The organism is Asticcacaulis taihuensis (assembly GCF_900100255.1).
GTDB lineage: Bacteria > Pseudomonadota > Alphaproteobacteria > Caulobacterales > Caulobacteraceae > Asticcacaulis > Asticcacaulis taihuensis.
Genome location: NZ_FMTS01000001.1, coordinates 797,242 through 910,235 on the forward strand (window position 1 = coordinate 797,242; position 112,994 = coordinate 910,235).

109 protein-coding genes, 1 tRNA gene and 1 riboswitch (1 of these 111 running past the window's edge) are annotated in these 112,994 nt (G+C 59.7%); of the genes, 52 read left to right on the forward strand and 58 right to left on the reverse strand.

The genetic code is table 11. From position 1 onward, the window contains the following. Positions 1-23 precede the first annotated feature (23 nt). Entirely contained in the window at positions 24-185 is a 162-nt protein-coding gene (locus BLO49_RS18350; RefSeq protein WP_170828193.1) for a hypothetical protein, read from the forward strand. Here BLO49_RS18350 and BLO49_RS03825 read toward each other — a convergent pair. From BLO49_RS03825 to BLO49_RS03840, 4 genes are all read right to left on the reverse strand, one after another. After that, positions 182-616 carry a hypothetical protein gene (locus BLO49_RS03825; protein ID WP_090644376.1) on the reverse strand — a complete coding sequence of 145 codons (435 nt, stop codon included), beginning with the start codon at positions 614-616 and terminating at the stop codon, positions 182-184. The genes BLO49_RS18350 and BLO49_RS03825 overlap by 4 nt on opposite strands. Beyond that, a complete protein-coding gene (locus tag BLO49_RS03830) occupies positions 609-1,340 on the reverse strand; it encodes an NYN domain-containing protein (protein WP_090644378.1) in 732 nt (243 codons plus the stop codon). The genes BLO49_RS03825 and BLO49_RS03830 overlap by 8 nt, the downstream gene beginning before the upstream one ends. Before the next feature lie 124 nt (positions 1,341-1,464). After that, on the reverse strand, positions 1,465-3,300 hold the full coding sequence (gene argS, locus BLO49_RS03835; protein ID WP_090644381.1) for an arginine--tRNA ligase: 1,836 nt from the start codon (positions 3,298-3,300) through the stop codon (positions 1,465-1,467). A gap of 61 nt (positions 3,301-3,361) precedes the next feature. Beyond that, entirely contained in the window at positions 3,362-4,033 is a 672-nt protein-coding gene (locus BLO49_RS03840) for a Tat pathway signal sequence domain protein (protein ID WP_245678846.1), read from the reverse strand. 223 nt (positions 4,034-4,256) lie between these two features. Between BLO49_RS03840 and ispH the strand changes: the two genes are divergently transcribed. The 3 genes from ispH (at position 4,257) to BLO49_RS03855 (ending at position 6,567) form a co-directional block, all read left to right on the forward strand. Further along, complete coding sequence (gene ispH, locus BLO49_RS03845; RefSeq protein WP_090646089.1) at positions 4,257-5,204, forward strand: 4-hydroxy-3-methylbut-2-enyl diphosphate reductase; 948 nt, start codon at positions 4,257-4,259, stop codon at positions 5,202-5,204. Positions 5,205-5,206: 2 nt separating this feature from the next. Beyond that, entirely contained in the window at positions 5,207-5,659 is a 453-nt protein-coding gene (rnhA, locus tag BLO49_RS03850; protein WP_090644384.1) for a ribonuclease HI, read from the forward strand. Between the two features lie 83 nt (positions 5,660-5,742). Further along, positions 5,743-6,567 (forward strand): flagellin, encoded by an 825-nt coding sequence (locus tag BLO49_RS03855; protein ID WP_090644386.1) that lies wholly within the window; start codon positions 5,743-5,745, stop codon positions 6,565-6,567. A 7-nt stretch (positions 6,568-6,574) separates the two neighbouring features. On the opposite strand, the gene BLO49_RS03860 is transcribed toward BLO49_RS03855, so the two are convergent. Further along, on the reverse strand, positions 6,575-6,862 hold the full coding sequence (locus BLO49_RS03860) for a TFIIB-type zinc ribbon-containing protein (protein WP_090644389.1): 288 nt from the start codon (positions 6,860-6,862) through the stop codon (positions 6,575-6,577). A 54-nt stretch (positions 6,863-6,916) separates the two neighbouring features. After that, entirely contained in the window at positions 6,917-7,447 is a 531-nt protein-coding gene (locus BLO49_RS03865) for a gamma carbonic anhydrase family protein (protein WP_090644392.1), read from the reverse strand. A 364-nt stretch (positions 7,448-7,811) separates the two neighbouring features. On the opposite strand from BLO49_RS03865, the gene BLO49_RS03870 reads away from it, so the two are divergent. Next, positions 7,812-8,582 carry a PhoH family protein gene (locus tag BLO49_RS03870; RefSeq protein ID WP_090644394.1) on the forward strand — a complete coding sequence of 257 codons (771 nt, stop codon included), beginning with the start codon at positions 7,812-7,814 and terminating at the stop codon, positions 8,580-8,582. Positions 8,583-8,705: 123 nt separating this feature from the next. Here the strand turns inward: BLO49_RS03870 and BLO49_RS03875 are convergent, their stop codons facing one another. From BLO49_RS03875 to BLO49_RS03890, 4 genes are all read right to left on the reverse strand, one after another. Beyond that, positions 8,706-11,726 carry a TonB-dependent receptor plug domain-containing protein gene (locus tag BLO49_RS03875; protein ID WP_090644397.1) on the reverse strand — a complete coding sequence of 1,007 codons (3,021 nt, stop codon included), beginning with the start codon at positions 11,724-11,726 and terminating at the stop codon, positions 8,706-8,708. 203 nt (positions 11,727-11,929) lie between these two features. Further along, complete coding sequence (locus BLO49_RS03880) at positions 11,930-13,963, reverse strand: S9 family peptidase (protein ID WP_090644400.1); 2,034 nt, start codon at positions 13,961-13,963, stop codon at positions 11,930-11,932. 121 nt (positions 13,964-14,084) lie between these two features. Beyond that, the gene (locus BLO49_RS03885) at positions 14,085-15,713 is read right to left on the reverse strand and encodes an alpha-amylase family glycosyl hydrolase (RefSeq protein WP_090644403.1); all 1,629 of its coding nucleotides are present in this window, start codon (positions 15,711-15,713) and stop codon (positions 14,085-14,087) included. Positions 15,714-15,793: 80 nt separating this feature from the next. Then, complete coding sequence (locus BLO49_RS03890; protein ID WP_090644406.1) at positions 15,794-16,096, reverse strand: hypothetical protein; 303 nt, start codon at positions 16,094-16,096, stop codon at positions 15,794-15,796. Positions 16,097-16,366: 270 nt separating this feature from the next. Here BLO49_RS03890 and BLO49_RS03895 point away from each other — a divergent pair, with 270 nt between their 5' ends. Beyond that, positions 16,367-16,840: a hemerythrin domain-containing protein gene (locus tag BLO49_RS03895; protein ID WP_170828194.1), complete on the forward strand. Its 474-nt coding sequence runs from the start codon at positions 16,367-16,369 to the stop codon at positions 16,838-16,840. On the opposite strand, the gene BLO49_RS03900 is transcribed toward BLO49_RS03895, so the two are convergent. Further along, the gene (locus BLO49_RS03900; protein WP_090644411.1) at positions 16,831-18,003 is read right to left on the reverse strand and encodes a TCR/Tet family MFS transporter; all 1,173 of its coding nucleotides are present in this window, start codon (positions 18,001-18,003) and stop codon (positions 16,831-16,833) included. The genes BLO49_RS03895 and BLO49_RS03900 overlap by 10 nt on opposite strands. A 65-nt stretch (positions 18,004-18,068) precedes the next feature. On the opposite strand from BLO49_RS03900, the gene BLO49_RS03905 reads away from it, so the two are divergent. Further along, complete coding sequence (locus BLO49_RS03905; protein ID WP_090644414.1) at positions 18,069-18,683, forward strand: TetR/AcrR family transcriptional regulator C-terminal domain-containing protein; 615 nt, start codon at positions 18,069-18,071, stop codon at positions 18,681-18,683. On the opposite strand, the gene cytX is transcribed toward BLO49_RS03905, so the two are convergent. Together cytX and BLO49_RS03915 are read right to left on the reverse strand one after the other, a co-directional pair. Continuing rightward, positions 18,684-19,991 carry a putative hydroxymethylpyrimidine transporter CytX gene (gene cytX, locus BLO49_RS03910; RefSeq protein WP_090644417.1) on the reverse strand — a complete coding sequence of 436 codons (1,308 nt, stop codon included), beginning with the start codon at positions 19,989-19,991 and terminating at the stop codon, positions 18,684-18,686. A gap of 137 nt (positions 19,992-20,128) precedes the next feature. Next, positions 20,129-20,962 carry a TIGR00266 family protein gene (locus BLO49_RS03915; protein WP_090644419.1) on the reverse strand — a complete coding sequence of 278 codons (834 nt, stop codon included), beginning with the start codon at positions 20,960-20,962 and terminating at the stop codon, positions 20,129-20,131. A 374-nt stretch (positions 20,963-21,336) separates the two neighbouring features. On the opposite strand from BLO49_RS03915, the gene BLO49_RS03920 reads away from it, so the two are divergent. From BLO49_RS03920 to BLO49_RS18355, 3 genes are all read left to right on the forward strand, one after another. Then, positions 21,337-22,896 (forward strand): hypothetical protein, encoded by a 1,560-nt coding sequence (locus BLO49_RS03920; protein WP_139159612.1) that lies wholly within the window; start codon positions 21,337-21,339, stop codon positions 22,894-22,896. Positions 22,897-22,937: 41 nt separating this feature from the next. Beyond that, a riboswitch (TPP riboswitch) is annotated at positions 22,938-23,052 on the forward strand. A 67-nt stretch (positions 23,053-23,119) separates the two neighbouring features. Next, the gene (thiC, locus tag BLO49_RS03925; protein ID WP_090644425.1) at positions 23,120-24,955 is read left to right on the forward strand and encodes a phosphomethylpyrimidine synthase ThiC; all 1,836 of its coding nucleotides are present in this window, start codon (positions 23,120-23,122) and stop codon (positions 24,953-24,955) included. Between the two features lie 319 nt (positions 24,956-25,274). Further along, a complete protein-coding gene (locus tag BLO49_RS18355; RefSeq protein ID WP_170828195.1) occupies positions 25,275-25,415 on the forward strand; it encodes a hypothetical protein in 141 nt (46 codons plus the stop codon). Positions 25,416-25,685: 270 nt separating this feature from the next. On the opposite strand, the gene BLO49_RS03935 is transcribed toward BLO49_RS18355, so the two are convergent. Continuing rightward, on the reverse strand, positions 25,686-26,699 hold the full coding sequence (locus BLO49_RS03935; protein WP_090644430.1) for a cupin-like domain-containing protein: 1,014 nt from the start codon (positions 26,697-26,699) through the stop codon (positions 25,686-25,688). A gap of 171 nt (positions 26,700-26,870) precedes the next feature. On the opposite strand from BLO49_RS03935, the gene BLO49_RS03940 reads away from it, so the two are divergent. The 3 genes from BLO49_RS03940 (at position 26,871) to BLO49_RS03950 (ending at position 29,664) form a co-directional block, all read left to right on the forward strand. Next, on the forward strand, positions 26,871-27,353 hold the full coding sequence (locus BLO49_RS03940) for a polyhydroxyalkanoate granule-associated phasin (RefSeq protein ID WP_090644432.1): 483 nt from the start codon (positions 26,871-26,873) through the stop codon (positions 27,351-27,353). Positions 27,354-27,449: 96 nt separating this feature from the next. Then, positions 27,450-28,709, forward strand: coding sequence for a DUF3422 domain-containing protein (locus tag BLO49_RS03945; RefSeq protein ID WP_090644435.1), 1,260 nt, complete (start codon positions 27,450-27,452; stop codon positions 28,707-28,709). 76 nt (positions 28,710-28,785) lie between these two features. Next, positions 28,786-29,664, forward strand: coding sequence for a TIGR01459 family HAD-type hydrolase (locus tag BLO49_RS03950; RefSeq protein WP_090644438.1), 879 nt, complete (start codon positions 28,786-28,788; stop codon positions 29,662-29,664). Here BLO49_RS03950 and BLO49_RS03955 read toward each other — a convergent pair. From BLO49_RS03955 to BLO49_RS03965, 3 genes are all read right to left on the reverse strand, one after another. Beyond that, complete coding sequence (locus BLO49_RS03955; RefSeq protein WP_090644440.1) at positions 29,661-30,119, reverse strand: GNAT family N-acetyltransferase; 459 nt, start codon at positions 30,117-30,119, stop codon at positions 29,661-29,663. The genes BLO49_RS03950 and BLO49_RS03955 overlap by 4 nt on opposite strands. Positions 30,120-30,250: 131 nt before the next feature. Further along, positions 30,251-31,201 carry a protein phosphatase CheZ gene (locus BLO49_RS03960; RefSeq protein ID WP_090644443.1) on the reverse strand — a complete coding sequence of 317 codons (951 nt, stop codon included), beginning with the start codon at positions 31,199-31,201 and terminating at the stop codon, positions 30,251-30,253. 60 nt (positions 31,202-31,261) lie between these two features. Then, entirely contained in the window at positions 31,262-31,648 is a 387-nt protein-coding gene (locus tag BLO49_RS03965; RefSeq protein ID WP_090644445.1) for a response regulator, read from the reverse strand. A 344-nt stretch (positions 31,649-31,992) separates the two neighbouring features. Here BLO49_RS03965 and BLO49_RS03970 point away from each other — a divergent pair, with 344 nt between their 5' ends. Both BLO49_RS03970 and ribF read left to right on the forward strand, forming a co-directional pair. Beyond that, positions 31,993-32,430: a MaoC family dehydratase gene (locus BLO49_RS03970; protein WP_090644448.1), complete on the forward strand. Its 438-nt coding sequence runs from the start codon at positions 31,993-31,995 to the stop codon at positions 32,428-32,430. Positions 32,431-32,452: 22 nt separating this feature from the next. Further along, positions 32,453-33,430 (forward strand): riboflavin biosynthesis protein RibF, encoded by a 978-nt coding sequence (gene ribF / locus BLO49_RS03975; RefSeq protein WP_090644450.1) that lies wholly within the window; start codon positions 32,453-32,455, stop codon positions 33,428-33,430. A gap of 127 nt (positions 33,431-33,557) precedes the next feature. On the opposite strand, the gene BLO49_RS03980 is transcribed toward ribF, so the two are convergent. Further along, positions 33,558-34,175, reverse strand: coding sequence for a GyrI-like domain-containing protein (locus tag BLO49_RS03980; protein WP_090644453.1), 618 nt, complete (start codon positions 34,173-34,175; stop codon positions 33,558-33,560). A 133-nt stretch (positions 34,176-34,308) separates the two neighbouring features. Between BLO49_RS03980 and BLO49_RS03985 the strand changes: the two genes are divergently transcribed. The 6 genes from BLO49_RS03985 (at position 34,309) to mutL (ending at position 42,293) form a co-directional block, all read left to right on the forward strand. Beyond that, entirely contained in the window at positions 34,309-35,157 is an 849-nt protein-coding gene (locus BLO49_RS03985) for a hypothetical protein (RefSeq protein WP_090644456.1), read from the forward strand. Between the two features lie 150 nt (positions 35,158-35,307). Further along, the gene (gene ileS / locus BLO49_RS03990) at positions 35,308-38,262 is read left to right on the forward strand and encodes an isoleucine--tRNA ligase (protein WP_090644458.1); all 2,955 of its coding nucleotides are present in this window, start codon (positions 35,308-35,310) and stop codon (positions 38,260-38,262) included. 7 nt (positions 38,263-38,269) lie between these two features. Beyond that, positions 38,270-38,797: a signal peptidase II gene (gene lspA / locus BLO49_RS03995; protein WP_245678847.1), complete on the forward strand. Its 528-nt coding sequence runs from the start codon at positions 38,270-38,272 to the stop codon at positions 38,795-38,797. Between the two features lie 85 nt (positions 38,798-38,882). Further along, a complete protein-coding gene (locus BLO49_RS04000) occupies positions 38,883-39,455 on the forward strand; it encodes a DUF3035 domain-containing protein (protein WP_090646091.1) in 573 nt (190 codons plus the stop codon). A 105-nt stretch (positions 39,456-39,560) separates the two neighbouring features. Continuing rightward, positions 39,561-40,352, forward strand: coding sequence for a methyltransferase (locus tag BLO49_RS04005; RefSeq protein WP_245678848.1), 792 nt, complete (start codon positions 39,561-39,563; stop codon positions 40,350-40,352). A gap of 57 nt (positions 40,353-40,409) precedes the next feature. After that, positions 40,410-42,293 carry a DNA mismatch repair endonuclease MutL gene (gene mutL, locus BLO49_RS04010; RefSeq protein WP_090644464.1) on the forward strand — a complete coding sequence of 628 codons (1,884 nt, stop codon included), beginning with the start codon at positions 40,410-40,412 and terminating at the stop codon, positions 42,291-42,293. A 132-nt stretch (positions 42,294-42,425) separates the two neighbouring features. Here the strand turns inward: mutL and BLO49_RS18360 are convergent, their stop codons facing one another. The 3 genes from BLO49_RS18360 to BLO49_RS18565 all read right to left on the reverse strand — a co-directional run bounded on the left by BLO49_RS18360 (position 42,426) and on the right by BLO49_RS18565 (position 45,368). Then, the gene (locus BLO49_RS18360; protein WP_170828196.1) at positions 42,426-42,575 is read right to left on the reverse strand and encodes a hypothetical protein; all 150 of its coding nucleotides are present in this window, start codon (positions 42,573-42,575) and stop codon (positions 42,426-42,428) included. 205 nt (positions 42,576-42,780) lie between these two features. Beyond that, entirely contained in the window at positions 42,781-43,356 is a 576-nt protein-coding gene (gene rsmD / locus BLO49_RS04015; protein WP_090644467.1) for a 16S rRNA (guanine(966)-N(2))-methyltransferase RsmD, read from the reverse strand. A gap of 11 nt (positions 43,357-43,367) precedes the next feature. Beyond that, positions 43,368-45,368, reverse strand: coding sequence for a pseudouridine synthase (locus tag BLO49_RS18565; RefSeq protein WP_245678849.1), 2,001 nt, complete (start codon positions 45,366-45,368; stop codon positions 43,368-43,370). A gap of 72 nt (positions 45,369-45,440) precedes the next feature. Here BLO49_RS18565 and BLO49_RS04025 point away from each other — a divergent pair, with 72 nt between their 5' ends. Next, positions 45,441-45,917, forward strand: coding sequence for a nucleoside deaminase (locus BLO49_RS04025; protein ID WP_090644469.1), 477 nt, complete (start codon positions 45,441-45,443; stop codon positions 45,915-45,917). Beyond that, positions 45,907-46,779: a mechanosensitive ion channel family protein gene (locus BLO49_RS04030; RefSeq protein ID WP_090644472.1), complete on the forward strand. Its 873-nt coding sequence runs from the start codon at positions 45,907-45,909 to the stop codon at positions 46,777-46,779. The genes BLO49_RS04025 and BLO49_RS04030 overlap by 11 nt, the downstream gene beginning before the upstream one ends. On the opposite strand, the gene BLO49_RS04035 is transcribed toward BLO49_RS04030, so the two are convergent. The 3 genes from BLO49_RS04035 to BLO49_RS04045 all read right to left on the reverse strand — a co-directional run bounded on the left by BLO49_RS04035 (position 46,776) and on the right by BLO49_RS04045 (position 49,612). Continuing rightward, the gene (locus BLO49_RS04035) at positions 46,776-47,435 is read right to left on the reverse strand and encodes a hypothetical protein (protein WP_090644475.1); all 660 of its coding nucleotides are present in this window, start codon (positions 47,433-47,435) and stop codon (positions 46,776-46,778) included. The two genes, BLO49_RS04030 and BLO49_RS04035, sit on opposite strands and share 4 nt — an antisense overlap. Positions 47,436-47,556: 121 nt before the next feature. Next, positions 47,557-48,516 (reverse strand): acetyl-CoA carboxylase carboxyltransferase subunit alpha, encoded by a 960-nt coding sequence (locus tag BLO49_RS04040; protein ID WP_090644478.1) that lies wholly within the window; start codon positions 48,514-48,516, stop codon positions 47,557-47,559. A 175-nt stretch (positions 48,517-48,691) separates the two neighbouring features. Beyond that, positions 48,692-49,612 (reverse strand): site-specific tyrosine recombinase XerD, encoded by a 921-nt coding sequence (locus tag BLO49_RS04045; protein ID WP_090644480.1) that lies wholly within the window; start codon positions 49,610-49,612, stop codon positions 48,692-48,694. A gap of 47 nt (positions 49,613-49,659) precedes the next feature. On the opposite strand from BLO49_RS04045, the gene BLO49_RS04050 reads away from it, so the two are divergent. From BLO49_RS04050 to BLO49_RS04060, 3 genes are read left to right on the forward strand one after another with little or no spacing between them, the layout of a single operon-like run. Further along, positions 49,660-50,256 (forward strand): shikimate kinase, encoded by a 597-nt coding sequence (locus BLO49_RS04050; protein WP_090644483.1) that lies wholly within the window; start codon positions 49,660-49,662, stop codon positions 50,254-50,256. Continuing rightward, a complete protein-coding gene (gene aroB, locus BLO49_RS04055) occupies positions 50,253-51,392 on the forward strand; it encodes a 3-dehydroquinate synthase (protein ID WP_090644485.1) in 1,140 nt (379 codons plus the stop codon). Before BLO49_RS04050 ends, aroB begins: the two co-directional genes overlap by 4 nt. A gap of 12 nt (positions 51,393-51,404) precedes the next feature. Continuing rightward, positions 51,405-52,673 carry an HlyC/CorC family transporter gene (locus BLO49_RS04060; protein WP_090644489.1) on the forward strand — a complete coding sequence of 423 codons (1,269 nt, stop codon included), beginning with the start codon at positions 51,405-51,407 and terminating at the stop codon, positions 52,671-52,673. Positions 52,674-52,973: 300 nt separating this feature from the next. Here BLO49_RS04060 and BLO49_RS18570 read toward each other — a convergent pair whose 3' ends face one another. Together BLO49_RS18570 and BLO49_RS04070 are read right to left on the reverse strand one after the other, a co-directional pair. Beyond that, positions 52,974-56,459: an efflux RND transporter permease subunit gene (locus tag BLO49_RS18570; protein ID WP_245678850.1), complete on the reverse strand. Its 3,486-nt coding sequence runs from the start codon at positions 56,457-56,459 to the stop codon at positions 52,974-52,976. 2 nt (positions 56,460-56,461) lie between these two features. Further along, the gene (locus tag BLO49_RS04070; protein ID WP_245678851.1) at positions 56,462-57,550 is read right to left on the reverse strand and encodes an efflux RND transporter periplasmic adaptor subunit; all 1,089 of its coding nucleotides are present in this window, start codon (positions 57,548-57,550) and stop codon (positions 56,462-56,464) included. A gap of 316 nt (positions 57,551-57,866) precedes the next feature. Here BLO49_RS04070 and ypfJ point away from each other — a divergent pair, with 316 nt between their 5' ends. Then, entirely contained in the window at positions 57,867-58,709 is an 843-nt protein-coding gene (gene ypfJ / locus BLO49_RS04075; RefSeq protein WP_090644495.1) for a KPN_02809 family neutral zinc metallopeptidase, read from the forward strand. Here ypfJ and BLO49_RS04080 read toward each other — a convergent pair. The 7 genes from BLO49_RS04080 to BLO49_RS04105 form a co-directional block, all read right to left on the reverse strand. Beyond that, complete coding sequence (locus BLO49_RS04080) at positions 58,706-59,614, reverse strand: 3-keto-disaccharide hydrolase (RefSeq protein ID WP_090644497.1); 909 nt, start codon at positions 59,612-59,614, stop codon at positions 58,706-58,708. The two genes, ypfJ and BLO49_RS04080, sit on opposite strands and share 4 nt — an antisense overlap. An 80-nt stretch (positions 59,615-59,694) precedes the next feature. Next, positions 59,695-60,279 carry a DUF3617 domain-containing protein gene (locus tag BLO49_RS04085; RefSeq protein WP_090644500.1) on the reverse strand — a complete coding sequence of 195 codons (585 nt, stop codon included), beginning with the start codon at positions 60,277-60,279 and terminating at the stop codon, positions 59,695-59,697. A 61-nt stretch (positions 60,280-60,340) separates the two neighbouring features. Beyond that, entirely contained in the window at positions 60,341-60,982 is a 642-nt protein-coding gene (locus tag BLO49_RS04090; RefSeq protein ID WP_090644504.1) for a DUF3617 domain-containing protein, read from the reverse strand. Further along, positions 60,979-61,191, reverse strand: coding sequence for a DUF3012 domain-containing protein (locus BLO49_RS18125; protein WP_139159613.1), 213 nt, complete (start codon positions 61,189-61,191; stop codon positions 60,979-60,981). The genes BLO49_RS04090 and BLO49_RS18125 overlap by 4 nt, the downstream gene beginning before the upstream one ends. A gap of 73 nt (positions 61,192-61,264) precedes the next feature. Then, positions 61,265-61,966 (reverse strand): uracil-DNA glycosylase, encoded by a 702-nt coding sequence (gene ung, locus BLO49_RS04095; protein WP_090644506.1) that lies wholly within the window; start codon positions 61,964-61,966, stop codon positions 61,265-61,267. Between the two features lie 39 nt (positions 61,967-62,005). Further along, positions 62,006-62,500 carry a DUF3617 domain-containing protein gene (locus BLO49_RS04100; RefSeq protein WP_090644509.1) on the reverse strand — a complete coding sequence of 165 codons (495 nt, stop codon included), beginning with the start codon at positions 62,498-62,500 and terminating at the stop codon, positions 62,006-62,008. Positions 62,501-62,680: 180 nt separating this feature from the next. Continuing rightward, entirely contained in the window at positions 62,681-63,088 is a 408-nt protein-coding gene (locus BLO49_RS04105) for a DUF3617 family protein (RefSeq protein WP_090644513.1), read from the reverse strand. Between the two features lie 381 nt (positions 63,089-63,469). Between BLO49_RS04105 and BLO49_RS04110 the strand changes: the two genes are divergently transcribed. Together BLO49_RS04110 and BLO49_RS04115 are read left to right on the forward strand one after the other, a co-directional pair. Continuing rightward, the gene (locus tag BLO49_RS04110) at positions 63,470-65,005 is read left to right on the forward strand and encodes a S10 family peptidase (RefSeq protein ID WP_090644515.1); all 1,536 of its coding nucleotides are present in this window, start codon (positions 63,470-63,472) and stop codon (positions 65,003-65,005) included. A gap of 3 nt (positions 65,006-65,008) precedes the next feature. Next, on the forward strand, positions 65,009-66,949 hold the full coding sequence (locus tag BLO49_RS04115) for a CocE/NonD family hydrolase (protein WP_090644518.1): 1,941 nt from the start codon (positions 65,009-65,011) through the stop codon (positions 66,947-66,949). A 150-nt stretch (positions 66,950-67,099) separates the two neighbouring features. On the opposite strand, the gene BLO49_RS04120 is transcribed toward BLO49_RS04115, so the two are convergent. Beyond that, positions 67,100-67,846: a helix-turn-helix transcriptional regulator gene (locus BLO49_RS04120; RefSeq protein WP_090644521.1), complete on the reverse strand. Its 747-nt coding sequence runs from the start codon at positions 67,844-67,846 to the stop codon at positions 67,100-67,102. Between the two features lie 151 nt (positions 67,847-67,997). Between BLO49_RS04120 and BLO49_RS04125 the strand changes: the two genes are divergently transcribed. From BLO49_RS04125 to BLO49_RS04140, 4 genes are all read left to right on the forward strand, one after another. Next, positions 67,998-68,621 (forward strand): TetR/AcrR family transcriptional regulator, encoded by a 624-nt coding sequence (locus BLO49_RS04125; RefSeq protein WP_090644523.1) that lies wholly within the window; start codon positions 67,998-68,000, stop codon positions 68,619-68,621. 95 nt (positions 68,622-68,716) lie between these two features. After that, complete coding sequence (prpB, locus tag BLO49_RS04130) at positions 68,717-69,607, forward strand: methylisocitrate lyase (RefSeq protein WP_090644526.1); 891 nt, start codon at positions 68,717-68,719, stop codon at positions 69,605-69,607. A 21-nt stretch (positions 69,608-69,628) separates the two neighbouring features. Further along, positions 69,629-70,783 (forward strand): bifunctional 2-methylcitrate synthase/citrate synthase, encoded by a 1,155-nt coding sequence (gene prpC / locus BLO49_RS04135; RefSeq protein WP_090644529.1) that lies wholly within the window; start codon positions 69,629-69,631, stop codon positions 70,781-70,783. Positions 70,784-70,943: 160 nt separating this feature from the next. Continuing rightward, positions 70,944-72,395, forward strand: a complete 1,452-nt coding sequence (locus BLO49_RS04140; protein ID WP_090644532.1) for a bifunctional 2-methylcitrate dehydratase/aconitate hydratase — start codon at positions 70,944-70,946, stop codon at positions 72,393-72,395. A 3-nt stretch (positions 72,396-72,398) separates the two neighbouring features. Here BLO49_RS04140 and BLO49_RS04145 read toward each other — a convergent pair whose 3' ends face one another. Next, positions 72,399-72,896 (reverse strand): CAP domain-containing protein, encoded by a 498-nt coding sequence (locus BLO49_RS04145; protein ID WP_170828197.1) that lies wholly within the window; start codon positions 72,894-72,896, stop codon positions 72,399-72,401. 123 nt (positions 72,897-73,019) lie between these two features. On the opposite strand from BLO49_RS04145, the gene BLO49_RS04150 reads away from it, so the two are divergent. Both BLO49_RS04150 and BLO49_RS04155 read left to right on the forward strand, forming a co-directional pair. Continuing rightward, a complete protein-coding gene (locus BLO49_RS04150) occupies positions 73,020-73,502 on the forward strand; it encodes a GNAT family N-acetyltransferase (RefSeq protein WP_090644537.1) in 483 nt (160 codons plus the stop codon). A 113-nt stretch (positions 73,503-73,615) separates the two neighbouring features. Further along, on the forward strand, positions 73,616-73,921 hold the full coding sequence (locus BLO49_RS04155; protein WP_139159614.1) for a hypothetical protein: 306 nt from the start codon (positions 73,616-73,618) through the stop codon (positions 73,919-73,921). On the opposite strand, the gene mmsB is transcribed toward BLO49_RS04155, so the two are convergent. From mmsB to BLO49_RS04185, 6 genes are read right to left on the reverse strand one after another with little or no spacing between them, the layout of a single operon-like run. Next, positions 73,918-74,796 (reverse strand): 3-hydroxyisobutyrate dehydrogenase, encoded by an 879-nt coding sequence (gene mmsB, locus BLO49_RS04160; RefSeq protein ID WP_090644542.1) that lies wholly within the window; start codon positions 74,794-74,796, stop codon positions 73,918-73,920. The two genes, BLO49_RS04155 and mmsB, sit on opposite strands and share 4 nt — an antisense overlap. Continuing rightward, on the reverse strand, positions 74,793-75,821 hold the full coding sequence (locus BLO49_RS04165; protein WP_090644545.1) for an enoyl-CoA hydratase/isomerase family protein: 1,029 nt from the start codon (positions 75,819-75,821) through the stop codon (positions 74,793-74,795). Before BLO49_RS04165 ends, mmsB begins: the two co-directional genes overlap by 4 nt. Continuing rightward, positions 75,821-76,951, reverse strand: coding sequence for an acyl-CoA dehydrogenase family protein (locus tag BLO49_RS04170; protein WP_245678905.1), 1,131 nt, complete (start codon positions 76,949-76,951; stop codon positions 75,821-75,823). Before BLO49_RS04170 ends, BLO49_RS04165 begins: the two co-directional genes overlap by 1 nt. Before the next feature lie 47 nt (positions 76,952-76,998). Further along, positions 76,999-77,454 carry a DUF7832 domain-containing protein gene (locus BLO49_RS04175; RefSeq protein ID WP_181444852.1) on the reverse strand — a complete coding sequence of 152 codons (456 nt, stop codon included), beginning with the start codon at positions 77,452-77,454 and terminating at the stop codon, positions 76,999-77,001. Between the two features lie 3 nt (positions 77,455-77,457). Then, entirely contained in the window at positions 77,458-78,954 is a 1,497-nt protein-coding gene (locus BLO49_RS04180; RefSeq protein ID WP_090644549.1) for a CoA-acylating methylmalonate-semialdehyde dehydrogenase, read from the reverse strand. A 22-nt stretch (positions 78,955-78,976) separates the two neighbouring features. Further along, positions 78,977-80,047 (reverse strand): Leu/Phe/Val dehydrogenase, encoded by a 1,071-nt coding sequence (locus tag BLO49_RS04185; protein ID WP_090644551.1) that lies wholly within the window; start codon positions 80,045-80,047, stop codon positions 78,977-78,979. 375 nt (positions 80,048-80,422) lie between these two features. Here BLO49_RS04185 and BLO49_RS04190 point away from each other — a divergent pair, with 375 nt between their 5' ends. Then, the gene (locus tag BLO49_RS04190; protein WP_090644553.1) at positions 80,423-80,902 is read left to right on the forward strand and encodes an Lrp/AsnC family transcriptional regulator; all 480 of its coding nucleotides are present in this window, start codon (positions 80,423-80,425) and stop codon (positions 80,900-80,902) included. A gap of 100 nt (positions 80,903-81,002) precedes the next feature. Then, positions 81,003-81,500: an META domain-containing protein gene (locus BLO49_RS04195; protein WP_090644556.1), complete on the forward strand. Its 498-nt coding sequence runs from the start codon at positions 81,003-81,005 to the stop codon at positions 81,498-81,500. Here the strand turns inward: BLO49_RS04195 and BLO49_RS04200 are convergent, their stop codons facing one another. Continuing rightward, on the reverse strand, positions 81,501-81,734 hold the full coding sequence (locus tag BLO49_RS04200; RefSeq protein WP_090644557.1) for a BolA/IbaG family iron-sulfur metabolism protein: 234 nt from the start codon (positions 81,732-81,734) through the stop codon (positions 81,501-81,503). It lies immediately after the preceding gene. A gap of 377 nt (positions 81,735-82,111) precedes the next feature. Here BLO49_RS04200 and BLO49_RS04205 point away from each other — a divergent pair, with 377 nt between their 5' ends. The 4 genes from BLO49_RS04205 (at position 82,112) to BLO49_RS04220 (ending at position 85,873) form a co-directional block, all read left to right on the forward strand. Then, positions 82,112-83,641: an OprO/OprP family phosphate-selective porin gene (locus BLO49_RS04205; protein ID WP_090644560.1), complete on the forward strand. Its 1,530-nt coding sequence runs from the start codon at positions 82,112-82,114 to the stop codon at positions 83,639-83,641. Between the two features lie 75 nt (positions 83,642-83,716). Further along, on the forward strand, positions 83,717-84,475 hold the full coding sequence (gene modA / locus BLO49_RS04210) for a molybdate ABC transporter substrate-binding protein (protein WP_090644562.1): 759 nt from the start codon (positions 83,717-83,719) through the stop codon (positions 84,473-84,475). An 8-nt stretch (positions 84,476-84,483) separates the two neighbouring features. Then, complete coding sequence (modB, locus tag BLO49_RS04215; protein WP_090644565.1) at positions 84,484-85,158, forward strand: molybdate ABC transporter permease subunit; 675 nt, start codon at positions 84,484-84,486, stop codon at positions 85,156-85,158. After that, positions 85,151-85,873: a molybdenum ABC transporter ATP-binding protein gene (locus tag BLO49_RS04220; RefSeq protein ID WP_090644568.1), complete on the forward strand. Its 723-nt coding sequence runs from the start codon at positions 85,151-85,153 to the stop codon at positions 85,871-85,873. The genes modB and BLO49_RS04220 overlap by 8 nt, the downstream gene beginning before the upstream one ends. Here the strand turns inward: BLO49_RS04220 and BLO49_RS04225 are convergent. Together BLO49_RS04225 and BLO49_RS04230 are read right to left on the reverse strand one after the other, a co-directional pair. Next, entirely contained in the window at positions 85,870-86,628 is a 759-nt protein-coding gene (locus tag BLO49_RS04225) for an NAD kinase (RefSeq protein ID WP_090644570.1), read from the reverse strand. The genes BLO49_RS04220 and BLO49_RS04225 overlap by 4 nt on opposite strands. Before the next feature lie 65 nt (positions 86,629-86,693). Then, positions 86,694-87,497, reverse strand: coding sequence for a DUF2336 domain-containing protein (locus BLO49_RS04230; RefSeq protein WP_170828198.1), 804 nt, complete (start codon positions 87,495-87,497; stop codon positions 86,694-86,696). Positions 87,498-87,794: 297 nt separating this feature from the next. On the opposite strand from BLO49_RS04230, the gene BLO49_RS04235 reads away from it, so the two are divergent. Further along, positions 87,795-89,147 (forward strand): hypothetical protein, encoded by a 1,353-nt coding sequence (locus tag BLO49_RS04235; RefSeq protein WP_245678852.1) that lies wholly within the window; start codon positions 87,795-87,797, stop codon positions 89,145-89,147. A gap of 38 nt (positions 89,148-89,185) precedes the next feature. Here the strand turns inward: BLO49_RS04235 and spbR are convergent, their stop codons facing one another. Then, entirely contained in the window at positions 89,186-90,373 is a 1,188-nt protein-coding gene (spbR, locus tag BLO49_RS04240; protein ID WP_090644575.1) for a SpbR family protein, read from the reverse strand. Between the two features lie 246 nt (positions 90,374-90,619). Between spbR and BLO49_RS04245 the strand changes: the two genes are divergently transcribed. Further along, positions 90,620-92,428 (forward strand): ATP-binding response regulator, encoded by a 1,809-nt coding sequence (locus tag BLO49_RS04245; protein ID WP_090644578.1) that lies wholly within the window; start codon positions 90,620-90,622, stop codon positions 92,426-92,428. A gap of 20 nt (positions 92,429-92,448) precedes the next feature. Here BLO49_RS04245 and BLO49_RS04250 read toward each other — a convergent pair whose 3' ends face one another. The 9 genes from BLO49_RS04250 to BLO49_RS04290 form a co-directional block, all read right to left on the reverse strand. After that, positions 92,449-94,491: a M13 family metallopeptidase gene (locus BLO49_RS04250; protein WP_090646104.1), complete on the reverse strand. Its 2,043-nt coding sequence runs from the start codon at positions 94,489-94,491 to the stop codon at positions 92,449-92,451. A 102-nt stretch (positions 94,492-94,593) separates the two neighbouring features. Then, positions 94,594-95,529, reverse strand: a complete 936-nt coding sequence (locus BLO49_RS04255) for a transglycosylase SLT domain-containing protein (protein WP_139159616.1) — start codon at positions 95,527-95,529, stop codon at positions 94,594-94,596. A gap of 64 nt (positions 95,530-95,593) precedes the next feature. Continuing rightward, on the reverse strand, positions 95,594-96,685 hold the full coding sequence (locus BLO49_RS04260; RefSeq protein ID WP_090644583.1) for an NAD(P)/FAD-dependent oxidoreductase: 1,092 nt from the start codon (positions 96,683-96,685) through the stop codon (positions 95,594-95,596). A 100-nt stretch (positions 96,686-96,785) separates the two neighbouring features. Further along, positions 96,786-96,861, reverse strand: a tRNA-His gene (locus BLO49_RS04265). Positions 96,862-96,957: 96 nt separating this feature from the next. After that, positions 96,958-97,716, reverse strand: coding sequence for a M48 family metallopeptidase (locus tag BLO49_RS04270; protein ID WP_090644586.1), 759 nt, complete (start codon positions 97,714-97,716; stop codon positions 96,958-96,960). Positions 97,717-97,851: 135 nt separating this feature from the next. Next, a complete protein-coding gene (locus tag BLO49_RS04275; RefSeq protein WP_090644588.1) occupies positions 97,852-98,550 on the reverse strand; it encodes an energy transducer TonB in 699 nt (232 codons plus the stop codon). Between the two features lie 255 nt (positions 98,551-98,805). Then, entirely contained in the window at positions 98,806-99,258 is a 453-nt protein-coding gene (locus BLO49_RS18575; protein WP_281187194.1) for a TonB family protein, read from the reverse strand. A gap of 272 nt (positions 99,259-99,530) precedes the next feature. Next, positions 99,531-99,965, reverse strand: coding sequence for a biopolymer transporter ExbD (locus tag BLO49_RS04285; RefSeq protein WP_090644594.1), 435 nt, complete (start codon positions 99,963-99,965; stop codon positions 99,531-99,533). 5 nt (positions 99,966-99,970) lie between these two features. Beyond that, on the reverse strand, positions 99,971-100,861 hold the full coding sequence (locus BLO49_RS04290) for a MotA/TolQ/ExbB proton channel family protein (RefSeq protein ID WP_090644598.1): 891 nt from the start codon (positions 100,859-100,861) through the stop codon (positions 99,971-99,973). 856 nt (positions 100,862-101,717) lie between these two features. Here BLO49_RS04290 and alr point away from each other — a divergent pair. Both alr and BLO49_RS04300 read left to right on the forward strand, forming a co-directional pair. After that, the gene (gene alr / locus BLO49_RS04295; protein ID WP_090644600.1) at positions 101,718-102,845 is read left to right on the forward strand and encodes an alanine racemase; all 1,128 of its coding nucleotides are present in this window, start codon (positions 101,718-101,720) and stop codon (positions 102,843-102,845) included. Continuing rightward, on the forward strand, positions 102,842-104,089 hold the full coding sequence (locus tag BLO49_RS04300) for a D-amino acid dehydrogenase (RefSeq protein WP_090644603.1): 1,248 nt from the start codon (positions 102,842-102,844) through the stop codon (positions 104,087-104,089). Before alr ends, BLO49_RS04300 begins: the two co-directional genes overlap by 4 nt. A gap of 248 nt (positions 104,090-104,337) precedes the next feature. Here BLO49_RS04300 and BLO49_RS04305 read toward each other — a convergent pair whose 3' ends face one another. Next, complete coding sequence (locus tag BLO49_RS04305; protein ID WP_090644605.1) at positions 104,338-104,919, reverse strand: helix-turn-helix domain-containing protein; 582 nt, start codon at positions 104,917-104,919, stop codon at positions 104,338-104,340. Positions 104,920-105,018: 99 nt separating this feature from the next. On the opposite strand from BLO49_RS04305, the gene kbl reads away from it, so the two are divergent. Both kbl and BLO49_RS04315 read left to right on the forward strand, forming a co-directional pair. Next, positions 105,019-106,236, forward strand: coding sequence for a glycine C-acetyltransferase (gene kbl, locus BLO49_RS04310; protein ID WP_090644608.1), 1,218 nt, complete (start codon positions 105,019-105,021; stop codon positions 106,234-106,236). Next, entirely contained in the window at positions 106,233-107,198 is a 966-nt protein-coding gene (locus BLO49_RS04315; protein WP_090644611.1) for an NAD-dependent epimerase/dehydratase family protein, read from the forward strand. Before kbl ends, BLO49_RS04315 begins: the two co-directional genes overlap by 4 nt. Positions 107,199-107,240: 42 nt before the next feature. On the opposite strand, the gene BLO49_RS04320 is transcribed toward BLO49_RS04315, so the two are convergent. Continuing rightward, on the reverse strand, positions 107,241-107,519 hold the full coding sequence (locus tag BLO49_RS04320) for a hypothetical protein (protein ID WP_090644613.1): 279 nt from the start codon (positions 107,517-107,519) through the stop codon (positions 107,241-107,243). Between the two features lie 151 nt (positions 107,520-107,670). On the opposite strand from BLO49_RS04320, the gene BLO49_RS04325 reads away from it, so the two are divergent. Beyond that, positions 107,671-107,988, forward strand: a complete 318-nt coding sequence (locus BLO49_RS04325; protein WP_090644616.1) for a hypothetical protein — start codon at positions 107,671-107,673, stop codon at positions 107,986-107,988. On the opposite strand, the gene BLO49_RS04330 is transcribed toward BLO49_RS04325, so the two are convergent. Next, on the reverse strand, positions 107,985-109,331 hold the full coding sequence (locus BLO49_RS04330) for a glycoside hydrolase family 27 protein (protein ID WP_090644618.1): 1,347 nt from the start codon (positions 109,329-109,331) through the stop codon (positions 107,985-107,987). The two genes, BLO49_RS04325 and BLO49_RS04330, sit on opposite strands and share 4 nt — an antisense overlap. A gap of 217 nt (positions 109,332-109,548) precedes the next feature. On the opposite strand from BLO49_RS04330, the gene BLO49_RS04335 reads away from it, so the two are divergent. Next, entirely contained in the window at positions 109,549-110,541 is a 993-nt protein-coding gene (locus BLO49_RS04335) for a hypothetical protein (protein WP_139159617.1), read from the forward strand. 38 nt (positions 110,542-110,579) lie between these two features. Beyond that, a complete protein-coding gene (locus tag BLO49_RS04340; RefSeq protein WP_090644624.1) occupies positions 110,580-110,990 on the forward strand; it encodes a CBS domain-containing protein in 411 nt (136 codons plus the stop codon). On the opposite strand, the gene BLO49_RS18365 is transcribed toward BLO49_RS04340, so the two are convergent. Next, on the reverse strand, positions 110,987-111,151 hold the full coding sequence (locus BLO49_RS18365; RefSeq protein ID WP_170828199.1) for a hypothetical protein: 165 nt from the start codon (positions 111,149-111,151) through the stop codon (positions 110,987-110,989). The genes BLO49_RS04340 and BLO49_RS18365 overlap by 4 nt on opposite strands. Positions 111,152-111,323: 172 nt before the next feature. On the opposite strand from BLO49_RS18365, the gene BLO49_RS04345 reads away from it, so the two are divergent. After that, positions 111,324-112,448, forward strand: coding sequence for a heavy metal-binding domain-containing protein (locus BLO49_RS04345; protein ID WP_090644626.1), 1,125 nt, complete (start codon positions 111,324-111,326; stop codon positions 112,446-112,448). After that, positions 112,445-112,994, forward strand: the 5' portion of a protein-coding gene (locus tag BLO49_RS04350) for a uracil-DNA glycosylase family protein (protein WP_090644629.1). 29 nt of this gene lie beyond the right edge of the window; 550 of the gene's 579 nt are visible here — the first part of the coding sequence; its start codon is at positions 112,445-112,447; the stop codon falls past the right edge of the window. Before BLO49_RS04345 ends, BLO49_RS04350 begins: the two co-directional genes overlap by 4 nt.

The window sequence follows — 112,994 nt, forward strand, 5'->3', positions numbered from 1 at the left end:
TAACCACTTCAACAGGTTTCAGTATGTCTAATTTTAATAATTTTAAAAAGCGCACTTCGAAAAAACACAATGAAAGTATTGGCATTAAATTAGGACATATATTGCAAGGAACCGCTGAAGGAAAATATGGAATTACCGCATTGGTGGTTATTGTCGCCATGATACTTTGGAAAGCTTTTTCTTAGCTCAGCCAGTGCACTGCCCAGAAGACCAACAGGGCCGCAATTCCGATCACCAGACCGGCCAGGACCAGCATCACCGTCAGACTGGTCAGCTTCTGCGACAATGGCACCGGCTCGTAAGAATAGGCGTCCGCTGGCCAGACCTTGCTTTTCGCCAACGCCTTCAGTTCACCGACCGTGAAATCACGATAGACTAGGCACTTATCCGGCCACAGCCACCAGAACGGACTGACCTTCTGCTCCGCCGGCGGCTTGACGCCATGAATGGCCAGCAGGGTCAGCATGTCGTCGATATAGAAGTCGGTCGTGGCATTGTCATCGAGATCGCCGAGCACCCAGGCGTCATCGCCGCGCGCCTTGAAGGCCGCCAGGCATTCGGGCGACAGGCGCGTTTCCAGCAGGTCGTACAGACCGCGTTCAAGCGACTTAACCATTATTGACGATAAGCTTCAGATGACTTTTGACGCGCACCTGCGGCGGGTCATAGAGTTCCGGCCGCGGCACAACTTCCTTGCGGCCCAGGAAGCGCTGTTTGTATTTCGCCATTTCCGGCAAGAGCGACGCCTCCAGGTGGTGGGGTTGGATTTCGACGCATTGATCGGCAATGCGTTCGATATGGCGATTATGATAGCGTCCCGGCGGTGTGACAAGCACCAGTTTTTTCTTGGGAAACCGCTCTTTCAGATAGCGCGCCGTGGCGGCGTGGTCGCCATCGGCCGTCACCAGATAGCAGATATCGAACAGGTCATCCTCGGCATCGGCGGCGATGGAGAGCGCCAGATTGACATCGCCCTGCTTCTCGACCGATATCTGCCACTTGTGCCCGCAACTGTTGCAGCCATCCATGGCGTGGATGAAGTGCCCCATGCGGCAGATCACGCCCTGCCCTTGCAGCGCCTTCATGTAATCCTCATGACGTTGCAGTTTCAAGCGGTGGGTCGGCGAAAAGGCCGAGCACCAGACCACGCGTTTCACCGCTTCGGACTTCGGCGCGATGGCACGGCCGAGGGCCTTTAAGTTCAGCCATTTGAGATAGGGGCGCTTGTAGGCATCGACGGCGTGGTAGAGGTTGAAGCCATCGTAGTAGAAGGCGGCGCGCTTGCGGAAGAAGGGCAATGACCAGCCGCCTCCCGAACCTGTCTCCCGCCCCTTGGCCATGATCGCGAACCCACCCGTTAACGCCTTGGTAACAATAAACCTCAGTTACGGGCGTTTGTCAGCAGGTTTGTTTACACTGCCGAATTACGGGTGCAGGGCTCGGCGTCCCCGGGCCGTGCCCCTGCTACATCTGATCCGGTGCGCTGAGGCCCATCAGGTCGAGACCCAGTTCGAGTTGGCGCAGGGTCAGGCTGACCAGCCCCAGACGCGAGGCCTTGAGCGCGGCATCTTCGCCCACCAGCACCGGACAGGCGGCATAGAACTTCGAGAAGCCCTGTGCCAGACGATAAACGTGATCGGCCAGGATATTGGGCGCACGCTTGAGATAGGTTTCCTTCAGGGCGTTATCAAAGCCATCGAGCAGCAGCACCAACTCACGTTCGGCCGGTTCAGCCACGGCGATCAGACCGGCCGCCAGCCCTTGCTCGCCCGCCTTGCGCAGGATCGATTTCATCCGCACCGCCTGATAGAGCAGGTACGGCCCGGTCTTGCCCTCAAAGCTCATGAAGCGGTCGAGATCGAAGATATAGTTAGTGAGACGGTGGTTGCTGAGTTCGGCGAATTTCAGTGCCGCCACGGCGACCTTGTGCGCCGTATCGGCAAAGGCGTCTTCCGAGAGCCCCTCGCCCAGACCAGCCTCGTGCAGGCGGGCATTGGCCTTTTCGACCGCCTGGCTGATCAGGTCGCCCAGCTTGAGCGTACCGCCGTCACGCGTCTTGAAAGGCGTGCCGTCCGGGCCATTGACCGTGCCATTGGCGGCATGCTCCAGCTGACCTTCCTGCGCGTAGCCGGCGAGATAAGCCGTACGGAAGACCTGCTCGAAGTGCTCGGCCTGACGCTGATCGACAATATAAAGACTGAGATCGGGGCCGAATTCCTTCTGGCGCTGGACGATGGTGGCAACGTCAGTAGTACCATACATGGCCGAGCCTTCGGAAGAGACAGCCAGCAAGGGCGGCGGGCTCGGCACTTCGACCACCGAACCATCATCCAGCTTCTTCTTGCGGGTCTCGCCGGGGCGCGCAACGTGCACCACCTGGGCGCCATTGTCTTCAACCAGCAGCCCCTTGGCCTTCAGGTCGGCGATCATCGGCTCAACATAGGGATCAGCGTCGGATTCGCCGTACCACAGGTCGAACTCGACGCCGAGGGCGGCATAGTCACGCTTCAGGGCCTCGCGGCTGACCACCACGAAATGCTGCCACAGGGCGCGATAGCCCGGCCGTCCGTCCTGCAGTTCCTTGGTGGCCTTGCGGGCGGCGGCCAGAAAGTCGGCGTCCTTCGCCTTGATGCGAGCACTCGATTTCGGATAGATGCGGCCAAGATCGGCCAGGGTCACAGGCGATTCCGCCGGATATGGCCCCGTGAATCCGGCATCGAAATACGGCAGGTCCGGCTGTTCTTCGGAGAGCCCAACGATCAGTTGGCCCATTTGCAGCCCCCAGTCGCCGAAATGGGCATCGCCGATGACCTCGTCGCCAAGGAAACGCAGGGTGCGCTTGAGGCTTTCACCGATCACCGCCGTGCGCAAATGGCCGATGTGCATTTCCTTGGCAACGTTGGGGCCGCCGAAATCGATCATCACCTTGCGGCGTTGCGCCACCTTTGGCGCGCCGATACGCGGGTCCGACGCTAAGGCATTGGCGCGATCCGACAGGGCACCATGCGACAGGGTGAAGTTGAGGAAGCCTGGCCCGGCAATTTCCAGCTTGTCCAGGCGGGTATCGCCATCAAAATGGCTGGCGATCTTGGCAGCCACTTCGCGCGGATTGGCCTTGGCAGCCTTGGCCACGGCGAGCGCGCCGTTGCACTGGAAATCGGCCAGGTCGGGGCGGTCCGAAGCATTCACGCGGCCGACCGAGGCATCGAAGCCTTCCGCCACAAAGGCAGAGGCCGCGCTGGCGCTCAGTTCGGTCTTGAAGTCACGGGACTCAATAAAGGCTTCGGTAAAGGCAGGCATGGCGGTATCCGGGGGAAAACTTCCGCCGTAATAGGGGCTCGCCGCGCCTAAAACAAGACGCTTATTGCGCCGGCTTTTGCTCGGTCGGCGTCACATAGCGGAAGTGCTTGCCCTCGCGGTTGAACTCGGCCATCTGCGGCGTCACGTCGAAACCGATCAGCACCTCGAAATTCGAGCCGGAAATGGTGATATCCTTGCGCGGGATATAAATGCCTTCCAGGCGCGTATTCACATCGACCCGCTGCTGGCCTTCGGCGAAGGTGACCGGCAGTTCAAATTCCTGCTTGGCCAGAACGGTCTTGTCGCGCTCGGTGACAGCGATCCAGTAATGATAGACATTGGTCTGGCCTTCCGCCTGCGGTCCGCGGCCGAGGGAGAAGCTGATATCCATCCCGACCTGGATCGGATCGGTGCCCTGATAGGCGCATTCCGACTGGATGCCGTTGATTTCGCCGGTCCACATGGCGGCGGCGGTCGTCTGCACATCATTCTTGAACTGGTGGTAGCGCGCCGCGTCATAAAGCACCTTGACGTAGGGACACGGCCCTTCGGCTTTCTGCTTCTTAAGGCTCAGTGAGCGGTTGCCCCACTCCTCATCCTTTTTTTGCCGATCGGCCGCAGCCTGCTGATCGTCGTCCGCACCGCCACCACGTCCACCCATCTGGGCCATGGCGGCGCCGGCGGAACCGCTGAGGAGCACACCCAGGCAGACCCCGGCCCAAATACGGCGCATAACAACTGACATAGGCGTGAAGATCCCCAACAGCAATAAGATGAACGAAGCGGCTTGCAAGCGAAGCGCATCCTTAACGGATGTGTAGCGTCTTGAAATCACTTTTCAAAGGGTTTTATGGAGGACTTGCGGCCAAAGTGCGGCGGACGGGCTTCGGATGTGTTATGTGGAAGGGGCCGGATTACATGTGGCAGAATCCGCCGAAAAGACCTATGTGAGCCATATGAACTCCGAAGTCCGTCCTTTGAAAGTCTATCTCGCCACGCCGCGCGGCTTCTGCGCCGGTGTCGACCGCGCCATTCAGATTGTGGAGCGCGCTATCGAACGCTATGGCGCGCCGGTCTATGTACGCCACGAGATCGTGCATAACAAGCATGTGGTCGATCGCCTGAAGGGCCTGGGCGCCGTGTTCGTCAAGGAACTGGATCAGTGCCCGCCCGATCGCCCCGTGGTCTTTTCAGCCCACGGCGTGCCGAAATCAGTGCCAGCAGACGCCCAAAGCCGACAGATGTTCTATCTCGACGCCACCTGCCCGCTGGTCTCCAAGGTCCATGTCGAGGCCGAACGCCATCATAATGAAGGCCGCGAGATCATCCTGATCGGCCATGCCGGCCATCCGGAAGTTATCGGCACAATGGGACAATTGCCCGAAGGCACGGTCAAGCTGATCGAAACGGTCGAGCAGGCACGCGAATTCGTGCCCGCCGATCCTGAGAACCTGGCCTTCGTCACCCAGACCACCCTGTCAGTCGATGATACGGCGGAGATCGTCGGCGCCCTGCAAGCGCGCTTCCCCAATATCGCCGTGCCGCACAAGGAAGATATCTGCTACGCTACCACCAATCGCCAGGACGCGGTCAAGCAGGTCTCGGCCGATTGCGACCTGGTGCTGGTGATCGGCTCGGCCAAATCGTCCAATTCCCAGCGCCTGGTCGAGGTGGCCCTGCGCGGCGGGGCGAAGGCCGCCTATCTGGTTGACGACGCCTCCCATGTCGAATGGTCGTGGTTTAATGGTGTCGATACGCTCGGCATTTCCGCCGGGGCCTCGGCGCCGGAAAACCTGATTGAGGAACTGGTCGCTGCCGTTTCCGCCCGTTTCGACGCCGAGGTGATCGAGAACAACGGCGTGCGCGAGACCGTCACCTTCAAACTGCCCAAAGCCGTCGCCTGAGTATGACTGAACGCGCGCATGTCACCCTCTATACGGATGGCGCCTGCAAGGGCAATCCCGGCCCCGGCGGTTGGGGCTGCATCCTGATGTCCGGCTTGCACGAGAAGGAACTCTACGGTTACAACCCCAGCACCACCAACAACCGCATGGAGCTGATGGCGGCCATCGCCGGGCTGGAAGCGCTGAAAAAACCGTGTGACGTCAAGCTATATATTGACAGCCAGTATGTGCTGAAAGGCATGACCGAGTGGATCAAAGGCTGGAAGGCGCGCGGCTGGAAAACCGCCGACAAGAAGCCGGTGAAGAACGACGACCTGTGGATCAGGCTCGATGCCGCCGCAAAACCGCACAAGATCAAATGGATCTGGGTCAAGGGCCACGCCGGCAACGAACTGAACGAACGCGCCGACCAACTGGCCAACAAGGGCATTGAGGAAGCACGGGCACGGGCATAATTATTTCCGTATCTTTAACCTCCGTTAGCCCTGTCATGACATGATGCGCCCTGACAGAAGGTCATCGCAGCGCAGGTTCAGAAATGAACTCCATCAACACCAATATCGGGGCCATGATCGCCCTGCAGAATCTGAACGCCATCAACCGCGATCTTCAGACGACGCAGAACCGCATCTCGACCGGCCTGAAGGTGGCCAGCGCCAAGGATGACGGCGCCACATGGGCCATCGCCCAGAGCCAGCGCTCGACTGTCTCATCGCTCGATGCCGTGAAAGAGTCCCTGTCGCGCAATTCGTCCGTGGTCGATGTGGCCATGACCGCCGGGGAATCAGTGTCCGATCTCCTGACTCAATTGAAGGAAAAGGCCCTCGCAGCTTCGGATACGTCGCTCGATTCCACCGCCCGAAGTGCGCTGAAGAACGATTTTGTCGCCATCCGCAACCAGATCACCAAGACGCTGGCCACCGCCGGCTTCAACGGCATCAACCTGCTGAACGGCTCCAAGACCTCCATCGCCGCCCTGGCCAATGCCGAAGGCACCAGCCGGCTGACCGTGGCCGCGCAGAACATGTCGCTGGGCGGTTCCATCGTGACGCTCGGCGCCAATGCCGATTTTTCGACCGCCACCTCGGCTGCGGCCCTGCTGAGCACGCTCGATTCCTCGATCAATAATGTCTCGGCGGCCCTGGCCCGGCTCGGCACCTCGTCAAAGGCGCTGGATAATCACCTGACCTTTATCGGCAAGCTTCAGGATACGATCACCGCCGGCATCGGCAACCTGGTTGATGCCGACCTGGCGAAGGAAAGCGCCAGGCTGCAATCCTTGCAGGTGAGACAGCAACTGGCCATTCAGATGCTGTCATTCTCCGCACAGTCCCAGTCGTGGGTGCTTAGTCTGTTCCGATAGTAAGCGGTCAGTCGAAATCGAAGATATCGCCGAAGTCGAAGCGCTTCTTTTTCTTCCGGTGCGAGAAATCCCGCCCCTCATAACGACTGTCATAGTCGTCATCCCGCCGGGCACGCGGCTGGGCCGGCGGCGGCAGCGGAATATCGCGGTCGTCTTTTGACAGGGCAATCAGCTTTTCCAGTTCGCCGCGGTCCAGCCACACACCCTGACATTGGGTGCAGATATCGATCAGTATGCCTTCGCGGATGACTTCACGAAACGATCCCTGGCAGACAGGGCAGATCAGGGCCGGCATGGCAACTCCTTCAGGTAAGCCTATTCCTCTGACATGGAACTATAAAATCCAAAGTCAAGGGCGCACCTTCAGGTCCCGTTTAAAGCGACGCCAGTTACGGACATAATGCGCCGCCGAATGGGTCAGCCTGCCGATCTGCTCCGGCGTCAGTTCGCGCGCCACCCGCGCCGGCTGGCCGATCAGCAGCACGCCATCGGGGTATTCTTTTCCCTCCGGCACCAACGCGCCGGCGCCGACAATGCTGTTCCGGCCGATCTTCGCCCGCGCCAGGATCACGGCGCCGATGCCGATCAGGCTGTTGTCGCCAATCTCGCAGCTATGGATCATCGCCTTGTGGCCCACAGTCACGTCATCGCCGATGGTCAGCGGCAAACCGTCATCCGAATGGAGCACGGCACCGTCCTGGATATTGCTGCGGGCACCGATGGTGATTGGATCATTATCTCCGCGCACCACAGCGCAGAACCAGATGCTGGCATCTTCCCGAAGCGTCACGTCCCCCATCACATCGGCCGAGGGCGCGATCCAGAAGCGATCATCCGCAGGCAGGTTTGGCGTCTTGTCACCCAATGCGTAGATAGCCATGAACGCCTCCTTTTCCGATTGGTTCTTTATGACGCATTTGCGAAATTATGAAAGTGATCGGCGCAATTAAGATATCGCTAACCAAGCTCGGCGAATCTGATAGCGTCATCACAGGCAGGGGAATCAGTACGCCCCTTCCGCGATCGGCATCAGACTTAAAGGTTCCAGCCTTAGAGGTTTAACAGTGGCAGTCCGGGTTGCGTTTTCATCCCTTGCTTCTCCTCCACCGCCCCACGGCGATGATGGCCCTTCTTATGGCCCTTCCGGCGGCTGCCGAATCTCCTCCCCCAACCGCGTATCCCGTAGACAAAGGCGAGCCACTTCCGGCGTCGCCTTTTTTCATGTTCTTTTTTAGGAGCCCACCATGACCAAGCGAGCCGCCAAACGTTTCATGCGCGAAGGCAATCTGGATGCGGAGCAATTCGCGCCGGATACGAAAGTGCGCCGTATGAATGTGCATGGTGCGGGCATCAATAATGGCTGGTCGCCGGCCAATGAAGAACGTGATCAGTCCTATGTGAAGACCATCAAACCCAAATCCGAGGGCCAGGCGGCGCTTATGGCAGCCATCGACGAGAAGAACCTCGTGCTGGCCCTCGGCCCCGCCGGCACTGGCAAGACCTACCTCGCCATTGCGAAAGCCGTGGAAGCGCTCGAAGCCGGCAAGGTCGGCCGCATCGTGCTTTCCCGCCCCGCCGTCGAGGCCGGAGAATCGATCGGTTTCCTGCCTGGCGACATGGAGGACAAGCTGGCCCCTTACCTACGTCCGCTTTATGACGCCCTCACCGATCGCCTCAGCATGAAGCGCGTCAAGGCCCTGATGGCCGAGGGCCTGATCGAGATCGCCCCGGTCGGCTATATGCGCGGCCGCACGCTCAACAATGCCTTTGTGGTCATCGACGAAGCGCAGAACTGCACCTATGTCCAACTCAAGATGCTGCTGACCCGCCTGGGCTGGAACTCGACCATGGTGGTCACCGGCGATCCTCACCAGTCCGACCTGCTGCCCGGCATTTCCGGCCTGGCCGACGTAGCGGACAAGTTCGAGGCGGTTGAGACCATCCAGGTGGTCCGGCTGAAGGACAAGGACATCGTGCGTCACCCGCTGGTGGCGCAGATGTTGGGCGTGCTGTAGGCGCAGCAAAGCGCTCAAACGGAAACGGCGGGTCGTTCGACCCGCCGTTTTTTTGTGCTCCGGCAAAAAGAAAAAAGCGGCGAGGTCATCCTCGCCGCTTTCATTTAGTCACTTCATCAAGACTTAGAAGTCCTTCGATACGTTCAGATAGAACTGACGCCCGATCAGACCGCTGTAGTACTGGCTGGAGAACGGATAGTTGCCCAGACGTGAGGCCGAGCCCGAATAGAGGCCATCACCGATGACCGGGGCGTACTCATCAAGGACGTTGTTGATGCCGGCAATGACGTCAAACGACTTGCCGCGGTAACGGACTTCGAGGTCATGCGTAACGAACGGCGGCACCGAAGCTTTGTAGGTGTAGGTATTGGCCGCGTTGTGGCCAACTTCGCCGTACCAGCCGAGATTGCTGGCCGCACCGGTATAGTTGAAGGTCCAGGCTACCTGCCAGTCCTTATGGGTGAACTTGGTCTGAACATCGCCCACCCAGTTCGGATTGCCGATAGTGCCGACATAGTCATCGATCACAGCACCTTCATATTGCTGGCTCTTGTAGTACTTGTACCAGCTAAACTGGGCGTCGGAGGTCAGCTTGCCGAAGTTGAATTCGTGCTCATAGCTGACCGTGAAGTCGATACCGGCCGTTTCTTCGGTCGGGATATTACGATAGCTGGCATCGATCGTCAGGATCTGGTTGAAGGTCGTCGATGTCGGATCGAGATCGCGGACGAACTTGTCGCAGAAGCCCGGCTGCGAACGGAACTGAACGCTGCCGTAGCAAGCGCCGACAACGGCCGCACCATTGGAGGTGATCTGATCGCTGATCTTGGTCTTCCATACATCCATGGCGAACTTGAAGCCCGTATCAGGCGGCGTCAGAACAAAACCAAGGGTCGTGGCATATGAAGTTTCAGGTTTCAGGTAAAGGCCGCCCCCGGTGGTCAGCACGGCCGAGCTGCCGGCGCCGGTATAGTCGCCGGCGACACCATCAGCAGCGCAGTTCGCACGGATCGTGGCGTTGACCGCATATTCGCCGTCCGCACCGATCTTGTCGTAATTGATACAGGGATCAACCTGGCTTTGCGACAGATAGCTGGTCTGATCGTTGAGATAGAGTTCGTATAGGGCCGGCGCACGGAAGGACGTACCGGCAGTGCCGCGGACCCGGAAGATGTTGTCAAGCGCCCAGTTGAAACCAACCTTGTAGGTATTGGCGCTGCCGACGCTGTCATAATCGCTGTAACGGCCGGACAGGTTCAGGGTCAGGTCTTCAAACAGGAACTTGCCACGGACGATCGGAACTTCCAATTCTCCGTAGACTTCCTTCAGTTGATCATCACCCTTGGTAATCCCCGCCGAAGTACGGTTGTAGGAGTTACCGTTACGAGCCAGTTCACCCGGCACGTCGTTGATCTCATCCTTGCGGAAGCTGATACCGAAGGCCGCGCCCAGGGCACCAGCCGGCAGTTGCATGATATCACCGGTCGCCGTGGCTTCCGCCGTAAACTGCGAGTAATCGGTCTTGCCGTGATCGACCGTGAAGTAATAGTCGTACTCCGCCTGGGTCAGCTTGCCGGTCGATTGCGCATCCGGGCTGAACAGGTTCAGAGGCACGCAGCCTGCCGGCGCGCCGGCGCCGCATTCATCGATTTCGACAAAATTGACCTGGTCGAAACCGGTGCCCCAGTTCACACGGTCAGCATAGATCGCCGTATTATCATACTTGCCAACGCTCTTGGAATAGGAGGCGTAAGCATCCCAGTTCCACGACGACAGAGTGCCGCGCACGCCGCCAAGGAAACGGCCAAGATCGACCTTTTGCGATGCATCAGATTCAAAAATGGTTATAGGTTGAGCATAGGGTTGGGCAGGACCAAATCCATAATAGTCGTACGCAGCTTCAGGGAAATCCGCATTCGGCGTATGTGGGAGCGGATTCACACTGGAATGGGATGAATAATACGGAAAGAGTTGCGCCCAAGTACGTTGCGAAGATTTACGCTCACCAAACATCAGTTCAGTATAGAGTTCAGCGCCATTTAGCCAGTCCGGACGCCATTGCCCCTGAGCAAAAAGCGAAACCCGCTTGACCGGCGAAATGGCGGTGGTGTCCAACGCTGGGTCCGGATTGTCGTTTTCCCACACGACAGTGGATGCCGTGCCATCATAGAGGACATAGTTGTTAAGTGGCCCATTGGTATGATTCGGCGCGTAGAAATAGAAATCTGCGCTTGGAGAACTACCGATCAGCGGGCTGAAGTTGTCGATAATTGCGCTTCCCCAAACACCTGAAGCGTTGTAGCACTTGAACTCGCCAGTGCGCGGATCGATACGATCGGCCCGTGAACCGTCCGCCGTGGAGTAACGCAGCAATTGCGGGCAGGCGAGGCCCGGCCGATCACGATAGGTCAGTTCCTGCTGCTCGAAATATTCACCCGAGATCAGGATGCCGCCCTTGTCGAAAGTCTTGCCGTACATAGCCGAGGCGGTATAGCTGTCGGCACCATCCTTCTCGGACTTCAGGCCGGAGGCTTCGATATGGAAGCCGTCGAAATTCTTGGTGGTGATGATGTTGACAACACCGGCCACGGCGTCGGAACCGTAGATCGACGAGGCGCCATCCTTCAGGATTTCATAGCGTGAAACCATCGATTGCGGAATGAAGTTCAGGTCGACCGGACCAACCGTGCCGCCAACACCGGCGGGGGGCATGCGGCGGCCGTTGATCAGTACCAGAGTCCGCTGGGCGCCGAGGCCACGCAGAGACAGGGTATTGATACCGGCACCGCCATCAACGACATAACCGGTGAAGGTATTGTTGATCTGGCCGGAACCGGAAGCAATCGAGGAGCTTTGCAGGATCTGCGCGGCGTCGATCATGCCGGACATGCTCGACTTTTCAGCCGTAATGACCTGAACCGGCGCTGCCGAGTTGAATTCCGACTTGCGAATGCGCGAACCGGTCACAACAATTTCGGTGGTGTTATCGTCAGCCGGAGCGGCTTCCGGGGCAGCGGGCGCCGCAGTCGTATCTTCAGCGGGCGGCGTGGTTTCCTGGGCAATGGCAGGCAGCCCCACAGCGAGGGTGGTCAATATGGTGCCAGCCAGCAACCATTTGCGCGTCAAATTCGTCGATTTCGACATAAATAGCTCCATTATGTACGGTCCCCGGACCTGAGCGAACACTATCCCGTCACAATTTCGACGCAATAACAAAATGGTTGCAGGACGAACTTAAAAATGAACATGTGACGACTTTGTCGCACTTGCACAAACATAAGGCCCCGCAACGGGTTGCGGGGCCTTATTACATTACAAATTGTTCATGTTTTGCGGTCGCAAAATACCTAATTGATCAGGCCGCATTTCGGGCTTTTCAGGAAATCTTCCATCAATCCCAGGCTCTGCTCCTGCCACTCCACATGCCATGGCAAGGTATGCCACATGCCTTTGATTTCGGTGTACTGCACATCCTTACCAGCGGCCTTCATGGCCGCGTAGAACATGCGGGAGTGCTCCGTATCGGCCTGGCGATCATGATCGCCATGATAGAGCAGGATGGGGATATTAGCCTTGTCGACATTTTTCAGCGGGTCCATACCATCAACGGTCTTGCCCTGAATGTCGCGCTGGATGTGGCTGTCGCCCCACAGGTTGCCGATACGTTGCAGGCTGGAAACCCCCGCCCCGGCGATGGCGCATTTATAGGGGCTATTGGGGCGGACGCTCGCCGCGATGGCCGCGAAACCACCATAGGAATAGCCCATGATGGCCATTCGCTTCGGGTCGGCAACGCCTTTCGAGACCAGATAGGCGGCCGCGTCGTCGTTGTCATCCGACATCTTCTGCCCCCACTCCTTGTCACCGGCTTTCCACAGCTTGTCACCCCAACCTTCCGAGCCGCGATACTGCGGCTGGATAACGGCAATGCCGCGTGTGGCGAAGAACTGCGGCCAGCCGGCCGGATCCCAGCCAAAATGATCACGCGCCCACGGGCCGCCGTGCGGCATAACGATCAGCGGCACCGGTCCCTGATCGGCTGTCCAGCCCGGGGGATAGGTAATAAACGCCGGAATGTCCAGGCCGTCGCGCGCCTTGTAGGTCACGAACTCCGCCTTGCCGAGTGTCTTCGGATCAATCCACGGCTTGGCACCGCCCAGCGGTTGCAGCTTGCCATCCTTGTAAAGGTAGTATTGCGGGGGTAAGTCCGGCGCTTCGACCTCGACCACCGCCATCTGGTAGGTGTCACGGTTAATGGTCAGGTTTACATTCTTGCCAGGGAAACTGGCTTCAATCGATTTTTGCACCGCCGCCCACTTCGGATCAAGATAGCTGATCGTGGTCGCCGGTCCTTCCACAGCGACGGCGAAGATTTCAGTCTTCCTATTGGCGCGGTCAATAGCAAAACCGACCCCGTCAATGTCGTACTTGTCACTGGCAAACAAAGGTTCAGCCGAGAATTTCTGTGCCGCAATATCGTAATCATAAATGGCCAGTTTATCACCATTTATATTGGTCGAAACAACAAGCTGATTGGGGTCCGTGTCAAAACCCTGAATGTCGATCTTCTTGCGTTCGGCGACCTTATAGCTAAGCGGCGCGTGATAAACCCACTCCCCGGTCGCCCTGTCCTTTATATAGACCTTATACCAATACTCACCGCCTACATTATCAATCTGCTCCTTGATCAATGGCTCGCCGGTATTGAGGTCCACGCCTGCCGCCACAAAATTGAACTCAGTAGACCCCAAAGCCACCGTGCGGGTCTTGCCGGTTTTGGTGTCGAGTTCAAAGATCTTCTGAGCGAAGTCATCCGGATTAACCGTTTCCATGAGTACCTTGGTGTCATCATACAGATTACGGTTGAATATTCTGGCAGATGCCGTACGTGCCATAGAATCGCGCACATCCTTATTGAGTGTGCCGGTCATCTTGAACGGCTCTTCGATCTTTCGCCCTTCCAGATCGGAATAATAAACCTTGGTGGTAAAGGTTGGCTTGCCGTCATAGCCGGTTATCGGCTGTTCCGTCTGGAAATAAATCTTGTCATTACTGAAGAAGCCGACGCCCTCGATCCGCTGTGTCTCCGAAGGAATCCAGATCGGCTTCTTGCTGAGGTCATCCGTATCCCATATCGAGATGACAGGCCACTTCTGCCCTTTCACGGCAATCAGACCGGCAATATGCTTGCCATCAGGCGATATGGTGACGCCTGTCAGTTCGTCGTAACGCGCCAGGTCGTCGATCGACACAGGCTTGGCTGGCGGGGTATAGGCGGCGTGGGCGATGCCTATACCACCCGCCAGCAAGCCAACCGACAGAGCGGCAATAGCGGTGGATTTCAGCAGGGCTTTGAGGGGATTGGATGATCCGCGGGTCATGGGTCAGCACTCCGGTAAATTTTGCAACAAACTGGGCACGTCAGAAAGCTGCAGTCAACCCGTTTGTGGCGGATTGACGGCGCTTTCATGTCACCTTACCAATTTGTAATGCGACCTGCGCTCATTGGCTTTTCGTGAAAACCCAGGTCGTTTTGGCCGGCACCACGACTGTGAGCTTGCCGCCTTCGCTGGCCACTGACTGGTCCGACGCCTCTCCCACCACATGCAGCGACTGGACAAACCGCCCCTCTCCCACTGTGGCACTCAAGGCTTGCGGCGCATCGGAGAGGTTGACCAGCACTGCCACCTTATCATCAAGCCCTGTGCGCGTGAAAACAAAAGTCGGATCGCCGGCCTTCGACTGGAGGTCCAACCGGCCCGTTCCGAAGACCGGATGATCGCGGCGAAGCATATAAAGCGCGCGGTAGTATTCGAGCAGCGAATTTGGGTCGCCCGCCTCGATCGCCACATTCTGGCTGGCGACATTGATCGCCACATCGCGGTAAGGCGTGCCCTTGGTAAAGCCTGCCGTGCGCGGATAGCCTGTCCAGCTCATCGGCGAACGGATGCCGGGATCGTTGAACGCGCCACCATTGCTCATGCCGATTTCCTCGCCGTAATAAGCAAACGGCGTGGCCGAGGCCAGGATCGAGATGGCGGCGGAAAGTTTGTAATCCGCCGGATCATTGACGCCGAACTGGTTCATCAGCCGGTCGCCGACATAGGCGTCATGGCTTTGCAGGGCCAGCGGCATCAGGTCGGCATGAGGGTTTTGCAACTGGGAGATCAGGGCTGGCTGCACCGCCCCCGTCTTCGCGCCTTCGATGATCGATTGCTGAACACCATAGGCAAAGGCACTGCACGCCTTGACGTACATGTCCGCGCCTTCCGAAGCCTCGCAGATCATATAGCGATTGTCGTATTCATCGAGCGTTTCCCGCAGCTTGGCCACGATACCAGGATTGGCGGGGTTGTTGAAATAGGCTTTGGGCCCGTCCTCGATCAGCATGGTGACGGCATCCAGCCGGAAGCCATCGACGCCCCTGTTCATCCAGAAGCGCATGGTGTCCTGAAGATAGCCGATCACCTTCGGGTTCTTCAGGTTCATATCCGGCATGGAGTCCGAAAAGACGCCATAATAGAGCCCGACCCCACCGGGCACGATCTTCGTCACTGGTTTCCACGGATCGTTATAATAGGCGCCGCTGACCCCGCGCATCTTTTCATTATACCAGCCAGGATTTTTGTCAGCGAAAACATACCAGTCGCGGTACGGACTGGCCTTCGATTTCGCTGCTTCCTGGAAGATGGCGTTGCCGCTGCCGGAGTGATTGACGACGAAATCGAGAATGACGCCAATGCCGCGCTTATGGGCTTCCTGCACGAAGCGCTCGAAGTCGGCCATGGTGCCGTAATCGGGATTGACGGCGCGATAATCATTGACCGCATAACCGTGGTCGCCATCCTGGCTGGGCATCATCGGCATCAGCCAGATTCCAGTCACGCCGAGATCATGCAGATAATCGAGTTGCGAGGTCAGGCCGTTGAAATCGCCGATGCCGTCGCCGTCGCTGTCCTTGTAGGAGCGCACGAAGATTTCCATGAAAACGGCGGTTTTGTTCCAGTCCTTCGGCAACGCGCTGGCTTTGGCTTCCACAGCCACGGGCGAGACGTCAATCCCCGCATGGGCGACGCCCGCCAGGGCCAGTATGGATACGGCGGCGCACTGCGCGATACGCTTAAAACACATGATTGACCTCCCTTTATTTATTCTGTGCCGGCAAGGTGGCACCTCGCCCGCGGCTTGGGAAGCTGAATACGTATGCGCGGCTAACGCTCCATGACCCGCACATCATGCCAGTTGGGCTGGAACGACCAGACCTTGGCGCCGTGAGCTGTAATGACAATACGATGTTCGCCTCGCCATTTGACGGTCAGGTCCACCGGCTTTTCAGAATTGGACGCATCGAAGATCGCCACGGCGGTTCGCCCGTTCATCAGACCTTCGGCTCGACGCAGAAAAACCTCCTGCACCGGCGAAGCACCAACACACTCCTTGTTGACGACCTCCGCCTGATAATGACCAGTCGGAGAGGCAATGGTGTCGATATGCTCTTCCGAGCATAGGCCCAAGTGGTTGCACCCTGACAGGCTCAGGCTCCAAAGAGCGATTATTATAAGCCTTGATGTCGCCTTGCGCATGTCTGCGTCGTTCTTTCGTGCGACCACAGTTGCCGCCAAGGTCAACTTAGGCGACAAGTGTTAATATTTCCCACACCTGTGGAAATGCGGCGACCGGTATCCTCGTACTTTTTTATCAATTCCTTGCAAGTCAAGGCAAAACCCGCATTTGCAAACCCGTCTTCCTGGTCGCATCCTCCTGTGGATAAAGGAGCGCACGCCATGGATATTTACGCCTATATCGTCCGCGATCATCGCAAACTGTCCGGCCTGATGGACGACCTGATGTCGATCCGGCTGCCTGCGGTCAGGCAGACCCTGTTCGATCAGATCAGGACCGAATTGTCAGCGCACGGCGACTCCGAAGAACGCACCTTCTATGCAGCTCTCGAACACGCCATCCCGACGCAGGAAATGAACGACAAGCTCGAACATTCCGAGCATGAGCATCATGAAATCAAGGCTTTGCTCCATGTGCTGGACCGGTTGTCAATCAGCAGCGAGGAATGGATGGAGAAGTTCGGCGAGCTGAAATTCGCCATCGAACACCATATCGCCAAGGAAGAGGGCGAAATATTCCCGCGCGCCAAGGAAGCCATTTCTCCGCTCGATGCCCATCGCCTGGCCTTGCAGATGGATGCGCTGAAACAGCAGATCCTGGCCGGTCAGAACGCCTCGGCTGTTATCTATTTATAGATTGATCGGCGCAGAACGATCGGCAAAACTAACAGATAGAGCGCTGCACCGATAATCCATACCAGTCCGGGAAAGACCTCCCGCGACAGGAAGTAAATGTTCAGCATCAAAACTGGTCCGATGATGGCAGCCAGGCTTTGCAGGCTGGCGATAACGCCCTGAAGTTGTCCCTGGCGATCCTCGCTCACCTGCTTGGAAATGACCGCCATCAGTATGCTCGGGCCTATACCGCCCACGCTCAGAAGCGGGATCAATACCCAGATAAATGCGCCTTTGGTCACCACCCCCAATGCCACATAACAGGCCATGTCAGCGAAAACTCCAACCAGCAAGGCGCCGCGCTCACCCAGTCGTCTGGTTATAGGCCCGACCAGGAATGCCTGCGCCAGGGCATGAAAAAAGCCGAACAGGGTCAGGGACACCCCGACAGTCAGCCCCTGCCAGTTGTAGCGGTTTTCGACATACAGCACCCATACGCTGCCACCGATTTCGCCAATGATGGCAAACAGGCCGCCCGCCAGCAGGAGGGCAACAATCCCCCTGAAGGCCGTGATACTGGTGAGCGGCGCCAGCGGGTTGAGCTTCTCGGCGGTTGGCTCAGTCACACGCGACTCCGGAAGAACGAACAGGCATAGCAATAGATTGATCACGGTCAGGGCCGCAGCCAACGCGAACGGCCACATCAGGCTGGCTTCGCGCAGCAACCCGCCTGCCGCCGGACCGAGAATAAAGCCAACTCCCATACAGGCGTTCATCTGCCCGAAACGCTTGGCGCGCTCTTCCGGCGTGGAAATATCGGCAAGATAGGCTTGCGCCACCGACATATTGGCACCGGTAATGCCCGCGATGGCCCGCGCCACGAACAGAACCCATAGGGGCGGCAGGCAGGCCATGACGGCATAGTTCAGCGCCGCGCCGATCAGCGAAATCGTCAGCACCGGCTTACGACCCACACGATCGCTCCAGCCACCCAGCAACGGTGCGCACAAAAACTGCATCAACGCGTACAGCGATAAGAACAAGCCATAGGCCATGCCGACTGTGGCTCCGGATTTGGCAGCGCCGAACAGATCAGGCAGAACTGGCAGCACCAGGCCGATGCCCGCCATATCGAGCGTGACGGTCAGGAAAATGGCGAAAAGGGCGAGACAGGACGTTTTCATAAAATTTATCACTGATAAGTTATTTATCGCTGATAAGGTTGCGAGACACTCAAGTCAAGGTGAAAATGAAACTCGACAAATCGACCATTATTGAAGCCGCGCTCTCCCTGCTCAATGAAGTGGGGATTGACGCTCTTTCCACACGTGCCCTGGCGCAGAAACTGGGCGTCCAGCAACCCGCGCTTTACTGGCATTTCAGGAACAAGCGCGCCTTGCTTGATGCGCTGAATGCTGACATACAGGCGCGTTTCGATACTTGCGAGCCGTCTCCTAATGAGACCTGGCAGGCCTTTTTCCGTCGCAACTCCCTGATGTTCCGTCAGGCGCTTTTAAGTGTCCGCGATGGCGCGCGCCTTCACGCTGGCACGGAGGCCGAACCCGATCATGTGGCGCAAATTGACGCTATGCTGGCTTTCATGGAGAGGCAGGGCTTTACTGCCGCCGACGCCATGTCATTAAGCATCGCCACCAGTCGTTATGTCGTCGGCTGTGTTTTAGAAGAACAGAGCGAACCGCCTTCACCCGAACAGATCGAAGCGCTGGATGCGCGAGCGCAGGCATTTCCTCATGTGGCAGCAGCCTTGGCCAGCTATCGTAACAACAGGCCTGAAACCCATTTCCTTATAGGCCTCGACCTGCTGATCGCCGGCTTCGAGGCAAAACATGTTCCGTCTTCGTGATCAGCCAACTACTGGCCTCGCAAACACCTTCGCCAGGCCCCAGTAGCTGACGGCCGCGATGAAGAAGGCTGGCAGGGTGGCGCCGATCGTCGGCAGCAGGTTCAGGACATAATAATAGGTGGCGATACCGGCCGCCCAGGCAGCAAAGGCGCTGATATGCACGCCATAACTGAAACCATAGGCGCCCCCGATTCGGCTGATGTCGGGAACCGCCACCTGACGCTTGTGGATCAGGAAGTGATCGACCAACAGCACGCCATAAAGCGGCGTGAAGACCGAACCGATCATATAAAGGAAGCTCATGAATTCGGCCATCGGCACGAACAGCGCAATAAGCGTACACAGAACACCAAAGCCGATCACCAGATGGCGGATACGGAAATGCAGCAGGCTGCCGAGAGATGTAGCCGCCGAGAAGATATCAGCGAAAACATTGTCGGTCTCGTCGATCAGGATCAGCAGCAGGGCCAGCCCACCGCCGGTGGTCGCCAGGGCCGATAACAGCAACTGATCCGGATTGCCCGCAGCCACCAAGGCATAGGCGGCGCCAAGCGCGAAAAACCAGATATTGGCCAGCAGATAGCCGAGGGTCGAGCCCTTGAAGACCGCGCCAGGAGATTTGCCGAAACGCGCATAATCGGCGATCAGGGGCAGCCACGACAAAGGCATGGCGATCACCAGATCGATGCCGCCGCCCAGAGACAATGAACCGTCTCCCTTGCGCGCAAAAGCAGCGGCGAGATTATGGTCAGCCAGCAAGGCATAGGTCATCCACGCCGCCCCTGCCAACAGCAGCCAGAGGCCCCAGTGGCGCAGGAAGCGGCGGACAAAGCTCAGCGGCCCCATCACCGCCAGACCGGTGGCGGCAACGCCGAAAACGAGTGTCCACAAAACCGGCAAGGTGAAATGGAGGGTGTTGGTGGACAGCGTATTGGCAGCGTCGCGCATGGCGATGATCTCGAATGCCCCCCAGCCGACCAGTTGGATGACATTGAGGATCGCTGCCACTGATGCGCCGCGCACGCCCAGCGTCGGGCGAAGCGCGCCCATGGTGGAGAGACCAGTATCGGCCCCGACAACGCCCGCCAGTCCCAGCAGCACCGCCCCGGCCACGCTGCCGATGACGATAGCCAGCAACCCTTCGCCCAGCGACAGCCCCGGTACGAGATAGGCGCCGGCCTGTAAAACCAGCAGACCGATCCCCAGCGAGAACCACAGCGAGAAGGCATCACGCAAGGTCAGGGTGCGCTTATTCTCAGGCACCGGCACGAGCGGATCATAGGCGTCCTGGTCGGAGATTTCGGTCATGGGTAAGGGTCTGGAATCAGAGAAACCTCACCCATAACAGACTTGAGGAAGTAAGAAACCCCACCACCGCTCGCTGCGCTCACGGTCCCCCTCCCCGGCATAGCCGGGGAGGTAAAGATGCCTCGTCTTGTAAAACTCTAGTTATTCCCGCCGATCAGGTCACCCAGGCCGCCAAGCACCGAGCCCTCGCCGCGCGACGGACCGCCACCGCCGATCGCGGCGCCGATGCGTCCGGCCAGGCGCGCAAACGGCAGCGACTGCACCCACACCTTGCCGGGGCCGGTCAGCCGGGCGAAAAACACGCCCTCCCCGCCGAACAGCATGGATTTCACGCCGCCCGCCTGAATCAGGTCGAAATCGACCGTATCGGTGAAGGCCGCCACGCAGCCCGTATCGACATGCAGTTCCTCGCCGGCCTTCAGTTCGCGCTCGATGACCATGCCGCCGAACTGGACGAACACCCAGCCATCGCCTTCGAGCTTCTGCATGATGAAGCCCTCACCGCCGAACAGGCCGGTCATGACCCGTTTCTGGAAGGCGATACCAAGCGACACGCCCTTGGCGGCGCACAAGAAGGCGTCCTTCTGGCAGATCAGGCGCCCGCCGACATCCGAAAGCTTGATCGGCACTATGGCGCCCGGTACCGGCGCCGAGAAAGCGACCCGCGCCTTATCGCGGCCGTTATGGGTGAATACCGTGGTGAACAGGCTCTCGCCGGTGATCAGGCGTTTGCCGGCGCCCAGCAGCGCGCCCATGAAGCCCCCGCCCTGCGCGCCAGATCCATCGCCAAACACGGTGGTCATACCGACACTGGCATCTTTCCAGACCATGGCGCCGGCTTCGGCAATCGCGCTCTCCCCCGGATCGAGTTCGATCTCTACGAATTGCAGTTCCTGGCCCTTGATCTCGAAATCGATATCATCGGCGATACCGGACTGGCGGTGATGGGTAACGGGAACGGACGGCAGCATGAAGACCTCTCAGGTGACAGTTCCCGAAGATGTAGCGATGTCGGCGCCAATGTGAAGGGACTTTGCAAAAGGAAGTGAACAGGCAACGATACTTCGTTGTAAACCTTGCCGAAACGCCGCCCTTGCAGTAGGTTTCCCGAAGCGTTCAGAAACACACGCCTTTCGAGACATCTACGTCATTGTCGGACCGGTGAAACCGGGTGGCCGGGGAAGCTATGCCCATGATTTCGAGTTCCAGATTACCTCTGGTCCTGCTTATATTGTCGTTGGTATGTGCCTCCCTTTCGGCCTGCGGAAACACCCGCAGCCCGCCGGCGGACGTGGCCAAAAATCCTGCCTCCGCAATGGCCTTCGCCCGGGGCGCTCTCGGAAAAATGCCGGATGCGGCCCGCCAGGCGTTCAAGGACAAGCTCAAGGCGGAAAACGAACGGCTGAACGCCGAACTGAAGACCATCCTGACATCCGGCGAATCTGGACAGCTTGGCCGACTGGCGGTTTTCGCCCAGGCCCGCAAGGCCAATCTCCAGGAACTGAAGCGCCGGATATCCATAGAGAACGGCCTGCTCGCGCAGATCGACCCGGAACACGTCAATTACAGCGGGACCGACCCAAACAGCGCCCTTATCCACGCCCAGGAAATAACCACCCACCGCACCGTAATCGCCCAAGCGGTATTGATGGCGGGCGTAGAGCAACGCTTCCTGCGCCGCGTCCTGTCGGTCAGTCCGGTGCTTCAGGAGGCCAGCCAGCGCCAGGACGACGCGCAAGGATCGATGGCCGCCCCTTCGGCAAATGTCGGCACCATCCCCTACTATATCGATGAGATGAAGAAGGAGCCCTGCCTCTTCATCTCGCCCGATGCCACTTCGCCCGCGCCCGTATCTGTACGCGGTATCGAGTTGGGCATGAACCGTCGCAAGGTGATTGATACCCTGTGCGCCTCCGAAAATGGCGAGGTCCGCATCCAGGCCCAGGCGGTCGGCCAGACCTACAGCCCCGGCAGCGTGGAAATCGGCGCCCGCCTGCTGGCCTGGGAAGCTTATCGGAAAGGCGCTGCTTACAGCCCGGACTATCAAGGCGTCAATGCCTGGCTGGCCAATCCGGAAAACAGCGCCGAAATCCGCTCACTGGTGCATCCCTACCTGAAAACCACCCGCTTCTGCCTGCATTGCACCGGCATCGGCCGTGAGGACGCAAATTTTCTCAGCGTCGAATATGCACCCGAAGGTACGGTCGTGGCAGTCATCCGTTCGCAGCGCTACACCGACTCCACCTCTCAGGATGCCAGCGGCCGCCCCTTGCTTGTGGATCATCCCCATCCGCAACCGATGAATGCTGTTCTCGATCCTCTCCGCAATCAGTTCGGCACACCGTCCTTCGTTTTCCGTAATATGGTGGCGTGGGTCTACCCTGACGGACAAACGCCGCTGCAACCGGAAGCCTGGTCTATTCAAGCCTCACCGGATGGCCTCTCGACCGGGATCAGATTTAATGACGCCAATTTCACCGTACCTTCTCCCCTGAATGCCGGCACTCCGGCCTTCATGACGCTTTACCGGGCCCTGTCGGCACAATCGACGCCAGCCACCTACTGCGTGTCCAAATACGCCTATGACGGACTGGACGGCAACTGGCCGCTGAAGGCGATCTACGCCGATCGCTACGGTGCGCGCGCCTATGACCCTTCCGTCGCTGCGCCCGGCGAAACCGACCGGTGCGGCGTGATTGTCTATGCCGTGATGGATTTGACGGCCGACGACGATCACGACGTCTATATAACTGACTCCACACCGGTTTACGGGCTGACAGTTTCGATCATCAATACCGTCCGCCTGGCCGACGTACACAAACGCGAGGCCCAGACGGTCATCGACCGGATGAAGGCTCTGGCCGCCACATCGCAATCCGCGAAGCCCGTCGACCTGCGTCACTGAACTTCCGGCTTGACCCCTGCGCCATTCCGCCTATGCTCACCCGCAGTTCACCGGGGTGTCCGCGCGTAAAGGCGGGCTGAGACGAAGGTCAAGTCCTTCAAACCCGCCGAACCTGATCCGGGTCATGCCGGCGAAGGGAGTTGGATACGCTTAATCGCCCGCCAGGGGCAACCGAGCGCCCGCAATCTGCGCGCATGATCCCTCTTAATTTGCGAGGGATATAATGAACAAACCAGTCATCCAGAAGCCTATCAAGGTCGAGAATTCCCCCATCCCCGGCTCGCGCAAGGTCTATGAAACGGGCGTCCGTTTTGCGGATATCCGCGTGCCTTTCCGCGAGGTAGCGCTGCACGAAAGCGCCAACGAACCGCCGGTGACCATCTATGATTCGTCCGGGCCCTATACGGATGAAAACTTCACGCCGGATATCAGCAAAGGCCTGCCGCGCCTGCGCGAACAATGGATCGTAGCCCGCGGCGATGTCGAATATATCGAGGCCCGCGAAGTGAAGCCCGAAGATAACGGCAATGTCTCCGAAGGCGCCCTGGCCCCGCAGTTTCCGAACCTGCCCAAGGTGCTGCGCGCCAAAGACGGCAAGAGCGTCACGCAACTGGAATATGCGCGGCGCGGCGTCATCACGCCGGAAATGGAATATATCGCGATCCGCGAGAACCTGCGCCGCGCGCAAGACGCTGAAGTCTTACGCGACGGGGAGGATTTCGGAGCCGAAATCCCCGATTACATCACGCCGGAATTCGTCCGTGACGAAGTCGCCAGAGGCCGCGCCATCATCCCGGCCAATATCAACCACCCCGAGGTCGAGCCGATGATCATCGGCCGCAACTTCCTGGTCAAGATCAACGCCAATATCGGCAATTCGGCTGTGACCTCCAGCATGGAAGAAGAGGTCGAGAAGATGGTCTGGGCGATCCGCTGGGGCGCGGACAATGTCATGGACCTCTCGACCGGGCGCAACATCCACAATATCCGCGAATGGATTATCCGCAACTCGCCCGCGCCCATCGGCACCGTGCCGATCTATCAGGCTTTGGAAAAGGTGGGCGGCGTCGCCGAAGACCTGACCTGGGAGGTCTATCGCGACACCCTGATCGAGCAGGCGCAGCAGGGCGTCGATTACTTCACCATCCATGCGGGGGTGCGCCTGTCTTACGTCCACCTGACGGCCAAGCGCGTCACCGGCATCGTGTCGCGCGGCGGCTCGATCATGGCCAAGTGGTGCCTGGCGCACCACAAGGAGAACTTCCTCTACACGCACTTTGAAGAGATTTGCGACATCATGCGCGCCTATGATGTGTCGTTCAGCTTGGGCGACGGCCTGCGCCCTGGCTCGATCGCCGACGCCAATGATGCCGCACAGTTCGCCGAACTGGAGACGCTCGGCGAACTGACGCAAATCGCCTGGAAGAAGGGCTGTCAGGTGATGATCGAAGGCCCCGGCCATGTACCGATGCACAAGATCAAGGCCAATATGGACAAGCAGCTAAAGACCTGCGGCGAGGCGCCCTTCTATACGCTTGGGCCACTCACCACCGATATCGCGCCGGGATATGATCATATCACCTCAGGCATCGGCGCGGCCATGATCGGCTGGTTCGGCACCTCCATGCTGTGTTATGTCACGCCGAAGGAACATCTGGGCCTGCCCAACCGCGACGACGTGAAAACGGGCGTGATCACCTACAAGATCTCGGCCCATGCCGCCGACCTGGCCAAGGGCCATCCGGGCGCGCAAGCCTGGGACGATGCCATGAGCCGTGCCCGCTTCGAGTTCCGCTGGCAGGACCAGTTCAACTTGGCGCTCGATCCGGAAACCGCCCGCGCCTTCCATGACGAGACCCTGCCGAAGGAAGCCCACAAGACCGCGCACTTCTGCTCGATGTGCGGCCCGAAGTTCTGCTCTATGAAGATCAGCCAGGAGGTGCGGGATTACTCTGCCACCCTGACCGACAATGAACGCGCGGATATTGAAAATGGCATGGCCGATATGTCGCAAAAATTCCGCGCCCTTGGCTCGGCAATTGACGTACCTGCTGAATAACAGGCGCACAACTATAACTGGCTTAAGTGATGGGGTGTGGGGTCCGTGACCCCACATCTTTTCTTCCCGGAAATTGCATAGTTGCGATCGCAACTTGTAATTTCGCCTGACAGCGTCTATATAGCCTCCATCAACGCCGATATCTCCGGCGGCGCTTAAGGCTTTACGCCCTCGCGCCCGAATGCGTTTTTCTCGCATTATCCCCGTCAATCACCGCGCATTTATAAGCGGTGCATCCGGCTATTGAATTTCCAATTGCCCTAACAAGAACTGACCGCCGGAAACGTCCTATGGATAAAACCGCCGGCGAAGGATTATTATGTATACCCAAACCAAAACCCAGACTACGCATATGCGCCCCGACCTGCGTCTCGTGGCCCGCAAGGCAAACCCTGTCGCCCTGCCCGTCGGTTTCAGCCGCCGCGAATTGCAGCGCCTTGTCGCCGACATGATAGACTAGGAACCGTCACGCGCGGCGACGACCGTGACTGCGCGGATGCAGGATCATCACTATGCGCGGCGCGTCTGGATTATGCGCCAGCGGGCTGCCGCACTCCGCATAAAGCCACTCACCCACGGCAAAAATAAGCGGTTTCAGTCGCTTGCGGATTACCAGGTGCGGGCGCAGATCGCCCTCAAGCTCCACCCAGCAGCAATCAACCAATCTATCAAGCCTCATAAGTTCGAGGTTTGTTCTGATCCGCGCTATGCCGTCAATTCACAAATATGTTTAAGACGCCACCGCGCGTTTGAACGCAACCTGATAGGCGCGCATTTGATCGGCGGACATATTGTGACTGAACACGCCATGCGCCGACCTCGGCAAATGCGCCATGGGATCGCCATGCGTTTCAAACACATAGTGGTTCACCAGGGCCTGCCACGCGCGTTTTTCTGGTGGCGGCAGATGGTTATAGCTTAGCGCCGCCATAAACAGGGCTGTAAAAGGTGGCGCGACATCGACCCGCCCCTCATTCCACCAGTAATTAACAAGCATATTCAGTGGCCCGGTGGTCTGAACATGATGCCACCACATGGCCGGAATATACAGGGCGTCTCCCGGTTCCAGTTTCGCCTGAACAGCGGCTTCCAGAGCCAGACGAAACCGGGGAAAACGTTCAAAATCCGGATCATCCAGTTCCACCATACTGATGGGTACGCCGGCAGGCGTTGCCTCTATCGGCCCCGGATACAGGTTGCCTATCTGATCAGGCGCAAAAAGGGTGAAGGTTTTTTCGCCAGATACATGACAGGCAATGTTGCTGAATGTATCGAAATGTGTCTGTGTGCGCAGAGTATTGGCCAACCATACTTTTGGACGCACCTTATGATCCAGCAGAGGCATGTCCAGATTCTTGGCCATATCCGGAAATACCGAATCCACATTGTGCGCCTGAATATAAACGGAATCACGAACGTCGCCGGCCTTGCCTGCAAGACACCAATCCACCATCCGGCTAAGGTTCTGCCTGTGCTGAGTAAAATTAAAACCTGACAGGTCTTCATTATAGAAATAGCGGCCTGAAAATTCCTTCTGCAGCAAAGCGATATTTACCGGTTCACCAGCGTCATTCTGTTTGAGATAGCGGCCTAGTACTTCCGGGGATTCTTTTGCCAGACGCACGCATTCCCAATCAGCCACCAGCCCTTTCAGGACCACGGGCGCATCCAATGGCTTTATTTCATTTTCAAAAATAGCGCGATCAACATTGTGAGCCACAATCGCGGGTTTAAAATTGTGCATGGATGAACCGGGTATCTCTCAACATATTTCTTTGTTGAACCCGTTAAAATTGCAAATCCGTCGCATGTTTGCGGTATTTTATTATATTTAATAATAACTGCGTTACTTATAAAACCGGCATTGCTGGCTTAACATATGGCTTTCTTATGCCGTAACAGGCTTCCTGATGGCATGACACGCAAATCCTCCTACCTGAACCCATTTGCCTTGTGGACCGACCTGGCCATGCAGACCACCGGCATGATGCTGGCCTCGGCCGAGGTCATCAGCCACCGCACCACACGCATGGCGAATGCCTCCCTTCCGCCCAGCGCCAGGGATGCCGCCGAATTTACCCTGATGGGTCAGGAGAAGGTGGAGGCCGCTACCGAATCCATGCAGGCGGCGGCGATGTCGATGATGGCCTTTAGCCCGTTCGCAGCTATGAAGATGTTCAACGAGATGGCCGCGATCCAGACCAGCCTCTTCCACCTCGCCACCAGTTCCAGCCTGCCCGCAGCGATATCGCGCCACCAGACACTTGGCCGCTCGATGCGCAAAGCGGCCAATAGCGCCCTGAGCCTGTCGGACCAGACCGCCAATGCCGCGCTCGATACGCTCAGGCCCATCCATTCGCGCGCCACGGCCAACGCCAAACGACTGGGTAAGCGCTAATAAGCCGCGTGTTGCGATTGGAAGCCGGAAGTGATGACGCAAGGTCAGAGAACCTTGCTATGCTGGCCACAATCACAACAAATGCCACGGCCCGATATGAAATCCCTGCACGACCACGCCCTGAGGCAGCCCCTCAGCGACCTTATGCACGAACGCAGCCTGCCGATCTATAAGACACCCGTCGCGGTGCGCAGTTGGGTCTATCTGGTCAGCGACGATCAGCGCCAGACGGAAACGGACTGGGTCAACAGCCTGCAAGCCGGCGCGCCCGACCTCTCGCGGCTTGCGGAGACTGACGAGACCACCGGCCGCATCTGGGAACGGCACGGCGAGTTTTCGACCTGGTTGAAATACGACACCGACATCTCGCTTTCCGCCGCCACCAAGGCCGATCTGGGCTTTTGTCGAATCCGTACTGCTGATTTCGACTGGCTGACCGGCGCGCCGGGCGAGGTCTTTCGCAGCGTCGAAATCTCGGTCCTGCCCTATGAGCCGAAGACCGCCCAACTGCAAAAGGTGATCGACCTGACCCAGGCGGTATGCTGCGATGTGTTTGACGGCGCGGCGCGCATATGGTCGGATTTCCGGATGCATGAGGGCGGCGCCGGCCGCATCTACGTGCAGGACAAGGGGCTGGAGAATGACGAAGCGTCGCGCCTGCTGCAAACCCTGATCGAGATCGGCCATTACCGCAAGCTGGCCCTGCTGGGCTTCCCGGTGGCGCGCACCCTGATGGGCTGGCTGAAGGGCGCCGAGGCCCGTCTGGCCGGACTGACCTCCGACATGGCCAGTCAGAGCGCCTCGCAGGAGCAGCTTCTGGAACGCCTGATGGCGCTGTCGGCCGAGGTCGAAGACCGTGTCAACGCCGTCCGCTTCCGCCAGGGCGCCACCGAAGCCTATGCCCGCCTGGCTGAAGACCGGCTGGTATCTTTGCGCGAGACCCGCGTCGCCGGCTTTTCGACCATGCAGGAATTCATCGAGCGTCGCCTGCATCCCGCCATGCGGACCTGCGAGGCGGCGGCGCGGCGACTGGATGACCTGTCGGTGCGTATTGCCCGCGTCAGCGACCTGCTGCGCGCGCGGATATCAATCTCGCTCGAAGTGCAGAACCAGAGCCTGCTGAAAAGCATGAACGTGCGAGCCAAGTTGCAAATGAAACTGTCCGAACTGGTCGAGGGCCTATCGGTCTTCGCCGTCGGCTATTATATTTTCAGTCTGGTAAAATACATGATCGATCCCCTCCTCGATCCGCACCTGGCGCATCTGCTCTATGGCCCGATCATCGCGACGATCCTTGTCCTGGCCTGGCTGTTCATCCATCACCGCAAGAAAAGCATCGGCCATTCGGAAACCTAGACCTTTTGCCCTTCCCCTTCCGTCATGCAGCCGATAAGGAAAACCAAACCTCCTCCGCCTTGAGAAATATGAGTCGATGTCCCATCCTGAACTTCTAAATGGTCTGGTCGATATTGCCGGCCAATATGATGCTGTTTTCTGCGATATCTGGGGCGTCATCCATAATGGCCGGCAGCATTTCCCGACCGCCTACGAGGCGCTGCGTGAATTTAAGGCGAAGCACGGCCCGGTCATCCTGATCTCCAATTCGCCGCGGCCGCATGACAGCCTGGTCGAACAACTGGCCAGCCTGGGCATCATGGCGGATGGTTTCTCCGATGTCATTTCCTCCGGCGACGCCACGCGCGAATATCTGCGGAAGTTCGCGGCTCAGGGCGCCGCCTGGAAGCTTGGGCCGGAACGCGACAATGTCATCTATGAAGGGATCGACATCGACCTTACGGGTACGCCGGAAAATGCCGCCTTTATCTCCTGCACCGGCCCGTTTGACGACGAAAACGACACGCTCGAACAATATCAGCACGCCTTTACCCTGGCTGCCGGCCGCAAGGTCGTCATGATCTGCGCCAATCCGGACAAGGTAGTCCAGCGCGGCGACAAGATCATCATGTGCGCCGGTTCGCTGGCCGATCTCTACGCCTCGCTCGGCGGCCCGGTCATCATGGCTGGCAAGCCCTACGCACCGATCTACGACCTGTGCTATTCAGCGCTGGAAAAGATCACCGGCAAGCCGCATGACAAAACCCGCATCGTCGCCATCGGTGACGGCCTGCCGACCGACGTGCTGGGCGCCAACGGTCAAGGGCTCGACCTTCTGTTCATCGCCGCCGGAATCCATGCCGCCGAGGCCACCAATGCCGAAGGCGTCCTCGATCCGCTGCTGCTCAAGGCGGTGCTCGATACGCAGATGGCCAATGCGAAATACGTCGCCGATGCCTTGCGCTGGAAAGCCTAAAGCACTTTCCGGTAAACGATGAAGCCTGAACGCTGAGCTATCTTGTCGTACAGCTTTTGCGCTGTGCGGTTGGTCTCATGCGTATGCCAATAGACCCGCGATATGCCGGCCTGCCGTGCCGCCTCATACACAGTTTCGATCAGCCCGCGCGCTATCCCCTGCCCCCGTTGCGCCTCCAGGGTATACAGATCCTGCATATAGCAGGTCATTTCGATCGCCGAAGTCGAGCGATGAAAGAGATAGTGCGCCAGTCCGGCGATCATCCCGTCCTTTATCGCCACGAGAGCCGACATCGGCTCCACCGGATCAAGGAAGCGCGCCCAGGCTGTTTCAGTCACGAGATCCGGCAGGGCGGTGGCGCCGGACCGGCCATAAAAGGCATTATAGGCCAGCCAGAGCGGCAGCCACTGCGCATAGTCTTCCGGCACGACCGGGCGAATGAGAAAATCGGACATGGCCCGTCATAACACTCCCCACCGAAAAGCAAAACGCCCGGCAGCCATGCAGCTACCGGGCGTTTTCACCATCACAAATGTCTCGTCATCAGCGTCTTGCCGCGCTTCGTGACCGCTTTGCTTATTCAGGTTTAGTCGAACAGGGCGTCGATATCGTCCTGCGAATTGGTCTTGCCCATATCTTCGGCGGGAATATCGAACAGAGCGTCGATATCGTCCTGGGAATTGCTTTCAGCGGCTTCCGGTGCGGCGGCCTGGGGCGCAGGTGCCGGAACTGGGGCCGGAGCGGGTGCCGGTTTTGGCGCCGGCGCGGGTTGCGGCTTCGGTTCGGGTGCCTTGGCGACAGGGGCAGGCGTTGGCGCCGGAGCGGGCTTGGGTGCCGGTGCCTTGGCAGCCAGGGCGTCGGCCTTAACAGGCGCTTCATCAAAGCCCGAATCAAACATGGCGTCGATAGCGTCCTGCTTTGTTTCCGGACCACCGATAGCCGGACCGTTAAGCAGCAGGTCGTGGCGGCGCTTTTCTTCCGCGGTCATTTCCTGCGGCGTCGAATCCTCGACCCCCAGGGTATTGGCCAGCTTGCCGACGCGCTCCTCGATCTGCTTCAAGACGTTCACCACCTTCGACACGCGCTGGCCGGTGATATCCTGGAACGAGCAGGCTTCAAAAATCTTCATGACCTCGTCATCGACCGCAGCCTTGTAGGCATTGGCGTCTCCGCCGAACTGGTCGATCGAGAAGCCCATCATGGCCTCAGCCGAATTCATGATGTTGTGGGTGGCGTTTTCGGTATCGCGGGTAATGGCTTCGAGTTCCGCGCCGGCGGTGGGGATACGTTCCTGCGAAATGTCGTGAGGACGCATTTCGCGGATTTCTTCCTTCGCCTTGGCAATATAGCCGGCGATGACGCTGAATTCTTCCGAGCGGCGCTTGTCCAGTTGCTGGAAGAAGCCGCGCATCAGGGCCACAAGCGCCTCGGATTGCTGCATCAGGTTGATGAGCTTGGGCTCAAGCTCGCCGACCATGGCGGGATCAAACCCTTCCGGTGCGTAACCTTCGTCTGATTTTGATGCTGGCAGGGCCATTGTAATCCTACTTTTTAGACGAGACGTGTCTTTGAGAGACGGTTTAGCACGCGCCAGGGCTTAGAAATCGCCGAGAACGGCGGTGATCTTTTGCTTGAGAGTCGCCGCGTTGAAAGGTTTAACAATGTAATTGTTAACGCCGGCTTTCTTGGCAGCAATAACGTTTTCCGTCTTGCTCTCGGCCGTGACCATGATGAATGGCGTACGCTTCAGGCCGTCATCGGCACGAACCTTGAGCAACAGTTCGTAGCCCGTCATCGGTTCCATGTTCCAGTCGGAGATGACCAGGCCATAAGAACTCTTCTTCATCTTGTCGAGCGCTTCGGTGCCATCCGAGGCCTCTTCAACATTCTCGAAACCAAGCTGCTTCAGCAGATTGGAAATAATACGCAGCATGGTCTTGTAATCATCAACTACCAAGACCGGCATGGACATATCGATGGCCATGTAACGCCCCACTTTTTCTAAGCGAGCCCTGCAATGTGCAGGCCCTTCCTTTGTACCTGACCAGAATAGTGATGAGACGATAAAATCCGGTTAAGAGCGTTTGCGAATTTTATTATTATATTTCAACGATATATCCTATATTAACCACGATTTATGGTGAAAATTACAGCGCGGATTTCATTTTTTGTCCCGCTTCGGCACGTTTTTTCTGGCTCAAACGCCGCCGGGCTCGCCGCGTAAGCGGCGACGGGCCTTGCCCTTGCCGGATATCTCCACAGCGATATCCGGAATTTTTCGGGGAAAAATGCCTTGGCAGCCGTATCGGCGTGAACTAGAGCAGGAACATGACCCAGGATACTTTCAGCGCCTACTATCTCGACGAACTGTCCATCGACCAGACCGCCTCGCGCGTCTTTACGGTTGATGACGCCGCCATCCGTGCTTTCGCCGATGTCTCGACCGACCATAACCCGGTCCATGTTGATGAGGATTTCGCCGCGAAATCGCCTTTCAAAGGCCGGATCGCCCACGGCATGTTGCTGGGCGCCTATATTTCCGCGACCCTGGCCACCGACCTGCCCGGCCGCGGATCGATCTACGTGTCGCAGACGCTCGACTTCAAGCGCGCCGTCCGTCCGGGCGACGAGGTAACGATCGAGGTGACGATCAAGGCGATAGACCTGAAATCCGGCCATGTGACACTGTCCACCCTTGCCAAGGTGCGCAACAAGACCATGTTAAGCGGAACCGCCGTGGTTATCGCCCCCAAAAGACCTGCCTGAATCAAGAGACCAGCATAGTCAAGTGACCGCCCTCCTGCCCCGCTCCATCAAGGTCATCACGCTTGGCGTGGATGCCGGCCACAGACTGCAGGCCGATGCGCCTCTGCCTGTCGGCGCCAGTGCGGCCATCGGCAGTTTCGACGGCGTGCATATCGGGCACCAGCATGTGATCGAATCGGCCATCGCGGCGGCAAAGGTCCAGGGTGTCCCATCGGCAGTCATCTGCTTCGATCCGCACCCGCAGAGCTTCTTCCATAAAGCCGGCAAGCCTTTCCGGCTGATGCATCTGTCACAGCAATTGCGCGCCTTTGAAGCTCTGGGCGTCGGCTATGCCTTTGTCCTCAGCTTCGACGCCAACCTGTCCTCCCTGACCGCAGAGGACTTCGCCCGCCTGATCCTGCGCGACTATCTCAAGCTTAGCCACGTCTCGGCCGGCTTCGATTTCCAGTTCGGCAAGCGCGGCGGCGGCCATGCCAAGGATCTGGTGGCATTTGGAGAACAGTTCGGCTTCACCACTGATATCCTGCCCTGCCAGACCGATACAGCCGGCCACAAACTGTCCTCCTCGGCGGTGCGCGAGGCCCTGCTGGCCGGTGATGCCAGACTAGCGGCGGAAATCCTCGGCCGCCCACAAGCCTATCTCGGCGAGGTCATTCATGGCGCCAAACAGGGCCGCACCATCGATTTCCCGACGCTTAACCTGACTTTGGGCGATTACCAGCGCCCGCGCTATGGCATCTATGTGACGCAAACCACCCTGCCCGATGGCCGCGTGATCAATGGCGTCAGCAATATCGGCGTCCGCCCCACGGTCGGCGGCAATATAGAACTGCTAGAAACTTATCTCTTCGATTTCAGCGAGGAGATTTACGGCCAGGTGGTCGAGACCGCCCTGCTCGACTTTATCCGCCCGGAAGCGAAGTTCGCCTCCTTCGATGAAATGAAGCTCGAAATCCAGAACGACGCCGCCAAGGCGCGGGTCTACTTCCAGAAAAAGTAAAGTGGTCCACAGATAAGCCAGATAAGCACAGATGGTCCATGATCATCATCGTCTTCGTGGGTGATGTGACGAACGTGAGGCGCGAAGCGCCATCTGTGCTTATCTGGCTTATCTGTGGATTCCTTTCTTAAATCCGCCTGATCGGCTGGCGCAGGATGGTCCGCAATTTCGCCGGTTCGGCCTTTCGCGGATCGCTGAGATAGATCTCATGATGCTTGCCGGTCTCCTTCAGCCCATTGGCCGGCAGCCACTCTTCATGCAGGCGTTTGAGCACCGGCCCTTCGTCATCATAGGGCCCGACATGCAGGATCTGGGCGCAAAGCCCTTCTTCCAGCCGTTCCAGCCGCACCTTTTCCAGTCCCGGCAGCCCCTTCTTCATCACCACCTCGCTGAGCGCGGCGCACAGGTGCCCCTTCTCGATCCAGTCCGGCTGAAGGATCATCATCGTCCATGACCATTTCGACTTCTCGCGCGTGACAAAGCTGTTCATGTCCCTGGCCCACCACAGACCTTCCAGCGGCCCGACCACATAGTCCCGGTCAAACGCCCGTTTGCTCATGAATTTCAAGGTATAGGAAAGCGAATAGAGCGCCTCGATCGCCTGGGCATATTCCGGCGCGGTATTCGGGTCGCCCTTGCCGTCGAACATGAGATATTGCAGAGGCGGCACCTCGACCAGGGTAAACTCTTTCGCTGACGCGCTATAAAGCGGCTTATATTCCACTTTCAGATCGATCTTGCTCAATTCGCAGCCTCCTGTTTCGCGCAATCTATCGCCTAGCCCTGCCAGAAACTGCCAGCAGGCTTTCACTGCATATTTTGACTCTGGCCGCATTTGCGTTAACCTCTATTAACGAACATCTGGTGGGGGTGTCAGAATGCGTGTCATCAAGCATGTCTTTTGCGGCCTGGCAGCCTTGTGTCTGTCCGCCATCGCTTCGGCCGCCAATGCCATGGGCGGCTATAATGACTGCGATTTCGCCGACCTTCACCGCTTTGAAACGCCCGGCCTGAATTTCACGGCCGGCAGGATCACGAAAGCCACGCCCTTCAAACCGGCCGCCCTGTTCGAGGCGGGCGCGCCGTGCGTCGGGCTTGAGGCCACGCTGTGCGCCGGACCGACCAATGACACCATCGCCCGCAACCAGCCGGTCATTATCGCCTTCACCCGCGCCGGCTCAGCCTGCATTGTCTTTCAACAGGGCGCCGATATCCGTTCCGGCTGGGTTGATTTGGCGCGTATCAATACAAAAAAAGCCAGGCCAACCACTTTCGCCAACTGGCAGGGCCTCTGGCACGCCGACGCGAACCACACGAAAACCGACATCACCGTCATGAGCGTGGCGGACTTTTCCGGCAAATATCAGGGCCAGCAGACCCATCCTGATCCGGAATCGATTTACGCGCTCCTCACCTACGATCCGGCTAAGCGCGACAGCCTGACGCCCCAGAGTGTCGGCCTGACTGGTTATGCGGCCTATACCTTCGATACAATCGGCGGCACGGACACGCACCTTGGTATGTTCACCGCCACCACCGACTTCAACGGCCCGGTCCTGCTCTATGATGAAGCCGCCGAGGATCGCCATGAGGACCGCGACACGGACTGCCTCGTCGTCATGCTCTATTTCGGCGATATGCTCGCCGTCACCGACCAGGGCCGTTGCGGCGGGGAGAGCGTGCGCTTCAACGGCACATTCCGACGCACCAAGGCGCAATTGCGCTAGGAAAATCCGGGGCGCTCTGATAAAGCCAGAACCATGATGATGTCGGGGCTTCGCACCATACGAATTTGACGCCCGGTACGCGGTTTATGAACCCGTGCCGGGAGGTTTTTGCGCCCTATTACAGACACCTTTTTATAAGACCTGAGAGTCATGTCCGATTCCACTACTACTGTGACCGCCCGCGATTACCGCGAGACCGTCTTCCTGCCTGAAACCGATTTCCCCATGCGCGCCGGCCTGCCGAAGGCCGAGCCGGAACTGCTGAAAAAGTGGGAAGAGGCCGACCTCTATCACGCTGTACGCAATGCCCGCCAAGCCGCCGGCGCCCCGCTGTTTGTGCTGCATGATGGCCCGCCATATGCCAACGGCAATATCCATATCGGTCACGCACTCAACAAGATCCTGAAGGATTTTGTTGTCCGCTCGAAGTTCCTGACTGGCCATGACGTCGATTACGTGCCGGGCTGGGATTGCCATGGCCTGCCGATCGAATGGAAGATCGAGGAAGAGTTCCGCGCCAAGGGCCGCAAGAAGGATGAGGTGCCCGCCGCCGAGTTCCGCAAGGCCTGCCGCGAATATGCCGCCAAGTGGATCGAGAGCCAGCGCGAGGAATTCAAGCGCCTGGGCGTACTTGGTGAGTGGGAGCATCGTTACGCCACCATGGATTTCAGCACAGAAGCCAAGGTGACCGCCGAATTCCACAAGTTCCTGATGTCCGGTCAGCTCTATCGCGGCTCCAAGCCGGTGATGTGGTCGCCGGTTGAGCGCACGGCCCTGGCCGATGCCGAGATCGAATACCACCCGCATGTCAGCCCGACCATCTGGGTCAAGTTCCCCATCCAGCCGGGTGACTGGGGCGACGCCTCGGAAGCCTATGAGCACCTGCATGGCGCCTCGGTCGTCATCTGGACCACCACACCGTGGACCATCCCGGCCAATCGCGCGGTCAGCTTCAACCCGAAGGTCGCTTACTTCGTTTATGAAGTGACGGATGTAAAATCCGAAGAAGACTTGGGTTTTGCCCCTTGGGTTAAGGTCGGCGACAAGCTCGTTCTGGCTGAAAAGCTGGCTGAGAGCGTACTGTTGGCGGCGAACGCAAAGTCATGGAAACAAGTCGTTGATGTGCCGGCCGAAGTGCTTTCCGGCCTTAGGCTGTCCCATCCCCTCGCCGCCCTCGATGCCGGCTATGGCTTCGATGTGCCGATGCTGGCCGGTGATCACGTCACCGACGATGCCGGTACGGGCTTTGTCCATACCGCGCCGGGCCACGGCGCCGACGACTATCTCGTCTGGCTGAAATCAGGCCGTTCGCTCGATTCGATCCCCGATACGGTCGATCCGGACGGCGCCTACTATCCGCATGTGCCGCTCTTCGCCGGCCTGAAAGTGCTGGAAACCGAAGGCAAGAAGGCCGGCAAGTTTGGCGACGCCAATCCGACGGTGATGAACAGGCTCATCGAGGCCGGCAACCTGCTGGCGCGCGGCCGGGTCGAGCACTCCTATCCACATTCCTGGCGCTCCAAGGCGCCGGTCATCTTCCGCAACACCCCCCAGTGGTTCATCCGAATGGATGGTGATGACAGCTTGCGGGATAAGGCCAGGGCCGCCATCGCCGACACCGCCTTTTATCCCGACCAAGGGCGCAACCGTATCGGCGGCATGGTCGAGACGCGCCCGGACTGGCTGATCAGCCGCCAGCGCAACTGGGGCACACCGCTGGCCATGTTCGTCGATAAGAAGACCGGTGAGCCGCTGAAGGATGAAGGCGTCAACGAACGCATCATCAAGTACATCACCGATGGCGGCGCCGACGCCTGGTTCACCCGCCCCGACGCCGACTTCCTTGGTAATGGCTACAATCCGGATGACTATGAGAAGGTCACCGACATCCTTGATGTCTGGTTCGATTCCGGCTGCACCCACGCCTTCACCCTGGAGGACCGCGCCGATACGCCCAATTCTCCCTCAAGATGGCCGGCCGATCTCTATCTCGAAGGCTCCGACCAGCACCGCGGCTGGTTCCAGTCCTCCCTGCTGGAAAGCTGTGGCACGCGCGGCCGAGCGCCATATAATGCCGTCCTGACCCACGGTTTCGTGCTCGACGAGAACGGCGAGAAGATGTCGAAGTCCAAGGGCAATACCACCGCCCCGCAGGACGTCGCTAAGGAATCCGGCGTCGAAATCCTGCGCCTGTGGGTGGCCTTCGCCGACTATTCCGAAGACCTGCGCATCGGCAAGCAGATCATCCAGACCACGGTCGACTGCTATCGCAAGCTGCGCAACACAATCCGCTACCTGCTGGGCGCCATCCATGGCTTCACAGAGGCCGAAGCGGTAGACTATGCCGACATGCCGTCGCTGGAACGCTACATCCTCAACGAGGTCTATACGCTCGATGCCAAGGTACGCGCCGCCTATGAGGTCTATGACTTCGCCGAAGTGGTCCGCCCCGTTACGGAATTTTGCATCCAGACGCTTTCGGCGCTTTATTTCGATATCCGCAAGGACAGCCTCTATTGCGACGCCCCCTCGTCGCTCAAGCGCCGCGCCTGCCGCACGGTGATGAACATCCTGTTCGAGCGTCTGACCCTGTGGCTGGCGCCGATTCTCACCTTCACCTGCGAAGAAGCCTGGACATCTCGCGGCAACGCACAGGCCAACCTGTTCCGCGTCCTCGAAGACGTTCCGGCCGAGTGGCACAACCTGGCCGAACACGACCGCTGGCAGAAGATCGAGACCGTGCTCTCGGTCGTCACCGCCGCCCTGGAAGAAAAGCGCCGCGACAAGGTGATCGGCTCGGCCCTCGAAGCCGCGCCGGTGGTCCATATCGCTGATGGCGCCACCTGGGAAGCCATGCAGGGAATCGACGCCGCCGAGGTCTTCCGTACCTCGCAGGCCACATTAAGCCTCGATCCGGCGCCGGCCGATTCTTTCAAGCTGGAAGGATTGGCCATGATCGCCGTCGTCTTTGCCCGCGCGGAAGGCCGCAAATGTGCCCGTTCCTGGCGCATCCTGCCGGAGGTCGGCAGCGATCCGCGCTACCCTGACCTTAGCTTGCGCGATGCCGAAGCCGTCGCAGCCTACGATCAAACCCATGCTGGATAAGCCCTTTATGGACAAGCTGCGCGCGCACTTCACCCCGCTCTATACCTCGCTTGGCCTCAAGGGCCTGGGGCTGGCGGTCATCGTCCTGATCCTTGACCAGCTCACCAAGCTGGGCGTGCTCTATGGATTAAATCTTCAGGCCATCGGCGATCAGGTCAATATTTTGCCCTTCTTTTCGCTCACCATGGTCCATAATCAAGGCATCAGCTTCGGCCTCCTGACCTCGGGCGGCCTTGGCCGATGGCTGTTGGTGCTGTTCCAGTTCGGCATGGGCCTGGCCCTTATGGACTATGTGCGGACGCAGACGAACGCGTGGCTGACCGTCAGCCTCGGCCTGATCATCGGCGGCGCCATCGGCAACGGCATAGACCGGTTCCGGCTGGGCTATGTCGTCGATTTTCTCGACTTTTCGGGCACGCATGTGTTCCCGTGGGTCTTCAATGTCGCCGACAGCGGCATCTGTATCGGGGTGGCCCTGCTGGTCTGGTACTTTATCCGCGCCGACCTGACGGCCAAACACAAGGATGCGGCTTAACGCTTGGCAGCGTCCGATAAAACAAGTATCACTTCCCCACGGTTCGGCGTGGTTAAAACACCGGATGGGGACATTGGAGCAAATGATGAAGTCGGTTAAGATTGCGGCAGGTCTGTTGATCGTGGCGGGTGTCGCCCTTTCGGGGTGCCAGTCCACCAAGAACGCCCTGGGCCTGAACAAGGTCGTGCCCGATGAATTCCGCGTGGTCACCAAGGCGCCGCTCGTCGTGCCGCCCGATTACGCCCTGCGTCCGCCCGCCCCCGGCGAGCCGCGCCCGCAGGAACTGCAACCGGAAAGCGCCGCTCGCCAGGCCCTGCTCGGCCAGCGTGACGCCGTCAACCGCAGCGCTGGCGAACAGGCTCTGGTGGCCCGCATGGGCGGCAACAAGGCCGACCCGCTGGCCCGCTATGTGGTTGACGATGAGTTCGGCGACCTGACCTACAAGGAACCCTCCTTCGCTGACAAGGTGATGTTCTGGAAGAAGCCCGCCGAGGCCTCTGAAGCCGCGACCGCCGCCAATGCCAATGCCGCTGCCGGCAATACGCCCGTACCGGTCGATGCCGCCGCGGAACAGGCGCGCCTCAAGGCTCTGGTGGGGGATAATCCTATCATCATCACCCAGAAGCCGAACCCCAAGTTCAAGCTGCCGGGTCTCTAGGCTTCGAGCTTTCAAGGTTACCGATAATTTACTTGAGCAATCAGATGAAAAGGCGTTCCTTCGGAGCGCCTTTTTTCTTTGGCCAAACATAATCTGGAGGTTCCCATGGTATCGCAGCGTATTCTCTGTCTGGCTATGGCGCTTTCGCTGAGCGGACTGGCCCAGACAACCTACGCGGCAGACACAGCCGCTGCCCCCGCCGAATGCGCCGCTAATGCATCGCTCGATACCCGCGTCGAGGCCGTTCTGGCCAAGGCTGATCGTCCCGAAGGCCAGCGCGCCAATGACGCCAATCGCCTGGGCGAAACGCGGTTCGTGCTGGATCACATAAAGCCCGGCGATCACGTCCTCGATATGGGCGCCGGTGGCGGCTACGCCTCTTATCTGCTGTCGGCGGCGGTCTGCACCGGCAGCGTCGATTCGCAAAACCCGCCGAAATGGGTGGATGCCTTCAAAATGGAACCGGCGCGACAGGCGCTGGTTACCGCACGGCCGAACGTGCATCTGGTGACCTCGGACTTCGGCAAGGTCCCCCTGCCCGCTGCGCCCTATGATGCCATCTTCATCGGCACCATCTATCACGATACCTATAATGAAGACGGCCATGACGCCGTGGCCATGGACAAGGCCCTGCTGGCGGCACTGAAACCCGGCGGTCTGGTTATCCTGACCGACCATCGGACGGCGGATGGCGTGGCGGCAACGGCGACCAATACCCTGCACCGGATCGACAAGGCGCAGGTGCTGGCAGACTTCAAGGCGGCGGGTTTCGAGCTGGTCGAGGATAGTTCGGTATTAGCCAATCCGGCGGACGATCATTCGAAGAACGTGTTCGATCCATCCATCCGTGGCCATACCGACCGCATGGCCCTGGTCTTCCGTCGGCCGTTACAATAGGCAGGCAAAACCTTAACACCAGAAGACACCCGCGCCGACTCCGGCTATAAAGGCTGGATGTCGAATATTCAGCGCTTGCCACAGGATACCATTAACAGAATCGCCGCCGGTGAGGTGGTCGAACGTCCCGCCTCGGCGGTCAAGGAACTGGTGGAAAACGCCATCGACGCCGGTGCGACCCAGATCGATATCCGCGCCGATCTCGGCGGGCTGTCGCGCATCCTGATCGAGGACAATGGCTCCGGCATGGGGGCGGATGACCTGCAACTGGCCATTGAACGCCATGCCACCTCCAAGTTGAAGCCCCAGGCCGACGGCACCTGGGATCTGCTGCATATCAAGACCCTCGGTTTCCGCGGCGAGGCCCTGCCCTCAATGGGCTCCGTGGCAAGGCTCGACATCACGTCCCGCCTCAAGGATGGCGCGCCGCTCAATATCCGCATCGATGGCGGCGTCATCGCCCCCGTAAGGCCAGCGGCCTTTGGCGGCGAGCATGGCACCCGCATCGAACTGACCGACCTGTTCTACGCAACGCCCGCCCGGCTGAAATTCATGAAGTCCGAACGCGCGGAAAACATGGCCATCGCCGAAGAGGTCAAGCGCCAGGCCATGGCGCATGAAAACGTCGCTTTTTCGCTTGAACTGGACGGCAAGAAGCAACTGAAGCTTTATGCCGAACCGGCCGGCTTCGAGGGCCGTCTGAAGCGCCTCGCCGCCCTGCTGGGCAATGATTTTTCCGATAACGCCCTGCTGATCGACCAGGGCCGCGAAGGCGTGCATCTCACAGGCTATGCGGGCCTGCCCACCTTCTCGCGCGGCAATGCGGCGCACCAGTATCTTTTCGTCAATAACCGCCCGGTGCGAGATAAGCTGCTGGCCGGCGCTTTGCGCGCGGCTTACGCCGACTTCCTTGCGCGAGACCGCCATCCCCTGGCCGCGCTGTTTGTCGAGATCGATCCGCAGGAACTCGACGTCAACGTCCATCCGGCCAAGACCGAAGTCCGTTTCCGCGACCCGAACCTGGTGCGCGGCCTGATTATCGGTGCCCTCAAACACGCCCTGGCCTCCGCCGGTCATCGCGCTGCCACCACCGTGGCGCACCAGACAATCAGCGCCTTCCAGCCTCAGGTGGTGCAACCGCTGCTCGGCCTGAACCGGCCTTATAATCCGGTCTCGCCGGCGCAGATTGCCGCCGTCCGCCCCTACATGTCGCCCTATCTGCCGGAGGCCACGCCCTTTTCACCGACAGCGCGCGTGGAGGCTGAAGGCTTTTATCATGATACGCCCGGTGTGGCCGAAGCCTATGCGCCAGACATCGTGGAATTGCCAACCGAGGTCCAGGCCCCCACTCAAACCGAAGCCTTTCCGCTTGGTGCGGCGCGGGCACAACTGCATGAAACCTATATCATCGCCCAGACCGCCGATGGACTGGTCATTGTCGACCAGCACGCCGCCCACGAACGCCTGGTCTATGAACAGATGAAGGTGGCAATGGCGACCGGCCATGTGCAGAGCCAGAGCCTTCTGATCCCGGAAATCGTCGATCTCGAACGCGAGGAAGTTAGCCGGTTGATGGCGCGCCAGGCCGACCTGCAATCGATGGGCCTAAGTATCGAAGCGTTTGGGCCCACCAGTGTCCTGGTGCGCGATATCCCCACACTTTTGGGCGATTGCGATATTGCCGGGCTGGTGCGCGATCTGGTCGATGACCTGACCGAACACGGCGAGTTGCTGGCGCTGAAAGAGCGCATGGCGGAGATTTGCGGCGATCACGCCTGCCGGCACAGCATCCGCTCCGGCCGCCGCCTGACGGGTGAGGAAATGAACGCCCTGCTGCGCCAGATGGAAGCCACGCCTCATTCCGGCCAGTGCAATCATGGCCGTCCCACCTATGTCGAACTAAAGCTCAAGGATATCGAAAAGTTGTTCGGGCGGCGATAAAATGAAGTCCTAAAACGACCACCGGGGCGCCGCGATCCTGTCGCGCGCCCCGCAATGCCCCCGCCCTTTGACTCTGTGGGCGAATATCCAATAAAAAAGCCTGCAATCAGCAGATTGCAGACCCCAATAAACTCAGTGCGTCAGGTTCAGAATGATAAGACCAAGGCCCATGACCACGCCCCACACCTGAACGCTCAGACCAGCCACCAGAAACAGTTTCAGCCCATCGGAGCGGCGCTTCGTGGCGCGCGGACTTACGGCTTGTGCAGTTTGAATATCCATCACCTTGACCCCTAATTTAGTAATAGTCTGCTCAGGCTGTCAGCAATTTTTGTGCCTCGTTTTTTGGGCCAGTTTGCTGTTCATGCCTTGTTAAGGACATATTGGGGATAAGAGTTAAGAACCGTCAATAGATAATTTTTAACCCTGCGTTAAATATACCACTTACCCGCTCTTTATGGATTTTTTATTTAATTAAATCCGCACCTTACGAATTAAAAATTTTTTGTTTCAGGAATAAAACCTGCGCCGCGCCATAGGTTTTGAAGTTGATTTTTTGCCACACATCTGTGACAAAATCATCCTCATCCGCTGCCCGCTCAAAGACGATTATGGCATTTTCAGACAACCAGTTACCGCTGACAAGGGCATCCAAAGCCTTTTCACCCAAGCCTTTGCGATAGGGCGGATCGAGAAAAACGAGATTGAAAGCTTCCGCCTGGGAGCCGGGACGCGCCCCCAGCTGGGTCGCATCCCGCCTGTGGACGCGGGTTGTGCCAAAAAGACCGAAGGTTTCGACATTGTCCCGAATTGCGCCACGCGCCGCCTCGTCCGTTTCGACGAACAGGCAGAACCCCGCGCCGCGCGACATCGCCTCGAAGCCCAGCGCGCCGGAGCCAGCGAACACGTCCATGACGCGGGCGCCTTCCAGGTTCGGCGCCCAGTCGGCATGGGCCAGGATGTTGAAAATGGCCTCACGGGCGCGGTCAGAGGTCGGACGGGTGTTCTGCCCGTTCGGCGTCACCAGCGCACGGCCCTTGAATTTACCTCCGACGATCCGCACCGCCCCAGCCCTTAGCCGTCACGGCGCGGCTTGAAGCCAGGTTTTCCACCGGAAGGACGGCCGCCAGGCTTGCCGCCGGGTCTACCATCACGGGGCGCGCCTTTGAAGCCGCCGGCAGATGGACGATCGCCATAAGACTTGCGTTCACCACCTTCACGCGGGGCATAGTCGCGCTTGGGGCCACGGCCTTCGCCATCACGCGCGGCGTAGGGTTTCTTGAAGGCCGGGCGCTCTCCCCTTTCGGCGCCTTCCGCACGGGCCGGACGGTCACCGTAGTCGCGCTTCGGACGGTCATTATAGCTGCGTTCGCCACCGGTATTGTCACGCGCGGCATAGGGCTTCTTGAAAGCCGGACGGCCTTCTCGTTCAGGGCGTTCGCTGCGTTCCGGACGTGGGGTCCACTTCTTTTCACCACGCTCTTCACGGTTCTGGCCACCGAACTCACGCTTGGCGCGTTCGTAGGCACCGGCTTCACCGGCGGGAATGCCATCGCCATCGCGTTTGGCGTAGGGCTTCTTGAACGGGCGATCGCCTTGCGGACCTACGTTCCGAGGACGATCACCGAAATCACGCTTCGGACGGTCGCTATAGCTCCGCTCACCGCCGGCATTGTCTCGCGCCGCATAGGACTTCTTGAACGCTGGACGATCGCCTTGGGGCCGATCGCCGAAGTCGCGTTTCGGGCGGTCTCCGTAAGGTTTGCGTTCAGCCCCTTCAGCGCGCGGGGTCCAGGTCTTTTCACCGTAAGGCTTACGATCGCCATAGTCACGACGCGGGGCTGGTTCGGGGCGGCGATCGCGGGCCTCGCCATCGCCTTCAAAGCGCGGGCGTTCATCGAAATCGCGATCTTTGTAATCGCGTTTTTCAAACTCAGTGCGCGGCTTCCAGTCTTTCGGCTTGTCACCGAATTTCTTGTCTCCGAACTTTTTCGCCCCAAATGCCGGCTTGTCCGTCTTGAAGCGATCGCCGCCACCACGGCGGCCGACGGGCGCGCCCGTGCTTTCACGGGGGGACGATATACTGCGTGTCTGCGAGGCCCCTTCCAGCGGAAGGTTCTTCAACTGAACAACGTCCGCCAGCATCTCGCGGATCACGCGCGGGCCGATTTCTTCCACCTCGCCCGGCTCCAGATTGCCGAGCAAGAAAGGCCCGTAGGCCAGGCGGATCAGGCGGTTGACCTTCAGGCCGATCGATTCCAGCACCTTACGGACTTCGCGGTTCTTGCCTTCGGTGATCGAGACCGTGACCCAGCAGTTGGCACGGCCATCGGCCTTTTCCGCCACCTTGTCGAGCGTGGCCTCCATCGGGCCGTAGATCACACCGTCAACCGTGGTGCCGTCTTTAAGGGCATCGAGACGCGCCTGGGTGGTATGACCAAGCGCGCGGGCGCGATAGCGGCGCACCCAGCCCGCGGACGGCAGCTCCAGCGCGCGCGCCAGTTCGCCGTCATTGGTCAGCAGCAGCAGCCCTTCGGAATTGAGATCAAGACGGCCCACCTTCAGCACCCGCGGCAGGTCTGCCGGTAGCTTGTCGAAAACTGTCGGCCGGCCGGAGGGGTCACGTTCGGTGGTCACCAGGCCGACGGGCTTGTGATAGCGCCACAGGCGGGTGGGTTCGGCCTTGCCGACCACCTGGCCGTCAACGGTGATGACGTCGGTCGCCTTGACCAGGACCGCCGGGGTTTCAAGGATGCGGCCATTGACGGCGATCTTGCCCAGGCCGATAAGACGCTCGATTTCGCGGCGCGAGGCCAGGCCGGCGCGGGCCAGCACCTTGGCGATACGCTCGCCAGCGGCGATCTTGTCGTCTTTTTTTGGGGCCTTCTTCGGACGCTCAGGCTTCTTGCCGGCGGCTTCGCGGGCGTCACGCATTTCCTGCGGCATATAGCGGTGACCGTCGGCGATCTCCTGCAATTCCTTCGCGGCCTGGATCTCCTGCGGTGTCAGTTCGCGCGGGGTTTCAGGTCCGAATTGTTCATCGTTACGCTCTCCAGCGTTACTGTCTTGGGTCACGGTATATCTCTCTAAATGTAATTGACGCCATTTCGCTTGACGTCTCAGTGCAGGCCCGTCTTTAAATCCTCTATGGAAGACGATATCGACTTGATGCGTATAGCGCTGGAAAAAGCGCGTGAAGCGGCCTTGTCCGGCGAGGTGCCGATAGGCGCTCTAATCTTCGATCCGTCAAGTAAAACTGTTGTAACAAGTGCTGGAAATGCGCCGATTTCGTTACATGACGCCACAGCGCACGCCGAAATCCGCGCCCTGAGGGCCGCAGGCGAGGCCCTCGGCAATTACCGCCTGACCGATCTCTGGCTTTATGTGACGCTGGAACCCTGCGCCATGTGCGCCGGCGCCATCAGCCATGCCCGCATCGGCCGGGTCATCTATGGCGCCCCCGATCCCAAGGGTGGCGCCGTTGAGCATGGACCGAAATTCTTCGCGCAGCCGACCTGCCACTGGAAACCCGATGTTACCACGGGCATATTGGCCGATGACAGTTCGGAAATGCTGAAATCCTTCTTCAAGACCAGACGCAAGGGAACACAAAATGGCGGGTAATGGTTTCAATCTCGGCCCTCTCCAGCCTTTTTGGGATGAAGTGGTCCGCGACGCCGGTATTGTCTGGGCGAAACTGGGCGAACATCCGGATATGATGGCCAATATCGGCTGGGCCGCGGCCATCTTTGCCATCACCCTGATGCTGTCAGGCATGGCGTCGGATGCCGTCAAGCGCGCCTCGCGCCGGTTGGTTCACAAGGATGGCGACCGGACCCTGCTGGAATTCTTTTCGCAGGTTGTGCGCTGGATCGTCCTGGCGGTCGGCCTGGTGGCGGTGCTCAATCGCCTCGGTGTCCAGACGGCTTCCTTGCTCACCGTCCTGGGCGCGGCCTCCCTGGCCATCGGTCTGGCCCTGCAGGGCACGCTCGGCAACGTGGCCGCCGGCCTGATGATCCTGTTCAACAAGCCCTACCGCATCGGCGACACGGTCCATATCGGCGAGGTCAAGGGCACGGTCCATCGCCTGGGCCTGTTCGCCACGGAAATTAATAATGCCGATAATATCCGCGTCTTCGTTCCCAATACCAAGGTCTTCAGCAACGAAATCTACAATGTCACCACCAATTCGGCGCTGAAAATCGAAGTATTGGTCGATGTCGCCTACCATACCGACCTGAATCAGGCGCTGGATATCCTGCGCGATGTCGCCCTGAAGCAGCCGGAACGTCTCAGTACACATGATCCGGTTATCGGCTTCACACAGTTCGCGGCCAGCGGGATTACCGCCCGCGTCTTCCTGTGGGTCATGCCGGCACACGGCATCAGCGCCCGCACAAGCCTGATGATTGATATAAAGAAAGCTTTCGATGCGGCGGGAATCGAAATCCCCTTCCCGCACCAAGTTGAGATCAGCAAGGCTTAAAACTTGTAACGCAAACCCAGTTCAACGACAGGGTAGGTCTTGAAGTCCCTGATGTCGTCTTCCAGACTCTGGCGTTCGGTCTCCAGCGCCGTCTGCACTTCCGGCATGTCGGCATAAATGCTATCAGATGTCAGGGTCACGCGCGGACGCCCCTGGAAATAGGCGCCGGCTTCGAGATTGATTTCGACTGCGCCTACAGGCCAGCGTGCGCCGATACCGAGATATGGCACGGCATCGTCAAATTTGGCACGTCCATTCAAGGTGCCGACCTGAGCCTCGGTCAGGGGTACACCGCCGACCGTCACCGTGCCGTTGGCGCGGCCGGTTGCCACGACCTTGTTGTCATTCTTGTATACGCCGGCGGTTACATAAAGCGGCCCTGTCTCGCTGAAACGGTAGTCGAGTTGCGCGCCGTAGGAGGCCAGTTTCAGATCCCCGTCATAGCGGATATCGTCGCTGGTGTCGTCGTAACCGAAGCTGGCGCCATTGGCGATGGCGCGGAGAGTGAAATGCGGGCTCAGTTTCACGCCAAACTCGGCGCCATATCCCAGTGTACCGGCACGAAGCCCGACAAAATCAGGCTCGACCGCCTGCGCGCTGACGGGGGCAAGGGCAATGGCACCCAGAAGAGCGGTGGCGATAAACAGGTGACGCATGATGTGGCTTCCCAAATTCGTAGATTCACGGACAGCATAGAAATACCGCTGCCGGTTCACAAAGTGATTTGAGAGGCTGAAATATTAGATAGCGGTAAAAGAAGCCTGAATGGCTGGCCGTCTAGCTCAATCCCTTACGGCCAATATCGTAGAAGCGCTGGGCGCGCTGCTCGACCAATTGATCCGGCGACAGGAAACTCATCGCCTGCAATTCCTTTTCCAGCACATTACCGAGAGTCTCGATCATGACTTCCGGATCGGAATGGGCACCGCCGGCCGGTTCCTCGACGATACGGTCGACAATGCCCATCTTGAGCAGGTCCGGCGCGGTGATCTTCATCTGATCGGCGGCATCCTTGGCACGCGAACCGTCATGCCACAGGATCGAGGCTGCACCTTCAGGCGAGATCACAGAATAGATGGAATGTTCGAGAATCAGCACGCGGTTGGCAGCAGCGAGTGCAATGGCCCCGCCGGAACCGCCCTCGCCTGTTACCGTGGCGATAACCGGCACGCGCAGGGTCAGGCCCTTTTCGGTCGAGCGGGCGATAGCCTCGGCCTGGCCGCGTTCTTCGGCGCCGATGCCCGGATAAGCCCCGGCGGTATCCACAAATGTGAGAACCGGCAGACCGAACTGCTCGGCCATTTCCATCAGGCGCACCGCCTTGCGGTAGCCTTCCGGACGGGCCATACCGAAATTGTGCTTCAGGCGCGTGGCGGTGTCATGGCCCTTTTCATGGCCCATGACCACCACAGACTGACCGCGGAACCGGCCGAGGCCACCGACGATGGCCTGATCATCGCCGAACTTGCGGTCACCGCGCAGCTCGACGAAATCTTCAATCAGGCCACTGATATAATCGACCAGATGCGGGCGTTCCGGATGGCGGGCGACCAGGGTCTTTTGCCAGGGATCGAGACGGGAATAGGTCTCGCGGCGCAGGACTTCAGTACGCTGGCGCAGGGCATCCAGTTCGACATCAAGATTGGCGCCTCCGCTTTGCGACAGGGCGGAAAGCTCCTCGATCTTGGCTTCCAGGTCCGCGATCGGACGTTCGAATTCGAGATAATGTCGCATCAGGTCGCTCTTGATTGCCCCAAATGTACGCGCGTAGCGTTAAAAACCAATACGAATAAGGGCACTACCCTTAGAGGAGAGGCCGTTTAACAGCAAGTCGTCATCCGTTAAAGGGGATTTTTCAAGGGGCACGGCCCCTTGCCCCATTCGTCGCAAAGCTTTTTAACACCACAAAACCTTATCCAGTCCGCTTTTTAGCCAGCGGATGATGGCTTTCGACCACCTCCCGCAGGCGTTCGCCCGCGACATGGGTATAGATCTGCGTGGTGGAGATATCGGCATGGCCCAGCAGGGTCTGCACAGTGCGCAGATCCGCCCCGCCCTCCAGCAGGTGAGTCGCAAAGGCGTGACGCAGAACGTGCGGCGACACGCGCGCCGGATCGATGCCGGCATTGAACGCCGCTTCATCCAGCAATTGCCCGACACGCCGGCGCGTGAGGTGACCATCAACGCCGCGAGACGCAAACAGATAGGGATTGTTCTTGTCACCCGCTGGCAAAAAGGCCGGGCGAATCTCCAGATATTCCCGGATGGCGGCGCGGGCGGAAGGATTGAGCGGCACCAGCCGTTCGACGCCGCCCTTGCCCTTGATGATCAGATAGGCGGGATCGCGTTGGACGGCATCGAGCTTGAGGCCGACCAGTTCGGAAATGCGCATACCGGACGCATAGGCCATCTCGATCAGGCACTCCAGCCGCACGGCCTGATGTGGGTTCTTCTCCGCGCAGGCCGCAATCAGCGAGTCGACCTCGGCGCGCGAAAGGATTTTGGGCAGGGTCAGGCCCTTTTTCGCGGCAGCGATCTTGCGACTGGGATCGGCGCCGGTCAGATTTTCCGCCACACAGAAGCGGTAGAACTGGCGGATCGCCGACCGCTTGCGCTGGGTGGTGGCCGCCGACAGGCCGCGTTCGCTTAAAGTGGTGAAATAACGCGCCAGGTCGGATTCCGCCAAACTAAGCAGACCGGAAGCGGTAACCTGCAATGTGTCAACCAGATCCGCCAGGTCGCGCCCGTAAGCCTCAAGCGTCAGCTTCGCGGCATTGCGTTCCACGGCCATCATTTGCAGAAACTGTTTTACGGGATCGAATCTGGAACTCATAAGGTTAAGTCTGGCAAAGTCCCCCTAATATCGTGTAAAGCAGGCAAATGACCGCCGAGCCTGAGCCTTCCGCTGCTGAACCCCCAATACCTGGGTCTCCAGTGCGCCCCGTCTTCACCCTGCCGAAAACCGTTGCGCTTGTCGGCCTGATGGGCGTTGGCAAGACCACCATCGGCCGTCGCCTGGCCGATCATTTCGGCCTGCCCTTTGTCGATGCCGACGAGGAGATCGAAAAGGCGGCCGGGATGACGATCGCCGATATCTTCGCCAACTACGGCGAAAAAGGCTTCCGTGATGGCGAACAGCGTGTCATCGCTCGCCTGCTGGAAGGGGGGCCGCGTATCCTGGCCACCGGCGGCGGCGCCCTGACGCACCCCCTCACCCGTGAAAACCTCAAGGCCAAGGCGATTACCCTCTGGCTGAAAACCGATATCAAGGTACTGGCCAAGCGCGTGGCCAACCGTCCTCACCGCCCCCTGCTCAAAGACCGGAACCCGATCGAAGTGCTCAAAGAACACGTCAAGACCCGCTATCCCCTGTATGAAATCGCCGACATCACCGTCGACACCGGCGACCAGTCGCACGTCAAGGCGCTCGATCAGGTGGTGGCGGCCCTGCACGCCCATATCATGGGTGCAAAATGAGCAATATCAGGCGCATTCCGGTATCCGGCGAAGGCTTCAAAGCCTACGAGGTCATTGTTGGACAGGGTCTTCTGAACGAGGCTGAAAAATGGGTTGGTCCTTTCCTGACCAATTCACGCGTGGTCATGGTGACGGATTCCAATGTCGGCCCGCTGCACGCCGACCTCATCCTGGCCCAGTTCGAGGTCGCCGGCCGCAGGACGCACAAGATCGTGGTGCCCGCCGGCGAGGAAAGCAAATCCTATGACGGCCTGAAATTCGTCCTCGACGCCCTGCTCGATTGCGGCCTGGACCGCAAGGACGTGGTGATCGCCCTTGGCGGCGGCGTCATCGGCGACCTGACCGGCTTTGCCTGCGCCGTCTACATGCGCGGCATCGACTTCATCCAGATCCCGACCACCGTCCTGGCTCAGGTCGATTCCTCGGTCGGCGGCAAGACGGCTATCGATCACGAAAAAGGCAAGAACCTGATCGGCGCCTTCTGGCAGCCGCGCCTGGTGCTGTGCGATCTTGATATCCTGAAGACCCTGCCGGCGCGTGAAATCCGCTGCGGTTATGCCGAAATCATCAAGTACGGCCTGCTGGGCGACAAGACCTTCTTCGAATGGCTGGAGGCCAATGACGACAAGGTGCTGGCACTGGAGCCCGCAGCCATCCTGTACGCCGTTGCCCGCTCTGTCGAAATGAAGGCCGAAATCGTCGCCGCCGATGAACGCGAAGGCGGTCAGCGGGCCCTGCTCAATCTCGGCCACACCTTCGGCCATGCGCTGGAGGCCGAGGTCGGATTTGGTGATATGCTGCTGCATGGTGAGGCCGTCGCTATCGGCATGGCCCAGGCTTTCCGCTACAGCGCCCTCAATGGCGAATGCACGGAAGAAGAGTCGGATCGCGCCGTGGCAGCTATCGCCCACGCCGGCCTGCCGACACGCATGTCGGATATCAGGAATGCCCCCTTTGATGCCGACCGCCTGATCACCCACATGGGCCACGACAAGAAGGCGGAAGGCGGCACCCTCACCTTCGTGCTGGTCAATGGTATCGGACGGGCCTTTGTCGCCAAAAAGGTATCCGCCGAATTGATCGCCGAATTCCTCATATTGGATGGCGCCGTTTCATCCACCACAGCGCCGGCCTAAAGGTCAAAACTCATGCTGATCGCCTCGCTTATCGCCCTGGTTCCTGTGCTGCTGCTGATACTGGGGGTATCGGCGATCTTCAGCGCGGGCGAGACCTCGATGACGGCCGCCTCGCGCGGCCGGATGCACCAGCTTGAGCGCGATGGCGACAAGGCGGCCAAGCGGGTCAACAAACTCCTGACCAACCAGGAAAAGATGATTGGCGCCATCCTGCTCCTGCAGAATGTGCTCAATATCGGTGCCTCCGCCATTGCCACCATCTCCATCGACCGCGCCATTCCCGGTCCGTGGGGCGCGGCAATCTCCACTGCCTTCATGACCGTGATGGTGCTGGTCTTCGCCGAAGTCCTGCCCAAGACCCTGGCCATAATGAAGCCGGATGATGTGGCCCGCTTCCTGTCACGCCCCGTAAGCTGGACCGTCTTCATCTTCGGACCGATCATCAATGCCGTGCAGTGGTTCGTGCGCGCCGTCCTGCGCCTGTTCGGCGTGCGCATGTCGATGGAGGTCGATGTGCTGGCGGCGCACGAGGAAATCCGCGGCGCCGTCGAATACCATCATGACGAAGGCGCCGTTCAGAGCGAAGACCGCAACATGTTCCGCGGCGTGCTTGACCTCGCCGAACTCGATGTCAGCCAGATCATGGTTCACCGCAAATCGATCGACATGATCGATGCCGACCTGCCGACCGAGCGCATCATCGATATTGCCCTGGGTTTCAGCCACACCCGCGTGCCGCTTTACAAGGACAACACCGAGAATATTATCGGCATCCTGCACGCCCGCGACCTGATGGCAGCGGTGATCCGTGCCAAGGGCGATATCAAAAGCGTCGATGTCATGGCCATCGTGCGCGAGCCGTGGTTCATCCCGGACACCACCAATCTTAAGGACCAACTGGCCGAATTCCGTCGCAAGAAGGCGCATTTCGCCTTAGTGGTTGATGAATATGGCGCCCTGCAGGGGCTGGTGACGCTGGAAGACATCCTGGAAGAGATCGTCGGTGAGATCGATGATGAACACGACGCCGTACTGACCGCCCTGCGCCGCCAGTCCGACGGATCAATCCATGTCGATGGCGACCTGGCCATACGCGACCTCAACCGCGCCATGGACTGGGAATTGCCCGACGAGGATGCCGTCACCATTGCCGGCCTGGTGATCCACGAGGCCCGCACCATCCCCGAACCGGGCCAGACCTTCATCTTCTATGGCCGCAAATTTCAGATCTTGCGCCGCCAGCGCAACCAGATCACGGCAATCAAGATTTCACCGGTCTAACGGAAGATCTGTAAATTTCAGACGCCTGAACCTTACCCGGAACTGCCTCATCGTTCCGGCCTTAAGAAAGACAGCTTATCCACAGATTACACAGATTACGCAGATTTTTCAGAGTTTAATGAGCAACCTCCAGAAACTTTGGCTGGAGCCAATGGCGCTTTCGCACCGATGGTCTCGCACTATACGTAAGGTTCTAAAATCTGTGTAATCTATGGATGAACTCTATCTTTTGCGTATTCCTTGAAACAAAAGGCCCGCCGGATCACTCCGACGGGCTTTGAATTTTCAGCGACACCCCGACTACTCGGCGGTCGTTTCTTCCGGCTCATCCTTGCCCTGGGCATGGAAAAGTGGCGAGATCATCTTGCCAAAGAAGTGCGATATCTCATCGATGATCGTGTAGGTCGCCGGCACGAACACCAGTGATAAGAGCGTCGAGGTGATCAGACCGCCGATCACCGTTACCGCCATCGGCTGGCGGAAGGCGTCATTGCCGACGGCTACCGGGATCATGCCGGCGCCCATGGCCACGGTGGTCATGACGATCGGACGCGCCCGTTTCTTGGCGGCCTCAAACAGAGCCTCGGTGCGCCCCATGCCCCCCTTGATCGCTACCATGGCGTATTCGACCAGCAGGATCGAGTTCTTGGCGGCGATACCAACCAACATGATCAGGCCGATATAGGTCGGCATCGACATGCTCATCTGCGCCAGGATCAGGCCGATGAAAGCCCCGCCAAAGCAAAGAGGCAGCGCCAGCAGGATGGTGAACGGGTGGCTGAACGAACCGAACAGCAGCACCAGTACCACATACATCAGGGCAATCCCGGTCAGGATGGCAGCGATGAAGTTCGGCACCATTTCGAGGAAGTCCTCTGTGTTCGGATTGGGCACAACCCGCACGCCTGGGATTTCACCCTTCTTGAGCTTGACCATGGTCGGTGTCGCCATGACAGCTTTATCGGCCGTACCATTGGGCACGCCGTTCAGGTCTGCATTAACCGTGGCCGAGCGGGTACGATCGATCCGGTTGATCTTGATCGGGCCGGCGCCGAACGTGATATCCGCCACAGCCGACAGAGGCACGGAAGTGCCGTACTTGGTCGGCACCATCAAGGTATTGAGGTTGTTGATATCGTAGCGGGCATCGGCCTTCAGCAGGACGCGGATCGGGATCTGTCGGTCGCCATCATTATATTTGGCCAGAATCTGGTCAATATCACCCATCGTGGCGACGCGCGCAGCAGAACTGATCGTGCTGGTCGAAACCCCCATCAGCGCCGCCTGGTCGGGCTTGGGCGTGATGACGACTTCCGGCTGCACAAGATTGTCCTCGGAATGGACATTGGTCAGTTCCTTGAGTGCTGCCATTTCCCGCAGCAACTGCTGCGAGGTGGAGGCCAGCAACTGTTCGTTATCCGACGCCAGGATATAGGCCACGCCGGTGCCGCCGCCGCCATCCTGGCCGAAGCTGCTGTGGATGCCGGGATACTTGCCCAGGGTCTTCGAGAATGCCTGTTCGAACTGGGTCTGCGAGAGCTTGCGCTCCTTTTTCGGCACGAGGTTGACTGTGATCGTGGCATTTTCCATGTTCATCACGGCATAGGTGCTGCGCACCTCCTTGTGGGTGGCCAGGTCGGCGACAATGCGCTTGACCACATTATCGGTTTCCTGCAGCGGCGTTCCAGGCGTCAGGGTCAGGCTCATGACCGACATCGACTGGTCGTCGGCCGGGATATTGTCGCTCGGAATCGTACTCAACAGGGCAATTGAGCCCGCAAAGAACATGATGCCGCCCAGGAACGGCGCCCAGCGCGCCCGCAGCAGTGAGGTCTTGAGGCGGACCGTCAGAATGATGGTGCCGATGACGCAGGCAAGGCCGACAAGTGCGATAACCCCGCCGATAATCTGCGACGGCAGTTCCGGCTTTATTATGTCACCGTCCGGGCCTGGGTGCGGGAATATGAAGCCCGACCCCATCGCCATGATGCCCAGCGAAAACAGCAGACCAAATTCGAGCGCCGCCCAGCGTGCCTTCATATAGGGTTTATAGAGGACGAAGAACAAAAGCAGGGTCACGCCGAAGACGCCGGCAGCCGCCATACCCATCGGCACCGCGCCCTTGGTCAGGTACTGGATCAGCAACATTACCGAAATCAGCGCGCCATGCATGAAGATGTACCAGCGCCACTTCAGGTGGCCCTCCAGACACCATTTCAGCATGGCCTGATAACCATCCATCCAGAACGGCTTGTCATGGTCGTGCTTCGGATTGGCGCGCAGCAGATAGGCGCCCATCAGCGGCGTGAGCGTTCGCGCCACCACAAGCGAGAAGAAGACGGATACACAGGACGCGATAGCAAAGCTCTTGAAGAATTGCCCAACGATGCCCGGCATGAACCCGGTGGGCGCGAACACGGCGATCAGGGTCGCGGTGGTCGCCACGACGGCCAGGCCGATTTCGTCGGCAGCTTCGATGGCCGCCTGATACGGCTTCTTGCCTTCGCGCATGTGCCGCACGATGTTTTCGATCTCGACGATGGCGTCGTCGACGAGAATACCGACGGTCAATGACAGGGCCAGCAGGGTCACCACGTTGAACGACTGGTTCAGCAGATGCATGACATAGAAGGTTGGCAACAGCGACATCGGCATGGCGACGGCGGAAACCAGGGTGGCCCGCCAGTCGCGCAGGAACAGCCAGACCACGAATACGGCTAGGAGTGCGCCGATCAGCAGGGCCTCCATCGAAGTGTCGTAGCTGCGCTGCACCTCTTTCACGGAGGAGGAAACCTCTTCGATCTGCACATTCGGATTGGAGGCTTTCAGCGCCTCCACGGCAGCGCGAACGCCTTCGGCGACCTTGACTTCTGACGTGGCACGGGTCCGCTGGATATTAAAGCCGACGACCTCATTGCCGTTATAGCGGGCGCGCGTCCGCGGCTCGGACCAGGTGTCACTGACCGTGGCGATATCGCCCAAGCGCACGCTGCCGCCATTGGACAGGGTGATGCGCGTATCCGAAAGCTGCTGGACGCTGCTGGCGCCACCGACCGTGCGGATGGTCTGCTCCGACGTGCCGGCATTGAAACGGCCGCCCGGCATGTTGACGTTGAAATTACGAAGTTGCTGGCTGATATCGCCTGCCGTCACACCCTGCGCCGCCAGCTTGGCGGGATCGAGTTCGATGCGGATTTCACGTTCAACCCCGCCGTCACGCGTCAGTTGCGACACGCCTTTAACGCCCAGGACCTTCTTGGCGACATCGTTATCGACATACCAGCTCAGGTCTTCCGGCGTCATGTTGGCGGCACGGATCGTATAGCTGAGCAGCGGCTGCCCCTGCGCATTCTCGACGCGCGACACAATCGGATCGAGCACATCGGACGGCAGGTTGGCCCGCACGCCAGCCACGGCGTTGCGCACATCGTTTGTCGCCTTTTCCAGGTCGGTTTCGAGCTGGAAGGTGATGACAGTGGTCGAGGCGCCTTCGTTGACAATCGACTGGATATGACGCACGCCGCCCAGGCCCGATACGGAATCCTCGACGATGCGCGTTACCTGGTTCTGCAGTTCGGTCGGCGCGGCGCCGGAGCGGACGACGGTGACGACCACGATCGGGAAGTCGATATCCGGCCAGTTGTTGATGCGCATCTGACCGAAGCCGAGGAAGCCGGCGATCGTCATGACGACAAAGAAAACAAGGGTCGGGATGGGATTGCGGATCGACCAGGATGAAATCTGGAAGCCACCGCCGCCGCTTTGCGCTGAAGATGCGGTTGACATGATCAGTGCTCTCCGCCCGCTGCCGTTGTGGCGGTGGCCTTGACCAGGTCGCCGTCATTCAGGAAGCCGGCGCCGGTCGTGACCACGCGGTCCCCTGCGACAAGCCCTTCCTTGACAATGACATCCTTCCCGCCGGTGGTTGTCCCCGCCACGATCTTGCGAAGATGTGCCTTGTTATCGCTTCCGATCACAAAGACCTGCGGCACATTCTCGTGATAGACAATGGCGTTCTGCGGGATCAGCAGCACATTTTGCGAACCGGCCGCGATCGTGCCGGAAGCAAACATACCCGGACGCAGGCCTGACTCCCACGGCACGCTGACGCGCGCATAGCCCAGGCGCGTGGCCGGATCGACCATCGGCGTAACGATGCGCACCGAGCCACTGACCGGGCCGGTGGATTCACTGGTCACCGTCACCGGCATACCAGCGGAAATATTGTGCAGGTCGCTTTCCACAACCTGCATGTTGAGTTCGATACGGCCATCGCGGACGATGCGGAACAGTTCGGCGCCCTGGCTGATATTCTGGCCCAGCACCGCCGTGCGGTGGGTAACGATGCCGGAAACCGGCGCACGGACCGTTGCCATATTGAGCTGAGTCTGGGCCGTCTGCATGGCGGCTTCCGTCGTCAGCTTGGCGGCCTCGGCATTATCGAGCGCGGCAGCCGACAGATAGCCTTGCTGGAACAGGGTCTGGGCGCGCAGGTAAGCCTTGTTCGACTGGTTGTAATTGGCTTGGGCCTGCTTGAGCTGGGCCTGGAGCAGAACGTCGTTCATTTTCAGCAGGGGCTGGCCCTGCTTGACGGTTTGCCCTTCATCAGCCAGCAGCGCCACGGCGGTCAGGCCACCGGTTTCGGCGCCGACGGCGACCTCCTGCCAGGCGCTGATCGTGCCGGTGCCCACCACCTGGACAGGCGCCGTATCCTGGCGCACCACGGCGAAATTGACGACCGCCGCATGGGATTCGGCCTTGCCGTCATCCTTTTTCTTGCTGCAGCCGCTGATGCCGGCGCCAATGACCAGCGCCATGGCGACGAACGCCACCACTGATCGTGACCGCGAACCGGCTTTCAGAGTTCCCCAAATCATGCCCATTGATCCTACTTTTATTTTCGTGCCGCGCTCCGACGGACACCATTGTTTCTTTACCGCACTCTGATGTGCGCCCCGTTGCCTGTCAACGAAAGGCGACATTACAAATCTTTCACGAACGCGCACCTCGGCAGGCGTCATTGCACCCGCATGACGCCGTTCTCGTTTGCTATATCATGAATTGGCAGAAAACTGTCAGCAGCTAAAACGCTGTAATGCCTGAAAAGAGGGTTAACCGAAGCGATAATCCTCGGGCTATTGCATATTTATGCCACCTGGGTCAGCTTACGCCTTCAGATCAAGGGAGAACGTCATGAGATGGCAAGGCGGACGCAGGGGCGGCGTTGAGGATCGTCGGGGCGGCGGTGGCGGCATGGGCCCGGTGGCCGGCGGCGGTGGACTGGTGCTCGTGGTCGTGGCGCTGATCGGCTATTTCGTATTCGGCATTGACCCGCAAACCATCATGAGCGCCGGCAGCCAGAGCGCGCCGACATCAGACGTGCAAGCTTCTACCGGCACACCCGGCGACGAGGAAGGCCAGTTCGCCGATGTCATCCACACCTCGGCCAATGATACCTGGCAGGCGCTTTTCCAGTCTGAGGGCAAGGACTTCCGCCCCTCCACCATCGTGCTTTATACGCAGGGCACGCCCACCGGCTGCGGCATGGGCGAAGCGGCCATGGGGCCCTTCTACTGCCCGGCCGACGAAAAGGTCTATATCGATCTCGATTTCTTCCGCACGCTCGATAATCAGCTCGGCGCGCCGGGTGATTTCGCCAAGGCCTATGTCATTGCCCATGAGGTCGGCCACCATATCCAGAAGCTGGAAGGCGCGAGCGATGCAGTCAGCCGCCAGGAGCAGCATCTGAGCAAGGCCGGTGCCAATGCCCTCTCCGTCAAGCTGGAACTCCAGGCCGACTGCTATGCCGGCGTCTGGGCCAAGCGCGCCAACGACAAGGAACACTGGATCGAGGCCGGCGACATCGACGAAGCCCTGGGCGCGGCCACGGCGGTGGGCGACGACACGCTACAGGAAAAGGCTCAAGGTCGTGTCGTGCCGGACAGCTTCACCCACGGCTCGGCCGCCCAGCGCACCCAATGGTTCAAGGCCGGCTTCCGCGCCGGTGATCCGGCGGATTGCCGTACCTTCGGCTAACGCGCCTCGATTGCCGGCAGGCTATTGATCGGCTCAATGGTGATGTTGCGGAAGAAGGTTTCCGCCCCTTCGGACTGCAACTGTATCGCGCCGTGCATAAGCGGCTCGCAGGGGGCTGTATCGCTGGCCTTGTCGCAGATGCCCCAGACCTCCATGACCGGGACGCCATTGACCACATGGACGGCGTGGTTGGCGAAGACGTAGAGATCGAGCGTATTCCACTGGCCGACCGGCTTGTCGGCATTGAAATTGTTTTCGATATTCCACAGGGCGGTATTGCCAATGGCTGAGCCTTTCGGCGCGCCGGCCATGAAGCGCTGCTTCGGATCAATGATTGACGGATCAATAGCCACGCTGGAATCAACCTGCAGACCGTTACCCACCGGCACCACCATGCCGACGCTGCCGGTCATGATCTCGAATTCGACCGCGCGCGACCAGGTGCCCCAGACCACACCAGGGGCGCCGTGGGTGTGATACAGCAGGCCATTGTTTTCCGGGTCGTTGAGGCGTGGCGCATATCGTTTGCCGCTCCATTTGTATTCCAGCCGCAGGTGATAGTTCTTGAAATCGCCCTTGTGGACCAGGCTGCCCCAGGTTTCGCCGCTGACACGCAGGGCGGGCGCACCATCCTCGGTTACCACCGTGAAGATATCCCCCTTGCCACCCGGACCGATCGGCTTTGCACCACCGGCATTATAGGTCACGGCCGGCTCCCTGTAGCCCAGCCAGGCCGTCCAGTCGTTCAAATCCTTGCCGTTGAACAGCGCTTCGGCCGGTCCGGTGGCCGGCGGAATATTTTTCAGCACCAGGGTTTGCGGATGGAAGACTGGCGCTTCGGCTCGCGCCACGCCCAGCCCGAACGCCAAGGCCAGCCCTGCAGTAGCGGCAACACGCTTCAACATATCTCTTCCCAACTTTTATATGACTGTACGCGATGGTAATCGATTACATATACATGCGTCAAGGAAAGGAAAAGCGTCTCTCAATGCGTGGTGGACTTGTTCAGCGCATCGTACATATTGATTTTCATGCCCCCCGGAACGGTCATGTCGCCGCCCTTCATATCGACCGGACAATCACCCAGCCGTTTGCCGATTACCGTGGTGGTCGATTTGCCGTCCCCGCTCAATGGCGGCTCCATGGTGGCGGCAATCGTTTGGTGATACTCGCTGTCGCTGATCATTTCCATGCGGATATGGCTGGTGACCTTGCGGCCTGACATTTGGCAAACCGAATCGACATCGACGGTTGTTCCGGTCTTTACGATATTACTTTGGGTGCATTGGGCATCGCCAGTGCCCTTCATGCCGACTTCAACCATCCGTTCGCTCAGGCCCTGATCTACGCAAAGCTTGCTGACCAGGCCCGCCGGCATTCCCGGCACCGAGGTCGTCATTTCCCACAGGCCAGGCTTCTGCGCCATCGGGCTGGCCTCCGCCAACGGGGCCGGTTTCGCCGCTTCAATGCCGGCTGACTGACTTTCAGGCGCCTTCGGCTTGCTGCAACCAACCATGCTGCCCAAGGCGGCGATCAGTATCAGAGCCGTAGTCAAACGCATAATTGTCATGAGGCGCCTCCTTCAAGTTGCGCCCTACCATACAACCGAAGAACGACGTTACAAACCCTTATTAACGAAACTTGGCCAGCACGAGCCCGGCCTTCAGTTTCACGCCGTCTCCCGTCACATAGTCACCCGGCTTCATACCGGCCGGACAATTCCCCAGACGTTTGCCGTCGGTGATCGTGACCTGGTTGCCGTGACCGGCAAACGCCGGTGAATACCGCGTCTCGACCGTCTGGTGGAAGGCGTCATTGCCGATGATATCGACATGAATATGCGAGGTCAGGGTGGTGTCATTGACCATGCAGACTGTATCGATATCGGCGCCGTTATCGCTCTTGGTGACCGAGCGCGCCGAACATTCGAGATGGGCCATTTCCGGTTTGCCCGGCAGATCATGGCCGATCAGGGCCAGCTTTTCCCCTTGTGCGTCATTGACGCAGATTTTCGACACCGAGCGCCCGCCCAGTTGCGGCAGGGTCTGGGTCAGTTGCCAAAGTCCCGCGCGTTGTCCCAGCCGGCTGACCTTGTAGGCCGGTGCGCTTTCGGACTCCGCCTCACTGGCCGCAGCACTTTCCGCCGCGGCCGATGCCGCTGCTGCCGATAGTCCGGCCCCGTCTTCGACAAAGGGCGTGCGCGGCGTTTCCGGCTTGTCGCAGCCCGTCACAAGGAAAGCTGTCACCCCCAGCATGACAAATTTCAACTTCATTGCGAGTCCGCCTCCGATGCCTGGCTGTCGCCATCCATCGACATGACCGGGGAGTAGCTGGCATAGGCCGCCGCCTCTTCGGCCGTCAGGCTGGCGGCGGGGCTTTCGCCGGCATCCGCCACGTCACCGGATGCCCCAGGGCGCGGACTGCAACCGCTGAGGATGCAAATGACCAGGCCGGACGCAATTAAACAGACAAACGGTTTCATACTTGACCTTTAAAGACACCCTATTTCCGAACATATTCACGAGATTGTAAAGACGAAATTCGGAAATGACGCTTCAAGTCGGCGAGATTGCAGGATCATCCGGCAGTTTCCAGTCAATCGGCGCATAGCCTTTCGAGACCAGAAAATCATTGGCGCGCGAAAAGGGTTTGGTGCCGAAGAAGCCATTATGGGCCGAAAGCGGTGACGGGTGCACCGACTTGATCACCAGATGTTTTGAGGTATCGACAAACGCCGCCTTTTTCTGCGCGTAGGAACCCCACAGAATGAACACCGCCGGCTGCGGCAGGTCATTGACCGCGCGGATCACCGCATCGGTGAACTTTTCCCAGCCCTTGCCCTGGTGGGCCGCCGCCATGCCCATTTCCACGGTCAGCACGCTGTTCAGCAGCAACACACCTTGTTTTGCCCAATGCTCCAGGAAGCCATGGCGCGCCGGCGGGATACCGAGATCACCTTGCAATTCCTTGTAGATATTGACCAGTGAGGGCGGGATGCGCACACCGGGCTTTACCGAGAATGACAGGCCGTGCGCCTGCCCTTCGCCGTGATAAGGATCCTGACCGAGGATGACCACGCGTACCTTTTCCGGCGGCGTCAGGTCGAGGGCGCGGAAATAGTCGCTCCCCTTCGGGAATATCCGCTTGCCCGCTGTGCGCTGTGCCTGAAGAAAAGCGCGCAGGTCGGCCATATAGGACTTGGAAAATTCCGGCGCCAGCAGAGCCTTCCAGCCGTCATCGAGTTTGATATCGCTCATGCGGACATCCGGCCCCGACTCCTGCCCTCTGTCAAGCGCTCAGGATTTCGTACAGGTGCCCGTCACCTTGCCCATGATATGCAGCGTTGAATCCTGTCCCGCGGTAGAGGCGGTCACATCGCCGCTGAAAGACTGCCCGTCATCGGCAAGGTTCAGCGAACCGGTGCCTTTGACGGCCGCGCAGTCCGTGGTCCAAGAGACCGTCTTGCCCACTTCACTGAATTGCTGACCCTCGCATTGCGGCCCCGTCACGACCACTGGTGGCGCCTTCAGGTCTTCCGGATTGGCGCAGAGGCTGGCGGTTTCGGTAGTCGGCGCCTGACCGGCAACCGTCGTGGTGGCGGTAATTTCCCACAGTGAATCCGGCCCCGGCAGAACTGGCGCATCGGTGACTTCCGTCGGCGTATCGGCCACGGCGGAGGCGGCCGTTGTCGGTTTTGGATCAGGTACAACCTGATCCATCACAGCGGGGGAAACGACGCCAAAGATAAACCCGGCAGCAGCCGTAAAGGCCAGGGCAAGGGTGGGACTCATGAACAAGGCTCCTGTCAAAACAAAAACCCCGCAATGCCGCCCACCGCCATATTAGGCCTGCAATCGGATCACGCCAAATCAAAAACACATCAAGCATTTGACATTTATTGATTTTTTATACGGCGCACCTTGCCTCGAAAGCCCTGGCCGATACACGCCTTACCATAAATTTGCAGGCTTTTAAGTGCTGCACCGGTCAACGACCTTGCCGTCCAGGCCGGTTGTCACCTCACCTTCCGGCGTCCGGACCGTGCTTTGACCTTCTACAGCCTTGCCGCCATGCGAGAATGTCCATTGGCCGGCGCCCTGCGCCACATCGCACTGGGATTTCCACGACACGACATCGCCATCACGCGTAAATTCCGGATCGCTGCACTTACCGCCGGTCAGATCCTTTGGCGGATTAAGCCAGCTATCCTCGGACATGCACATCCAGGTCGTGTTCTTGCTTGGCGCGCCATCGCCGGCTTGCGTCTCGACTTCGAGTTCCCATAAGCGGCCCTTTTCATAAGCCGAAGCTTCGGTCGCGCCCATGACTGCAAACAGCGCCGCAGCGGCGCTCAAAAGATACATATTGCGCAGCGTCATCTTTTCCTCCTGAAAAATCTCTGCCCCCTCAAATTGAGCTTACCCCACACAAAAAGGTCAATTCAAGCCAGCTCGCAGAGATTTGACACAGAACAAAATAAATTTACTATAGTTCACACTCACCCATAACCATCTTTATTTAAAAAATATACACTCACTAATCCATGTAATCAAAATTCATATACACAATAAATTATTTTAAATTTACAGACGTAATTCATGTATTCAAAATTGACACAATACCGACATAACATAATTGTGAAGGCGCGAAACGCGCCTCCGCGCTCGATGCAAATGAAACCGCCGTATATTGTATCAGATCGGTAAGTGTGTATTGTCACCACTTTGCAGTCATAACTTCATAAAAAACCGAGGCCGCTCGTGACTCTCCGCCCCTCCTCCACCCTTCGCGCCCTGCTGACCGGCACGGCCTGCCTGTTCCTGGCCAGTTCGGCACTGCCTGGCTATGCCGCCGATGATACGAAGGCCAAGCCGGATGCCGCCGCCGATAAAAAGGCCGACAAGGATGACGCCTTGCCGCCCCTGCCGGATGACAAGACCATCCACCAGTCGATCCAGCTTGACGGCAAGACGCTGAACTATGACGCCACGGTCGGCAGCATTCCGGTCCGCGATGCCAAGGGCAAGAAGATCGCCGATGTCGTCTTCACCGCCTATATCGTGCCTGGCAAAGCCCCTAGTCGCCCGGTGACCTTCGCCTTCAACGGCGGTCCCGGCGCTTCCTCGGTCTATCTCAACATGGGCGCTGTCGGCCCCAAGCGCGTCCAGTTCGGCGATGAAGGTGACTCGCCCTCCGATTCCAGCGTCACCACCGACAACCCCAATAGCTGGCTCGATATGACCGACCTCGTCTTCATCGATCCGGTCGGCACGGGCTATTCGCGCTCGCTGGAAGACGACGACACCACCAAAAAGGACTTCTGGTCCACTGAAGCCGATATCCAGTACCTGTCGCGCGTGGTCTATGACTGGCTGGTCAAGAACGGCCGGCTGCGTTCGCCGAAATACGTCATGGGCGAAAGCTACGGCGGTTACCGGGCGCCACGCATCGCCAATGCCCTGCAAACCCGCATGGGCGTCGGCGTTTCCGGCCTGATCATGGTGTCGCCTTATCTCGATCCGGCCGCCGTCGGTTCGGAAACCGCCCTGTCTCCCCTGCCGTGGATGATCAACCTGCCTTCCATGGCCGCCGCCAACCTCGAAAAGCAGGGCAAGCTGACTCCCGCCGCCATCGCCGAGGTCGAGCAATATGACCGCACCCAGTTCGTCACCGATTTCCTGGCCGGCCGTTCCGATCCGCAGGCCGTCAGCCGCCTGGTGGCCAAGGTATCGGAATATACCGGTCTCGATCCCGCCCTGGTGGCCCGCATGGATGGCCGCGTCGACAGCATGACCTTCGTGCGCGAAAGCCACCGCAATGAACGTAAGATTGGTAGCTGGTACGATTCCAATGTCACCGCCTATGATCCTTTCCCGGAATCGCCGAGCCAGAAATCCGGTGACCCGATCCTGAACGCCCTGCTGGCCCCAACCACCAGCGCCATGGTCGATTTCGTCACCCGCGAGGTCGGCTGGAAGACCGACGCCCACTATGAGGCCCTGTCCCCCGTTGTCGGTGAAAACTGGCAGCAATACCCCAACGAGGACAAGCCGGTCAGCGACCTGCGGCAGGCCATCGCCAACGATCCGAAAATGAAGGTGCTGATCGCCCATGGCTATAACGACCTCTCCTGTCCGTTCTTCACCTCGCGCCTGGTCATTGATCAATTGCCGACCTTCGGCGGCACGAAACAGGTCAAACTCTCCGTCTATCCCGGCGGCCATATGTTCTACAGCCGCGCCGGCAGTGGCGCAGCCTTCAAGGCCGACGCAAAGGCCCTTTACAGCAAGGATTAAGTCATGATCTTCCGCACCCTCACCTGCGCCGCCGCGCTTCTGGCACTGGCCGCCACGCCCGTCATAGCCAGGCCGAAGCCCGCCGCACCGGCTGCCAATGCACCCGTCACACCCATGACGCCGGATATTGCCCCGGCCTATGACAAGGTCCGGCCCGACGCTGATTTCGTCCGGCGCGTCGTCATGGTGCCGATGCGCGACGGCACCAAGCTCTATACCGTGATCGTCTTCAAGAAGGGCACCAAGGACGGCCCGATCCTTTTGTCGCGTACGCCCTATGACGCCAAGAGCACCATGGCGCGCACGGCGAGCCAGACGATCAAGGAAGTGCTGCCGGCGATGTACAATGAATTCGTCGATGACGGCTATGTCATCGTGACGCAGGATATCCGCGGCATTCATAATTCCGAGGGCACCTTCATCATGAATCGCCCGCTGGCCGGGCCGCTCAATGATACCAAGATCGATGAATCGACCGATGCCTATGACACCATCGACTGGCTGTCGAAGAATATCCCGGAATCGAACGGCAAGGTCGGTATCGTCGGCTCGTCCTACCTGGGCTTCACCTCGCTGATGGCCGAAATCAATCCGCATCCGGCACTCAAGGCCGCCGTGCCGCAAAGCCCGATGGTCGATGGCTGGATGGGTGACGACTGGTTCCATAACGGCGCCTTCCGCGTCAGCAGCTTCGACTATGCCCTGGAGCAAAGCACCGGCAAGGCCGAGGCCGGCGCCGCCATTCCCGGCGGCGCCGGCGACGATTACAACCGCTATCTTGACGCCGGTTCGGTCGGTGACTACGCCCGCAAGTGGGGCATTGACCAGGTGCCGTTTGTCCGCAAGCTGATGGAAAACCCGGCCTATACGACCTTCTGGTCAGGCCAGGCTGTCGATAAATGGATGGCTGAACAGCCGCTGAAGGTGCCAACCATGCTAGTTGTCGGCCAGTGGGACCAGGAAGATTCCTACGGCGCCCCGGCGGTCTACAAGGCGATCGAGCCCAAGGACACCAACAACGACATGGTGTCGCTGGTCATCGGACCCTGGCGCCATTCCGGCGTCAACCACTATGGCTATGACCTGGGCGCCCTGACCTTCACCGGTGACACCGCGCAAGAATTCCGCGTCAAATACATGAAGCCCTTCTTCGACCATTACCTGAAAGGCGCGCCCGACCCGAAGACCCCGCCGGTCCTGACCTATGCCACCGGCGTCAACCACTGGGACGAATCGCCCAAGTGGCCGATGGGCACTCTGACCCCGCTCTATATCGGTGATAACGCCACGGCGAATTTCGACAAACCGGCGGCGGCGGCGCATGACGATTACATCTCCGATCCGTCCAAGCCCGTGCCCTTCATCCCGCGCCCGATCAATATGGCCGATCCGACCCAGTGGAAGCCATGGCTGGTGCATGACCAGCGTTTCGTTTCCGATCGTCCGGATGTGCTAAGCTATACCAGCGCCCCGCTGGAAAAGGCCGTACATGTCATGGGCGCGCCGGAAGTCGATCTCTTCGCCGCCACCTCCGGCACGGACAGCGACTGGGTGGTCAAGATCATCGATGTATATCCCAATGAATCACCGGAAGACGCGACGCAAGGTTCCAAGCCCTCCATGGCCGGTTTTGAACTGCCCATGGGTATCGAAATCTTCCGCGGCCGTTATGTTCATGGCTTCGATAAACCGCAGGCCCTGACACCCGGTAAGGTCGAGGAATACAAATTCGCCCTGCCGAACATCGACCACGTCTTCCTGCCCGGACACCGCATGATGATCCAGGTGCAGTCATCGCTGTTCCCGCTCTACGACCGTAACCCGCAGACCTTTGTCGAAAATATCTTCAACGCCAAGGCTTCGGACTACAAGGCGGCGACGGAAAGTGTTTATCGCGGGGCGGATACCGCCTCGGCGGTCTGGCTGCCGATTGTGAAAGAGTAACGATCTAATAATCTCCCCCTCTTGGAGGGGGAGCTGGATTTTTGGTGAAACCAAAAAGACAGAGGGGGTAAACAGACGCTGGCTTACCCCCTGTCGTCTTCAGCTAATCGCCGAAGCCAACCTCCCCTCCAAGAGGGGGAGAGCTAAACATTACTGCACCGTCGCCGAAACAGGCGCAGCCGCCTTGGCTGCGACCGCTGCTTCATACTGCGCGTGTTCCTCGTCGCGCTCCGTCTTCCATGCCTTGAGCAGGACGGCGCGGCGTTTCGGATAGCGATTTTCCAGCGGTGACCAGGAAATGATCCGGTCCGCCCGCAAATGGCGGAAGGCCTGGCGCATCTCGCACCACACCACCACCATGCGGATATGCTCGAAGAAGCCCAGCGCGATCGGCCAGACCACCCGGTCGGTCGTCACCTCCTTGAGGTCGGTATAGCGCACCTCGACCCGGCACTCGCTGCGGATCGAAGCGCGGATATCGCCGAGATCGATCCGGCTCGGCGGCGTCGACCAGCTCGGCACGACCAGCAGGCCGGAGGTATCGATTTCGTCGGCCAGATCCTTCGGCAGGACGGCGACAATCTTGGTCAGGGCGTTCTGCGCCGCCGCCCCCAGCCGGGCATCACCGCGATCGGCCACCCAGCGCACGCCAAGCACCAGCGCTTCCAGTTCTTCCTGACTGAGCATGAGTGGCGGCAACATGTAGCCCGGCCGCAGCACATAGCCGACGCCTGGCTCGCCTTCGATATGCGCCCCCTGAGCCTGCAATGCGCCGATGTCGCGGTAAAGCGTGCGCAGGGAAATATCGAGCTCGCGCGCCAGTTCTGCCCCTGAAACGGGATAGCGATGGCGGCGCAGCAGTTGCAGCAGGTCCAGCAGGCGGGTGGCGCGTGACATGACGGCATCCTTTGGTCAGGTGGGCTCAGGTACGCGATACTGACACCTTCCTACTATCCACCTGATGACACTTTCTGTCAGCATAATTCCGGCGAGGCCGCAAATATTGTGAACGCTTGACTCTGACCCGATATCATACATACTGGTTGGTATGGAAGCACATTCATCCCCCCGCCGCAATGCCAGCCACACCCGCGAACGCCTGCTCAATGCCGCCTTTGAGGAGGTATATCATTCCGGCTTTCGCGGCAGCGACCTGAATACCATCCTGGCGAAGGCCGGCGTCACCAAGGGGGCGCTCTATCATCACTTCGATGGCAAGGACGCGCTCGGTCATGCGATCGTGGAAAATGTCATCGCCAAAATCACGCAAGATAAATGGCTGGCGCCGCTTGATGATGTCGATGACCCGATTGACGCCCTGATCGGCATACTGGATAGCACCGGCACCTCCGAGGCCGAAGTCAATGGCGGCTGCCCGCTCAACAACCTGGCACAGGAAATGTCGCCGCTTGATGAAGGCTTTCGCCTGCGCCTGTCGGAAATCTTCACCAACTGGATCGACGGCGTGACCGATGCCCTGCGGCTGGGCCAGGTCAATGGCAAGGTCCGGCGCGATATCGATCCACGCGAGACCGCGACCTTCTTCGTCGCCAGTTATGAGGGCTATATCTCCCTGGCCAAGACAGCGCAGGACGCCCGCGTTCTGCGCTCCGGCATCAGGCAGTTGCGCGTTTACCTGGAAGGGTTGCGCCCCCCGATCAAGACAGCGTGAGTTGACGCCAATCTTTACGCAGACGTAAATAACCTGTGGCTTGACCACAATGGTTTCAATTGATACGGTCAAGCAAAACAGACAGGGATATTTCTATGACGATTGCATCCGCGGGCGCGAAATTCCGCGCGGCCCTGGCCGCTGAAAAGCCCTTGCAGGTCATAGGCGCCATCAATGCCAATCATGCCCTGCTGGCCAAACGCGCCGGTTACAAGGCCATCTATCTCAGCGGCGGCGGTGTGGCGGCCGGATCGCTGGGGATGCCCGATCTCGGCATCAATACGCTCGATGACGTGCTGATCGATATCCGCCGCATCACTGATGTCTGCGACCTGCCGCTGATGGTCGATATCGATACCGGCTTTGGCCCCTCGGCTTTCAATATCGAACGCACGGTCAAGTCGCTGATCAAGTTCGGCGCTGCCGCCTGTCATATCGAGGATCAGGTCGGCGCCAAGCGCTGCGGCCACCGTCCCGGCAAGGAAATTGTCTCCACCTCGGAAATGGCCGATCGCGTCAAGGCCGCCGCCGATGCCAAAACCGACCCCGATTTTTTCCTGATTGCCCGTACCGACGCCATTGCCGTCGATGGGGTGGACGCCGCCATCGAACGCGCTGTCAGATGCGTCGAAGCCGGCGCGGACGGCATCTTCGCCGAAGCCGCCTATGACCTCGAGACCTATCGCCGCTTTGTCGATGCCGTGAAGGTGCCGGTACTCGCCAATATCACCGAATTCGGCAAAACGCCGCTGTTTACGCGCGACGAACTGGGCGAAGCTGGCGTCGCTATTCAGCTCTATCCACTGTCTGCCTTTCGCGCCATGAACAAGGCGGCGGAAAATGTCTATGAAGCCATCCGCCGCGATGGCCACCAGAAGACCGTACTCGATACCATGCAGACGCGCGAGGAACTGTATGACCGCATCGGATATTACGCCTTTGAAGACCGCCTCGACGCCCTCTTCAACACCAATAAATTAAAGTAAACAGGAACAAGGAAATGCCTCATGGACGGAGACATCCAGCCCGGCTTTAAGCCCAAGAAATCCGTGGCCCTGTCCGGCCAAATCGCCGGCAATACCGCCCTGTGTACGGTCGGTCGCACCGGCAATGACCTGGCCTATCGCGGTTACGACATTCTCGACCTGGCCGCGACCTCGGAGTTTGAAGAGATCGCCTACCTGCTGATCCACGGCAAGCTGCCCAATGTCAGCGAACTCAGCGCCTACAAGACCCGGCTGAAATCCCTGCGCGGCCTGCCTGCCACGCTCAAGGCGGTGCTGGAAAGCCTGCCCTATTCGACCCATCCGATGGACGTGCTGCGCACCGGTGTATCCGTGCTGGGCTGCCAGTCGGCGGAACGCGAGGATCATAACCACCCCGGCGCGCGCGATATTGCCGACAAGCTGCTGGCCAGCTTAGGCTCCATGCTGCTCTACTGGTATCAGTTCAGCCATAACGGCAAGCGCATCGAGGTCGAGACCGATGACGACTCGATCGGCGGCCATTTCCTGCACATGCTGCACGGCAAGCCGCCACCGCTCTCGTGGGTGGACGCCATGCACACCTCCCTGATCCTTTATGCCGAGCATGAGTTCAATGCCTCAACCTTTGCCGCCCGCGTCATCGCCGGCACGGGATCGGATTTCTATTCGTGCATCATTGGCGGCATCGGCGCCCTGCGCGGCCCCAAGCACGGCGGCGCCAACGAGGTCGCCTTTGATATCCAGAAACGCTACGATAATCCGGACGAGGCCGAGGCCGATATCCGCGCCCGCGTCGAGCGGAAAGAGGTCATTATCGGTTTCGGCCATCCGGTCTATACGGTTTCCGATCCGCGCAATGTGGTGATCAAGGAGGTGGCCCGCCGCCTTTCCGCAGAGCAGAACTCTATGAAAATGTTCAACATCGCCGAGCGGCTGGAAAGCGTGATGTGGGACGCTAAGCGCATGTTCCCCAATCTCGACTGGTTTTCGGCGGTCAGCTACCACATGATGGGCGTGCCGACCGATATGTTCACGCCCCTGTTCGTCATCTCGCGTACCGCCGGCTGGTCGGCCCATATCATCGAACAACGCCAGGACGGAAAGATCATCCGCCCCAATGCCCACTATACCGGCCCGGAGGATCGCCCCTTCGTGCCGCTGAAAGACCGTCCTTAAATTTTCTCCTCCCTTGCGAGCGTCTTGGCGAAGCGGGGGAGGTGTCACGGCGAAGTCCGTGACGGAGGGGGCAACCCCAACCGTCCGAAAGCCCCCTCCGGCGAGACAAGCTCGCCACCTCCCCCCTTACACAGGGGAGGAGAAGTAGAAGAGACCCCAAATGTCCGCCCATATTCCTAACGAACGTCCCGCCCCCGATACCGTCCTCACCGATATCGTCGATTATGTCCTGAACTACGAAATCACTTCCGACCTCGCCTACGAGACCGCCCGCAACTGCCTGATCGACACCCTCGGCTGTGGGCTGGAAGCGCTCGACTATCCCGCCTGCACCAAGCTGATGGGCCCGATCGTCCCCGGCACCATCGTGCCCAATGGCGCCAAGGTGCCCGGCACCCAGTTCCAGCTCGATCCGGTTCAGGCCGCCTTCAACATCGGCGCCATGATCCGCTGGCTCGATTTCAACGACACCTGGCTGGCGGCCGAATGGGGCCATCCGTCCGATAATCTCGGCGGCATACTGGCGGTGGCCGACTGGCTGTCGCGCACCGCGGTCTCTGCCGGGAAAAAGCCATTGCTCATGCGCGACATACTGACTGCCATGATCAAGGCGCACGAGATTCAGGGCTGCCTGGCCCTGGAAAACAGTTTCAATAAGGTCGGTCTCGATCATGTGGTGCTGGTCAAGGTGGCCTCCACAGCCGTGGTGGCACAGATGCTGAGCCTCGACCGCGAAGAGATCATCAATGCCGTGTCGTTGGCCTGGGTCGATGGCCAAAGTTTACGCACCTATCGTCATTCGCCGAATACCGGTTCGCGCAAGTCCTGGGCCGCCGGTGACGCCACGGCGCGCGGTGTCCGCCTGGCTCTGATGGCCGCCAAGGGCGAGATGGGCTACCCGTCCGTGCTGACGGCCAAAACCTGGGGCTTCTATGATGTGCTCTTCAAGGGCCAGCCGTTCAAATTCCAGCGCCCTTATAGCGCCTATGTGATGGAACATATCCTGTTCAAGATCAGCTTCCCGGCCGAGTTCCATTCCCAGACTGCCGTCGAAGCCGCTATGATGCTGCATCACAAGCTGGCCACCATCGGCAAGACGAGCGAGGATATCCGGCGCATCACCATCCGCACGCACGAAGCCTGCATCCGCATCATCGACAAGAAAGGCAAGCTGGACAATCCGGCCGACCGCGATCACTGCATCCAGTACATGGTCGCCGTGCCGCTGATCTTCGGCCGCCTGACCGCCGCCGATTACGAGGACAGCGTGGCTGCCGATCCGCGCATCGATGCCCTGCGCGACAAGATCGCATGTGTTGAAGACCCGCAATTCACCGCAGATTATCATGATCCTGACAAGCGTTCGATTGCCAATGCCCTGACCATTGAACTGAACGACGGCACTATGCTGGATGAAGTCGTGGTGGAATACCCCATCGGCCACAAGCGCCGCCGCACTGACGGCATTCCCCTGCTGGAGGCCAAGTTCCGCACCAATCTGGCGCGCCGTTTCCCGGCAAAACAACAGGCCGCCATCCTCAGGGTCAGCCTCGATCAGCAGGCGCTGGAAGCCATGCCGGTCAATGAGTATGTCGATCTATATGTGATCTGACAATTATCTGCCCAGATTAAGCGGCATGGCAAAAACCTGCGTCCAGTAGGCGTGAAACTCCGGTGACACGCCGGCCACGCGCTGATCGTCCTCCTGCCAGGCCATGGCAATGCCGGTTTCCTTGAAGGCGCACATCAGGATGTTCTGACGATGCCCCGGACTATTCATCCAGGCATCGAACACCTCTTCAGGGTCATCTGTATTGGCTTCTATATTCTCGCCGACCATCTGAAACACATAGCCGGTATCACGCACCCGCCTGCCGGGTGTCGAGCCATCCGGGGCATTGTGGTTGAAATAATGGCGCTCGGCCATGCCGCGGCTCTGACGCTCGGCGGCTTCGGACAGCCGCGCCTCAACGCGCAGGGGCTGGCAGCCATGACGGACACGCTCGGCATTGATCATGGCCAGCACGTCGGCCTCCGGACCGCGCGGCCTGGCATCGGCATGTGAGCAAACAAGGCCGGAACAGGCGGCCAGAAAAAGGGCAAGGGTACGCATACTTAAATTCCGATTGGGGAGTATCGGTGACGATGCGCCGGATCCGTTAACTTTTTCCAAACGCATAGCCTGACCGCGCCATTAAGGCTTTTCGCGGCGGCCAACAAGCCCTATAGCCAGCCCATGCTGATCCGTCCCGCTACTTCCGCCGACCACGACGCCATCTGGCGCATTATCGAACCCATATTGCGCGCCGGTGAAACCTATGCCCTGCCGCGCGACTGGGACCCCGAGACCGCCCTCACCTACTGGTTCGCGGCGCTGCACCAGGTTTTTGTGGCGGAAAGCCATGGCGAAGTCCTCGGCCACTATTTCCTGACGCATAACCAGAAAGGCGGCGGCGCTCACGTCGCCAATTGCGGCTTCATGGTCTCAGCAATAGCCACCGGCAGAGGCGTGGCCGGCGCCATGTGCACTCACGCCCTGCAAACGGCCAAATCGCAGGGCTTTCGCGCCATGCAGTTCAATTTCGTGGTTAGCACCAATGCGCGCGCCGTCGCCCTGTGGCAACGGATGGGCTTCGAGACCATCGGCCGTCTGCCCGGCGCCTTTGATCATCCACGCCTGGGTTATGTCGATGCCTTGGTGATGTATAAAGCGCTCTGATCACGCCTGATCAAATTTTTCCTTGCCCGGCTAACGCGGAAGTGAGCAAGCGTTAATTGGCGTATGCCCCCGACCGTGCGACCTTCCTCTCATGGTTTTTCGGGAGCATCACCATGAGCCTCAATCTGTTCAATGAAGCGGCGCGCAAGGCGTTTGTCGATCAGCACATGGCAGCCTTCAGGGCTGGTATACGCGAAGGCCGCGCCGCGAGGGAAAACCTTCAGACCCGGATCGAATCCATGACTTCGGTCCGCTTCGGTGAGGACGACAGGATCGCCCTGCGCGACTATCTGCGCAAGCTCTCATGGATGTATAGCAAGGGCGAAATCGACGAACGCACGACGCAACAGGGCCTGAACAAGGTAGTCATGGCCGCCGCCGCCAACAGTCCGGAAGTATTGAACTATATCCGCGCCTAAGCCCCGCGCCTGATCCTTTCCATCATATAGGAAAAATCCTGCGTCGCATGGCCCTGGTTGCACAGGGCCTCATAGAGCGCATGGGCGCGAGAGCCCAGCGGCGTATCGGCATTGGTCTGGGCCGCCGCCTGCATGGCCAGGCTTAAGTCCTTCAGCATCAACGAGGCGGCAAAGCCCGGCTGATAATCATTATTTGCTGGCGAGGTCGGCACCGGCCCCGGCACCGGGCAATAGCTGGTCATCGACCAGTTCTGACCGGACGCCTTCGAGGCGATATCGAAGAAGACCTGATCCTTCAGACCCAGCTTTTCCGCCAGGGCAAAGGCTTCGCAGGTGCCGATCATGGTGATGGCCAGCAGCATGTTGTTGCATAGCTTCGCCGCCTGCCCCGCCCCCGCAGCGCCGGCATGGATGACGACCTTACCCATCTGTTTCAGGATCGGTTCGGCACGCTCGAAAGCGTCTTTCGGCCCGCCGCACATGAAGGTCAGGGTGCCGGCCTTGGCGCCGGTCACGCCGCCGGAGACCGGCGCATCGATCATCGGGAAACCAGCCATTTCAGCCTGCGTGGCCACCTGGCGGGCGCTCTCGACATCAATGGTTGAGCAATCGATCAGCAAGGCGCCCTTCGGCGTGCGCTCCAGCACCTGCGAATAGACGGACAGCACATGCTGGCCGCCCGGGAGCATAGTGATCACGGCCTCAGCCCCTTCGCACGCCTGACCAAGGGAGGCCGCCCCTATGCAGCCATCGGCCACGGCCTGTGTCACCGCCGCCTCGCTGAGATCATAGGCGCGCACCGCGTGCCTGGCCTTCGCCAGATTGGCCGCCATGCCGGAGCCCATATGACCCAGGCCGATAAATGCGATTTTCATAGCGAAAGCTCCTCTGAAACCGGGGCAAACATGGCCTTTACCAGATTTTGCGATACGCCGGCCGGTGTTTCCGGCGACCATTTTGGCGCGTGATCCTTGTCCTCGATCACTGCGCGTACGCCTTCGGAAAAATCGTGGGTGCGGATAATATGGCAGGCGATGCGGTATTCCATGCGCATGATATCCTCGAAGGACGACATCTGCGCGCCGCGTCGCAATTGTTCGAGCGATACGGCCATGGACAGCGGCGAACGCGTCTTCAGGATATCGGCCTGCGCCGTGGCCCAGTCGTTATCGGCCATTTTCAGCGCCAGGCAGATATCGGTAATAGTCGGCCTTGAAAAGCAATGATTGATTGTATCGAGATGCTCGGCATAGGCCGGTATTTTGGCCGCCTCGGCATAATCGGCCAGGACCGCATCCGGCGCTTCGCCCGCCAGAATCCGCGCCTTCACCTCCGGCAATTTTTCGGAGGCGACAAAATGCGTGGCGATGCCCGCCGCCAGCACATCCCGGCCCTTCAGTCGCGCGCCAGTAAGCGCCAGCCAGGTGCCCAGTTCGCCCTGCAGACGCGGCAGAAACCACGATCCGCCGACATCGGGGAAGAGGCCGATACCCGTTTCCGGCATGGCGAACAGCGTATGTTCCGTGGCAATACGATGCGAGCCATGAATGGAGATACCGACACCGCCGCCCATCGTCACCCCATCGAGGCACGCAATATAGGGTTTGGGAAAGCGCTTGATTTGGGTGTTGAGCGTATATTCGATGCGGAAGAAGTCCTCGCCGGCCTTTCCATCCTGGCGACCGCTTTCAGCCACCATGCGGATATCTCCGCCGGCGCAGAAGCCGCGTGTGCCCTCGGCATGGTCGATCATCAGGAGTTTCACACGGTCGTCAGTCGCCCATTCGGCCAGGGCCTCGCTCATCATTCGGCACATATCGGTATTGAGCGCGTGCAGGGCCTGCGGACGGTTGAGCGTGATCCGGCCGATGCCGTTCTCGATACGGATAATAACGTCCATCACTGATCTTTCAGCATGTCGCGCGCGATGATGACGCGCATGATTTCATTGGTGCCTTCGAGGATCTGATGGACGCGCAGGTCGCGCACAATGCGCTCGACGCCATAGTCATGCAGGTAGCCATAGCCGCCATGGATTTGCAGGGCCTCATTGGCCACTTTCGAGCCGGTGTCGGTGACGAAGCGCTTGGCCATGGCGCACCATTTGGTGGCATCCGGTGTACCCGCATCCAGCCGCGCAGCGGCTTCATAGAGCATGGCGCGCGCCGCCTGAATTTCGGTCTCCATGTCGGCCAGCTTGAACTGTGTCACCTGAAACTCATTAATATGCCTGCCGAACTGGCTGCGCTCGGCAGCATATGACCGGGCGCGATCAAGGGCATCCTGCGCGCCGCCTAAGCTACAGGCCGCGATATTGAGTCGGCCGCCATCCAGTCCCTTCATGGCGAATTTGAAGCCCTCGCCTTCCGCGCCGATGCGGTTTTCCGCCGGGATGCGGACATTATCGAACATCACCTGCCGGGTCGGTTGCGCATTCCAGCCCATCTTCTTTTCATTGGCACCGAAGCTCAGGCCCGGCGTCTCCTTCGGCACGACAAAGGCGGAAATCGTCTCGCCGGTTTTTGCCATCACCACATAGATGTCCGATGTGCCGGCGCCGGAAATGAACTGCTTCGAGCCCGCGAGCACATAGGTCTCGCCCTCAGCCTCGGCACGCGTCTTCATAGCGGCCGCGTCGGAACCGGAGCCAGGCTCGGTCAGGCAATAGGAGGCGATCAGTTCCATCCCCGTCAGCTTTGGCACGAAGCGCGACCGCAGATCAGTCGAGCCGAAGCTGTCGATCATCCAGGTACACATATTGTGAATGGAAAGGAACGCGGCCGTGGCGATGCAGCCGCGCGAGAGTTGTTCAAAGATCAGCACGGCATCGAGACGGCTCATGCCCGATCCGCCATGTTCTTCCTGAGTATAGATAGCGGCGAAGCCCAGTACCGCCGCCTCGCGCATCACATCGACTGGAAAGTGCTTGTACGCATCCCATTCGCCCGCATTGGGCCGCAGGCGGTCATAGGCGAAGCGCTGCGCCGCTTCCTGAACCATAAGCTGGTCGTCGTCGAGTGGCATTGTGATCCCTGTTCTATTTTGAACACCCGTTGTCTCGCGGGTTTACGTACAAGTTATTGCTTCGCAATCGGCCAGAGCCTGCGCCACCAACTCTTTTGCATATTGTGGAAAGTGCGATAGCGATGCGAGATGACAGGCTTCAACGTGTCATAAGTCTCCCATGTATCTGGAACATGATATAGTGTTGAAAACGTCGCTCCGACAGATTTCGCATAATCGATATAGTAGCCTTGATCCCCATAATAGGACGCAGCAAAGCGATTTCCCTCGTCATTCAGATCAGCATCAATAAACTTCTCATCCGATGCCTTATTGAAAATTCCACCCGGTGTACCCCTTCGCCTTTTGATAGCTTCAAGCGCGTCTGCTTCTTCAAGAATTTCATCACCGGCGAGGCCATTTTCCCAACACCAGACAGCAAACATTGCGATGTGCGTAACACCGGCCGAAGGCGGCAAGTCAGCCGGAAAATCACCCCCATAATGCCAAGACGCATCGTCATACTTCATGACTTAACTCATCGTCGGAATAACAAACGCCTGGTCGCCAATATCGCCGTCCGGCCAGCGCTGAGTGACCGTCTTGACCTTGGTGTAGAATCGCACACCATCCTCGCCATACTGGTTCATGTCGCCGAAGGCTGAGCGCTTCCAGCCGCCGAAGCTATGATAGGCCACCGGCACCGGGATCGGCACATTGATGCCCACCATGCCGACATTGACCTTCGCCGCGAACTCACGCGCCGCCAGGCCGTTGCGCGTAAAGATGGCCACGCCATTGCCGTAGTCATGTTGGGACGGCAAGGCTGCCGCCTCTTCCAGGCTTTCGGCGCGCACCACCTGAAGCACCGGCCCAAAGATTTCCTCCCGATAGGTCCGCATGTTCGGTTTGACGTGATCGAACAGGGTCGGCCCGATAAAGAACCCCTCTTCATGACCCTGCAATTTCAGCCCCCGGCCATCGAGCAGCAATTCCGCTCCCTCATCGACACCCATCCGGATATAGTTTTCCACCTTGGCCTTGTGGGCGGCGGAAATCACCGGCCCATAATGTGCTTCGGCATCGGTAGAAATGCCCACCTTCAGCCCCCGCGCGGCGTCAATCATCCGCTCGATAAAGGCATCCGCCGTCTTTTGGCCCACCGGCACCGCCACCGGCAGGGCCATGCAGCGCTCGCCAGCCGAACCATAGGCCGCGCCGACAATATCCTTCACCACCTGATCGAGATCGGCATCCGGCATGATGATGCCGTGGTTCTTGGCGCCGCCCATCGCCTGAACGCGCTTGCCGTGCGAAGCACCCGTGGCATAGATATACTGGGCGATATCCGACGAGCCGACGAACGACACGGCCCTGATATCCGGATGGGTGATCAGGGCATCGACCGCCACCTTATCGCCATGGACAACCTGGAACACGCCTTCGGGCAGCCCAGCCTCGATCAGCAGCTCGCCAAGACGCACCGGTACGGACGGGTCTTTTTCCGAAGGCTTGAGGATAAAAGCATTGCCGCAGGCCAGGGCCACGGCCGACATCCACAGCGGGATCATGGCCGGGAAGTTGAACGGCGTGATGCCGGCCACCACGCCCAGAGGCTGGCGCATCGAATAGACATCGATGCCCGGCCCGGCGCCTTCGGTATAATCGCCCTTCAGCAGATGCGGAATGCCGCAGGCGAATTCCACAACCTCAAGCCCGCGCTGGATATCGCCCTTCGCATCGGCGATGACCTTGCCGTGTTCGGAGGACAGCAGATGCGCCAGTTCCTCCATATTCTGCTCGATCAGCGCCTTGAAGGTAAACATCACCCGCGCCCGTCGCTGCGGGTTCATTGCCGCCCATCCAGCTTGCGCCTTCGCAGCCTTTTGTACCGCATCATCGATCTCGGCGGCCGTGGCCAGGGCCACGCGCGCCTGGATCTGGCCGGTATTGGGATCGTAAATATCGCCGAAACGACCTGACGCGCCTGTTACAGACTTGCCGTTTATGAAGTGGGAAATCTCGCGCATCAGGTGCCTCACAATCGTGGAGTTAAGCGGCCTCGGTCACTTTGGTCCTGGCCTTTGCCGCGGCGATCTTATCCCGCGCCATCGAATCGGCAACCACATTTGTGATCACATTCGCGCTTTTTGCCCTGGCGAAAATATCCGCCAGGCGCGGGCCAATGGCATCAACCTGCGCCTGGATATGCGCTTCGTCATTATGGCCGGAGATTTCACCCGCCACCATGATGATGCCGCCGGCATTGATCACATAATCCGGCGCATAGAGAATACCGCGCTCCCCAAGGATCACCCCGGCCTGCGGCGTCAATAGTTGATTGTTGGCTGCGCCCGCCACGATGGTGGCCTGAAGCTGCCGGACCACATCCTCGCTGATCGCGCCGCCGAGCGCGCAGGGCGCCACGACATCGACCGCCTGCAAAAGGATATCCTTCACCGGCACGCTTTCAGCCCTGAAGCGATCGCGCATTTCGCTGACACGTTCGGCGTTAATATCGGCCACCACCAGCCTGGCGCCCAAGTTGAACAGTTCCTCGCACAGATAGCTGCCGACATGCCCAAGCCCCTGCACAGCCACACGGATACCTGCCAGGTCCGAACGCCCCAGCCTGGACTTGACCGCGGCTTCGATGCCGACACGCACGCCGCGCGCTGTGAAGGGCGAAGGATCGCCGCCGGACTTGCCGATGGCCGCATCAAGCCCCGACACATAACCGGTGGTGCGCGCCACGATCTTCATGTCGGCCACCGAGACCCCGACATCCTCGGCGGTGATATACTGGCCATCGAGGCTATCGACTGCACGCCCAAAAGCTTCCAGAACGGCTTCCCGACGATCTGGGAGAACCGGACCCAGAATAACTGCCTTGCCCCCGCCCATCGGCAGATTGGCCATGGCGTTCTTGTAGCTCATCCCGCGTGACAGGCGCAGCGCATCACCCAGCGCGGCCACGCCGCTGTCATAGGCCCACAGGCGGCAACCGCCGGCCGCCGCACCCAAGGCGGTGGAATGGACGGCGATAATCGCCTTCAGGCCGGAGGCGGCATCCTCCACCATGAGGACTTTTTCGTGGGCGTCGTAATCGGGATGGTCAAACATCTTTTGTTTCCTTGAACTCAGGCATTGGGTGTGTGGCATTATGTGGAAGATTGGGGAGCCTGGAGACCAGCCCGCCGCCTAGCGCGCTGGTTCCGGCGAAAGGCATGTTTGCCTGTCAGGTCCGTTCCCGGGCCATGACCGGAGCCGGCGCCGAGCGGAGAGCCCCGGCGGCCATAATCCGGCACGTCTGTTTCCGCTGGCGTCGCATGAGCGTACATGGCGGTGTCCCTGTCTTATATAGTTGCGTTAGAGACTAGGCGCGTTTCAGGAGAAAGTGTTTCCGAACTATCGCCACAAAGAGATTGGCACGGGTGAAACTATCTGCGATAATGAGCAAACAAAGAAAAATATTTTGCTGCAGGGCAAAAAGACGCAATGAACAAGAATAAAGCCGGCCATTCCCTGGATGAAATCGATCGCAAAATCCTGCGCCTGCTGCGCGCCGACGCCCATCTGACCACGCAGGAAGTGGCGGATAAGGTGGGCCTGTCCCAGACCCCCTGCTGGTCACGCATCAAGCGGCTGGAGGAATCGGGCGTGATCGCCGGCTATGTCGCCCTGCTCGATCCTGAAAAGATCGGCCGCCCTTTATCTGTGATCGTCGAGGTCAATCTCGATCAGCACGATGACGAAAAGATCGAGACCTTTTCCCGCCATCTGGCACAACTGCCGGAAGTGACCGACGCCTATCTCACCACCGGCGAATATGACTATGTCATCATTGCCGCAGTCGAGAATACCGAGGACTATGAAGGCTTCCTGCGCAAGCGCCTGCTGAAATTTCCCGGTATACGCCACGCACGTTCCACCTTCTGCCTGCGCCGCCTGAAACGCGATCCGTCACCATCCCTGTAAAAGCGAGCCGCCCGCCCCACCTTCCCCAACCGCGCGATCTGCGGTAAGGTGAAGCCGCCCGGTCCATCGGGCTCATCGCTTCAGCAGAAGGCGCCGCTCCATGATCGTTCGTACCGGATTTCTGATTACCGCTGGCCTTGTCACCACCCTTGCCCTGACCGCCTGCGCCACGGATGCGCCGCAGGCTTCGGTCGATGCGGGCGCCCCTGCAGCCACTTCAGGAGAGCCGCCAAAAACCCTGGTTGGCACCTGGCAACTGGTGCAGTTCCAGCCGAATGATGCGGGGGCGGCGCCGGTGAAACCCGACGCGCCCGACAAATACGAACTGACCTTCCTGAGCGGCGGGCGAGCGGCCATGAAGGTCGATTGCAACCGCGCCACTGCCATCTGGGAAATGACCCCGACCGACGGCACCCACGGCCACCTGACCTTCGGGCCGCTGGCCATGACCCGCATGGCCTGCCTGACACCGGGCCTGGACACCAAATGGGAACTCAATGCCAATTCCGTTGCGGACTATAGGGTGGACGGCGATACCCTGTCGCTCGGCCTCGAAGGCGGCAAAGGCACCTACACCTGGTCACGTAAACCGGAATAATCAGCCCTTCGCCACAGTTTCCAGCGCCAGGGCATGGAGCGGACCGCTCAGCAGGTCCGCCAGTGCCTTGTTAACCAGTTGGTGCTGACGCACGCGCGGCAAGCCATTGAAGGCATCCGATACGATACGCGCCCGGTAGTGATCGCCGTCACCGGCCAGGTCGGTAATGGTGATTTCCGCTTCCGGAAAGGCCGCTTCTATGCGGGCCTGAAGATCGCTTTGCGCTATGGCCATGACAAGTGTTCCTGAAAATCCTGCGCCCCTTTAACCGGTTTCCATCAATTTGGGTAGGGTTTTGGCGGTTTGGGCAGGGTCTCAGTCAATGCATGTCCCGCCCGTTACCTAATTTATTCAGCCCGCGGCGTCGCAAAGACGGACGCCCCCTTTCCGCTGGCTCAAATTTATCAATCACACACCCTAAAAGTCTGGGCTGAACGCTTAACGGCCTTTAATGCCGAAGCCCCCTGCATCCCCTATAGAGAGCGCAGGGCATGTCAAACCGTATCATAATGGTCACTCATTCGGGGTTTTTCAGACACGCATTTTCCCCCGCAAGATGCAATTAACCAAATAACACTATGGTCCATAACAGTTTCAACGGAGCCTCCTCTATGCGTACCCCCTTCCGCCGGACACACCGGACCTTTATCGCCGCCGCCAGCCTGATGGCCCTGACCTTTGCCGTTCCGGCCCTGGCCCAGCAGGTGCCGCCGGATGTTCAGGCGAAAATCGACGCCATGCAGGCGCAGATCGATGCCCAGCAGGCGCAGCTCAATGCCCTGAAATCGCAGATTGCCACGCAATATAATGCGCCGGTCGCGGCACCGATTGCGCCCGCCCCGTCCGTGGCCGCAGCGCCAGCTAAGCCGGTCGCGCCTGCCGTCACCGCAACGCTCAAGAACGGTTCGCCGATGCTGGCCTCCAGCGACGGCGCCTTCACCTTCAACATCAAGGGTCTGTTCCAGGCCGATGCCGCCACCTACAATCAGGACAGCAACCTGCCCGCCGCCGTCACGGCTCGCGACCTCAACAGCGGCACCAATATCCGCCGCGCCCGCGTCATCTTCAACGGCAAGATGTTCAGCGATTTCGATTATAACCTGACGTTCGACTTCGGCGGCGCCGGCGCCGAGGATGTCGGCCGCGTCCACGAAGCCTGGGTCCAGTATTCCGGCTTCAAGTCGGCCAAGTTCCGCGTCGGCGAATTCGCTCCCAGTGTCGGCCTGGCCGATGCCGGTTCGCAAGGCGGCTCTGCCTTCCTCGAACGTCCGGCCGCCGCCGAAATGGCCCGTAATGTCAGCGCCGGCGACACACGCATGAGCATCGCCGCCTTCAATGCCAGGGATCGCTACCTGTGGTCGTTTGCTGTTACCGGCAACACCATGTCATCGCTCAATACGGCGGCCAGCGGCTTCAACACCGTCAATAATGACGAGCAACTGGGCATAGCGGCCCGCATCGCCGGCACACCGGTTAAAACTAAGGATGCGCTGATCCATGTCGGCCTGAACTATTCCGGCATTATCAATCCCGCCGATACCGGCGCCGCGGCGGCGACCCGCTATCCGGTTCAGTTGCGTGAGCGTCCGGAACTGCGCGTCGATGCTACCCGCCTGGTCGACAGCGGCGCCATCAATGCGGATTCGGCCTCTGTTACCGGTCTTGAATTCGGCGCCCAGTACAAGAGCCTCTTCCTGCAAAGCGAAGCCTTTGATTACCGTATCGAACGCCTGAATGCCGCGACCGGCGTCACCAACCCGAAATTTACCGGCTGGTATGTCGAAGGCGGCTGGGTGCTGACCGGCGAAAGCCGCAAGTACAATACCCAGACGGCGGCCTTTGATGGCGTTACGCCCGCGGCCAATTTCGATCCGGCCTCCGGTCACTGGGGCGCCTTCGAACTGGTGGCGCGCTATTCGACGCTAGACCTGAACTATCATGACCAGGCCGCGCTCGCCGCCGATCGTATCCGGGGCGGTCAGCAGGATATCACCTCGCTGGGTCTCAACTGGCAGCTTACACCCACGGTCCGCTTCCTCTTCCAGGGCCAGAGCGTCGAGGTCAAACGCCTCAATGCCGCCGGCGACCCAATCGGCCAGGATTACACGGCCTTCGCCGTCCGCAGCCAGTTCGGCTTTTAATCAAGCCTGAGACTTGCAAAGGCCCGGTGATCAGACGATCATCGGGCCTTGTTTTGCTTCGTTTTGGACAGCCCGATGTTTACCAGAACCATTCTCTTCCGGCTTGTCTATCTGACGGCCTTGTGCCTGCCTCTTGGCACGCCCGCCTTAGCCGGTGATGTTCAGGTGGCCGTGGCCGCCAATTTCACCGAACCGGCCAAGGAGATCGCCGCCGCTTTTGAAAAGAAAACCGGCGATCACGTCGTCATGAGCTTTGGCTCTTCCGGCGCCTTTTACAGCCAGATCCAGCAGGGCGCGCCGTTTGAGGTCTTCCTGAGCGCCGATGCCGAGCGCCCGACCAGACTCGAAGCTGAAAACCTGGGTGTCAAGGGCAGCCGTTTTGTCTACGCCTACGGCACCCTGGCCCTGTGGAGCGCCACGCCCGGTTTGGTCGATAACAAGGGCGCCGTCCTGAAAAAAGGGAATTTCCAGCATATCGCCATCGCCGATCCGGCGGCCGCGCCCTATGGCCTGGCGGCGGTCGAGACCATGAAGAAACTCGGGCTTTACGATGCCCTGTCGCCGAAGATCGTCAGGGGCAGTTCCATCGCCCAGACCTATGGCTTTATCGACAGCGGCTCGGCCGAACTGGGCTTCGTGGCCTTGTCACAGGTCTATAAGCAAAACAAGGGCTCGCGCTGGAACGTGCCAGCCGCCTTCTATACGCTAATCGACCAGCAGGCCATCCTGCTCGCGCCCGGCGCCAATGATCCAGCAGCCAAAGCCTATATCGCCTTCCTGAAAAGCCCGGAAGCGGTTAAGATCATCAAATCCTACGGCTACGCGGTTCACTGAAAGGCGCCATGACGGATCTTGCCAGCGCCCTTCATGTTACCGTTCTGCTCGCAACGGTCACCACACTGTCCCTGCTGGTGATCGCCACGCCGATCGGCTGGTGGCTATCGCGCAACCGTAGTTTATTCAAGGATATCGTCACCGCCGTTGTCGCCCTGCCGATCGTGCTGCCCCCTACAGTGCTGGGCTTCTACCTGCTGGTCGCCATGGGGCCGAAAAGCCCGCTGATGGACCTGCTGCATCCGTTTGGCATCCGCACCCTGAACTTCTCCTTCGCCGGGCTGGTGATCGGCTCGATCATCTACTCCCTGCCCTTCGCCATCCAACCGATCCGCAACGCCTTTGAAAGCCTGGGCCAGCGCCCTTTCGATGTCGCCGCCACCCTCCGCGCAACACCGCTCGATACCTTTTTCACCGTGGCCCTGCCGATGGCGCGCAAGGGCTTCCTGACGGCCGCCCTGCTCGTCTTTGCCCATACGGTCGGTGAATTCGGCGTGGTGCTGATGATCGGCGGCGCCATTCCCGGCAAGACCGAGGTGGTCTCCATCCGCATCTGGCAACTGGTCGAGCAACTCGACTGGCCCAATGCGCACCGGCTGGCGGGCGGTCTGCTGATTTTCGCCTTTATTGTCCTGCTCTCTCTGCTGCTGATTGACCGCCGCTGGAGCCAAAGGCATGATTGAGGTTTCACTCAAAGGCATGACCGGCAGTTTTGGCCTGGATGCCAGCTTTTCCGTTCCGGCACAGGGCGTCACCGCGATCTGGGGACCATCCGGCTCCGGCAAGACGACCTTGCTGCGCGCCATTGCCGGCCTGACCCGGCTCGAAGGCCATGTAAAAATTGGCACGGATATCTGGCAGGACGGACAAGGGTTCGTGCCCGTTCATAAACGTCGCATCGGTTATGTTTTTCAGGAAGCCTCTCTGCTGCCGCATATTTCGGTGCGCGGCAATCTCGATTTTGCCCTGAAAAGAAACGGCGGCCACACCATCGATTTCGACGGGCTGGTCGACCGCCTGAAACTGCCCCCCCTGCTCTCTCGATCAGTGCACAAACTCTCGGGCGGCGAACGCCAGCGCGTCGCCCTGGCGCGCACCCTTATGAGCGCGCCCGAAATTCTGCTGATGGATGAACCCCTGTCCAGCCTCGACGGCGAGGCCAGGGCCGAAATCGTGCCGATGATCGCGTCGCTTTCGCGCGATACCGGCCTGCCCGTTCTCTATGTCAGTCATGACGCCTATGAGGTCGAACGGCTGGCGGACCGGGTTCTGCGGATGAGCAAGGGACGGATAATCGAGACGCCGGACACCGTCTTCAATGCCAATCTGGACGGCCTCTGCGAAGCCCAGGTCCGCGCCCTGGCAGAAGCCGCGCTCAAAGCCGGCATAAAGGTTTAGCTGACGAACTGCTCGGCCAGCACACGCTCGTCATAGCCGTTGCCGGCATCGAACAGCAGGGTCGCCTTCAGGTCTTCCGCCTCGGCGATATCGACGCTGATGACATCGCGCACGTCATAGGTATCGGCCGCCGCGCTGATCGGGCGCTTCTCGACCTCCAGGGCCTCGATCCGCACCTTCGCCGTGTGCGGCAGGATGGCGCCGCGCCAGCGCCGGGGGCGGAAGGCGCTGATCGGCGTCAGGGCCAGGGCCTTGGCGGTCAGGGGGATGATCGGCCCGTGCGCCGACAGGTTATAGGCGGTGGAACCGGCCGGCGTCGCCACCATGATGCCGTCGCAGATCAGTTCGTCCAGCCGCACCTTGCCGTCGATCAGGATACGCAGCTTGGCCCCCTGGTGCGACATGCGCAGCAGCGACACCTCATTGAAGGCCAGCGCCGTATGCTCGGTGCCGGCACGGGTGCGCGCGGTCATGCTGAGCGGACTGATCAGGGTGCTTTCGCTCTTGAGGATACGCTCCAGCAGGTTGTCTTCGGCATAATCGTTGAGCAGGAAGCCGACACTGCCGCGGTTCATGCCGAAGATCGGTATCTGCGCCTTGAGATATTTATGCACGGTCTGTAACAGGAAACCGTCACCGCCCAGCGCCACGACCACATCCGGATTGGCGGCGGCGCCGTATCGCGCCTTTAAACGCGCGCAGGCTTCCTGCGCTTCGGGGCGGTCTGAGGCGGTGAAATCGAGGCGAAGTGACATCCGGGCCGTTGTGACGGTGAATTTGCGCCTATCTAAGCCGGTTTTAGCCGATAAGTCTAAGCAAATCAGAGCGCCTGATCGATCAGTACGGCTAACCTGCGGCGCGCCTCGGTGGCTGACAGACCGAAAATCGACAGGACCAGGGGCCTCTGCCCCTCCGTCATTTGCGGTGCCGCCTCATAGGCGGCCTGCCAGACCGCCAGGATGTGCAGGAATACAGCGCGATCGAAACCAGCGGCGCAACAGGCCAGGGCCAGCGGCACGGCCGATTCCGACGCCAGAACCCGGCCCAGGCCAACCGTGTCAAGCTTCAGACGCCGGGCCAGTTCGCGCACGAAACCCGCCGCCTCTCCGCCCCGCACCAGGGCAATCAGTTTGAGATTGCCGTGCGCCTGTCCGTTGCCATAGCTCAGGCGAAGCTGCGACTTGGCGACGGGCAGACCCTCATGCGCCAGGATGGCGGCGCGGATGTCGGGATTTTCAGATGCGCGTCTCGCAAAGGAAAGCTGGTCTTCCTCATCGAATGACAGGGCCGGATTACGGATAAGCGCCGCCATTACCCTGTCATTGTTCGTGCGGATCAGGGCCTTGATCACCTTCCAGTCAAGGCCGGGACGCGCGGCGATCAGGCGATGGTGCGCTTCTCCACTCGCCGCGATCAGGGCCAGAAGCGCCTGCGGCGTCAGGGCCGGCAGCGAGGCGCGGAGTAAAGGCGCCGCCAGACCGACCGGCATCCGGCACAGACGCACCACCAGATCCTCGTCTGAGCGGATCAGGTCACTAGGTGAAAGCTCAGCCGCCTCATGGGTTTCACACAACGCTGGCCGCGCGGCCAGGGCGAGCCCAGCATTACGGAAATCATGCCGCACAGGCCCTTCCGGCCGCGCTACGCTCAGTTGCTGCGAGCCAGGCCTGGTTTCCGATAAAATGGCGAGCGGCTGGGCGGACAAGGGCGTGGAAAGACCTGAAACGGATAGAATCGTGGTGAACGGAGTATGACAAAACAGGGTGAAGACTTGCTTAATAACCAGGACATGACACCGGCAGCTCAACCGCAAGTTAAGATAATAACGTTATGTTTGAAAAATGTGGGCGGTATTAAGGTTGTCTCAATTGACAGCCGCTAGGATAGGTTTCTGTTCAGTGTACCCATAAAAAGGACATCCATGTCCGATACGTCTCAGGAAACCCCCAGGGCACCGATATCCGAGTTGGCCAGTGCCAGCCCTGCCGCCATGCCGATGTCCGGCAGACGCGAGGCGCTTATTATCGAGCATGATGACGCGGTCGAAATCATCGAGCGCCTGAGGGAAACCCATGTCGATATCAATGGCCACACCTTCCTTCTGAAGCTAGACACCCTGATTGTTCGCTTAGGGGCCAAGTGGGAAGACAAGCGCGAGCAGGTTTTCGATCACCTGAAGCTGGCCTTTGAGCGCGCCCATCCTGAACCCAACTGGTGCATCCCGATCAATGAGGATTGCTGGCTCGGCATGTTGCCTGAATCCGGCTCCCGCAAGGCCGCCCTCTTCATGGCCGAGACCTGGCGCGAACTCTGCGGTTTCTTCGTCGGCGACATGTCGGCTCTGGAAATTCCGCTTTATGATGTTCTCGCGGAGGATGTTGACCGTCTTTCGCTGAAAAAGATCGATCTCGCTACCTATTTTCCATCCGGCGATGCCGAAAGCGCCCCGATCAAGGCCCGTCATGGTTTTTCCGGTGACGACTCAAAAGCTGACGGCGGCTCATCCGCCGGACAGCGGCCGCTGATCGTCGCCACCAGCCTTTCCCATGCCGGCCGCAATCTCAAGGTCGCCAGTTCGATCGAGCCCCTGTTCGAGATGAAGAAGATGGTCCTGATCGGCCATCGCCTCGAATCGCTGGTGATGGAAAACCTCGACAATACCCTGCTCGACCGCAAGGCCCTGGCCAATCTCGACTGGGGCCTGCGCGAAATGGTCGATATTCTGAATATCGACCAGGGCCTGAAACTGCTGAAACTGCGCACCCCTGAACAGCGCAAAATGATGATGGTGGTGCCCGCCGCCTTTTCGACCTTCGCCTCGGCCCGGGCGCGACAGAGGATCACCCAGGAGGTCCAGAAGGCCGCCATGGAAATGGGCCTGAAAGTCCTGTTCGAGGTTCGCGGCCTGGATGGCGTGCCGCCGCACCGGGTGCTGGAAATTGTGTCCCTGATCAAACCCTTCTGCATGACCGTTGTCGGCTCCGTCAGCCCTGACCGCAAGGTGATTGCCGGTCTGGCGAAATGCGGCCTGTCGGGCGTCTGCGTCGAATATGACGGCGCGAAACGCGACGAGGACAATCTGCGCGACTATCTCGGCGCCCTTGCCGCCGCGGCCAAGGTGTCCGCCGGTGCCTGTATGGTTCAGGGGTTCGACAACTACCGCCAGATGGCCGTGGCGCGCCTCGCCGGTGTCACCCACGCCAGTATGCGCACCGCCGCCCTGATGTCACCCAGGTCACCGACACCTGCTGTAACGGAAGACGCCGGAAGCTAAACCTCCGGCGCCAAACCGTAATTGAAAATCATTTAAGATCAGGCGGCTGTGCGTGTCAGCCCATCGCCGGCGGTTTCCGCCGCACGCTGCCAACGGCGTCCCTTGCTGTCGCGGTCAAGACGCTCATAAAGATAGATCAGGTCTTCACGCGGCGCAAAAGGCACCTGGGTCAGGAAGCGTTCGATCAGGCGCTCCTGCATCCGGACCGGATCGAGATGACCGGCTTCGGCCTGGAGCATATGAAAGGTCTCGACCGCCATGCGGAAGGTCTGGAACATGCGTGCCGGCAGGCCGGCACGATCATAGATGGCGCGCAGGCCCAGGGCGCCGGCGTCATGCACCATCAGCCAGGTGCGCTCATGCGGCACCCCCGAAAGCTCGGCCAAGGCGTGCTCAAAGAAGCTGATATGCCCCCGCGCCAGCGCCCGCAACATCAGCGATGGCGTCAGGCGGCCGGAGATCATCAGATGATGCGCCAGTCCCTGCGGATCAAAGCTGGCGCCGGCCTGGTCTGCCATGTCTACCGTGGCACGCTCCTGCGTGGCGTTGACTATTTCAACAGCCGTTTCCGGTGAAATCGCGTGCTGCGAAATCAGTTGCTCACGCAGGGCCGCGCTGACGACATTGACGAGGCGTTCGCTGATGGAAACCGGCAGGGTCTTGCGATTGACCAGGACGCTGTGCAGCACTTCCGACGTGCCGAAGCGGTCCATGACCCGGTTCATGCCGCCTTCGGAAAACCGGGCATTGTCATTGGCGCAGGCGATCACAACGGCTTCCTCGACGCCATTATCGGCCAGGGACAACGTAACGACCTCCGACAGCGTCTCACGCTTGGCGATGGCGATCTGGCGCACCGGCCCGCCCGAACGGATAATATCGGCCAGGTCTTCATCGGTAAAAAGCGGCGAATGGGTCAGGACCGGCACCGATACGGTGATTACGTCCTGCGCCAGTTTCAGGGCGACATCGTGCGGCAAAAGCTCGGACGTGCGCAGGGTTACGGCCAGCGCGCGGCGCACCAGTTCGGCGGCGTCCTGAGCCAGCATACGGATGATTTCCTGCGCGGCCCGGCGGTCCCCTTCCGACAAACCGCCGCGCTCCATGACCCGGCAGATCTTGTGCGTGGCGACCGCGCGATCATCGGCGTTTTCGCTGCGGACCAGGCGCTGGATATCCAGGTCGGACAGACTGGCGCGCTGAGTGAGAATATTACCGGCGGTCATAAGGCGAATCCTTGCGAAAGGCTTGAAAATACAGTGTCGCGCCGGAATCCTAATGAAACCTTTATCCGCACGGTTGCCGCCCTGTTTACCATGATAAATAAGGCGAAAAGCTCGCCCTGACGGCGCCCCCTCCGTTTCCGGCAAGGGAATCAAACGCGCTCCGCCTTTCACAAAACCACATCAAAAATTTACATCCCGCTCCCAAAGGTAACCGGGCGGCAACGAACACCTGTTACACTCGGCCGCATGAACGCGTTCAACCCTAACCTGTCTCGCACGCCGGCCCCGCTTCCACGCGGAGCCTCACGCGATTCCGTCGTGCTCGATTACGGCCTGATCGCGCAGTGGCGGCTGGCGCCTTACGCGCTCGGCTTCTTCGGCATGGGGCTGCCATTGTTCCTGTGGACGACACAGGTCGCCCTGCCCGTGTGGCTGACGGGCCTGTTCATGCTTCTGTTCATCATCAACTGGACGGTCTTCATGATCATGAAGGGCCAGACGGCGCGCCGCATGACGCCGGTGCCCGTGCCGGATGCCGCCATCCGCCGCGCCCTTATCCGCGAACGCCTATGGCGGCAGTGGCTGGCGGGCGGGCTATGGACCCTGACCCTTCTGGCCATATCGCTCAGCATCGGCGCCGGTCCCCATACGGCCACCCTGCTTCTGCTCTGCGCCGGCGCGGCGGTGGGCATCATCTTTTTCAGCGCGCCGGTCCTGCTTTTCCTGCTGACCCTGGGGCCGCTCGCGGCGGCCGGGCCGGTTTTTGCCCTCTATCATCTCGATTCTTCCGGCACATTGGCTCAGCCAATGATCGGCGGCATGGCCCTGGCCCTGGCCATGGCCTTTATCCTCAACCGCCACATGCAGGAACATTACCTGCTGGAGAACGCCCAGCTCGATGCCGCGCTGGAACGCGAAGCCATCCGTGCCGACACCGAAGCCCTCAATGAAGCCAGGGTGGCCCTGATGGAAACCCTGTCACGCGAGGTGCAGAGCGGCCTGAAAGGTGTCGAGCAGAACCTGCTGCAGGGCCTTACCCACCTGACGCGGGCCCCGGCGCCGCGTCAGTATGTTGACGCCGCCCTCGCCGAAATTACCCATCTGCAAACCATACTGGTCACCACGCTGGATAACGATACCGCCGCCGCCGGCCAGATTGAGATTGACCTGCAACCGCTGGATATCGAGTTGCTCGCAGAGCGCCTGATGGCGCAGTTCGCCGATCTGGCCCGCACCAGGGGCCTGGCTATTACCTGCAATATGCAGGGCCTGCCGACGGAGGGCGCCGTTCGCGGCGATGAACACCGCGTCGAACAAATCCTGGCCCATCTGCTGAGCAATGCCCTGCTTTATACCCAGCAGGGCCGGGTCGAACTAAAACTGCTCCATCTGCCCGAAGGCTATCTGCGTATCGAAGTGGTCGATTCCGGTCCGGGCCTCAGCGAGGATGAACTGGCCCTGGCCTTCGCCCCGCACAGCCGTATCTTGCGGACCTCCTCCGGTCATTCGGGCGCCGGTCTGGGCCTCAGCCTGTCGCGTTCCTTGAGCGAACTCATGGGCGGCCGCACCGGCGCGGAAAGCACGCTCGATGTCGGCTCTAAATTCTGGCTCGATCTGCCTTTCGACAGGCACGCCAAGGCGCCGCCGCGCCCGGCCGAGCCGGAAGTCGATGAAACTGCACCCGACCATTCCCTGCGCATTCTGCTGATCGCCAATGACAGCCTGCGCGCGGCGCAATTGCGCGATGTGCTGGAGCATCAGGGCCACAAATGCCTGACATCGACCACGCGCGAGCGCGCCCTGACCCTGGCCAGGAAAGCGCCGGTCGATGCCTGCCTGATCAGCACCGGCCCTTTCGAGGCGCTGGAAGACGCCGCCAACCGCGAAAAGTTGGCGGCCTGGCTTGAGAGCCTGCGCGCCACACAAGCCGACGCCCATCTCAATATTATCGCCCTGCTGCCGGATGGCCTGCAGGCCGAAGCCCTGAGCGAACTGGGCGTCCGCGCATTGCTTATGCCGCTTAACCGGGAAGCCCTGGTCCGTGCGCTTGCTTAAAGCTGGACCAGCCCCCGTCCCTACCAGACCTGAACACGTTTCTCCGGCGGCAGATACATCTTATCGCCCGGCTTGACATCGAACGCCGCATACCAGGCATCGAGATTACGCACCGTATCGCCGCGATATTCGTCCGGCGCGTGGCCATCGGTCAGGATCTGCTGCTTTAATGCCGCCTCGCGGTCCTTGGCGCGCCAGCTCTGCGCGAACGCCAGGAAGAAGCGCTGCTCGCCGGTCATGCCGTCCTTGACCACATCAGGCTTGCCACCGAGCGACAGCAGATAGGCGTCATGTGCCGCCGAAAGCCCCGCCACATCGGCGATGTTTTCGCTCAAGACCTGCTTGCCATTCAGGCAGACGCCCTCAAACGGGCAATAGGCGTCATACTGCGTGGCCAGCGCTGCGCCGGCCGACTGGAAGTGCGCCAGGTCCTCCGGTGTCCACCAGTTGGCCAGACGCCCTTGCGCATCGAACATGGCCCCCTGGTCGTCGAAACTGTGGCTGATCTCATGGCCGATGGTGGCGCCGATCGCCCCGAAATTATAGGCGGCATCGGCCTGCGGATCGAAATAGGGCGCCTGCAGTATGGCCGCCGGGAAGTTCAGTGAATTCATCATCGGCAGGTTGACGGCATTGACCGTCTGCGGCGTCATCACCCATGTGCCGCGATCGGGCGCCTTGCCGAGCTTGGCAAGGTTGAGCTGATAATTGAACATTTCGGCGCGTTTCATATTGCCGACCGGATCGGCGCGATCGACCTTCAGCGCTGAGTAGTCGGCCCACTTGTCCGGATAGCCGACCCCGACCTTAAGTGTTGCCAGCTTGGCCAGCGCCTTCTGCCGCGTTTCCGGCGACATCCAGGTGATGTTCTCGATGCGCGTATGATAGGCGGCCAGTTCTTGGTCGACCATGGCATTGATCTTCGCCTTGGCTTCCGGTGGGAAATAGCGTTCGACATACATCTGGCCGACGACCTCGCCCAGCGCGCCATTGGTGGCGCTGATTGCCCGCTTCCAGCGGTCACGCGGCTTGGGCGTGCCGGTCATGGCCGTACCGAAGAAGGCAAAATAATCAGTATAATAATCCTTTGGCAGCACCGATGTGTAATGCTCGATGGTGCGGAAGGTCAGGTAGTCCTTCCAGACCGACAGCGGCTGGCTTTTGACCAGGGCCGCCACGCCGGTGACCGCCGAAGGCTGCCAGATGATAAAATCCTTTTGTCCTTCAAGCCCCGCCGCCTTGAAATAGGCCACCCAGTCCATGCCCGGCGCCTTGGTGGCGAAATCGGACGACTTCCATGGATTGTTCGCCTTGTGCACGTCGATCGAGTCGACACGCGTGGTATGGGTTCTGGCGATTGCTGTTTCCAGCGCCATGATCTGTGCCGCCTTCGTTTCGGCATCTGTGATACCGGCGCGGGTCAGGGTCGAGAAGATATGCGCCTGGTATTGCTTGCGCAGGCCAGTCATTTCCGCCGAGTCTTCGAGATAATAGTCGCGGTCCGGCATCCCCAGCCCGCCCTGCATCAGATAGGGCATATTGTGGTCCGGGTCTTCGAACCCCTGCTGCACCCACATGCCGAGCACGTGATCCGTGTACATGTCGGTGGCGTTCAGCGCGTCGACATCAGCGCGAAGCTGGCTGCCGAGATAGGCCGAGAGCGAGGCCGTGTCATGGATGGCGTTGATGGCGTCGAAATCGCCTTTAAGCGGCGCCAGCCCCTTGGCGTCGATGCCGTCTTCATCCATGAAGGCGGCATAGTAATCGCCCACCTTGCGCTGGCCTTCGCTGGCTGATGCTGCGGCCGCGGCATTCTGGATCAGCGCCTTGACCTCGTCATTGGTCTTTTCGACCAGAACAGCGCCGGGACCATAGGACGACTTGTCGGCCGGGATTTCGGTCGCCGCAATCCACGCACCATTGGCGTACTTATAGAAGTCATCGCCGGCCTTGACCGAACTGTCGATCCCCTTGAGATCGACCGTGTGATCCTGCGCCAAGGCGCCGCCACACAGCCATACCGTCGCCATTGCCGTGCCGAATATCAGCCGAAGCTTTTTCATGACCATCTCCCACCAGGGTTGCTGTTCTGTATTGTCTCATATGTGACGAACTGTTTCGTCACAAAGTCAAATTACAAAACAGCAATCCATTGAGAGCCCGGTTTACCCCATCAGATTCCCGAAGGCTTTGTCGAAACCGCCCGAACTGTCGCCGGGCTTATTGTCGCCATCGCCTTCTTCGCCGGGACCGAAGGCCGACATCAGTTGCGTGGCAAACAGCATACTCTGCTGGCCGTCGCTGCCGAAGACCATGTTCATGATCGCCTGATCGGCCTTGACCTTGTCCCAGCGGGCAGCCAGCAGAGTATTGCCGGGGGCATTGTCCTCGATCGGGTCCAGCGGACGGACGGTGACGGTCGATGCGCCGCCGGTGCGCGTCAGATTGGCGACCACATCCGTGACATTGAGCGCGTGGCCATTCCTGTAGAAAATACTGCGGTTGGCCCGCGCCGCCGCCGGAAACAGATTGGCGGCAATGGCATTGGGCCGGCTCTGGCTGGCGCTGATCAGGCTGGCGGCGCCATCGGGCCCCAAAAAGTGCGCGGCATAGAGTTCGCCCTGAGTCGGGTCGCGGCCAATACGTCCTTTGAGATAGGCGGCATGACCGGCGGTGAGTTCCGCCCCCATGACGGCACTGGCATTGGCGTCATAACGCAGGCCGAGCACCTGCCTGCGCGCCACCGGGTTACTGACGTGATAGAGGCCGTCGCGCCCCTTGCTGATCTGATCGGCATAGGCACCGTAGCCGTGTTTGGCGCCGTGATTTTTAACAACCCCCAGCCAGGTCTGCTCGATGAACTGGAACAGCCCCGCCGCCGACGAGGTCGGCGCCTTGGCATTGGGGTTCAGCGAACTTTCCCGCGTCGCCGTCTTGACCAGGTAGTTGAAATCCACGCCGGTGGCATCGGCCGCGCGCTGCAAGGCGCCCATGACGCCGGTCCCGGCCTGACGCGCGGTGTTGCTGACACCGCGGCTCATCTGGTCCGCCATCTGGCTCAATATGTTCGGATCAACCGTTTGAGGAATATAGCTACGCATCAACACACCCATTGCGGACCGGCAGATTTTGCCGGTCGCGTGGTTAATATGCGCTTAACGTGTGTTAATTTTCCGGATTGCGAAAGCGGTCCGGCCTGTAGATTCCGCCGTCCGGGCTTTCCCGGCCCTCGACCAGGGCCAGAATGATCTTAGCTGCCATAGGCGCAAAGACATAACCATTGCGCCGCATCCCCGTGGCGACCAGAACGCCAGACGCCGGGTCGCGGCCGATCAGCGGCCAGCCGTCCGGCGTGGAGGCGCGAATACCGGTGCGCGGCACGGCCTTGTCCAGTTCGAGGTCGGGAAACAGGGTCTTTGCGCGGCCTTTGAGATCAGCGACCACGGCCGGCTCAATATCGAGGTCCGCCCGTCCGGCCTGCATGGTGGCGCCAAACGCGCCGCCTGTACTGCCACCGACCAAATAGCCTTTAGTACTTCGCAAAACGACCGGATTGGTAATCTGCGATAGATCAAGCAAGTGCCCTTTGATTGGACTTAGTTTTTTCAGCACGGGCACAGGATGCCGCAGCCCATACGCGCCGTAACCTGCTGCAATCACGACTTGGTCGGCGTTTACCCAGCCGCCATGTCGGACACGGACACGTTTGGCTTCGACCCCATAGACTTCGCCACGTATTAAGTTCCCGCCCGAAACCAAGAAATGAGCTTCAAATTCTTTCAATAGATGTAAAGCCGGCACCCGCCCGTCGTCCATTACGCGCAGAATCTGTAGTTCCGGCTGCAAATTTAACCACTTTCGCGTCTCCGCCGAAACGACTTGCAATTCCGCGCCTGTCATCACGAGTCTATCGGGCGGCCCATCCCCTTCGTTTTCGGGCCATATAAAATATGAATGGCCCTCTTCTTGAGCAAACTGCCATAAGAAGCGCAGTCTCGGTGGCCACAATTCTATCCCTTCGCGCCAAGCTTGCTGCGCATTTCTGAGACGCTGGTAACTGAAGGCCGGATCGGGCTCGTTCATGGCCTCCATAGCCGGCGCGATCATCCCCGCCGCCACGCCTGAAGCCGTATCTTCCGGTGCATCGCGGGCAATCAGCGTCACCTTGTGACCACTGGCCTGCAAGGCAACCGCGGTCGTCAGGCCGGTAATACCGCCGCCAACAACAATGACTGATCGGGAGGGCAATTGCGTCATGAGGACGACCTACGCGATTCCGCCCGTGGAAGCCATGCGGCAATCTGACATTTCAGGGAATTATCCGACCAGCGCCTGAAGATGCGTGGGAAAAACGCGATGGTACCGCCTGCAGGTTTCGAACCGGCTACCTCCAGAGCCACAATCTGGCGCTCTACCAAGTGAGCTAAGGCGGCACGCTAACGCGAGGGGCCATCCTCTAATATGGCCCGGCCCCTCAATCAAGCCCTTATATGCGTTTTATACAAGATTCAGGTCAGGGCAGCACGTCCCTACTTATATCCCTTGGCCGCGATATAGTCCTGCAAGTCCTTGATGCGCGTTTTGTCAGAGGGGTGGGTCGACAGGAATTCCGGCGGCGCGCCCGAATTCTGCGCCATCATATTCTGCCACACCTCGATGGCGGCGCTGGGCCGATAACCGGCCTTGGCCATCAGATCAACACCAATACGGTCGGCTTCGGATTCATGCTTGCGGGAATAGGGCAGCAGGATACCGACCTGCGCCCCAAGGCCGCCATAGCTGGCGATCGCCTTCTGCACATTGCCCTTGGTGGCCCCTGTCGCCACCTGTAACGCCCCTTGCGCCGCCATCTGCTGCGAGGCGCGTTCGGCCGCGTGCTTGCCGAGAACGTGCGCCGTTTCGTGGCCGATCACCGCCGCCAGTTGGTCGTCCGTCTTCACCACCTTGAACAGGCCGGTATTGATGCCGACCTTCTTGCCCGGAATGACGAAGGCATTGGGCTGAGGATCATCAAACAGCACATATTCCCAGCCGGTCGCGCCCAGGCCGGATGCCGCGGCAATCCGCGCCCCCACCGTCTGGATGCGCTTGTTCAGCGTCGGATCTTTTGAAATCTTCGCCGTCTTGAGTTGCTCCTGCCAGGCCGCCAGCGCGCTTTGTTCCAGGGCCGCGTCATCCACCAGCAAAAATTGCGACCGCCCCAGCGTCTGATTGGTTTCGCAGCCTGTCAGGGCGCCGCCCCCTAAAAGCGCCAGCCCCAGCACGGACAGTTTCAGATAACGCCTCATGGTCTCTCCCTCAGATGTCATGTCACCAGTGTCACTTTTGACCACCCTAACCTGTGGCAGATAAAAAGAACATGTGTTTGCGCATGAAAAAACGCCCCGGACACATGTCCGGGGCGTCTCTACAGATCTCACACCTTAGTTCAGTTGCCACTTGACGGTGGTACGCAGCACGGATCCGATTTTCACATCGCCCTGGCTGGTATCGACCCGGCCCTTATCCTGGACCATCCGGACCGTGGCCGGGCCGAAGCCGTAATTTCCGGGGCTTTCAGACAAGGCCGTACAGTGAACGCGGCCTGCCTTGTCGAGCACCGTGCATTCGACAGTGGCCGTCCCTTCGACCTCATTATCCGCCGCGCGCGATGGATAGTATTGCCCCAGGGCATTCGCATCCGGGAACCGCGTCCAGCGCGCCTTTACATAGGGACTGGCGGCGGCTGTTGAAGACGAGTCGCCGGATGCGGCGCTAATGATTGGCGGCGTCTTTGTGCCCTCGTCGGGCTTGGCCGTCACCTGCGGATCAAGCGGCACGGTCGGGACCGTCGGGGGCGCTTCAGCGACAGGGGGATGCGCCACAATGACATTCCTGGGTGCCGGTGCCGGATCAGGCGGCGGTGGCGGCAGGGGCGGCTTGTAAATCTCCACGATCGCAGGCGGCGGCTCTGGCGAGTTTTCGACTATGGCCGTGGTGAAGGTCTGGTTGAAGAAATAATACAACAGGGCCAGATGCAGAATAACAGCAAACAATATGCCCCAGTAGAAGGAAGGTGGCAGCTTTTTTGATCTTGGGGTGTCAAATATGGGCGAATGAAAGCTGTGAACAGCCTCTGTCATAATAAATCTCCTCCATGATTACAAAAACCACGCAGAAGGGATTACAGCCCCGCCCGGCAAAAACATCACCGACACAATGCTGTACGCACCTGCATCAACGAGTATATAGGATTTACTTTTCTTGCTCTGGTAAAAAGGTACTCCCGTTTCAAATTTGACGCAAGCGTCAAAGCCACATCAATTCGCCACGACAGGCACAAAAAAACACCCCGGATAAATCCGGGGTGTTTCCTGGTTCTTGAGCCTGGGCGGTAATCAGCCCGGCAACGTCCACTTATAGGTGAACTTCCGACGGTCACCGTCACGCAACTGACCACCAACCGAAGAGGGGTCAACCTTGGCGTACTTGATGAACGCCTTGACCGTAGCTGCGGCAAACCCATAACCCTTCGGGCTTTCGTTCACCACGTCGCAGGAGGTCACGCGGCCCGATGCATTGATCGCGCAGTCGATCGTGACCGTACCTTCAACTTCGTCGTTCAGAGCGCGATCCGGATACAGATCGGCCAGAACGTCACCGCTCGGATAGCTCCACTTACCGGCCACATAGTGAGGCCCTGGCGGGGTCACTGGCGGCGGCGTACCGGTGTTCATCTGCGCCGGCGGCTCCTTGTATTCCACGCGCTTTTCCTGCGGAACAGGCGGCACGGGGATCGGCGGTGGCGGCGTGATGTTCGGCTGAGGCGGCGCTTCACGCGGCTGAACCACGGGAGGCGGCGGCGCCTTGGGTGGCGGAGGTGGAGGCGGAGGCGGAGGTGGAGGAGGCGGCGGCGCGACCAGGTCGACGTTCACCTTCTCATCCGTAAACTTTTCCGCCTTCAGCTCAAATTTCGCCTGGAGGAAGTAGTACGCGACACCTAAGTGCAGCGCGGCGGCGACGCCAAGACCGACCCAGAGAGAGGCCGAAGACTTCTTCTCTGGCGGATCAAGAATCGGGTCCCGTTTCCTATGGGGTGTTTCTTCCATAAATTAAGACCCTCTTACTTTGCGTCGTCTTCACCCTGAAGGGCGACGCTGTAGAAACCATTGTCCTGCAGCTTGTTCATCACCTTCATGAACTCAGCGTAGCGGGTGCCTTTGTCACAACGGATGAAAATACGCTCTTCATCGGGGTTACGTGCACCGATTGCCTTCTTGAGATCATCCCCAAGGGTATCGAGCGACGATAGTTCGTTGCCGACATACACATTGCCGCTTTTTTGCAGCGAGATGTAGACCGGCTTCGGCGGGTTGGCGATCGGCTTGGCGATCGCCGGGGGCAGCTTCACTTCTACCGACACAGTGGCGAGCGGTGCCGCCACCATGAAGATAATAAGCAGAACCAGCATGACGTCGACGAACGGCGTAACGTTGATTTCGCTGTTGGCTTCGACGTGAAACTTCGAGCCGCCACCACCTGATAGCTTGGCTCCCATATCAGTTACGCCCCTTTGTCGAGTTGACGCGACAGGGAATTGATCAGTTCGGAGACGAATTGTTCCGAACGGATGCCATAGTTGGAGATGGAGGTGTTGAAGATGTTGTACATGACAACGGCCGGGATAGCGGCGATCAGGCCGAGGCCGGTAGCCATAAGAGCTTCAGCGATACCCGGAGCAACGACGGCCAGGTTGGTCGTGTGCGACTGGGCGATCGAGATGAAGGAGTTCATGATGCCGTAAACGGTACCGAACAGACCGATGAAGGGCGAGGTCGAACCGACCGAGGCCAGGAAGGACAGACCGCCCGACAGGCGCTTGGCCAGACCGGCCTGAACAGCAGCAACCGAAGCCTGGGCGCGGTGCAGAACGCTGTCACGATGCTCGCCCGAGATCGACAGACCGGCTTGCTTCGAGAGCTGGACTTCTTCGGTTGCCACGGCGGCCATGTCGGCCAGCGGGTTACCGGCGAACTCGTCCGAAACCGAGATGCGGTTGATGTCGGCGATCGAACGGGCGCCACGATAGGCTTCGAGATAGTTCGTGGTGACGCGGTTCAGCGACGAGAAGTCCATCAGCTTCATGATCAGCAGAACCCAGGAAATGACCGAGCAGATGGCCAGCAGGGTCATGACGAGCTTAACGACAACCGTCGCGCCCATGAACATGGAGACGAAATCGACATTGGCGGCGTGCGGCGCGGCGGCGGTCGACGAGCTGTCTTCCGTCGTGGCTTCGTCGGCGGCCGGAGCGGCCGTGTCCGTCGGGGCGGCGACCGAAGCGGCGGCCGAGGTGGGGGCCGCGGCCGTGGCGGCCATGGCGGGAGCGCTCATCAGCAGGGCGGCAGCGCCAAGCAGAGCAATGAGCGGATTAGATTTCTTGTGTTCGAGCATTTTTCGCCAATTCCTGAATATGGACTTCACCCACCGAAGGGTTGACCAAGGACTAAAGGGGAAGCGTTTACCCCATGTTAAAAACAACAGACGCGCAAAAGACCTCAGGCGCAAGCCCCAGGCCCCAACGAGTCCCCGTGTCCCGACATAGCCCGTACGAAATCTGACGTCCGTATCACGCTGTGCCAGGGCACAAACTCTGCCAGTATGAACCAAAGCGGCTCAAAAGGCGACCTCTTTGTTACAGGCTGTTACACCCGTGACCCAAGCGGTTTGGGCCTAAATGATCCGGCTACGCCTTAAACGTCAAGGTGTCAGTTACAGACTTTTCACGCCACCGTGACCTCTAAAACCCAGCCCTTACCAAACTGTGAAGCAAAAGTTCAAACATGTCCGATAGTTAATGTTGCAAAGGGGGCGCAAAAAAAATTTGCCGCATGGTCAAAAAAAATTCGTTGCCGCGGCTGTCCGTTCGCAAAAAACGCCTTTAAGGCGAAATTTGTACCGTAACTGCAACCCCCGGACACGTACCCGATATGTTAGCGCTCCCAAAAACGGCGTTATAAGGGATTTTCGACTCGTCATTTTCCCCCTTGCCCCTCCCACATAACGGTCGGCGCTGAGAAAAGACGCGCGTTCGCGGCATTGTCGGCGCGTTAAAGTGGTATTCAGCATCAGCCGACACACGGCGGCAGCCGGTTGCATTGTACCGTCCTAGCGAATGTGCAAGATTTTTGCGCCTGTTCGACAAATCTTCGAGAATGCCGCATCGTTTTCGGAGTTTCCCCGATAGTCTGGCAGCCTATCCCCCACCCTATGGCCTAAGCTGTCACTTACCGCTCCCCGGACCGATCAAATGCAGACCTCACCTGAAACACGCGCCCGCGCCGCAGGGACTGGCGGCTACCTCGTCATCGACCTGGCCGCCCTCGTCGCCAATTACACACAATTGTCAGCGCGTAGCGGGCAGGCCCTTACGGGCGCCGTGGTCAAGGCCGATGCCTACGGACTGGGCGCCTTTCAGGTAGCCACCGCCCTTTATGACGCGGGCTGCCTTCATTTTTTCGTTGCCCAGGCGTGCGAAGCCTTTACCCTGCGACCAAGCCTCCCCGCCGATGCCGCACTTTATGTGCTCAATGGCCTGCCCGAAGACTGCGAGGCGAGCTGCGCCGACCAGAACATCATTCCGGTGCTTAATTCACTGCGTCAGATCGCACGCTGGGCTGATTTGGCGAAGACTCGCGGGCAGCGCCTGCCCGCAGTGGTGCAATTCGATACCGGCATGGCGCGGCTTGGCCTTTCATCGGAAGAGGCCCGCGCCCTAGCTGCAGCGCCGGATACCCTGAAAGCGCTAGATATACGCTTTATAATGAGCCATCTCGCCTGCGCCGACACGCCGGAAAATATTGCCAATGCCGACCATCTGGCCCATATGCGTAACATCAGCGCGCTTTTCCCCGGCCTGCCGGTCAGCCTCGCCAATTCCGGCGGCCTGTTTCTCGGTGACGGATTTCTGCAACATCTGACACGCCCAGGCATTGCGCTATACGGCGGCGCGCCCAATGACGCCGGCCCAAACCCGATGCAGGCCGTCGTCAGCCTGCATGCGGCCGTCATTCAAACCCGTACCGTACCCACCGGCACACGGATCGGTTATGGCGGCGCCCATACCGCCACGCACGACATGCGGCTGGCGACCCTCGGCGCCGGTTATGCCGATGGCCTGCCGCGGTCCTTAAGCCCGCGTGGCGCGGCCTGGCATGGTGACATCCGCCTGCCGATCGTCGGGCGGATATCTATGGACAGTTTGATGGTCGATATCACCGATCTGCCGGAAGGTACGCTGGCCGAGGGCGATTTCGTCGAGCTGATCGGCCCGCATCAGTCGATCGATACCATTGCCGCCGATGCCGGCACCATTTCCTACGAAATCCTGACGGCGCTGGGCCGTCGCTTCTACCGCGAATATCGGGGCCACACATGAAAATCCTCATCCTCGGGGCCGGCGTGATCGGCGTCACCACCGCCTGGTATCTGGCCAAGGCGGGCCATGAAGTCACGGTGCTCGACCGCCAGTCCGGCGCCGGGCTCGAAACCAGCTTTGCCAATGCCGGCGAGGTCTCGCCCGGCTATTCTTCGCCCTGGGCGGCCCCCGGCATCCCGCAAAAGGCGCTGAAGTGGCTCTTCATGGAACACGCCCCACTGATCGTGCGCCCGACCATAGACCCGGCCACGGTGCGCTGGATGCTCTCCATGCTGCGCAACTGCACGAAGGCCCGCTATACGCGCAACAAGGGCCGCATGGTGCGGGTCGCCGAATATTCGCGCGACTGCCTGATCGCCTTGCGGGCCGAAACCGGCATCCAGTACGACCAGCGCACACAAGGCACACTGGAGGTCTTTCGCAGTCAGAAGCAGCTCGACAATATTGGCAAGGATGTCGAGGTGCTGAAGGCCGGCGGCGTACCGTTCGAGATACTGGACGCGGCCGGCTGCGCCCGCACCGAACCCGGTATCGACGCCAGCCGGATTGTCGGTGGTTTGCGCCTGCCCAATGACGAAACGGGCGACTGCCACAAGTTCACCACCGCCCTGGCCGCCCTCGCTGAGACCGCCGGCGTGCGCTTCATATATAATGTCGATATTCGCGGCCTGAGGCATGACGGGCGTCAGATCACCGCCGTTGAAACCGACCAGGGCACCTATACGGCCGACGTCTTTATCGGGGCGCTGGGCAGCTATACGCCGAAACTGGTGAAGCCGCTGGGCCTCGACCTGCCGGTCTATCCGGTCAAGGGCTATTCGATCACCGTACCGATCATCAATGAGGCCCGCGCCCCCGTTTCGACCGTCATGGACGAAACCTACAAGGTGGCCATCACCCGTCTGGGCGACCGTATCCGCATCGGCGGCATGGCCGAGATCGCTCGTTTCAATATGGATCTGCCCCCGGCCCGCCAGGCTACCCTCACCCACTCGGTCGAGGATCTCTTCGCCGGCGCGGGCGACCAGTCACAGGCGAAATTCTGGTGCGGCCTGCGCCCGATGACGCCCGACGGCACACCGGTGATCGGCCGGACGGGCTATGACAATTTCTGGCTCAATACCGGCCATGGCACGCTCGGCTGGACCATGTCCTGCGGCTCGGCACGAGTACTGGCCGATATGATTAGCGGTGTAAAACCGGAAATTGACACGACGGACCTGTCGATAGCGCGCTATAGTTAGGGTGAAATCACTTTAGCCGCTACGCGCGGCTCAAGATCTTAAAGGATAAGGGAATCCACAGATTACACAGATTGTGCCGCGCATGACCTGTAACTTTTCAGCAAGAGCCTTGTCGTGACAGACTGGCACTTCGCGCCGAATTCAGGCTCTATTACGCGAGATCGCTGCGAAAGCACTGAAAAAATCTGTGCCAATCTGTGCAATCTGTGGATTCCCTTAAAAATCGAGTCACACCGCGGACTATCGACCTAATCGGGATGAGCAACCACCAGCAGCATGGTCGCCACCGACTTGCCGGGATTTGAAATGGCATGGGGCACATCCACGGCATAGCGCGCCGTCTCCCCCTGCCGCAGCTTCGTCTCTTCGGCACCGGCCCGCACAACAGCAGAACCGGACAGGACGGACAGATGCTCGCGCGCGCCTGGCTCATGCGCTTCAGAAGTCAAAGACCCACCCGGCTGGATGATCAGTTCATACCATTCAAACTTTCCGGCCAGTTCGATCGGCCCCAGGATTCGCAACTCGCTCTGACCATCCGGATTGATCAGAGACGGCGTGGCATGAACCGCCACCACCGAAATCAGCGGCGCAGCCCGTTCCGGCCGGCCGCTGGCCAGAAAGTCGGTGATCGAGACCCCCAGCGCATTGGACAATCGCCACAGCACGGCGACGGTCGGATTGGTAGTATTGCGCTCGATCTGGGACAGCATCGACTTGGAAACCCCTGCTCGCTTCGACAGTTCATCGAGCGACAGTTTCTGCCCCTGGCGCAGGGCCTGCAATGTGGCGCCTATGGCGGGCGGGCCTTCAATGGCGGGGTTGGACATTCGTATTGTTCTTTTTCAAATTATCCGTTATAGCGGATTCAAGATCGATATATTGCACAATGTTCGATTTAACGGTTACCCTAGCCCAAAGAGGTTTTCATGTCGAGCCAGTCCCCGAATCGCACGGATGCCTTTTATGAAGACGTAAAAGCCGCGCTCGCCACCACACGGCAGGAAGGGCTGTTCAAGTCCGAGCGGGTGATCGCCACCCCGCAGGGCGCACTGGTGCGCCTGGCCGATGGTCAACAGTTGATCAATATGTGCGCCAACAACTATCTCGGCCTGTCCTCGCACCCGGCGGTTATCGCAGCGGCCCACAAGGCACTGGACGAACGCGGTTTTGGCCTGAGTTCCGTGCGCTTCATCTGCGGCACCCAGGACCGGCACAAGGAACTGGAGCAGCGGCTGGCGCGCTTCCTGGGGACCGAAGACGTCATTCTTTACGGTTCGGCATTTGACGCCAATGGCGGCCTGTTCGAGACCTTGCTGACCGATGCGGATGCCGTTATCAGCGATGAACTTAACCACGCATCAATCATTGACGGCATTCGTCTGTCGAAAGCCCGGCGCTACCGTTACAAGAATAATGACATGGCCGATCTGGAGCGCTGCCTCCAGGAAGCGGACGCCGCCGGCGCGCGTCATAAGCTGGTCTTTACCGATGGCGTCTTTTCCATGGACGGCATCATTGCCCGACTGGATGAGATTCGCGCCCTATGCGACCGTTACGGCGTTCTGCTCGGCGTCGATGACAGTCATGCGTCCGGTTTTATCGGCGCCCGCGGGCGCGGCACTCATGAGTTGCGCGGCATCTTCGGCAAGGTTGACATCATCACTGGCACGCTCGGCAAGGCGCTCGGCGGCGCGTCAGGTGGCTTTACCGCCGCGCGCCGTGAGGTGGTCGAGTTGCTGCGCCAGCGCTCGCGCCCGTACCTCTTCTCCAATACGGTCGCGCCCATGATCGTCGGCGCCACCCTGGCCGTGCTCGACCTGCTGGAACGCGACACCACCCTGCGTGACCGCCTGGAACAGAATGCGGCCCGTTTCCGCAAGGGCATGACCGAGCTGGGTTTTGAACTCAAGCCCGGTGAGCACCCGATCATTCCGGTCATGACTCACGAAGCTGAAACGGCTCAGAAACTTTCCGCCCGCCTGCTCGAACTGGGCGTCTATGCGGTCGGCTTCTTTTATCCCGTCGTGCCGAAGGAAAAGGCGCGCATCCGCGTCCAGATCAGCGCTGCCCATACGGATGAGGAACTGGACCAGGCGCTGGCTGCCTTCGCCACCGCCGGCCGCGAACTGGGGCTGATCCGATGAGCAAAATCCTGATTATCGGCGCAAATGGCCAGCTCGGCAGCGAACTGGCCATGGCGCTTGCGGAAAAGTATGGCGCGGCCCAGATCGTCACCAGTGATATCGTGCCGGCGAAATCGGGGCCTCTCAAGCACGAAATCCTCGACGCCACCGATGCAGACGCCCTGCGCCGCGTCGTGACCGAACACGATATCACCCAGGTCTATCATCTCGCCGCCGCGCTTTCCGCCACGGGGGAAAAGAAACCCCTGTGGGCCTGGAACCTGAATATGAGCAGTCTGCTCAATGTGCTTGAACTGGCGAAGGAATTTAACTTGCGCCTCTTCTGGCCCAGTTCCATTGCCGTATTCGGTTCGACCACGCCGGCCGATCTTACGCCGCAGAAGACCATTATCGAACCGGAAACCGTCTACGGCATCTCCAAGCAGGCCGGCGAAGGCTGGTGTCGCTGGTATCATGAAACCCACGGCGTTGATGTGCGCAGCCTGCGCTATCCCGGCCTGATTTCTTACAAGACCCCGCCAGGCGGCGGCACCACCGATTACGCCATCGATATCTTCCGCGCGGCGGTAGCGGGCGAGCCTTACACCTGTTTCCTTGATGCGAATGAAACCCTGCCAATGATGTACATGGATGATGCCGTGCGCGCCACGATCGAGCTGATGGAAGCGCCGCCCGAAGCCATCGCAGAGCGCGGCAGTTACAACATTGCCGGGGTCAGCTTCTCGCCGGCCGAGATCGCCGCCGAAATTGGCCGCCAGTCACCGGGCTTCCGCATCGACTACGCGCCCGATTATCGTCAGGCCATAGCCGCCGCCTGGCCGAACTCGCTCGATGACAGCCAGGCCCGGCAGGACTGGGGCTGGCGCGCCGCATACGGCCTGTCTCAGCTTGTCAGCGAAATGCTGGCCGGCATGAAACAGCAAATGCCTGTCAGCCCTCCCGCGCGCGCCGCACACGGATAGATCACTTTATCAGCGGGTAAATAGATTTAAATTTTCAGATCTTTACGACATTAATCGTACGTCGTACTTGAACTCGAAACCGCGTATGCCGGCTACCGTCTCGGCCACCGCCATCAGCAAGTCGTTATAGGCCCGCGAGTCGAATGACTTGTCGGGACAGGCTTCCTTCTGGACCTCCAGCGCCGCCTTCTTCTCGAATAAAAGGTCGGCCAGGGCGGCATCCATGGCCAGTTCATCCTGTGTCACGCCACCAGATACCGCCAGCCGCGAAGCCGCCAGGACTTCCGTGATGTTTTCAAGTCGTGTCAGGCGGTCATGCATCGGGTCATCTCCCTGAAGCACGATGTGCAGATAAGATTAAAGGCCAGGTTAAAAATACCGCGCCGGATCATACGACGCTCACAATCTGCACCGGAAAAACATATGGCTCTCTGATGCGCAGTTTGCGACGCTTCCGGCAAGGAGCCAGCGCATGATTACCGCAGATGAAACCCAGATCACCAGGGCCCAGATGGCCGCTCTTCTTGTGGCCTTCCGGCTGGAGGATCATCCTGACGATATCCCGCTCGATATCATCGAGCTGATCGCCCTGCGTATGCGGCGCCGTGAGGATATCGACGTATTCGAACTGGGGATTTTCGTCCGCGCCAACCTGATCAGCTTCGAGCAGGGCGTCATGTCCTTTCCCGATATCCACACCCGCTTCATGGCTGCCGCCCTCGCCGCCCCTCTGGGGCCCGCCGAATTCGCGGAAACCCTGCATATCGGCACGCGCGGCTGCCGGCTCTAACTCAAGCGCCAGAGCCCCGCCCCGTGAGTCGGAATACGGGCCGTGAAACGCCCGCTGACCTTATCCAGGTCGGTACGTGCCCACAGATCGCGCACCTTCGCGCTTTTGCGTCCCAATATGCCCAGGTCGAAGCTCAGTTCGGCGTCATCGGGCGTAGTATTGAACAGTGCCAGGTAATGATCGCCATTTTCGGCCCGTGCCGTCCAGACACGCCGGCCATCGGCCAGGAAATGCGGCTGGTTGTCATGGCTCGACTGGTTGACGGCAATCACCTCATCGTTTGTCAGGAGATCGAGCGTCGGTTGATCGAGGTGACGCAGATCGCCGCCCATGATCAGCGGCGAACGCGCAATCGACCACAGGGTCATCAGCGTCTTCTGCTCCGCCGGGGTGAACTTGGTGTCGCGGTTGCCAAGCGCCAGCCGCCCCAATGGCAGCATGTCGGCATCCGGCCAGCCGCCGATCGTGCGGTGTTCGTTCCAGTTTTCCAGCCGCGTGAACTGCGCCTCAAGCAGCGGCCACTCGTCCCAGAAATCATCGCTGATCCGCCACATCTGGGCGTATTTCCGCACATGAGCGGCACGCGGCACCGGCGTTTCGCCAGGCGACAGGCTTAGGATGATCGGCCGGCCGGTCTTGACAATGGCTGCATGCGCCGCCTCGATTTCCGGCGCGTGCGCGTCATAAGGCCGGCTCATGTCGTCCATCTTGACGAAATCGACGCCCCAGGAGGCATAGAGGGTGAACACGCTGTCATAATAGGCTTGCGCACCCGGCTTCGTCATATCGACGCCGTACATATCCGGGTTCCAGGGGCAGATGCTTTCCATATTGGCAATATCCCGCGCATGGAATTGGGTACCAAATACCGGCAGGTTCTGCTCGACCGCCAGACGCGGTATACCGCGCATCAGATGAATGCCGAATTGCAGGCCCAGGGCGTGAACCTGATCGGCAATGGCCTTGAAGCCTTTGCCATCCGTCGCCGAGGGAAAACGGTTCGGCGCCGGCAACAGGCGGCCATAGCCGTCCATGGTCGGGACCGGTTTGGCGGCATAGGTGTAGCTGGTGGCGCCGGGCTCGTACCACTGAATATCGATGGTAAAGACCGTATAGCCGTGCGGTTTCAGCTTGTCGGCCATGATTTGTGCTGTTTCCAGCGCCTGGGCCTCGTTGATGGTAGTGGCGAAACTGTTCCAGCTATTCCAGCCCATCGGCGGCCGTGGCGCCAGTGCCGCCCCCGGCGCGGCGTGGGACTCTTTGGCAGACGCCAAAAAAGGCAAGGCGCCGGTTCCGGCAATCAGGCCGTACATCAGGCTGCGGCGGCTGGTGGTCAGGTTCATGGTCTCGCTCCCGTTTATTGTCTGAGTAATATCAGCCTGATTGTAAAAATCCACCCCCTCAAACGCTTTATGGACATTTTATACGGCCTCCGGGGTATCGGCATAATAACCTTACGGAGAGGCGCGTAGAGTATGGCCAGATGTCATTTAAAAATGACAAAAAATCAAAGCGTTGACCTTTCTGGTCCGCAGTTTCTCACATACCCAGGAGATATCCATGGCCACGACCGGATCTTCCCAAACATCACAGGACAAAGGCGCCAGCAAGATCAAAAAAGGCGCCGCGGCACGCATTCAGCGCGACAATGATATGGATAATGAACGGAATCATGCCACGCACCAGGAAAGCCGGGACCGGGACGAACACAGGCATTTTCATGCGGCGGATACGCAGGATATCGAGCGTTCGCAATCTTCGGCCCGGGCCCAAAAACGCGAAAAGGGCTGGGAAGACAAGGATGGCGGCCGCGAGAACTGGCGCGGCGAAACGGCCGCAGACCGCAATTACACCCATTCCGACTATTCGCACTATAATGACGACAGCCGGGCCTATCAGTCCTTTAGCCGCTCCGGTGGCAATCGCTCGGCCGGCAGCCGCTATGTCCAGATGGGGCATGGCGCCAATCGCCGCCCGGACGATGGTTATGGCGATCCGATGAACGAGGTGGACCGCCGCTATCTCAGTCATGAACGCGGCTATTCCGGCGCCCGACTGGACGACCGTCGCTGGCATGAGGACGACCGGGGGCATTATGACGGCAACCGCGCTGAACGCGATCGGGATGACCTGAACGACCGGCAAAATGGCTGGCAGGCAAACGTCCGCGTCGACAATCGGGATGATGAACGCCGCCATCCCGACGACCGGCGCTTCCAGAACAATTGGCGTGACCGGCAGTGGCGCGAAACCGCCTATCGCAGTGGTGCGCATGAGTGGCGCCCAAATGATGACTGGCGCAACGAACAGCGCAACGGCAGCGAATACGACCGTGACCGCGGCTCCTATGGCAATTCCCGTTTCCGTGACGACGATTACGGTTATCGCGCCTCACGTCCGGACGAACGCGATTATGGACACGAGGACGATCGCAGCGATCCGCGCCAGCCGCGCGGCTACAGCGCCACTTCGGAGCGCGATTTCGAGGATCGCAACCCGTCGCGTGAGTGGGAACGCAACCCGCCTCATACCGGCCGGGGGCGACGTTGCTGAACCGACGGATTTTCGTCCGTCAACCACAGGAGGAAAAGATGCACGTCAAGGATATCATGAGTACCGATTTTCACATCGCCAGCCCGCAGACCACCCTGCGGCAGGCGGCGGAAATGATGCGCGATGGCGATTTCGGCTACCTGCCGGTCGGCGATGGCGTCAAATTGAAGGGCGCGGTGACGGACCGCGATATCGTCATTCGCGCCGTGGCCGCAGGCATGGGACCGGATACACATCTGAGCGATGTCATGTCGGAAACCATTGTCTACTGTTTCGAGGATGACGACCTGCGCGAAGCCGCCGATGTGATGAAACGCGAGCAGATCCGGCGCCTGGCGGTGCTGAATGACAGCAAGCGCCTGGTCGGCGTCATCACGCTGGGCGATATTGCCCGCGCCGATGAACAAAGACTGGCCGGTGAGATCGAACTTCAGGTGGCCCAGATTTAAGCCACTAGATCGTTTATAAAGCCAGCCAGGAAGAAGGCTGTATAGGCGCCGAAGGCCGCCAGGCCGAGCAAAGACAACCCAAGGCCGATCCACGCCACGGCGTCCATTTCGGCGTGAGCGGTGTTCGCGCGAACATTATGGTGGTCGTTATAGATTTGCATACCCGCCTCCTGTAAATTCAGCGAGCCTGATCTTTTAGGCGTAATGTTGCAGTTGTGGACATCACTCCCGAATATAAATCCCAGATAAGCCGAAAAGCGTCGGCGACCGTTGACTTTTCGCGTGAAAAGCCGCCACCCTTGCCCTTCCAGATGCAAAGCAAGGAACGCGGTTATGGCAAAAGTTACCGGACTGTCGGGCAATGAAATCTACTGCATGGCGCTCAAGGGCTATTCGGCCGGCGAGCTTGTGGTGGGCAACAGCGTCAATTCCATGGGCTTTCTCGGTTCGCTGGGCGCCGGGCTGAACAATATCCTGGGCGGTGAAATCCCGCAGGTCACCCAGGCCATCCAAGACGGACGGATGCACGCCTTCGCCCGCATGGCCAAGGAGGCGCAAAATCACGGCGCTTCAGGCGTCGCCGGCGTTTCCGGTGACCTGCGCGCCTTTTCCGGCAATACGGAATTTCTGTTTGTCGGCAGTTGCGTCTTCTCGAAAAGCGGGGGCGGCGACTTCTTCACCACTGCGGGCAATGCTCAGGAACTGTGGTGCCATATGGATGCCGGTTACCGGCCGATCCAGCATGTCTTCGGCAATATCGCCTATTCCATGGGGATTGGTGGCGGCTTTATCGGCGCGCTCAAGCAACTGGGCCGCGGCGAGATTTCGGAATATTCCGACGTCTTCAACAAGACCCGCCACAAGGCGCTGGACCGCATCACTGCGGCAGCGCGGGCCGATGGTGCCAATGCGGTGCTGGGCATCCGCACCACCATCCTGCCGTGGATGGGCACGCATGAAATGGTCATGACCGGCACGGCGGCACATCATCCGGGCCTCGATAGTGATCATGTGGTCACCTCCGACCTGACCGGCGAGGAACTGTGGTCGATGGCAAGCCTTGGCTACGCGCCGATGAAGCTTTTGATGTCGACCTCGATCTATTCGCTGGGCCTGGTCGGCGGTATATTCTCGGCGCTCAAATCCTTTGCCAAGGGGGAGATCAGCGAACTGACCTCACTGGTGCATGACGCCCGCGAACATGCGCTCGATCGCCTGAAGGCGGAGGCCGATTCCATCGGCGCCGAGGAGGTTGTGGGGGTGAAGACCTACATCATCGAGATCGGCCAGGGCCTGATCGAGTTCATGGCCATAGGCACGGCGGTACGCAAGGCGTCCGGCATGGCGACGGCCACGCAGATGATGCCGGCCCAAGCCATTGTCCACGACAAGGATACCTGGATGGATTCGGATATGGGCATGTCGCTGATGCGTCCGGCGGATAGCCAGGGGGCGTGACACCGCTCCTCAATGATATTGCCGCCTGCACAGTATGCGCCACACACCTGCTATTGGGACCAAGGCCGGTGGTTCAGGCCGGCGATCCACGCGCGAAAATACGGATTATCGGTCAGGCGCCCGGCCTGAAGGTACATATGTCGGGTATCCCTTTCAATGACGCGTCAGGTGATCGTCTGCGCGACTGGCTGGGCGTGACGCCGGCGCAGTTCTATGACGAAAGCCTGTTCGCCATCATGCCGATGGGCTTCTGCTATCCTGGCCGAGGTAAAGGCGGCGACAATCCCCCGCGCCCGGAATGCGCACCGCTGTGGCATGAGCGCGTGCGCGCCACCCTGCCCGATATCAAACTGACCCTGCTCATCGGCGCATACGCGCAGGCCCATTACCTCGGCTCTCGCCGCAAGGCCACACTGGGGGACACCGTCCGCGCCTGGCGGGACTATATTGATGACGGCTACCTGCCGCTCGTCCATCCCTCCCCTCGCAACCAGATATGGCTAAAGCGCAATCCGTGGTTCGAGACGGAGATCGTGCCCTATCTGC

What these genes read in the sequence shown, in the direction of transcription:
- modB (WP_090644565.1), top strand. Translation starts at nt 84,484, where the DNA reads ATGACGGATCTTGCCAGCGCCCTTCATGTTACCGTTCTGCTCGCAACG.
- BLO49_RS03870 (WP_090644394.1), top strand. Translation starts at nt 7,812, where the DNA reads ATGACCAAGCGAGCCGCCAAACGTTTCATGCGCGAAGGCAATCTGGAT.
- spbR (WP_090644575.1), bottom strand. Translation starts at nt 90,373, where the DNA reads ATGACCGCCGGTAATATTCTCACTCAGCGCGCCAGTCTGTCCGACCTG.
- BLO49_RS04330 (WP_090644618.1), bottom strand. Translation starts at nt 109,331, where the DNA reads ATGAACCTGACCACCAGCCGCCGCAGCCTGATGTACGGCCTGATTGCC.
- BLO49_RS03970 (WP_090644448.1), top strand. Translation starts at nt 31,993, where the DNA reads ATGACCCAGGATACTTTCAGCGCCTACTATCTCGACGAACTGTCCATC.
- BLO49_RS04180 (WP_090644549.1), bottom strand. Translation starts at nt 78,954, where the DNA reads ATGCGCGAGATTTCCCACTTCATAAACGGCAAGTCTGTAACAGGCGCG.
- BLO49_RS04275 (WP_090644588.1), bottom strand. Translation starts at nt 98,550, where the DNA reads ATGACAGAGGCTGTTCACAGCTTTCATTCGCCCATATTTGACACCCCA.
- BLO49_RS04175 (WP_181444852.1), bottom strand. Translation starts at nt 77,454, where the DNA reads ATGAAGTATGACGATGCGTCTTGGCATTATGGGGGTGATTTTCCGGCT.
- BLO49_RS03855 (WP_090644386.1), top strand. Translation starts at nt 5,743, where the DNA reads ATGAACTCCATCAACACCAATATCGGGGCCATGATCGCCCTGCAGAAT.
- BLO49_RS04105 (WP_090644513.1), bottom strand. Translation starts at nt 63,088, where the DNA reads ATGACGCTGCGCAATATGTATCTTTTGAGCGCCGCTGCGGCGCTGTTT.
- BLO49_RS03960 (WP_090644443.1), bottom strand. Translation starts at nt 31,201, where the DNA reads ATGGCCCTGCCAGCATCAAAATCAGACGAAGGTTACGCACCGGAAGGG.
- BLO49_RS04320 (WP_090644613.1), bottom strand. Translation starts at nt 107,519, where the DNA reads ATGCATGACCGCCTGACACGACTTGAAAACATCACGGAAGTCCTGGCG.
- BLO49_RS03935 (WP_090644430.1), bottom strand. Translation starts at nt 26,699, where the DNA reads ATGCACAATTTTAAACCCGCGATTGTGGCTCACAATGTTGATCGCGCT.
- BLO49_RS04315 (WP_090644611.1), top strand. Translation starts at nt 106,233, where the DNA reads ATGAGCAAAATCCTGATTATCGGCGCAAATGGCCAGCTCGGCAGCGAA.
- BLO49_RS04200 (WP_090644557.1), bottom strand. Translation starts at nt 81,734, where the DNA reads ATGGCCATAGCGCAAAGCGATCTTCAGGCCCGCATAGAAGCGGCCTTT.
- BLO49_RS03865 (WP_090644392.1), bottom strand. Translation starts at nt 7,447, where the DNA reads ATGGCTATCTACGCATTGGGTGACAAGACGCCAAACCTGCCTGCGGAT.
- BLO49_RS04195 (WP_090644556.1), top strand. Translation starts at nt 81,003, where the DNA reads ATGATCGTTCGTACCGGATTTCTGATTACCGCTGGCCTTGTCACCACC.
- BLO49_RS04070 (WP_245678851.1), bottom strand. Translation starts at nt 57,550, where the DNA reads ATGATTTGGGGAACTCTGAAAGCCGGTTCGCGGTCACGATCAGTGGTG.
- BLO49_RS04045 (WP_090644480.1), bottom strand. Translation starts at nt 49,612, where the DNA reads ATGAGTTCCAGATTCGATCCCGTAAAACAGTTTCTGCAAATGATGGCC.
- BLO49_RS03875 (WP_090644397.1), bottom strand. Translation starts at nt 11,726, where the DNA reads ATGTCGAAATCGACGAATTTGACGCGCAAATGGTTGCTGGCTGGCACC.
- BLO49_RS04115 (WP_090644518.1), top strand. Translation starts at nt 65,009, where the DNA reads ATGATCTTCCGCACCCTCACCTGCGCCGCCGCGCTTCTGGCACTGGCC.
- BLO49_RS04035 (WP_090644475.1), bottom strand. Translation starts at nt 47,435, where the DNA reads ATGCGTCACCTGTTTATCGCCACCGCTCTTCTGGGTGCCATTGCCCTT.
- BLO49_RS04165 (WP_090644545.1), bottom strand. Translation starts at nt 75,821, where the DNA reads ATGGACGTTATTATCCGTATCGAGAACGGCATCGGCCGGATCACGCTC.
- ileS (WP_090644458.1), top strand. Translation starts at nt 35,308, where the DNA reads ATGTCCGATTCCACTACTACTGTGACCGCCCGCGATTACCGCGAGACC.
- BLO49_RS03905 (WP_090644414.1), top strand. Translation starts at nt 18,069, where the DNA reads ATGAAACTCGACAAATCGACCATTATTGAAGCCGCGCTCTCCCTGCTC.
- BLO49_RS04025 (WP_090644469.1), top strand. Translation starts at nt 45,441, where the DNA reads ATGGAAGACGATATCGACTTGATGCGTATAGCGCTGGAAAAAGCGCGT.
- BLO49_RS04060 (WP_090644489.1), top strand. Translation starts at nt 51,405, where the DNA reads ATGCTGATCGCCTCGCTTATCGCCCTGGTTCCTGTGCTGCTGCTGATA.
- ispH (WP_090646089.1), top strand. Translation starts at nt 4,257, where the DNA reads ATGAACTCCGAAGTCCGTCCTTTGAAAGTCTATCTCGCCACGCCGCGC.
- BLO49_RS18570 (WP_245678850.1), bottom strand. Translation starts at nt 56,459, where the DNA reads ATGTCAACCGCATCTTCAGCGCAAAGCGGCGGCGGTGGCTTCCAGATT.
- prpC (WP_090644529.1), top strand. Translation starts at nt 69,629, where the DNA reads ATGGACGGAGACATCCAGCCCGGCTTTAAGCCCAAGAAATCCGTGGCC.
- BLO49_RS04005 (WP_245678848.1), top strand. Translation starts at nt 39,561, where the DNA reads ATGGTATCGCAGCGTATTCTCTGTCTGGCTATGGCGCTTTCGCTGAGC.
- BLO49_RS18365 (WP_170828199.1), bottom strand. Translation starts at nt 111,151, where the DNA reads ATGCAAATCTATAACGACCACCATAATGTTCGCGCGAACACCGCTCAC.
- BLO49_RS04090 (WP_090644504.1), bottom strand. Translation starts at nt 60,982, where the DNA reads ATGAAGTTGAAATTTGTCATGCTGGGGGTGACAGCTTTCCTTGTGACG.
- BLO49_RS03900 (WP_090644411.1), bottom strand. Translation starts at nt 18,003, where the DNA reads ATGAAAACGTCCTGTCTCGCCCTTTTCGCCATTTTCCTGACCGTCACG.
- BLO49_RS04245 (WP_090644578.1), top strand. Translation starts at nt 90,620, where the DNA reads ATGAACGCGTTCAACCCTAACCTGTCTCGCACGCCGGCCCCGCTTCCA.
- argS (WP_090644381.1), bottom strand. Translation starts at nt 3,300, where the DNA reads ATGCCTGCCTTTACCGAAGCCTTTATTGAGTCCCGTGACTTCAAGACC.
- BLO49_RS04100 (WP_090644509.1), bottom strand. Translation starts at nt 62,500, where the DNA reads ATGAGTCCCACCCTTGCCCTGGCCTTTACGGCTGCTGCCGGGTTTATC.
- BLO49_RS03940 (WP_090644432.1), top strand. Translation starts at nt 26,871, where the DNA reads ATGACACGCAAATCCTCCTACCTGAACCCATTTGCCTTGTGGACCGAC.
- BLO49_RS03830 (WP_090644378.1), bottom strand. Translation starts at nt 1,340, where the DNA reads ATGGCCAAGGGGCGGGAGACAGGTTCGGGAGGCGGCTGGTCATTGCCC.
- prpB (WP_090644526.1), top strand. Translation starts at nt 68,717, where the DNA reads ATGACGATTGCATCCGCGGGCGCGAAATTCCGCGCGGCCCTGGCCGCT.
- modA (WP_090644562.1), top strand. Translation starts at nt 83,717, where the DNA reads ATGTTTACCAGAACCATTCTCTTCCGGCTTGTCTATCTGACGGCCTTG.
- lspA (WP_245678847.1), top strand. Translation starts at nt 38,270, where the DNA reads ATGGACAAGCTGCGCGCGCACTTCACCCCGCTCTATACCTCGCTTGGC.
- alr (WP_090644600.1), top strand. Translation starts at nt 101,718, where the DNA reads ATGCAGACCTCACCTGAAACACGCGCCCGCGCCGCAGGGACTGGCGGC.
- BLO49_RS03950 (WP_090644438.1), top strand. Translation starts at nt 28,786, where the DNA reads ATGTCCCATCCTGAACTTCTAAATGGTCTGGTCGATATTGCCGGCCAA.
- BLO49_RS03915 (WP_090644419.1), bottom strand. Translation starts at nt 20,962, where the DNA reads ATGCTGCCGTCCGTTCCCGTTACCCATCACCGCCAGTCCGGTATCGCC.
- BLO49_RS04080 (WP_090644497.1), bottom strand. Translation starts at nt 59,614, where the DNA reads ATGTTGAAGCGTGTTGCCGCTACTGCAGGGCTGGCCTTGGCGTTCGGG.
- BLO49_RS04000 (WP_090646091.1), top strand. Translation starts at nt 38,883, where the DNA reads ATGAAGTCGGTTAAGATTGCGGCAGGTCTGTTGATCGTGGCGGGTGTC.
- BLO49_RS18350 (WP_170828193.1), top strand. Translation starts at nt 24, where the DNA reads ATGTCTAATTTTAATAATTTTAAAAAGCGCACTTCGAAAAAACACAAT.
- BLO49_RS04190 (WP_090644553.1), top strand. Translation starts at nt 80,423, where the DNA reads ATGAACAAGAATAAAGCCGGCCATTCCCTGGATGAAATCGATCGCAAA.
- BLO49_RS03840 (WP_245678846.1), bottom strand. Translation starts at nt 4,033, where the DNA reads ATGCGCCGTATTTGGGCCGGGGTCTGCCTGGGTGTGCTCCTCAGCGGT.
- BLO49_RS04085 (WP_090644500.1), bottom strand. Translation starts at nt 60,279, where the DNA reads ATGACAATTATGCGTTTGACTACGGCTCTGATACTGATCGCCGCCTTG.
- BLO49_RS04145 (WP_170828197.1), bottom strand. Translation starts at nt 72,896, where the DNA reads ATGCGTACCCTTGCCCTTTTTCTGGCCGCCTGTTCCGGCCTTGTTTGC.
- BLO49_RS04140 (WP_090644532.1), top strand. Translation starts at nt 70,944, where the DNA reads ATGTCCGCCCATATTCCTAACGAACGTCCCGCCCCCGATACCGTCCTC.
- BLO49_RS04290 (WP_090644598.1), bottom strand. Translation starts at nt 100,861, where the DNA reads ATGCTCGAACACAAGAAATCTAATCCGCTCATTGCTCTGCTTGGCGCT.
- BLO49_RS04260 (WP_090644583.1), bottom strand. Translation starts at nt 96,685, where the DNA reads ATGACGCAATTGCCCTCCCGATCAGTCATTGTTGTTGGCGGCGGTATT.
- BLO49_RS04325 (WP_090644616.1), top strand. Translation starts at nt 107,671, where the DNA reads ATGATTACCGCAGATGAAACCCAGATCACCAGGGCCCAGATGGCCGCT.
- BLO49_RS03955 (WP_090644440.1), bottom strand. Translation starts at nt 30,119, where the DNA reads ATGTCCGATTTTCTCATTCGCCCGGTCGTGCCGGAAGACTATGCGCAG.
- BLO49_RS04340 (WP_090644624.1), top strand. Translation starts at nt 110,580, where the DNA reads ATGCACGTCAAGGATATCATGAGTACCGATTTTCACATCGCCAGCCCG.
- BLO49_RS03945 (WP_090644435.1), top strand. Translation starts at nt 27,450, where the DNA reads ATGAAATCCCTGCACGACCACGCCCTGAGGCAGCCCCTCAGCGACCTT.
- BLO49_RS03885 (WP_090644403.1), bottom strand. Translation starts at nt 15,713, where the DNA reads ATGTGTTTTAAGCGTATCGCGCAGTGCGCCGCCGTATCCATACTGGCC.
- kbl (WP_090644608.1), top strand. Translation starts at nt 105,019, where the DNA reads ATGTCGAGCCAGTCCCCGAATCGCACGGATGCCTTTTATGAAGACGTA.
- BLO49_RS03895 (WP_170828194.1), top strand. Translation starts at nt 16,367, where the DNA reads ATGGATATTTACGCCTATATCGTCCGCGATCATCGCAAACTGTCCGGC.
- BLO49_RS04300 (WP_090644603.1), top strand. Translation starts at nt 102,842, where the DNA reads ATGAAAATCCTCATCCTCGGGGCCGGCGTGATCGGCGTCACCACCGCC.
- BLO49_RS04250 (WP_090646104.1), bottom strand. Translation starts at nt 94,491, where the DNA reads ATGAAAAAGCTTCGGCTGATATTCGGCACGGCAATGGCGACGGTATGG.
- BLO49_RS04205 (WP_090644560.1), top strand. Translation starts at nt 82,112, where the DNA reads ATGCGTACCCCCTTCCGCCGGACACACCGGACCTTTATCGCCGCCGCC.
- mmsB (WP_090644542.1), bottom strand. Translation starts at nt 74,796, where the DNA reads ATGAAAATCGCATTTATCGGCCTGGGTCATATGGGCTCCGGCATGGCG.
- BLO49_RS04185 (WP_090644551.1), bottom strand. Translation starts at nt 80,047, where the DNA reads ATGTTTGACCATCCCGATTACGACGCCCACGAAAAAGTCCTCATGGTG.
- BLO49_RS18355 (WP_170828195.1), top strand. Translation starts at nt 25,275, where the DNA reads ATGTATACCCAAACCAAAACCCAGACTACGCATATGCGCCCCGACCTG.
- thiC (WP_090644425.1), top strand. Translation starts at nt 23,120, where the DNA reads ATGAACAAACCAGTCATCCAGAAGCCTATCAAGGTCGAGAATTCCCCC.
- ung (WP_090644506.1), bottom strand. Translation starts at nt 61,966, where the DNA reads ATGAGCGATATCAAACTCGATGACGGCTGGAAGGCTCTGCTGGCGCCG.
- BLO49_RS18360 (WP_170828196.1), bottom strand. Translation starts at nt 42,575, where the DNA reads ATGGATATTCAAACTGCACAAGCCGTAAGTCCGCGCGCCACGAAGCGC.
- BLO49_RS03985 (WP_090644456.1), top strand. Translation starts at nt 34,309, where the DNA reads ATGCGTGTCATCAAGCATGTCTTTTGCGGCCTGGCAGCCTTGTGTCTG.
- BLO49_RS04050 (WP_090644483.1), top strand. Translation starts at nt 49,660, where the DNA reads ATGACCGCCGAGCCTGAGCCTTCCGCTGCTGAACCCCCAATACCTGGG.
- BLO49_RS04220 (WP_090644568.1), top strand. Translation starts at nt 85,151, where the DNA reads ATGATTGAGGTTTCACTCAAAGGCATGACCGGCAGTTTTGGCCTGGAT.
- BLO49_RS04285 (WP_090644594.1), bottom strand. Translation starts at nt 99,965, where the DNA reads ATGGGAGCCAAGCTATCAGGTGGTGGCGGCTCGAAGTTTCACGTCGAA.
- BLO49_RS04305 (WP_090644605.1), bottom strand. Translation starts at nt 104,919, where the DNA reads ATGTCCAACCCCGCCATTGAAGGCCCGCCCGCCATAGGCGCCACATTG.
- BLO49_RS03880 (WP_090644400.1), bottom strand. Translation starts at nt 13,963, where the DNA reads ATGACCCGCGGATCATCCAATCCCCTCAAAGCCCTGCTGAAATCCACC.
- BLO49_RS04120 (WP_090644521.1), bottom strand. Translation starts at nt 67,846, where the DNA reads ATGTCACGCGCCACCCGCCTGCTGGACCTGCTGCAACTGCTGCGCCGC.
- ypfJ (WP_090644495.1), top strand. Translation starts at nt 57,867, where the DNA reads ATGAGATGGCAAGGCGGACGCAGGGGCGGCGTTGAGGATCGTCGGGGC.
- BLO49_RS18125 (WP_139159613.1), bottom strand. Translation starts at nt 61,191, where the DNA reads ATGAAACCGTTTGTCTGTTTAATTGCGTCCGGCCTGGTCATTTGCATC.
- BLO49_RS03860 (WP_090644389.1), bottom strand. Translation starts at nt 6,862, where the DNA reads ATGCCGGCCCTGATCTGCCCTGTCTGCCAGGGATCGTTTCGTGAAGTC.
- BLO49_RS04255 (WP_139159616.1), bottom strand. Translation starts at nt 95,529, where the DNA reads ATGCGTAGCTATATTCCTCAAACGGTTGATCCGAACATATTGAGCCAG.
- BLO49_RS04150 (WP_090644537.1), top strand. Translation starts at nt 73,020, where the DNA reads ATGCTGATCCGTCCCGCTACTTCCGCCGACCACGACGCCATCTGGCGC.
- BLO49_RS03965 (WP_090644445.1), bottom strand. Translation starts at nt 31,648, where the DNA reads ATGGCCATCGATATGTCCATGCCGGTCTTGGTAGTTGATGATTACAAG.
- mutL (WP_090644464.1), top strand. Translation starts at nt 40,410, where the DNA reads ATGTCGAATATTCAGCGCTTGCCACAGGATACCATTAACAGAATCGCC.
- BLO49_RS04235 (WP_245678852.1), top strand. Translation starts at nt 87,795, where the DNA reads ATGTCCGATACGTCTCAGGAAACCCCCAGGGCACCGATATCCGAGTTG.
- BLO49_RS04335 (WP_139159617.1), top strand. Translation starts at nt 109,549, where the DNA reads ATGGCCACGACCGGATCTTCCCAAACATCACAGGACAAAGGCGCCAGC.
- BLO49_RS04030 (WP_090644472.1), top strand. Translation starts at nt 45,907, where the DNA reads ATGGCGGGTAATGGTTTCAATCTCGGCCCTCTCCAGCCTTTTTGGGAT.
- cytX (WP_090644417.1), bottom strand. Translation starts at nt 19,991, where the DNA reads ATGACCGAAATCTCCGACCAGGACGCCTATGATCCGCTCGTGCCGGTG.
- BLO49_RS04225 (WP_090644570.1), bottom strand. Translation starts at nt 86,628, where the DNA reads ATGTCACTTCGCCTCGATTTCACCGCCTCAGACCGCCCCGAAGCGCAG.
- rnhA (WP_090644384.1), top strand. Translation starts at nt 5,207, where the DNA reads ATGACTGAACGCGCGCATGTCACCCTCTATACGGATGGCGCCTGCAAG.
- BLO49_RS04155 (WP_139159614.1), top strand. Translation starts at nt 73,616, where the DNA reads ATGAGCCTCAATCTGTTCAATGAAGCGGCGCGCAAGGCGTTTGTCGAT.
- BLO49_RS04125 (WP_090644523.1), top strand. Translation starts at nt 67,998, where the DNA reads ATGGAAGCACATTCATCCCCCCGCCGCAATGCCAGCCACACCCGCGAA.
- BLO49_RS04270 (WP_090644586.1), bottom strand. Translation starts at nt 97,716, where the DNA reads ATGAGGCGTTATCTGAAACTGTCCGTGCTGGGGCTGGCGCTTTTAGGG.
- BLO49_RS03825 (WP_090644376.1), bottom strand. Translation starts at nt 616, where the DNA reads ATGGTTAAGTCGCTTGAACGCGGTCTGTACGACCTGCTGGAAACGCGC.
- BLO49_RS04345 (WP_090644626.1), top strand. Translation starts at nt 111,324, where the DNA reads ATGGCAAAAGTTACCGGACTGTCGGGCAATGAAATCTACTGCATGGCG.
- BLO49_RS03920 (WP_139159612.1), top strand. Translation starts at nt 21,337, where the DNA reads ATGCCGGATGCGGCCCGCCAGGCGTTCAAGGACAAGCTCAAGGCGGAA.
- aroB (WP_090644485.1), top strand. Translation starts at nt 50,253, where the DNA reads ATGAGCAATATCAGGCGCATTCCGGTATCCGGCGAAGGCTTCAAAGCC.